This window comes from Marinobacter bohaiensis (assembly GCF_003258515.1).
Classification (GTDB): domain Bacteria; phylum Pseudomonadota; class Gammaproteobacteria; order Pseudomonadales; family Oleiphilaceae; genus Marinobacter_A; species Marinobacter_A bohaiensis.
In genome coordinates this window covers 55552-168154 of the sequence record NZ_QGEH01000007.1, presented here as the reverse complement: position 1 = coordinate 168154, position 112603 = coordinate 55552, and the positions used below count along the sequence as shown (strand labels likewise).

The following is a 112603-nucleotide window of genomic DNA, read 5'->3' as shown; positions in this document are numbered from 1 at the left end:
ATGAAAACCGTCGACGATTACTGGCCTCAGCGTCTGTCCTGACCCGCCCTTTAACGGCAACACCTAGCCTTGGAATACAGGCCTGGATCGGTGTTTGCCTCTTGACGTGGGGAGTCATATCAACGCCTTGGGTAAGCCGCCGGAACGGAGCGTAGTACCGGTCGGCTTGACCCACTTGTTCTGTGTCATGGAATTATCTGAGTGATTGGCCCATGAACTTTACATCCAAATTCATCGCGCAATACACAGAGGGATATTCCTAACTTCTTTCTAAGGATATCCATATGAGAATCGGAGTAACTAGGATACTTCGACGTTTCATTCATGTATTCCTTTAACGCCTTTTTTAGCTCTTCATTGATTTCTCTTAGCTTTTGCTCAAAATCAATTTCCTTCCCAATTCTGAGCAGCTCCGATCGAACCTCTTTTACGGATAAGATCACGTGGCTAGCGTTTTCAAGATGGTGCGCTTGGTGAAAAGCACCCTTGTTAGAAATAACATCTACGATTTCTTGAGCTAGCTTTTGATCGTTCGTAAATCTTCTAATCAGCGGCAAGGGGCTTCTGTGCTTTCGCAATAATCCTGAGATCAGATTCTCATGATCTCTCTTCCACCGTTTTAGATCTTCTGCCAGGTAATCTTTGCCTTGGTTCTTGTCGATTTCTGTATGGCAGCTAGCACAGAGCCAGATTCCATTTTCTGGTTTGGCCCGATCCGCAAGTGACATATTCTGCTTGAAGCGAATGGTCCTTTCTCGCGCATCGTGTATGTGAGCAGCTTCGCCGATTTTTACCTTGGACTCAGCATCACTAAGGGACGGAGCAACAGTCAACCTATTGCAGTCTGGATTTGCGCAGATGTACGCAGACCGGTATGCGATCAAATCAACTGTCTTTTGGTTAAAATCAGGTGCGGACATTGGATTCCCTCAACACAGAACAGTAATTAGACCGCGTTCCGCGATATTGAATATACGCGCGTTCTCGATAACAACACGTTTTACCCACACTCCATGACACTTCTTTTCATTTAAAAACAAAAAGATAGGTCAAATTCGTCTGCCTCGCCGCGCATTCGCGTGACCGCCGCCTTTTGTCATTTCAATAACACCGTAGCCTATTACGACAGGGTGTCACGATCCACCTATCGCCCCGACTTCTTGGTCCCCATCTTTGCCTCGGCCGTCAGCGGATCTTCCGGCCAGGGGTGCTTGGGGTAGCGCCCGCGCTGTTCCTTTCTCACCTGGGGATACACCTCCCGCCAGAAGTTGGCCAGGTCGGCGGTGACGGCCAGGGGTCGTTGGGCGGGGGACAGGAGGTGGATGACCACCGGCAGGCGGCCGTTGGCGAGCCTTGGCGTTTCGGTCCAGCCGAACAGGGCCTGGAGTTTGGCGGCCAGGACGGGGCCATTGTCGGCGCTGTAGTCGAGGCGGATGGACTGGCCGGTGGGGATCTCGAGCGCCGTGGGCAGCTCGCGTTTGAGGGTCTGCTGCTGGGCGTAGTCGAGTCGGCTTTGCAGGGCGTCGATCAGGGCGACCTGTTGCAGGCCTTTCCAGTTGCGGACGCCGGCCAGGAAGGGCGCCAGCCACTGGTCGAGGCTGTCCAGCAGGGCCGCTTCCGAGGTGTCCGGCCAGGCGTCCGGTTCCAGCGCCCGCATGTGCTGGACGCGGGCGCGCCACTGCCTCGCGGCGTCGGTCCAGGGCAGGCTGTCGAGGCCCTTTTCGCGCACGGCGGTAAGCAGGCCGAGCTGGATCTGTTCGGCGCCGGGGTCGGGCAGGGCTTTCTCGTCGAGGATCAGCCGGCCCAGGCGGCGTACGCGGCGGGCGATGACGGTGCCCCGGGCATCGTCCCAGCGGGCGTCGTCGACGGTGTCGATGTGCTCGGCCAGGTCGCTTTCCAGGGTGGCGCGGTCGGTGGCGGCGGCCAGGAAGATGCGGGACTCGCGGGCCTGGCCGTCCAGGTCGGCGGCCACCAGCCAGTCTTCCCGGCCCAGGGCGTCTTCGTCACGCAGGCGGGCGCCGCGGCCGTTGCTGAGCTGGTAGCGGTTGGCGTCGCCGGGTCGCCGGTGGGCGATGCGGTCCGGGTAGGCGAGTGCCAGCAGACGCCCGACCGGCTGGGCGTCATCCCGGTCGCGCGCGTCTTTCTGCGGCAGCAGGCGGTCCACGGCGCGCCTGAGGGCATCGAGGCGGTGGCGGTCCAGGTTGGGGGCGCGGTAACCGCCGGTCAGCACCTGCACCCGGTGCAACAGGTCGGCGCCAGCCTGAGGGCCGAGCAGGTCGCGGTCACCCAGCAGCGCGGCGAGGCGGGCGGCGGTCTGTGGATAACCCCGTTCGCGGCCTTTGAGGACCATATGCGCCAGCCGGGGGTGGATGCCCAGCGCCCGGGCGCGGCGGCCGTGGTCGGTGATGGCGCCGTCGCGATCAAGCAGGTCGAGCCATTGCAGCAACTCGACGGCCTGGGCCCAGTGGGCCGGCGGCGGCGCATCCAGCCATTCCAGATCGGCCGGGTCGCGCGCGCCCCACTGGGCCAGTTCCAGCGCCAGGGGCGCCAGGTCGGCTTCGAGGATCTCCGGCGGGGTGAAGGCGGGCAGACCCTGCTGTTCGGACTCGCCCCACAGGCGATAGCACACGCCCGGCTCCACCCGCCCGGCGCGGCCCTTGCGCTGCTCGGCGGCGGCCTGGGACACGCGGCCGGTGATCAGGCGGGTCATGCCGCTGTTGGGATCGAAACGGGCCCGGCGCGCCTGGCCGGCGTCGATCACCACGCGCACGCCTTCGATGGTCAGACTGGTCTCGGCGATGGCAGTGGCCAGTACGATCTTGCGCTCGCCGGCCGGGGCGGGCTGGATGGCGCGGTCCTGCTCCTCGCCCTTGAGGTTGCCGTAAAGTGGGGTCAGGTGGGTGCCCGGTGGCAAATGCGGACGGATCAGGCGCTCCACCAGCCGGATTTCCCCCGCGCCGGGGAGAAAAGTGAGGATTGAGCCCGTTTGGGTGTCCAGCGCTTCGCGGATCACCGCCGCCACCTGGTCGGGCAGGCGCGCCGGCTGGCCGCCCCGGCTGGGCAAGGGCCGGTAGTGCACCTCCACCGGATACGCCCGCCCCTCGCTGGTGAGCACCGGGGCGTCGTCCAGCAGCGCCGCCAGGGGCGCGGTGTCGAGGGTGGCGGACATCACCAGCACCCGCAGGTCGTCGCGCAGCGCCTGCTGGGACTCCCGCACCAGGGCCAGGCCCAGGTCCGCCTGCAGGGAGCGCTCGTGGAATTCGTCGAACAGCACGGCGGCGTAGTCCTCCAGCGCCGGGTCCTGCTGGATCAGGCGGGTGAGGATGCCTTCGGTGACCACTTCAATACGGGTGCGGGCGGAGACTCTGGTGTCCAGCCGGGTGCGGTAGCCGACGGTCTCGCCGGGCTTCTCCCCCAGTTGCTGCGCCATGAAGCGGGCGGCGGCCCGGGCGGCGATGCGGCGCGGCTCCAGCATGAGGATGCGGCCGTCGCCGCGCCAGTCGGCGTCGAGCAGGGCCAGGGGCACGCGAGTGGTCTTGCCGGCGCCGGGCGGCGCCTGCAGCAGCACGGTGGTTGTCTGGGCCAGGGTGGTCTGGAGGTCGGGGATCAGGGCGTCGATGGGTAGCATGGGGAGATCATGCCGGGACTGGGGGAAAACTCAAGGTATGGTGTCTGTTGCGGTCTTCCGTCGACAAGGCTCATCACCCGCGGTGCCCCGGGAATCGCCCGGCAGCCCGGCGGGCTGCTCCGAAGCTGAAGCTTCGGCTACATTGAGCGCGTCTTTCTGAAGGTGTCGGAGGGGAGAAAGCAGAAAAAAGCCCACCGTCCGGGAGGGTTGGGTTCTCCGGGTGGACGGTGGGCAACAACGTCGGCACTCGAAGGGCGGTGCCGGATCGTCTTAAACCTTAAAAACGATGCTCACACTGATAGTAAGCACCTCCTTACCAGGACCAGGTGGCCGCCAGGGTGCCGAAGGTGAGTTCGTCCTTGTTGGTCTTGTCGGGGCTGCTGGTACCCCTGAGGATCAACGTGGCCTGGAAGCCGTTCCAGTGCCAGCCGGCGCCGACGCCCGCCTGCCAGATGAACGGGTTCTGGTCGTAGGTGTAGGGATCGGCATGGTGATCCATATAGGAGTAAGGCACCCACTGGCCACCGACACCGGCGAACACGGACCAGCCCATACCCGGCGCATCGGTGGAGCCGGGCAACGCCAGGGTGGACGAGGCGCCGGACGTCAGGGGCACGAAGTCCCGGGGCAGGTTCTCGCCCAGGCGCCAGACCAGGCCGGTCTGGGCGTTGGTGATGAAGTTCGAGGCGGTGACGCCCGCGCCCCAGCTCACTTCGTTCTGCAGCCCCTCTCCCGCCGGCGTGCGGAAGAAACGGCGGGCGTGATAGGCCTCCAGGCCGCCGACGGCATCCTGGCCGATCTGGTTGTCCCAGCCCTGGGGCTCGGTGCTGCCGGTGAGCTTGTGCACCCATTCCTGGGTGCGGCGGGCGCCGGAATCCGGCCCCACCACGCCGACGATCAGGCCGTAGCCGGTGATCCAGTCGTCGTTCCAGCTCCACAGGGTCAGCGAGCCGTCCAGGTAGCCGGCGTAGGGAATGTCGTCATACTGGGGTTCGCTGGACTCGATGTTCTCGGGCGTAAACATCAACTGGCGCAGGCTGAAGGCCAGCGCGTGCTGGTCGCCCGCCGCGCCGATACCGGGCAGCCAGTCCAGGCCATCCCGCGCGTGGGCGGCGAGACAGACCGAACAATCGTCATCCACCTCGGCGGCGTCGGTCAGATAGGACAGCCGGCCGCCGTTGGTGTAGCCCTTGTCGCTCGCCGTCAGCAGGTCGTTGTCCCAGGAAATGTTGAAAGTGCCGGCCATGGCATCGGGCGCGACGCCGGCCAGGCACGCCACAACGGCGTACATCCATCCCGGATACGGTGCCGATCGTGCCATCTTCATCAGCTTTGGGCCTGTCACGGCAGTCCCCCTGTGGTTGAGTCGCGCCGGATCTGTCGGATGGCGCGGGTCCAGTGGAAAAAGCCCGCCGTCCAGGAGGGTTGGGTTCAGGGGTTGGACGGCGGGCAGAAAACGGGTTCGTCAGGTGGCCCCTCAGAACCGGTAGGTGACGATCACGCTGCCGAACCATTGATTGGCGTCGCCCACATCCTCGACGATGGGGCTGTCCGCCGCGTCGCCGAACAGGCGGCTGTAGCGGGCAATGGACGTGACGTCCCAATTGCGGGCAGCGTGATAGGTCAGGCGACCGTTGAGACTGGCACGCAGGAAGGCGCCGTCCGGATCGTAGGCGGCCAGGCCGGAACGGGCCGCGCCGGCGTCGGAGACGCTGAACAGGGCGTCGTTCCAGTCTTCGCTGGCCCAGGTGGCGCCCGGGCCGACACCGTAGCTCCATTGGGGCGACAGGCGGCCACGAAACCTCAGGTAGGAGCGCAGCCGCACGCCGTCCAGATCGCCGCCCACCGGGGCTGCCAGCTCGGTGTTGAACTGCCAGGGGCCCGGGGTCCAGCTCAGCAGGACGCCGGCCATGGCACTGTCGTCCACTTCGTCGAGGTCGGAGATGTCGCCGACGTCGTCGCGGCCGCGCTCGTAGGAAATCACCGGCGAGATGCTCAGTTGCTCGGTCTTCACCACCTGCCAGCCAATGCCGGTGATGGGGTTGATGAACAGGCGTCCCAGGCGGGCTTCCACCACGGGGATCGGAATCGCCTCGTAGGTGTCGGCGCCCCGGTACTCCGGGGCCACCCCGACGCCCACGCCGAGGTTGAATCGCCACTCGTTGGCATCCGGGGTTTCCGGCGCCTCGTCCTGGGCCAGTGCGCCGGCGCTGGACAGCCCCAGCACCATGGCGATTAACGGCTTGCCGATTGTCATCGTCGCTCCTTTATTGCTTCCGTCCGGAAAACACGCCTGTCCGGACATCCATTGTCGTGCTGAGCAACAGCTTACGCGGCCTGTGTTGCAACAGACCTACGCGCCCGGCGCATCCTCGTCACTGGCCGCCGTCTTGCCGATCACGGTGGTCTGGTCCGCGGACTCACCCCCGCCCAGCGCCCGGTACAGGGTGATGCGGTTGGTCAGCTTCTGCAGTTTGACGTCGACCAGGGTCTGGCGTGCGCTGAGCAGTTCCCGACGGGCGTCGAGCACCGCCAGGTAGTCGTCGGCGCCGGCTTCGTAGCGGCTCTCCGCCAGCTCCAGCGAACGCTCGGTGGCGGTGACCAGGGCGGCCTGGGCCTGTTCCTGGTCTTTCAGGAAGTTGCGCGCCGAGAGGGCGTCGGACACTTCCTGGAAGGCGGTCTGGATGGTCTGCTCATAGCTGGCGACCTGCTGGTCGCGGCGCACTTCGGCCAGGTCCAGGTTGGCCTGGTTCTCGCCGCCGGTGAAGATCGGCAGGTTGATGCTGGGCGCAAAGCTCCAGGCGCCGGAGCCCCCGTCGAACAGGCCGGACAGCTCGCTGCTGGCGGTACCGGCGGAGCCGGTCAGGGTGATGCTCGGGTAGAACGCCGCCCGCGCCGCGCCGATGTTGGCGCTGGCCGCTTTCAGGCTGTATTCCGCCTGACGGATGTCCGGGCGCTGCAGCAGGATGTTGGAAGACAGGCCAGCCGGCACGTCGGACAACATGGCTACGGCCGGATCGATCAGGCTGTCGTCCGGAATCACCGGAACCGGGCCACCGACCAGCACGGCCAGGGCGTTGCGGTCCTGGGCCACCAGGCGACGGTACTGGGCGCGGTTGCTGCGCGCGGTTTCCAGGGCGATCTCCGCCTGGCGCACGTCCAGCTCGGAGCCCAGGCCGGCGTCGAAGCGGTTACGCACCAGGTCCACCGATTCCTGCTGGGACTCGACGGTGTCTTCACTGATGCGCAGGTTCTGCTTGTCCGCCAGCAGGGTCAGGTAGGCGTTGGCCACTTCCGAGACCAGGGTGATCTGCGCGCTGCGGCGGGCTTCCTCGGTGCTCAGGTAGCTCTGCAGGGCGGATTCCTTGAGGCTGCGCACCCGGCCGAACAGGTCCAGCTCGTAGGACGCCACGCCTAGGTTCACGCCGTACTCGCTGGAGATGGTGCTGCTGCCGGTGGAGCTCAGGTCCGCCGGCACCCGCGAACGGGAGCCATCCGCGTTGACGCCGATTTCCGGGAACAGCGCGGCACCTTCGATGCCGTACTGGGCGCGGGCCTCGGCCACGTCGAGCATGGCCAGGCGCAGGTCACGGTTGTTGGCCAGGGCGGTATGGACCAGCGCCCGCAACTGGGAATCGCTGAACAGGGACTCCCAGCCGGGCAGGACGACCGCATCGGCCGTCCCGTTCCTGTCGCCCACTTCTTGCGGCACCGGTGAATCCGGCCGCTGGTAGTCAGGCATCAGGGTGCAGCCGCCCAGGGTCAGGGCAACCAGCACCGCAGGGGTCAGTCGCTTCATGCGCGTCCCTCCGTTTGTTCGAGCGCCGGGGTGTCCCCACGGTCGTCCGATGATTCGTCTTTCGCGGTGCTACCGGTGAGCGGCACGCCGGACAGCTTGCGCACCACCACGTAGAACAGCGGGATGAAGAAGATGGCCAGCACGGTGGCCGCCACCACGCCGCCGAACACGCCGGTACCGATGGCATTCCGCGCGCCGGAGCCCGCGCCGGAGCTGAGCATCAGCGGGGTGACGCCCAGGCCGAAGGCCAGGGAGGTCATCAGGATCGGGCGCAGTCGCATGCGCACCGCGTCCAGGGTGCCCCGCAACAGGCCACGGCCCTGCTGCTCCAGTTCCAGCGCGAATTCGCAGATCAGGATCGCGTTCTTGGCTGACAGGCCGATGGTGGTCAGCAGCCCCACCTGGAAGAACACGTCGTTATCCAGCCCGCGCAGGCTCGCCGCCAACACCGCACCGATGACGCCCAGCGGCACCACCATCATTACGGCGAACGGAATCGACCAGCTCTCGTACAGCGCGGCCAGGCACAGGAACACCACGATCATGGACAGCGCGTAGAGCGCCGGAGCCTGGTTGCCCGCCTGCTTCTCCTGGTAGGAGAGGCCGGTCCACTCGGAACCGAAGCCGCCGGACAACCCACTCACCAGTTTCTCCATTTCGGCCATCGCCTCACCGGTGCTGTAGCCGGGCGCGGCGTTGCCCTGGATGTTCATGGCGGAGACGCCGTTGTAGCGCTGCAACTGCTGCGGGCCGTAGGTCCATTCGCCCTCGGAGAAGCTGGAGAAAGGCACCATCTCACCGTCGTCGTTGCGCACGTACCAGTTTTCGATGTCGTCCGGCAGCATCCGGTAGGGGGCGTCCGCCTGGACGTAGACCCGCTTGATCCGGCCGCGGTCGGTGAAATCGTTGACGTAGCTGGAGCCCCAGGCCACCTGCATGGTGGTATTGACGTCGTTCAGGGAGACGCCCATGGCCTTGGCCTTCTGGCGATCCACGTCGAGTCGGTACTGGGGCGCGTCCGGCAGGCCGTTATAGCGCACCTGGGTCAGGGCCGGGTTCTGGTTGGCCTCGCCCAGCAGTTTGTTGGTCGCCTCGACCAGGGCGTCGTGTCCGGCGGCGCCGCGGTCCTGCAGCTGCAGGTTGAAACCGCTGGCCACACCCAGTTCCGGGATCGACGGCGGGTTGAGGGCGAAGATGATCGCCTCACGTACCTGCGAGAACTCGGCCATGGCGCGGCCGATGATGGCGTTGACCCCATTCTTCTCCAGATCCCGGTCTTCCCAGTCCTTCAGGCGCACGAACGCCAGGCCCGAGTTCTGGCCACGGCCGGCAAAGCTGAAGCCGGCCACGGTGAAGATGGACTGCACCGCCTCTTTCTCGTCGTTGAGGAAGTGGTCTTCCATCTTCTTCAGCACGTCGATGGTCTGCTGCTGGGTGGAGCCCACCGGCAACTGCACCTGGGCCAGCAGGATGCCCTGGTCTTCCTCCGGCAGGAACGCCGACGGCAGACGCTGGAAGCTGTAGCCCAGCACACCCACGATGACCACGTAGATCAGCATGTAGCGGCCACGACGGCCCAGGATCTTCTCCACCCGGCCCTGGTAGCGGCCGGTGGCTTTCTCGAAGCTGCGGTTGAACCAGCCGAAGAAACCACCCTTGGTGTGGTGATCGCCCTTGTGCGGCTTGAGCATGGTGGCGCACAGGGCCGGCGTCAGGATCAGGGCCACCAGCACCGACAGCACCATGGCGGAGACGATGGTGATGGAGAACTGGCGATAGATGGCGCCGGTGGAGCCGGGGAAGAAGGCCATGGGCACGAACACGGCCGACAGCACCAGCGCGATCCCCACCAGGGCGCCGGTGATCTGGCCCATCGATTTGCGCGTGGCCTCGACCGGCCCCAGGCCTTCCTCGGCCATCACCCGTTCCACGTTCTCCACCACGACGATGGCGTCATCCACCAATAGCCCGATGGCAAGCACCATCCCGAACATGGTCAGGGTGTTCACCGTAAAACCGCAGGCGAAGAGGATGCCAAAGGTCCCGAGCAGGACCACCGGCACGGCGATCGTCGGGATCAGCGTGGCGCGGAAGTTTTGCAGGAACAGGTACATGACCAGGAACACCAGCACGATGCCTTCGAACAGGGTCTTGACCACTTCTTCGATGGAGATCTTCACGAACGGCGTGGTGTCGTAGGGGTACTGGACTTCCAGCCCTTCCGGGAAGTAGGCGCTCAGTTCGTCGATCCGGTCACGCACCCGGTTGGCGGTATCCAGGGCGTTGGCGCCGGACGCCAGGTTGATGCCCAGACCGGCCGCCGCCTGGCCATTGAATCGGCCGCGAATGGAGTAATCCTCGGCGCCCAGGGTGATGCGGGCCACGTCGTGGAGGCGCACCTTGGAACCGTCGGAGGTCACTTTCAGCAGAATCTTGCCGAATTCCTCCGGCGAGGACAGCAGCGTCTGCACCACGATGGTGGCGTTCATCTGCTGCTGGTCGACGGACGGCGAGCCGCCCAGCTGACCGCCGGTGACCTGATTGTTCTGCACTTCGATGGCCGCGGTCACATCGGACGGGGTCAGGCTGTACTCGTTGAGCTTGTTGGGATCGAGCCACACACGCATGGAGTACTCGGCGCCGAACAGCTGGGTCTGGCCCACGCCCTGCACCCGGCTGATGGGGTCCTTGATGTTGGAGCCCACGTAGTCGGCGATGTCTTCCTGGGCCATGGAGCCGTCGCTGGACGTGAAGCCCAGTACCATCAGGAAGCTGTCGGAAGATTTGGTCACCTCGACGCCCTGCTGCTGCACCGAGGTGGGCAGGCGCGGCGTGGCCAGCTGCAGCTTGTTCTGCACCTGGACCTGGGCAATGTCCGGGTCGGTGCCCGGGGCGAAGGTCAGGGTGACCTGCGCGTTGCCGCTGGAGTCACTGGTGGACGCCATGTACAGCAGGTTGTCGATGCCGTTCATCTGCTGCTCGATCACCTGGGTGACCGAGTCTTCCACGGCTTCGGAGGACGCACCGGAGTAGGTGGCGGAGATCGTCACCTCGGGCGGCGCCACGGTGGGGTACTGCTCCACCGGCAGGTTATAGATCGACAGGGCCCCCGCCATCATCAGGACGATGGCGATGACCCAGGCGAAAATCGGTCGGTCAATAAAGAAACGTGCCATTCAATCAACCCTGCTGTGCATCGGCTTTCTGGGAGGCGTCGGCCTGCTGCTCGTCATTCACGTCGACCGGCTTGACCGGTGCGCCCGGTCCGGTCTTCTGCAGGCCCTCGACGATCAGGCGGTCGCCGTCTTCCAGGCCCTCGCTGATCAGCCAGCGGTTACCCACCGCCTTCTCGGTTTTAACGACGCGCTTCTCGACGGTGTTGTCCGGACCCACCACCAGCGCGGTGGCCTGGCCGTTGGGCTGACGGGTCACGCCTTTCTGCGGCACCAAGATGGCGCTGTCGCGCTCGGCCTGGGGCAAACGGGCGCGCACGAACATGCCCGGCAGGAGGGCGCCGTCCGGATTGGGGAAGATCGCCCGCAGGGTGACCGAGCCGGTGGCTTCGGCGACGGCATACTCGGAGAACTGCAGGGTGCCGTTGTGCTCGTAGACGTGGTCGCTCTGGTCCACCAGGGATACCGAGGCCTTGTCCTCGCCCACGGTTTCCAGCTTGCCGGCCGCCAGGGCGCCGCGCAGCTTCTGCAGTTCGCTGTAGGACTGGGTCAGGTCGACGTAAATCGGATCCAACTGGCGGATAGTGACCAGCGCGTCGCTCTGGTTGGCGGTCACCAGGGCACCGGCGGTGTAGCTGGAGCGGCCGATGCGACCGCTGATCGGCGCCTCGATGGTGGTGTAGTCGAGGTTGATCTGTGCCGTCTGTACCGCGGCCTCGCCGGCGGCCACCTGGGCCTCGGCCTCGCGCAGGGAAGCGCGGGCGTCGTCCAGTTCCTGCTGGCTGACGGCGCCGGTCTTGATCAGGCGCTCATAGCGGTTGGCCGTCAGTTGGGCCGATTCCAGAGTCGCCCGGGCGGACGCCACATCTGCCCTGGCGCTGGCCAGGTCGGCTTTGTAGAGCTTGTCGTCGATCTGGTAGAGCGGCTCGCCGGCTTCGACTTTCTCGCCCTCTTCGAACAGACGCTTTTCCAGGATACCGGTCACCTGGGGGCGGACTTCCGCCACCTGATAGGGGCTGGTGCGCCCCGGCAGCTCGTTCACCAGGGTGAACGGCTGGGCCTTGACCGTGACAAACCCGACCTCGGTGGGCGGGCTCTGTTGCTTGCCCTGAGCCTGGGCCGAGCCTTCCTGCTGGCTACAGGCGCTGATCATGAAAGATGCAATCAGCAACAAAAGCAAAGATTGCGTAGAATGGCGCATGGATAAACCTCTATCGACCCAATAAAAACGCGGGCCCGGTCAGGGAACCCGCGTCGACGAACGTGTTAGTGGAAACACGATTATACATACATGCACGAATGTATGTATAGTAGTTAATACTGTGTTTGCGAGATTTTTACAGGATCCAAGATGGCCCGACGCACCAAAGAAGACGCCCAGAAAACCCGTGAAATGTTGCTGGATGCCGCGGAGCATGTGTTCTACGAGAAGGGTGTATCGCGCACGTCGCTCAACGACATCGCCCAGGCCGCGGGCGTCACACGGGGGGCCATCTACTGGCACTTCAAGAACAAGCACGACGTGTTCGAGGCCATGATGGAGCGCCAGGAAATGCCGCTGGAAATGCTGCGCGCCGTGGTGGAAGACCCGGATCAGCCGGACCCGCTGGGCCGTTTCCGCGATTTCATGCTCCACCTCACCCGGGAGATTGCCCGCGATCCCCAGCGCCGCCGGGTGTTCGAGATCATGTTCCACAAGTGCGAGCTGACCGAGGAGAACGAGCCGCTGGTCACCCGCCACCGCAACAACATCAAGGACGCCACCGAACGCATGCGCGGTGTGCTCCGGAATGCCATCCGGCTGGAGCAGCTACCGGAATCACTGGACGTGGAACGGGCCATCATCCAGCTGCATGTGCAGATCACCGGGCTGATCTATTTCTGGCTGCTGGTGCCGGACACGTTCGATATGGAGAAGGAATCGGAACGGGTCATCAACGCCTATTTCTATTCCCTGGAGCATTGTTTCGTCGGCGAAGACGCGGCCTGCGGGGCCGGATAACGGCAGCGGCAACGCATCAGCGACGCGGCGCCTGCGCCGGCACCAGCAGGGCAAACACCAGCCCCCACACCAGAGCGCCGACGCCGATCCAGAAACCGCTTTCCAGCGTGCCGCCGGCATCCAGCCACTGCTTGACCAGCCAGGGGCCCGCCATCTGCGCGAAGGCGTAGAGCGCCACCATCGCCGCCGACAGCCTTGGCCCCTGGTGCGGATGCAGGGCGCGGGCAATGCGCTGGGTCAGCAGCACCGAGCCCAGGAAGGTGCCGCCCACCAGCACCCCGCACAGCACGATACCCACCGGCCCCGGCCAGATCACCGCCGCCAGTACGCCAAGCAGTTGCACCACAAAGTTGAGCCGCAGCGCCAGTCGGTCGCCGATGCGCGCGCCCAGGTGATTCCAGATCCACGCCGACGGGATGGTGGCCAGGGCGACGATCAGCCAGGAGCCGTCCACCAGCCAGTCGCCGGGTGCCAGTTGCATGGTCGCCAGCAGTGGCAGGAAGGTCATCGGCAGGATATAACCCAGACCGGCGCCGGCGTAGGACAGGAACAGCGGGATGCTGGCACGGTCGAACAGGGGCGACTTGCCGGGTTTGGCCGGCGTGTGTTCAGACTCGCTCGGCCCCGTCACCGGCACGTCGAGCTCACGCAATACCCGCCACGCCCACCAGCACAGCGGCACCGACAGCACCAGTGCCGGCCACCAGCGACCCGCGCCCGACAGCCAGTCGGCGCTGAGCGAGACCATAGCGCTGGAAACCAGCAGCCCGATCCCCACGCCCAGGTAAACCAGCCCGCTCAGGGACGCCCGATTGCGGCGCACCAGCCACTCCAGGATCAGCGCCGGCGCCTGCACGAAGACGATGCCGTTGGCCACGCCGTTGAGCCAGCGCACCGCGTCCTGCAGGTCAACGTTCTCGATTTGCGTCTGCAGCAGGCTGGTGACGAGATGGACCACCAGCGACAGAGGCAGCAGAAAGCGAATGTGATCCACCCGGTGCCAGCGGATCGCCAGCATCGCGCCCATCAGGTAGCCCAGGTAGTTCCAGGTGGCCAGGGACGCGGCTTCACTGGAGCTGAGCACGCCGTCACTGACCAGGTACGGCAACAACGGCGTGTAGTAGAAACGCCCCAGGCCGTGGACCACCAGCAGGGCGACGGCACCGGCTCCCAGGACGGTCCAGAGTTCGCGGGAAGAAAGAGGCGTCGGGGACGACGTGGCAGCCATGCAGCACCTGTTGAGTGGCCAACGGAGAAAAGCATGGGCGAGTGTAGGGCAAGGGACCGGTCACGGAAAGCCGTCCGCGTGTGGCGACCGCCTGCCGAGCGATGGCACGCGGGGGCGCACGCTGCCTACTCCGCCTCGCCCGGCTTGGGTACACTGTGGCCTGGATCGTCGGTCGCCATGCGGCTTGCCGAAATGTAGTACATATGTCACCGTATGGTGAATATAAACGGAAGCGCTGTCGTGAATTCGAATACCACGGTGAAGACCAAAGCCCCGAAATCCCCCCAAAGAGCCAGTGTCGCGGACTTTCTGGCGGAAGCGATCTTCTCCGGTCGTTACCGGCCGGGCGATTTCGTGCCCAAGGAAATCGACCTGTGCGAACAGTTGGGCATCAACCGCCCCGCCGTGCGCAGCGACCTGCGCCAGCTGGTGGATTCGGGCATCATCGAGCGCATTTCCGGCCACGGCTCCAAGGTGCGCGAGTACGACGCCTGGCACATCCTCGATCCGCAGGTCACCGACTGGATGACCCGCTACGCCGCGCCCAACCCGGAGATCCTCAAGGAGATCCTGTCGTTCCGCCTGGACGTGGAACCCTACGTCGCGATGACCGCGGCCAAGTCCGCCAAGGCCCGCGACCTGGTGGCCATCGAGGAGGCCTTCGAGGGCATGAGCCGCACGGTCGACCACAGCGGTGACGACGGGGACGCCCACAGTGAGTTCGACGTGGCCTTTCACGAGGCCATCTTCCGCGCCACCCACAACATCGTCTGGACCCAGCTGTCCCACATCCTGCGGCCGTCCATCTATCTGCTGATCGCCCGCTCCAACGTGCACACCGCCGATCCGGCGGAAAGCCTGGAACGCCACCGCCGGGTAATGGACGCTATCCGCGCGCGCCAGCCCCGCGAGGCCTTCCTCGCCGCCCAGGACGTGCTGGCGAGCACCGCCGCCGCGCTGGGCATCGAGATGCCGGAAACGGCGCTGGGGCACGATCCGGGTCTGGCCTGATTCTCGATATCAGACACAGAACACTGGACACAAAAACGCCGGGCATTGCCCGGCGTTTTCCGTTCCATCGATCGCAATCAGTGCGAGTGCCGGGGCACGTCCGCCCCCCGGTTGCCCACCAGGAAGTCGAAGTCGCAGCCTTCGTCCGCCTGCAGTACGTGCTCGATGTAGAGCTGGCGGTAGCCGCCGTCGCTGGCAATGCGGTTGGACTGGGCCATCGGGTCGCTCTCGTCCAGCCGCGCCTGGATCTCGGCGTCGCTGACGTCCAGGTGCAGGCGGCCGCTGTCGCAGTCCAGTTCGATCCAGTCGCCGTCGCGCACCGCCGCCAGAGGGCCGCCCGCCGCCGCTTCCGGCGCCACGTGCAGCACCACGGTGCCGTAGGCGGTGCCGCTCATGCGGGCGTCGGAGATGCGCACCATGTCGGTCACGCCCTGCTCCAGCAGCTTGGCCGGCAGCCCCATGTTGCCCACTTCCGCCATGCCGTGATAACCGCGCGGGCCGCAGTTACGCATCACCAGGATACTGCTCGCGTCCACGTCCAGCTCGGGGTCGTTGATGCGCGCCTTGTAGTGGTCGAAGTCGTTGAACACCACGGCGCGGCCGCGATGGCGCATCAGCTCCGGGGTCGCCGCCGACGGCTTGAGCACGGCGCCGCGCGGGGCCAGGTTGCCGCGCAGGATGCACATGCCGCCGTCGTCCCGCAGCGGGTTGTCGAGCGGGCGGATCACCTCTTCGTTGTACAGAGGCGCCTCACAGACGTTCTCCCACAGGGTCTTGCCGTTGACGGTCAGCGCGTCCTTGTGGGGCAGGCGGTCGGCGTCGCCCAGCCGGCGCAGCACCGCGGGCAGGCCGCCGGCGTAGTAGAACTCTTCCATCAGGAAGCGACCGGAGGGTTGCAGGTCGACGATGGTGGGCGTGCCGCGGCCGATGCGGGTCCAGTCGTCCAGCGCCAGGTCGACGCCGATGCGCCCGGCGATGGCCTTGAGGTGCACCACCGCGTTGGTGGACCCGCCGATGGCGGCGTTGGTGCGGATGGCGTTCTCGAAGGCCTCTCGGGTCAGCACTTTGGACAGGTGCAGGTCCTCGTTCACCATTTCCACGATGCGGTTGCCCGACAGGTGCGCCAGCACGTAGCGGCGTGAATCCACCGCCGGGATGGCCGCGTTGTGGGGCAGGGTGGTGCCCAGGGATTCGGCGATGCAGGCCATGGTGGACGCCGTGCCCATGGTGTTGCAGGTGCCGGCCGAACGGGACATGCCGGCCTCGGCGGCCATGAAATCGTGCAGGCTGATGCGGCCCGCCTTCACTTCCTCCGACAGCTGCCACACCACCGTGCCGGAGCCGATGTCCTTGCCCTTGTGCTTGCCGTTCAGCATGGGCCCGCCGGACACCACGATGGTGGGAATGTCGCAGCTGGCCGCGCCCATCAGCAGCGCCGGCGTGGTCTTGTCGCAGCCCACCAGCAGCACCACCGCGTCGATGGGATTGCCGCGAATGGCCTCTTCGACATCCATGCTCGCCAGGTTGCGGGTGAACATCGCGGTGGGGCGCAGGTTGGACTCGCCGTTGGAGAACACCGGGAACTCCACCGGGTAACCACCCGCCTCCAGCACCCCTTTCTTGACGTGCTCGGCCAGCTTGCGGAAGTGGGCGTTGCAGGGGGTCAACTCCGACCAGGTGTTGCAGATGCCGATGATGGGCTTGCCCTGGAATTCGTGCTCGGGAATGCCCTGGTTCTTCATCCAGCTCCGATACATGAAGCCGTTCTTGTCGGCGGTGCCGAACCACTGGGCCGATCGCAGCGGGCGCTTGCTGTTGGTCATGTTGATTCACTCCTTACCGGATTCCGGACGGCGGCCCGGTTTCTTGTTTTGTTTCGACGGTCGTCGCTCACTGCGTAAACCATACATAAAAAATCGTATGTTGAACAAATAAAAATTTATGTCTAATATCGATCCTGAAAAACAATCCGGCACAAACAACGCCCAGCACAACCAACAGTGACTCGTGGTCACGCCCCGCAGCGGGCCACTGATACAAAAACAATCTCCCGAGGAGTGTCACTATGCTGTTTTCCAAGCGCCCGTCTTCAAAGCGGCTATCCCTGAAACGCAACCTTGTCCTGATGGGCACCGCCCTGTCCTTTTCCCTGACCCTGTCTTCCGCCCAGGCGGCCGAGTACGACTGGAAATTCCAGGCCTCGGAAACCGCCGGTGAAGTGAGCTTCAAGATCAAGCAGGAATGGGCCGATCGCATCGAAACCATGACCGACGGCCGAGTCGCCATCGAGATCATGCCGATCAACTCGGTGGTGGGCCCCACCGAAACCCTGGAGGCGGTGAGCGCCGGCATCCTGCAGGGCCACATCACCGACCCCAGCTATTTCTCCGGCCAGAACCCGGCCTTCGGCATGCTGGGCAACCTGGTGGGCGCCTGGAGCGACCCCAACGACTTTCTCGCCTACATGAAGCACGGCGGCGGCGAAGACCTCTACAACGAGCTGGTCGAGCCCTACGGTGTGCACCTGATCGGCGCCATGACCTTCCCGCTGGAATCCATTCCCTCCACCGTGCCCATCAAGTCGCTGGACGACTTCAAAGGGCTGAAGATCCGCGCCCCGCAGGGCATGGTCTACAACATCTTCGAGCGCATCGGCGCCACGCCGGTGAACCTGCCCGGCTCGGAGGTCTACACCGGTCTGGAGAAGGGCGTGATCGACGCCGCCGACTCCACCGTGCTGTCCAACAACGACGCCATGGGCCTGCACAGCTTCGCGCCGTACCCGCTGTATCCGGGCTTCCACTCGATGCCGATGAACGCCATCTCCATCAACAAGAAGATCTGGGACGGCCTGCCCGAAGACCTGAAGGTGACCCTCAAGACCGCCTTTGACGCCATGGCCTACGACCTGGTGGCACGCCTGCAGGCGCAGGACATCGAGACCCTGCAGAAGCTCAAGCAGGATCCGGACGTGCACCCGTTCGACCTGCCAGACAGCGAGCGCAAGAAGTTCCGCCAGGCGGCGGAACAGGAGTGGAAAGTCTGGGCGGACAAGAACGACATGACCGCCAAGATCTACGACTCGGTCACCGCGTTCCTGCGTTCGCGCAACCTGCTTTAACCGGTCTATCCGGCCCCAAGACGGTGGCGCCCCGCGCCACCCGGAGGAACCATGTCGTCTTCTTCTCATCCGTCGAACTCAACCGAACCGACCCGGCCGGTGGCGACCGAAACCAGCGCCGACAGCCCGCCGGACGCCGGCGCTCGCAACGGCTTCGACCGTCTCGTGCTGCGCTGCGGCCGGTCCGCCGCCTGGCTCGTCTTCATCGCCATGACCATCAGTGTGTACGAAGTGTTCATGCGCTACGGCCTGGACTCGCCCACCTCCTGGGTGCACGAAACCGTGGTGATGCTGGTGGCCACCCTGTTCTCCCTGGGCGGCCCGGTGGCCATGGCCAACAACCGTCATATCCGCGTGCGCGTGCTCTACGACACGGTGGGCCCGCGCGTGCGCCTCTGGCTGGACCGCTTCAACGATCTGGTCACCCTGGGCTTCTGCCTGCTGATGAGCTACGCCGGCTACGTGATGTTCTGGAAGTCGTCCCATAACCCGATGGGCGACTGGTCCCTGGAGCGCTCCGGCACCTCCTGGAACCCGCCGTTTCCCACCCTGGTCAAGGGCATGATCCTGCTGGCGCTGGCGGTGATGACCGTGCAGGCCGCCTGCCACCTGGTGCAGTCCCTGCGCGCCCGGCTGGAACCGGAAACCGAAGGCCGCCTGGTCGAGGAGTACCGCTGATGGATATCGCACAAGGCACGACGCTGCTGGTCGGCGCCATCTTCGCGCTGCTGGTGACCGGCCTGCCGCTGGCCTTCATTACCGGGCTGGTGGCGCTGTGTTTCGCTTTTGGCTGGTTCGGGCCGATGTCGCTGCCACTGGTCACCAGCCGGGTCTACGGGTTCGTCACCGAGTATTCGCTGGTGGCGGTGCCCATGTTCGTGTTCATGGCGTCGCTGCTGGACCGATCGGGGATCGCCAAAGACCTGTTCAACGCCATGCGCCTGTTCGCCGGGCGCCTGGCCGGGGGCGTGGCGGTACAGACGGTGGTGGTTGCCTTCTTCCTGGCGGCGCTGTCGGGAATCATCGGCGGCGAGATCGTGCTGCTGGGCATCCTGGCGCTGCCGCAGATGCTGCGGCTGGGTTACGACAAGCACCTGTCCATCGGCGTGGTCTGCGCCGGCGGCTCGCTGGGCACCATGATGCCGCCGTCCATCGTGCTGATCATCTACGGCCTGATCGCCTCGGTCTCCATCGCCGACCTGTTCACCGCCGCCATCACCCCGGCGGTGATCCTGATGGGCAGCTACATCGCCTACGTGCTGGTGCGCTGCCTGCGCAATCCGGAGATGGGCCCGCCGCTGACCGACGAACACCGCGCCGAAACCTTCGCCTCCAAAGGCGAAGCGCTGAAAGCGGTGATCGTGCCGGCGCTGATCGCGGCGCTGGTGCTGGGCTCGATCTACGGCGGCGTGGCCTCGGTCACCGAAGCGGCGGCCATGGGCGTGTTCGGCGTGCTGCTGGCCATTTTCTACCGCGGCGAGCTGCAGCTGGGCACCCTCCACAAGAGTCTGGACCAGACCATGACCACCTGCGGCATGATCATCTGGATCGGCATCGGTGCCGCGGCGCTGGTGGGCGTCTACAACCTGATGGGCGGCAACGACTTCATCTCCGACATGATCCTCGGCCTGGACGTCCAGCCCATCGCGGTGCTGCTGGTGATGATGGCGATCCTGCTGGTGCTGGGCATGTTCCTGGACTGGATCGGCGTGGCCATGCTGACCCTGCCGATCTTCGTGCCCATCGTCACCGAGCTGGGCTACAGCCCGATCTGGTTCGGCATCCTGTTCGCGGTGAACATGCAGGTGTCCTTCCTGTCGCCGCCGTTCGGCCCCGCCGCCTTCTACCTGAAGGGCGTGGCACCGGCGGGCGTGAGTCTCAAGGATATCTTCGTGTCGCTGCTGCCGTTCATCGCCCTGCAGCTGTGCGTGCTGGCCCTGCTGCTGGTGTGGCCGCAAACCGCCCTGTGGCTGGTGGACTGAGGCCCATGACAACACCCTGAAAAACACCGGGCGACAGCGGATGTCGCCCGGCCGGATACGACAACAACAAACCATCCAAAGCCGATGACAAGGACAACAACATGGCAAGCCAACGACTGACGTACCTGGAGAAGATCGGGTTTGGCAGCGGCGACATGGCCATCAATGTGGTCATCTCCTCGATGTTCCTGATCATTTCCTATTTCTACACCGACATCTTCGGTCTCAAGCCGTCCCATATGGGCGTGCTGTTCCTGGTGGCGCGGCTGGTGGACGCGGTCACCGACCCGCTGATGGGCATGCTCACCGATCGCATCAACACCCGACGTGGGCGCTACCGGCCCTACTTCCTGGTGTTCGCGGTGCCGTTCGGGGTGTCCATCCTGCTGCTGTTCACCACGCCGGACTGGGACTACAACGCCAAGCTGGTGTGGGCCTACGCCACCTATCTGCTGGTGACCCTGCTGTTCACGGCGGTGACCATCCCCTACATCTCGCTGATCGGCGTGCTTACCGACGACCCCAAGGACAAGCTCTCGGCCAACGGCTACCGCCTGTTCTTCGCCAAGGTGGCGGCGTTCCTGGTGACCATCATCGTGCCCAAGCTGGCAGAGTCCTTCGGCGAGGGCCGGCTGGAACTGGGCTACCAGGTGGCCATGGGGCTGATGGGGGCACTGGCGGTGGGGCTGCTGCTGTTCTGCTACGCCACCACCACCGAGCGGATCCAGCACCGCATCGACGAGAAGCCACTCAGGCAGCAACTGGCGATCCTGTTCCGCAACGACCAGTGGCTGCTGCTGTGCGGCGCCTGCTTCACCGGCACCATGGGCTACGTCATGCGCAGCTCGGTGGCGGCCTACTACGCCAAGTATTACCTGGACGCCTCGGCCTCGGTGCTGTCCTACTTCCTGTCGGTCGGGGTGGGGGCGGCGATCCTGGCGATGGTGGCATCCACCTGGATCACCAAGCGCTACTGCAAGGTGAAGCTATTCCGCTACAGCCAGGTGGCGGTGGGCGTGCTCAGCATGATGATGTTCGTGCTGGTGGAACCCGGCGACCTGTGGCTGGCCTTCGTGCTGTATTTCCTGATCTCGTTCGTGGTCGATCTGCACGCGCCGGTGTTCTGGTCCGCCATCGCCGAATCGGTGGACTACGGCGAGGTGAAGACCGGACGCCGGGTGTCCGGTCTGGCGTTCGGCGGCATCTCCTTCTTCCAGAAGGCGGGGATGGGCGCGGCCGGCTTCCTGGTGGGCATCCTGCTGACCTACTTCGACTACGAGCCCAACGTGGAGCAGAGCGCCTTCACGCTCACCGGCATCGCGCTGATGCTGTCCATCCTGCCCGGCGTTTTCCACACCCTGATGGGCGGCTTCATGTTCCGCTACCGCATCACCGACGACTACTACGAAACCCGCATCCAGCGCGGGCTCGCCGACCCGGACGCCGGGGCGACGGGCACCTATCCCGAGACCACGAACGCCATCAGGCCATCGCCCTGATTCGCCCACGGACAGACACAGGAGGCCATCATGACAAGCTCCCACGCATCGGCTCATCCCCGGCCACTGATCGAACAGCGGGCAGACCCCTGGGTGCTCCGGCACCAGGGCCGCTACTACTTCATCGCCTCGGTGCCCGAGTACGACCGGCTGGAGCTGCGCGCCGCGGACAGCATCGCCGGCCTGGCCAGTGCGCCGGCGCAAACGGTCTGGACGCAACCCGACAGCGGCCCGCTCAGCGCGTTGATCTGGGCGCCGGAACTGCACCGTATCGGCGACACCTGGGCGATCTACTTCGCCGCCGCACCGTCGCGGGAGATCGTCGACGGGCTGTTCCAGCACCGCATGTACGCCATCACCTGCCAGACGGACGATCCGCTGACCGGCGACTGGCGTGAACCGGTGCCGATCGAGACGCACCTGGACAGTTTCTGCCTGGACGCCACCACCTTCCGGCACCGGGACCGCACCTATTACGTCTGGGCCCAGAAGGACCCGGCGGTGCCCGGCAACTCCAACCTCTACATTGCCGCCATGGCCTCACCCACGCGCCTGACCGGTACGCCGGTGCGGCTCAGCGTGCCGGAATACGACTGGGAGACGCGCGGATTCCTGGTCAACGAGGGGCCGGCGGTGGTCGAACGCCACGGCCGCCTGTTCCTGACCTACTCCGCCAGCGCCACCGACGAGAACTACTGCATGGGCCTGCTCTGGGCCGACGCGGACAGCGATCCGCTGGACCCTGAAAGCTGGTCCAAATCGCCCACGCCGGTGTTCCAGAGCGATCCGGAGCACCGCATCTTCGGCCCCGGCCACAGCTGTTTCACCGTGGCCGGGGACGGCGTCACCGATCTGCTGGTCTACCACGCCCGCACTTACACCGACATCCAGGGCGATCCCCTGTGGGACCCGAACCGGCACACCTTCGTCAAACCCATCCGCTGGACCGACGAGGGCTTTCCCGACTTCGGCCGGGCCGGCGAGGGCATTCTGGGTTAAGTTATATCTACCAAACACTATGTTGTACATATACACGTTTCAAGCGCTATGATGGGGCACATTGGTGCTCCGCTGCTGAACCAAGCCAAGGACTTTGACCATGCGAATCATCCAATGCCTGCACCAGAACCAGCCCCGCACCGCCGTGGTGGAAGACGCCCGGCAGGTGCGCCTGACCGACAGCGACACCTACCGCCTGGCGGACGAGGCCCTGACCTCCGGCCGCACGCTGGTGGAGGTAGTCACCGCGCACCTGACCGACACCCGCCTCGACTACGACGCGCTGATCGCTGACCGCCAGCTGCTGCCGCCGCTGACCCATGCCGACGACGCCCACTGCCTGGTCACCGGCACCGGCCTGACCCACCTGGGCAGCGCCGACACCCGCGACGCCATGCACGCCAAACTGGACGATAGTGAGCAGTCACTGACCGATTCCATGCGCATGTTCAAACTCGGCGTCGAAGGCGGCAAGCCGGCGGCGGGCCAGACCGGTGCCCAGCCGGAGTGGTTCTACAAGGGCGACGGCAGCATCGTCGTGCCGCCCGAAGCGCCTTTGCCGGTGCCCAAGTTCGCCGAGGACGCGGGCGAGGAGCCGGAGCTGGTAGGCCTGTACCTGATCGACGCCGACGGCCAGCCACGCCGGCTGGGCTTCGCCCTGGGCAACGAGTTTTCCGATCACGTCACCGAACGCCACAACTACCTGTGGCTGGCCCACTCCAAGCTGCGCGCCTGCAGCTACGGTCCGGAACTGCTGATCGGCGAGCTGCCGGAGCATCTGGAAGGCCGCAGTCGTATCGTGCGGGACGGCGCCACCCTGTGGGAAAAGCCGTTCCTCACCGGCGAGGCCAACATGGCCCACAGCCTGGCCAACCTGGAGCACCATCACTTCAAGTACAGCGGCTTCCGTCGCCCCGGCGACGTTCACGTTCATTACTTCGGGACGGCCACCCTGAGCTTCGCCGACGGCATCGAGACCCGCGACGGCGACCGTTTCGAGATCGAGGTGGCGAGCTTCGGCCGCCCGCTGCGCAACCCGCTGACCTTTGAAAGCGAAACGGCGACGGTCACCGTCACCTCGATCTAGGCAACCCGATTCACCCACCAGGAGATTCTCATGACCCTGAAAGGCACATCACTGATTGGACAAAGCGAACTGGCCGGCACCACCGAAGCCGTCAGCGCCATCAATCCGGCCACCGGCGAGACCCTGGAGCCGGCCTACCCGGGCGTGGCCCCGGCCGACATCGAGCGCGCCTGCCAACTGGCGGCCGACGCGTTCGACACCTACCGTGAAACCGGCCTCGAAGCCCGTGCTACCTTCCTGGAAACCGTGGCTTCGGAAATCGAAGGCATCGGTGACGAGCTGATCGAACGCGCCATGGCGGAAAGCGGCCTGCCCCGGGCGCGTCTGGAAGGCGAGCGCGGTCGCACCTGCGGCCAGCTGCGCATGTTCGCCAAGGTGGTCCGCGCCGGCGAGTGGCTGGACGTGCGCATCGACCCGGCCCAGCCCGAGCGCCAGCCCATGCCCCGTGCCGATCTGCGTCAGCGCCACGTGGCCCTGGGCCCGGTCGCCGTGTTCGGCGCCAGCAACTTCCCGCTGGCCTTCTCCGTGGCCGGCGGCGACACCGCCTCGGCGCTGGCCGCTGGCTGCCCGGTGGTGGTGAAAGCGCATCCGGCGCATCCGGGCGCCTCGGAGCTGGTGGGGCGCGCCATCCAGGCCGCCGTGCGTCGCTGCGAACTGCCGGAAGGCGTGTTCTCCCTGCTGTTCGGCGCCGGCAACGATCTCGGGCAGGCACTGGTGCAGGACCCGCGCATCCAGGCCGTCGGCTTCACCGGTTCCCGTCGCGGCGGTCAGGCCCTGACGGCACTGGCCCAGGCGCGCCCGCAGCCGATTCCGGTATACGCGGAGATGAGCAGCATCAATCCGGTGTTCCTGATGCCGTCCGCGCTGGAAGCGCGTGGCGAGGCACTGGCGGACGCCTTTGCCGGCTCCCTCAACATGGGCGCCGGTCAGTTCTGCACCAACCCGGGCCTGATCCTGGCAGTCAAAGGCGCACCGCTGGACCGCTTCGTGGAAGCCGCCGCCAAAGCGGTGGCCGGCACCCAGGGCCAGACCATGCTCACCCCGGGCATCCACGCCGCCTACGACCAGGGCGTGAAGGCGCTGGCCGACCAGTCCGCCGTGACGGAAGTGGCCCGGGGCCAGGATGGCGACAGCGCCAACAGCGGCCAGCCGGGTCTGTTCCTGACCGACGCCAGGCATTTCCTGGGGGACGAGGCGCTGCAGGCGGAAGTGTTCGGGGCCTGCTCGCTGATCGTCGCCTGTGACGACCTGGCGCAGATGCAGCAGGTTGCCGAGCAGCTGGAAGGCCAGCTCACCGCCACCGTGCAGATGGACGACGCCGACACGGACGCGGTGCGCACCCTGCTGCCCACCCTGGAACGCCGCGCCGGGCGCATCCTCGCCAACGGCTGGCCCACCGGTGTGGAAGTGTGTCACGCCATGGTTCACGGCGGCCCGTTCCCGGCCACATCCGACAGCCGCACCACCTCGGTGGGCAGCGCCGCCATCCATCGTTTCCTGCGCCCCGTCTGCTACCAGGACCTCCCCGAGGCCCTGCTGCCCGAAGCCGTGCGGGACGCCAACCCCCTCGGCGTCACCCGTTTGCTGGACGGCCAGCGCGAGAGCTGATTGCCAGCGTTGCCGGCCGGCCCCAATATCCCCGGGGCTGGCCGGCCTTTTTATCAAACGGTTTTACCCCCGAAGAACCGGCGTTAACGCGGGTTCAGGGGAAGCGAATGGAAGCGGTTGCCGTAGAAAGGACAGGGATGTCCTGACCGCAACATCCGGCCATGGATGGCGATCCGTTGCGGCGGAGGCAAGCGCTTCCATTCGCTTCTCGCTCGAGGCCACCGTCTCGTCCCTCATCGCCGTCTTTCAGGCTAGCCACGCTGCGCATGCGCCCAGCGATACACCCGCTCATAGGCCTGGGCCACTTTGCCGGGTTCGAACGGCGGCTGGAGCACGGCGGTCATTTCCCCCTGGGGATTGATCAGTGCCAGGTGCGCGCTGTGATCCACCGTCACCTCCCCGTTTTCTCCGGTGCGATGCGAAAAGGCGGCGTTGAGGCTGTGGGCCAGTTCCCGCAGGCCATCCAGGTCGCCGGTCACGCCGTGGAACTGGGGTCCGAAAAAGCCGAGGTAATCCTTGAGACGCCGCGGCGAGTCCCGCTCGGGGTCAGCCGAGACCAGCAACACGTCGGGCGCGGGCACGTCCGCCGGGATCGCCTCGCCCGCCCGCAGGAGCATCGACAGAGTGGCGGGGCAGACATCGGGGCAGGAAGTGTAACCGACAAAGGCGACGGTCCAGTGGCCCTGCAGCATGGCGTTGGACACCGTCTCACCCTCTTCATTCTGCAGCGAGAAATCCGCCACCGGCCGCCCCTGTTCGTAGACGAAGGCCTGCAGTTCGCTGAGTTCCGGCGCGGACGCCGCCGGTTCGCTGGCCTGGGGCACCAGCACCAGTTGGCGCACGACCACCATGACCAGGATGAGGAGAACCAGCCCGACCAGGATGGTGACGGTCAGGCGGATCGAACTTCTTGATTGAGCGTCTGCCATGATGCCGCCTCAGAAGAACACGAAATGATCCACCAGCAGGACCACGAACAGCGCCATCAGATAGGTAATGGAATACTTGAAGGTGGCCAGCGCCACCCGCCGGTCGTCGCCCCGCAGGAGCTTGATGGCATAGTGCAGGAATCGCAGGCCCAGGACCAGCGCCCCGATCAGGTAGATGCCGCCAGACATACCGGTGGCGTAGGGCAGCAGGCTCGCCGCCAGCAGCACCAGGGTGTAGAGCAGGATATGCAGCTCGGTGTAGCGGTTGCCGTGGGTCACCGGCAGCATGGGAATCTTCGCCTGGGCGTATTCCTCCTTGCGATGGATCGCCAGCGCCCAGAAGTGCGGCGGCGTCCAGGCGAAGATGATCAGCACCAGCAGCAGCGCATGGCCCTCCACCTGACCGGTGACGGCGGTCCAGCCCAGCAGCGGCGGCATGGCGCCGGCGATGCCGCCGATCACGATGTTCTGCGGCGTGGCCCGCTTGAGGAACAGGGTGTAGACCCCGGCGTAGCCGACCAGTGAGGCCAGCGTCAGCCAGGCGGTCAGGGCGTTCACCTGCCACACCAGCACCAGCATGCCCGCCAGCGCCAGGGTCAGGGCGAAGACCAGGGCGTCCGAAGTGGCCACACGCCCGGTGGCCACCGGGCGCTTGCGGGTGCGCGCCATAATCGTGTCGATCTTGTGATCCACCACGTGATTGACCACCGCCGCGGCCGCCGCCAGGCAGGCAATGCCCAGGTTGCCGAACACGAACACCGTCCAGCCGGGCACGCCGGGTCGCGCCAGCAGCATGCCGATCACCGCGGTCAGCATCATCAGCGCCACCACCCGCGGCTTGGTCAGCTCCAGGAAATCCCGCCAGCTGGCCGGGCGCTGGCGATCGAGGACGACGGCGTCGGACGCTTGGGTCATGCAGGTACCTCGTGGTTGATGAGTCGGGGTTTGGGCAGGGGCCGGCGCACCGGGAACGGCTGCAGGCGCCACAGCAGGTTGATCACCGACAGCAGCAGCCCGGCGCCCATGGCATTGTGGGCCATGGCCAGCGACACCGGAATGTGCAGCCAGACGTTGGCCAGGCCGAGCGCAATCTGTGCCATCAGCACGCCGCCGCACAGCAGTACCCAGCGACCGATGCCCGCGTCCCGCGCCGGCCGCCACATCCGGCACAGCAGCGCGCCCAGCACCACCATGACCAGCAGGGCGCCGATGCGGTGGGTGACGTGGATCGCCACCCGGCCTTCCGCCGTCAGTTGGCCGCCCAGGTAGTTCGGGCCCACTGCCTGGGTCACATCAAAGCCGTGGCGGAAGTCCATGGTCGGCCACCACTCCCCCTGGCAGGTGGGCAGATCGGTGCAGGCCACCGCCGCGTAGTTGGACGCGGTCCAGGCGCCCAGGGCGATCTGCAGCACGACCAGCACCAGCGCGGCCCGCAGCCACGGGCGAAAGTGGCCCAGACGCTCCGCCAGCGCAGCGCCGGCCCGGGTGATCGTGCCGCGTAATCGCAGGGTGAGCAGGGTCAGCAGGCTGAGCAGGGTGAACCCGCCCAGCAGGTGCAGCGCCACCACCTGGGGCCAGAGTTTGAGGGTCACGGTCCACATGCCGAACGCGGCCTGCAGGACGATGAAGCCGGCGATCAGCAGCGGCAGGCGCAGGGGATGGCCTTCACGGCGCCAGCGCACCGCCAGGGCGGCGATGGCGAACACCAGCACGCTGAGCACGCCGGCGGCGTAGCGGTGAATCATCTCCGGCCAGCCCTTGCTGACGTCCACCGGCGCTTCGGGAAAGCGGAGTTGGGCGATGGCGATGTGCGCCTCCGACTGGGGCACGCTGAGGAATCCGTAGCAGCCCGGCCAGTCGGGGCAACCCAGGCCAGAATGGGTCAGCCGCGTCCAGGCGCCAAGCACCACCACGACCAGCGTCATGACAGTCGCCACCAGCGCCAGTTGGCCCAGCAGACGACGGTGGCGCGCTATCGGGTCACGCGTTGTGGGGTCAGGTGTTGCGGTCATGGCACCCTCCTCGCCTCCGGAGCCTTTGAAAACGCTCATCCTGCGGCGAATCGCCGCGTTGCGCGGTACGCAACAGCTCACCTACCGGCCAGGTATGCTTCGCTGTTTGCGCTCCGTGCGCCTTGCGCTTCATCCACAGCCTGAGCGTTTTCAAAGGCTCCCTGTTTTTTCTTTTTTGTCAGCCGATCTGGGAAATCTTCATCAGGTGCTTGAGATCCTCCAGCATCGCCTTGCCGTCGATACCGACGCCGTAGCGCATCATGACGTTGCCGAACGGGTCGATGACGTAGATCTGCGGCGCCTGCTCCAGGTCCACCTCACCCGGCCAGGTGATCGCGCCGGACTCACCGGCCTCCAGCAGCGGCATCTCCGGGTAGCCGGACAGGTCCGCCGGCGGCGACGGCAAATAGGCGGCGCGCTGCATGCGATCCTGGTTCTTGCCCAGGGCCGTGTTGACCTGACGGGCCAGGTAGACCAGCTGCTGGCAGGCGTCGCCACAGGGCCCCTCGGCGGCCACCAGCATCATCCAGGAGGTCTCGTCCTGCATGGGGCCAAAGCGGTCGGCCAACGGCTCGCCGTCGGCACTGACCAGGCCCAGTTCGGCGACCGGCACCGGCGGCTGAATCAGGGTGCCGTTGTTGGAGTGGCCGGCGGGGTTCATCCAGCCGGTGTAGTACATGATGGTGGCCAGCACGATGGGGCCGAAACCGATGGCGAACAGCAGCAGGGCGGTGCGGCGTCCACGCCGCACCTGTTCCGGGGTCGGGCCCGTTGCGGAGGATTGGGCCTGGGATTGTTGCCGGGATTCAGCCATTGCCGTCGTCATCCTGCGCGTGTCCTTCCTGTTTGCGGAAGCTGGCGACCAGGGTCAGCACGACCAGCGCCGTCGCCAGCGAGTACCATTGCACCGCATACCCGTAATGGGTCTGCGGCCCCATCAGATCCGGGGCGAAATCCGCCCGGTAGGCGCCGGGCTGGTCCGGGTCTTCCAGCCGCACCAGCCGGTCGATGACCCGGGACGCTTCCCGGCGCACCGTTTCCGGATGCAGCGCCTGCACCCGCCGGGGCCAGCCGTTCTCCGGCCGGGTCTCGCCCAGCACCGGCGGCGTCGGAAAGTCCGCCACCCGCGCCCGGATGGTGACCGTCTGCGCCGGCGTCTCGATCGCCGGCCGTTCCTCGCGCCGTCGCGGGGCCAGCACCCAGCCCCGGTTGACCAGCACCGGCGGCCCCACGTCCGGCTTGAACAGCGTCAGCACCTCGTAGCCACTGGCGCCATCGCGGGTGCGGTTGTCCAGCAGCCAGTCGTGCCCGGTCCGGTAACGCCCGGTCAGCACCACCGGCTGGCCGGTGTGCAGACCCGCCTGCAGGGCGGCGGGCCAGTCGCCGCTGGCCAGTTGCCGGTCCCAGCTCGCCAGCAGGGCCTTTTTCTCGCCGGCCCGGCCCAGCTGCCAGGTCCCCAGCCCGATCAACACCGGCAATAACAGCATCGCCAGCAGCCATAGTCGCCAGTCCGGCTTCCACTGCCTTTGCATGACGTCAGCCACGCTTTGCTATAGTGAGCCCAACATCGACTTTGGCCGCGCACGCCGGGCGGCCCTGCGGAGCGGTTGGTATGCTCAAGTTCGTAATCGTTGCTCTCCTGCTTGCCGTGGTCGTGTCCCTGTTCAGCGGCCTGTTCTTCCTGCTCCGGGACGAAGGCAAAACCCAACGCGTCCTCAATTCCCTGATCCTGCGCGTGACCCTCAGCGGCCTGCTGCTGGCGGTCGTGCTGATTGCCCTGTGGCACGGCGACCTGTCGCTCAACCCCACGCCCTGACGCCCCGGCGGCGTCACAGAATGTAGACGAAGACGAACAGCCCCAGCCAGACCACATCCACGAAGTGCCAGTACCAGCTGGCCGCCTCGAATCCGAAATGCTTCTCCGAGGTGAAATGCCCCCGGGTGATGCGGACCAGCATGATGGCCAGCATCAGTGCGCCCAGGGTGACGTGCGCCCCGTGGAAACCGGTCAGCAGGAAGAAGGTGCTGCCGTAGATGCCGGAGTTCAGGGTCAGGTCCAGCTCGGTGTACGCCTCGACGTACTCTTCAATCTGGAACACCAGGAAGCACAGCCCCAGCACCACCGTGGCCGCCAGCCAGAGCTTGACCCGCGGGCGGTTGTTTTTCTTCAGGGCGTGGTGGGCGAAAGTCACCGTAAACGAGGAACTCAGCAACAGGATGGTGTTCACCAGCGGCAGGTGCCACGGGTTGATGACGCCCTTGGTCTGGGTGTAGGTGTCGGTGTCGGGCGTGGTCAGCAGCGGCCAGGTGGCCTCGAACCCCTCCCACAGCATTTGACTGGAGCCACGATCACCCTCGCCGCCCAGCCAGGGAATGGCGAACACCCGGGCGTAGAACAGCGCGCCGAAGAAGGCGGCGAAAAACATCACTTCCGAGAAGATGAACCAGCTCATCCCCCAACGGAACGAGCGGTCCATCTTGGCGCTGTAGAGCCCGGCACGGCTCTCCCGGATAACCGCGCCGAACCAGCCGAACAGCATGTAGGCCATGATCATCGCGCCGATGAAGAACACCACCCAGGACATGGTGGTGGATTCTCCCTGGGAGCCGTTCACCATGATCGAGCCGGTGCCCGCCATGGTGACCAGCAGGCCAATGGTGGCGATGATCGGCCACTTGCTCTGTTCCGGAACGTAGTAGCTGGGCTGTTCTGCCATGGCAGCCTCCGATGGCGTCGCCTGAGTCTCGGATCGTTGCATACGCGCCCCTTACTTCACTTCCGGCGGCGTGGAGAAGGTGTGGAACGGGGCCGGCGAGGGCACGGTCCATTCCAGACCCTCGGCGCCATCCCAGGGTTTGGCCGGGGCCTTTTCCCCACCGAGCACGCACTTGATGACGATGTACACGAACAGCAGCTGGGTCGCCCCGAACAGGAAGGCCCCGATGCTGGAAATCATATTGAAGTCGGCGAACTGCAGCGCGTAATCCGGAATCCGCCGTGGCATGCCCGCCAGCCCCAGGAAGTGCATGGGGAAAAAGGCCAGGTTCATACCGATGAACGACATCCAGAAATGGGTCTTCGCCAGGGTCTCGTCGTACATGTGGCCGGACCACTTGGGCAGCCAGTAGTAGGCGGAGGCGAAGATCCCGAAGATGGCGCCCGGCACCAGCACATAGTGGAAGTGGGCCACCACGAAATAGGTGTCGTGATACTGGAAGTCCGCCGGCGCGATCGCCAGCATCAGGCCGGAGAACCCGCCAATGGTGAACAGGATGACGAAGGCCACGGCGAACAGCATCGGCGCCTCGAACGACAGCGAGCCGCGGAACATGGTGGCCACCCAGTTGAACACCTTCACCCCGGTGGGCACGGCGATCAGCATGGTGCAGTACATGAAGAACAGCTGGCCGGCCACCGGCATGCCCACGGTGAACATGTGGTGCGCCCAGACCACAAAGGAGAGCAGGGCGATGGCACCCACCGCGTACACCATCGAGGCGTAGCCGAACAGCCGCTTGCGCGAGAACGCCGGGATGATCTCCGACACGGCGCCGAACGCCGGCAGGATCATGATGTACACCTCCGGGTGGCCGAAGAACCAGAACACGTGCTGGAACAGCACCGGGTCACCGCCGCCGCCGGCGTCGAAGAAGCTGGTGCCGAAGTGGATGTCCATCAGCATCATGGTGACCACGCCGGCCAGCACGGGCATCACGGCGATCAGCAGGAACGCGGTGATCAGCCAGGTCCACACGAACAGCGGCATTTTCATGAAGGTCATGCCCGGCGCGCGCAGATTGAGGATGGTGGCGATGACGTTGATCGCCCCCATGATCGACGAGATCCCCATCATGTGGATGGCGAAGATGAAGAAGGTGGTGCTGGGCGGCCCGTAGGTGGTCGACAGCGGTGCGTAGAAGGTCCAGCCGAAGTTGGGGGCGCCGCCTTCCATGAACAGGGTCGAGACCAGCAGAGCGAACGCCGCCGGCAGGATCCAGAAGCTCCAGTTGTTCATGCGCGGCAGGGCCATGTCCGGCGCGCCGATCATCAGCGGCACCATCCAGTTGGCGAGCCCCACGAAAGCGGGCATCACCGCGCCGAACACCATGATCAGCCCGTGCATCGTGGTCATCTGGTTGAAGAACTCGGGCTCCACGATCTGCAGGCCGGGCTGGAACAGCTCCGAGCGGATCACCATCGCCATGGCCCCACCCAGCAGGAACATGGTGAAGCTGAACACCAGGTACATGGTCCCGATGTCCTTGTGGTTGGTGGCGAACAGCCACCGCTGGATGCCCTTGGCGGGCCCGTGGTGGGCGTGTTCGGTGTCGTGGGTGTCGATGACCGCACTCATGATGAACCCCCGTTCGCGCCCGGCCCGGGCGCTGGTATCGCGATTGTCGGTGGCGTCGCCGCAGCGCGCCGCTCTCCCTGTTTCCCGTCGCCTACTGCGCGTTCTTGTAGTCGAGAATCTCTTTGGGCGTGACCATGTCGCCGGTGTCGTTGCCCCAGGCATTACGCTCATAGGTGATGATGGCCGCCAGATCCACCTCGCTGAGCTGCTCGCCGAACGCCTGCATGGCGGTGCCGGAGACGCCGTTGACCACCACGTCCAGGTGCGCCTGCATGTCGCCGGTCGTAATGGCGCTGCCCTTCATCGCCGGGAAGGTGGGCGGCGCGCCGGACCCGTCGGCCTGGTGGCAGGCGGCGCAGTTGGTGTTATAGGCCTGCTCGCCGCGTTCCATCAGCTCGTCCATGCTCCAGTCCTTGCTGGTGAGCTGGCGCTCCTTCTCGGCCATGGCGATCTGCTCCTGGGCCCAGGCGTCGAACTCTTCCTGGGGTACCGCCTTGACCACCACCGGCATGAAACCGTGGTCCTTGCCGCACAGTTCGGTGCACTGACCGCGGTAGATGCCCGGTTCCTCGATGGTGGCCCAGGTTTCGTTGATGAAGCCGGGGATGGCGTCCTTCTTCACGCCCAGCGCCGGCACCCACCAGGAGTGGATCACGTCGTTGGCGGTGACCAGGAAACGCACTTTCTTGCCCACCGGCAGCACCAGCGGGTTGTCCACCTCAAGCAGATAGTTGTCGTTCTTGTCGAGGCGGTTGTAGATTTCGTCCTTGGGCGTGGACAGGTTGGAGAAGTACCCGAAGTCCTGGTCCTCGAAATCGTAGCGCCATTTCCACTGGTAGCCGGTGATGCGCACGTCGTAGTCCGCTTCGGTGGTGTCGTACATATCCAGCAGGGTGGCGGTGGCGGGAATCGCCATGGCGACCAGAATGGCAAAGGGTATGATGGTCCAGAGAATTTCGACCCAGGTATGCTCGTGGAAGTTGGCCGGCTTGTAGCCCTTGGATTTGCGGTGCGCCAGGATCGACCAGAACATCACGCCGAACACCACGACACCGATCACCACGCAGATCCACAGGATGGTCATGTGAAGACTGTAGATGTCACGACTGACATTCGTGACACCGGGTGTCATGTTCACTGTCCAGTCGGCCAGTGCCGCCTGGGACAGCGGGAGCCCGGCCACAAGGGCGCCGGCTCGCATTGCCATCGTGCGCATACCGTGTCTCCACAGAGTTTGTTCTTGTCGTAGACACGATCGGGTGGCTGGAGCCGGATCGTCATCGGCTCCCGGTCGACCACCGGATCGATCACTCGTTTCTGCGTGACACTTCCACCGGGAAGCTGTGCCTCCCGTCCCGGCTATCAGGCGCGTACTCGCACGTGCGCACCCTGTTCGGGAAGGAAGTCTTTTCACGGATTTCCGGGTTCCGGAAAGGCGAAACCCGATTTGAGTATAGACAGAGGTTCGCGAATCCCTCAAAAAGCTGTTTAAAATTTAGGCGTCTTAAACCTGATTTTTTAGTGCATTTTCGAATAAAGAAACTTTACACCAATGAGCCGACCGTGAATCTGAACCCGCTCGACCGCCGACTCTGGCACCTCGCCTGGCCGCTGATGCTGACCAATATCACCGTGCCCCTGCTGGGCCTGGTGGATACCGCCGTCCTGGGTCATCTGGCGCATCCGGAGTACCTGGGCGCCGTGGCCATTGGCGGCAACCTGTTCAGCATTCTTTACTGGACCTTCGGCTTCATGCGCATGGGCACCACCGGCCTGGCGGCCCAGGCCTACGGGCGCGATGACGGGTTTGCCCAGAGCGCGCTGCTGGTGCGATCGCTGCTGCTGGCCGTCGGCATCGGCCTGTTGCTGATCCTGTTGCGGGGGCCACTGGTGTCGATCGGTTTGACACTGATGGACGCCAGCGACGACGTCACCGCACTGGCCCGGGAGTACACCGACATCCGCATCTGGAGCGCGCCGGCGGTGCTGTGCCAGTACACCCTGGTGGGCTGGCTGATCGGCACCCAGTACCCGCGCGGGCCCATGCTGATGCTGATCCTGGCCAATTCGCTGAACATCGGGCTGGACCTGCTGTTCGTGACCGTCTTCGGCTGGAACAGCCAGGGCGTGGCAGCGGCCACCGCTATCTCGGAGTACGCCGCCGCCGGGCTGGGCCTGTGGCTGGTGTGGCACCGCCGGCCCGCCGACCTGGTGTTCGACCGCCGCCTGTTCGGGCAACTGGCCGACTACCTCGCCATCCTGCAGGTCAACCGCTACATCATGGTGCGCACCATCCTGCTGCTGCTGTCCCTGGCGTTCTTCACCGCCCAGGGCGCCCAACAGGGCGATGCCGTCCTCGCCGCCAACGCCGTGCTGCTGACCTTCCTGATGCTGATCTCCAACGGCCTGGACGGGTTTGCCAACGGCGCCGAGGCGCTGGTGGGGGAAGCGGTGGGCCAGAAGGACCGGGCGCATTTCCGCGCGGTCTGCCGCACCGCCCTGCGCTGGTCGCTGTGGGGCGCGGGCCTGTTCACCGCGCTGTTCGTGTTGGGCGGCGGCTGGATCATCAGCCTGCTGACCAGCATCCCCGACGTAGCGGGCACCGCCCGGGAGTTCCTGCCGTGGATCTGGATCATGCCGTTCGCGGCCGTGGGCGGCTTCCTGCTGGACGGCATCTTCATCGGCGCCACCCGCACCCGGGACATGCAGAACACCATGATCGTCGCGGTGCTGGTGGTCTACCTGCCGGTGTGGTGGCTGACCCAAAGCTGGGGCAACCACGGCCTGTGGTTCGCCATCACCAGCCTGATGCTGGCCCGGGCCGCCAGCATGGGCTGGCTGTTCCGCTCCCACAGTCGTCACGACCGCTGGTTTGGATAGACCGCTATGCAACAGAGGCCGGCACGTAAATGTATGTAAAGGCTATAGACATAACCGGGGTCATGTCGAAAAAATTAACAAAGCCCCGATGCCTCCGATTCTCAACTACACTGAAATTGAATTTTCACAGACAGACGCAGGCGACGCCGTAGTGACCCGCCTGTAACGCGGTTTTGGAGGCGTCATTGCGACCCGAATCCGGAGTAACACGAGCAGTCCCTGTGATGACACCGTCAGCTGTACTTCATATCGTCGACCAGGCCCGTCGACAGGAAGCCCGATCCGGGACCTTTCTGGCGCAGATGGCCGAGCGTGCGGCTTCACTGCCGGAGAGCATCCGCATTTCCGGTCCGAACCCGGCTACCTGCCTGTTCCAGTTCGCGATCGAGTACATCGAGATGGCGCCGCGCCTGATCGACTGCGTCATGACCTGTGCCCGGGAATCCAATCACCAGGCGCTGTTCGACCCGTTCGTCGACGCGGCCATCCGCTACTTCACCCACCCGTCCTCCCTGCTGGCGCGGTATGACGGCCTGGATGGCCTGCTGATCAAGGCCTACCTGTGTCACCGGCTGATGGAGGAGATGTACGAGAACAACTACTTCACCCGCACCAGCCAGTTGGTGGACCTGGAAGCCACCCAGGCCAACCTGGTGACCCATTACCTGATCGGCGAGCCCTTTGCCAACGAGCTGGACCAGTCCATCGCCATCACCGTCGTGCAGATCGCCGGAACCCCCGACTACTACGAGCTGAACCTCACTCCCTTCGTGGAAAAGGCCCGGGACACCGCGTGGGACTGGATGCGCGAATACTGGGACAAGCTGCTCACCCGCAATCACATCTCCTTTGCCCTCAATCCCGGTCTGGGTCCGCTGGACAACCTCTACTGATCTCGCCAACAAGTTTTTCCGGATTTGACGTTTCGGCGCCCGATTTCGGTAGGGCCTCCCCTGACAACTGACGTACATTGACTAAGCTGCCTTAAGCAGCCCGGAAAGTCCGCGCGAGCCCCATGGCCATGATCGCGCCCACCGGATCAATACGACCAGAGCCGGTATCATGCGAGCCTTAACCCTATTCATCCTGATGGCACTGTCGCTGTCCGGCGCCCGAGCCAGCGTTGGAATCAATATCGTCGTCCGCGATGCCGGGACCGGGTCGCCGGTGCCGAACGCCGTGATCATGCTGCCGGATTCGGGAGCGGCACAGCCACTCGACCAACCGGCGGTCGTGGTCCAGTCCGGTCGCCAGTTCCACCCGCACCTGCAGGTGGTGCCGGTGGGCTCGCTGGTGGAGTTTCCCAACCGGGACAACACCCAGCACCATGTCTACTCGTTTTCGCCGGCACGTCGCTTCAACATCGAGCTGTATTCCGGTCGCCCCGAATCGCCGATCCGCTTTCCCGATCCGGGCGTCGTCGAGCTGGGCTGCAACATTCACGACCGGATGCAGGCGTTCATACTGGTGTCGCCCTACGCCACCAACGTGGTCACCGACGACGCCGGGCACGCCCGTATTGAACCGGCTCCGGATGCCCCGTTTCCGGTCCGGATCTGGCACGAACGCCTGCCAGACAACACCGCTCCCGAAACGCGGCGCGTCGAGCCGGAAAACGGCTCGATCGAACTGACGTTGACCCTCACACCCGCGCAGGCGGACGACGATCCGTTCGCGGACCTGCAGCGGCGGTTCGACTCCCTGTGATGCCGATGTTCCGCCCGACCGGTTTCCGCGGCCGCCTGCTGGTCGCCATGCTCGCCCTGGCGCTGGTGACCAGCCTGGTCATCGCTGCCGCGTTCATGGTGTCCACCTTCCGGGACGAAGAGAACCGCGCCCGGGAACGCCTGCAGGTGGCCAGCGGCGTCATCCGGGAAATCCTCGCCCGTCGCAACCAGTTGCTGGTCAACACCCTCAATGTGCTGGTGGACGACTTCGGCTTCCGGTCCGCCATCGCCAGCGGCGACCAGGCCACCCTGTCCAGCGCCCTGGACAACCACAGCCAGCGTTTCCGCGCCGACCTGGCCATGCTGGCCGACCGCGACGGCAACGTGATCAACAGCCTGCAAGCGCTGGCGCCGGGCAAACGCGTGCCGTTTCCCGCTCTGCTGGACGAAGCCAACCGCCGGGGCGCCGCCGCCAGTCTGGTCATCTGGGACGAGCAGGCGTTCCAGGCGCTGATGGTCCCGGTACAGGCGCCGGGGCTCAAGGCCTGGCTGGTGATGGGCTACAGCCTCGACAACCGCTTCGCCCGGGAAATCAGCGAACTCACCGGGGTGGACGTGGTCTTCGAATCCCGGGAATCACCACCGCGGGCGTTCGGCCACAGCATGGTCCAGGGGGATCCCGCCTCGATCATGGCAGCGGTGCGTGACAGCGGAGAGCAGGCCAGCATGAGCGGCGACCATCGCTACTTCAGCCAGACCGCCCGCCTCAACGCCGACGACAGTGCTCCGGTCCGGGCGCGCCTGCTGCTGGACCGCCAGACGGCGCTGGCCAATTACTATCGCCTGGCCTGGAACCTGACCCTGCTGGTGGCCGTCTGTCTGGGAGTGGCCGGCCTGCTGGCCCTGGCGCTGGCCCGCGCCCTTGGCAAGCCGGTGCTCCACCTGGCGCGCTACGCCGACGACCTGGGTGACGACCTCACTGCCGTGCCACCGCCGCTGACAGTACGTGACGAGCTGGGACGGTTGGCCCAGGCGCTATTCGCCATGAGTCGGCGCATCCGCCACCGCGAGCATCGCATTCATCACGACGCCAGCCACGACAGCCTCACGGGCCTGCCCAACCGGCTGGCGCTGGACCGGCACCTGCGTCGACAGCTCGAATCGGGCCGGCCGGGTTACCTGCTCAGCCTGTCGATCGTGGGGCTCAAGGAGCTCAGCGAAACCCTGGGCTACGATTTCGGCGACCGGGTCATCATCGCCACCGGCCTGCGTCTGCGCGGTGCGCTGGACCACCGGTGCCCGCTGGGACGCACCGGCGGCAACGAATTCATGACCTTCCTGCCCGGGCGCGACCGGGAGCGGCTGGAGGCGGAACTGGCGCAGCTGCGCCAGGTGGCCGAAGAAACCATACTGATCAGCGGCACACCGGCCTCGGTGAGCCTGTGCGCGGCGATCCTGCACCTGCCGGACCAGGCCGCCTCCCTCGACGACATCCGCCGCCGGGTCAGCCTCACCATGGACAGGGCCCGCTATGGCGAGACGCGTTCGGCCTTCTATGCGGTCGGCGGTGACGAGCTGCACCTGCGGGAGCTGGCCATCATCCGCGATCTGCACACCGCCATGGAAAACAACCAGTTGACCATGGTCTACCAGCCCAAGGTCCGCTTCCAGGACGGCACTGTGGCCGCGGTCGAAGCCCTGGTGCGCTGGACCCATCCCCAATTGGGGCCGCTCAACCCGGAGGAGTTCATCGCCCTGGCGGAACGCTCCGGCCAGATCCACACACTCACCGAACATATCCTGCGGCGCATCCGGCGGGACGCCGGCCAGTGGCAGGAAGCGGGGCTGCGCGAGCTGGGCATCGCCGTCAATCTGTCGGCCCTCGACCTCAACAACCCGCGCCTGCCGGATCTGGTGGACGGCGTTTTCGCCGACTGGCCGCGCCCGCTCAATACGCTGACCTTCGAGATCACCGAAAGCGCCGCCATGGTGGATACGCAAGCGGCCATGCGCGCCCTGGCGCGACTGCGGGAGCTGGGGGTGCGCCTGTCTGTGGACGACTTCGGTACCGGCTACAGTTCACTGGCGCAAATGCGCCAATTGCCGGTGCAGGAACTGAAGATCGACAAGTCCTTCGTGCTGCGCCTGGACGCCACGCCCCAGGACCAGCTCATCGTGCGCTCCACCATCGACATGGCCCACGGGCTGGGACTCGGCGTGGTCGCCGAGGGCGTGGAGAACGAGGCCAGCTGGCACCTGCTGCGCCACTGGGGCTGCGAACTGGCCCAGGGCTACCTGATCAGCCGGCCGCTGCCCGCTTCCGAACTGGCCGGCTGGCATGCCGCTTTCCGTGAGCAAGCGGCACAACTCACCCAGGACCGGCCCCGCCGGGCAGTCACCGACAGGAGTCAATCGTGAAACGGCTCAGCGCTCTTCTCCTCGTTCTGTTTTCAGCCTCGCTGGCGGCGGCCCCCGGCAGCCGGCTCTGGGGCACCGGCGGCGTGACCACCATTGAAGGCAGTGCCGGCGGTGGACTGGTCCCTATGGCCGTGCTCACCGGCTACGCCAGCGACCGGGAGTGGGGCGCCTCGATCGCCTTGTCCCACGCGCCGCTGGACGACTACACCGTGGACGTCACCGCCGCGGCGCTGAACTGGCGCAACCGCATCGAGGTGAGTGTCGCACGCCAGACCCTGGACCTGGACACCCTGGGAGCCGCACTCAACGAAGACGAGCTACAGCAGGACATTTTCGGTCTCAAGCTGCGGCTCTTCGGCGACGTGCTCTACGGCCGCTACGGCCAGTGGTCCCTGGGCATCCAGCACAAGCGCAACCGCACGTTTACGGTGCCGGAGGCGGTGGGTGCCGAGGACGACAGCGGCACCGACCTGTACCTTGCCGGCAGCAAGGTGTTCCTGGCCGGACTGTTCGACCGCAACCTGCTGGTCAACGGCGTGGTGCGCGGAACCCGGGCCAACCAGGGCGGGCTGCTGGGCTTCGGCGGCGACGAGAATGACAGCTACGAGCTGGTGTTCGAGGGCAGCGCCGGCGTCTTCGTGACCCGCCAGTGGCTGGTGGGCGGCGAGTACCGGCAGAAGCCGGATAACCTTGGATTCGCCGAGGAAGACGACTGGTACGACCTGTTCGTCGCCTGGGTCCCCAACCGGCACCTCGCGGTGACCGCCGCCTGGGTCAACCTCGGCGGCATCGCCGGCCTGGACGACCAGCAGGGCGGCTACCTGTCCCTGCAGGGCAGTTTCTGAGAAGGGGAGTTTTGCGATGACCAGAACGATCACCGGTTTGCTGTTGGGCGTGCTGCTGGCGGGCTGCCAGAGCCTTGCCGGGCCGCCGGCGGAGGACACGCTTTACCAGGATCTGGGCGAACGCACCGGCATCGCCAACATCGTGCGCGACCTGCTGTACGTGGTGGTTGAGGACGAACGCATCGCCGAGACTTTCCGCGGCGTGGACATCGCCAGCCTGCACCGCAACCTGACCGACCAGATCTGCTACCTGGCCAACGGCCCCTGCACCTATTCCGGACGCAGCATGGAAGCCTCACACGCCGGCCTGGGCATCGACGAGACGGACTTCAACGCCCTCGCCGAAGACCTGATCCTGGCCATGGAGCAGAACGACGTGCCGGTGTCGGCGCAGAACCGCCTGCTGAAACGGCTGGTGCCGCTGCACGACGAGATTGTCGATATCCCGACGCCGCGACCGTCATCCAATTGACGTGACCGACAAAGTCGCTAAGCTCTCGTTTCCATTTGAAAAAGGATATCGCCATGTTGGAGAACGCGGATCTTGGCAAACTGATCGTCCGGCTGACCCTGGGCGGGCTGCTGCTGTTTCACGGCATCTCGAAGCTGTTCAACGGCGTGGGCTTCGTGGAATCGCAACTGGTCAGCCACGGGCTGCCGGCGTTCCTGGCCTACGGTGTCTACATCGGGGAAATCATCGCCCCACTGATGGTCATCCTCGGCTACCAGACGCGCATCGGCGGGCTGATCATCGCCATCAACATGATCGTCGCCATCGCCCTGGTGCACATGGGCCAGTTGATGAGCCTGGGCCAGTCCGGCGGCTGGGCGCTGGAGCTGCAGGGCTTCTTCCTGTTCATTGGCCTGGCGCTGGTGTTCCTCGGCCCCGGCAAATACAAGCTGCACTCCTGAAAGAGCATGCCGGAAACGGTGCTCCGCGCCGTTTCCGGGTCTAGAATAGACGGACACACCCCCGAGCAGACACCATGACACATACGCTCAAACCCGGCCGCTACCGGCACTACAAGGGCAAGGACTACGAAGTGATCGGCGTCGCCCGTCACAGCGAAACCGAAGAGGAACTGGTGGTCTACCGCTGCCTCTACGGCGACCAGAGTCTCTGGGTACGCCCGCTCAGCATGTTCCGGGAAACGGTCGAAGTCGCCGGCGAATCGGTCCCCCGGTTCAGCTATCTGGGCTGATGCCCGCCGGCGGCCTTTGACTCCGCTGGTCATTTCCTGCACATTAGCGCGCTTTTCAGAAACCCCCTAAGGAAAAGCGCCATGAATGCTGTTGTTGCCGCTGTCGGCATCATGCTCATCCTGAGCCTCTGTCGAATCCACGTCGTCGTTGCCCTGATCATCGGTGCCATCGCCGGCGGCCTGATCAGTGGCCTGTCCCTGGAAGCCACCATCAATGCCTTCAACAGCGGCCTGGGCGGCGGCGCCACCGTGGCCCTGTCCTACGCCACCCTGGGCGCGTTCGCCGTGGCCATCGGCAAATCCGGCCTGGCCCACGCCCTGGCGGACAAGGCGCTGGCCCTGGTGGGGCGCCAGGACAACGGGCAGGGCGGCGCGATCAAGTTCGTGATGATCGGCCTGCTGCTGGCCATCGCCATCTCGTCCCAGAACATCCTGCCGATCCACATTGCCTTCATTCCGCTGGTGGTCCCGCCGCTGCTGTACGTCATGGCCAGGCTGCGCCTGGACCGGCGCCTGGTGGCCTGCGTGCTGACCTTCGGCCTGATCACCCCCTACATGTTCCTGCCGGTGGGCTTCGGCGGCATCTACCTGAACGAAATCCTGATGGCCAAGGTGGAAACCAACGGCGTCGCCCTGGACGGCCTCAACGTGATGCACGCCATGGCGCTGCCGGCGCTGGGCATGCTCACCGGCCTGCTGGTGGCGGTGTTCTTCACCTACCGCAAGGGCCGCGACTACGACATGAAAACCATCGAGCGCACCGAGCGGGTGGACATCCAGTACAGCCAGTGGACGCTGATCATGGCCCTGGCGGCCATCGTGGTGGCGTTCGTGGTGCAGCTGATGCTCGATTCCATGATCCTGGGCGCGCTGGCCGGCTTCGTGCTCTTTAACGTCTCCGGCGTAGTGAAGTGGAAGGAAGCGGACGACCTGTTCACCGAAGGCATGAAGATGCTGGCGATGATCGGTTTCATCATGATCGCCGCCTCCGGCTTCGCCGAGGTGATGCGCGAGACCGGCGACATCAAGACGCTGGTGGAAAGCTCCGTCGGCGCCATCGGCGACAACCAGGCCCTGGCGGCGCTGCTGATGCTGGTGGTCGGGCTGCTGATCACCATGGGCATCGGCTCGTCCTTCTCCACCATCCCCATCATTGCCGCGATCTACGTGCCGCTGGCGCTGCAACTGGGCTTCAGCCCGCTGGCGATCGTCGCCCTGGTGGGCACCGCCGGCGCGCTGGGGGATGCCGGCTCACCGGCCTCGGACTCCACCCTCGGCCCCACCGCCGGCCTCAACGCCGACGGCCAGCACAACCACATCTGGGACACGGTGGTGCCGACCTTCCTGCACTACAACCTGCCGCTGCTGGCGTTCGGCTGGCTGGCGGCGATGACGCTGTAAGGCTTACCAGAATCGCTAACGAAAAAGGCCCAACCAGTTGCTGGTTGGGCCTTTTTTTGGATCAGATTCGCAGGGTACCCGATCAATGTAGCGGAAGCTTCAGCTTTCGAGCCGCCCGCAGGGCAGCCGGGTTCTAGTCCCGATGCGGGGGGAACCTTGGGGCCCTGGCGGGCCCTCCGAAGCTGAAGCTTCGGCTACATTTGAAAACAACGCTTTATCCGTCGTCTTCGCTGTCATCCGCTGCCGCCTTGAAGAACACCACCTGCTTGACGGTGTGATCGTCCTCGTTGTCACGCTTGTTGACCCGGGTCTCCAGCTCGCCGATGGGCTCACCTTCGGGGGTCTGGGCATCCTCGAAGCCGCAGGCCACGCACTCTCGGAACTGGCCTTCGTCGGTCTGCTGCATCTTGATCTTGTCCATCTCACCGCAGCGGGGGCAGATGGCGCCGGCAATAAAGCGTTTGGGGGTCGCCATGGGCTCTCCACAGTGTTGGGGCGACCCGTTGGCCGCCCCGGATTCTCGTTCAGTGATCAGGCCGCCTGCGGGGTGATACCGCTCTGGCGCAGCAGGGCGTCCACCTGGGGCTCGCGACCCCGGAAGGCCTTGAACAGCTCCATGGGCTCGCGCGAGCCGCCGCGCTCCAGGATATTCTCCAGGAACGACCGGCCGGTGGCGGGATCGAAAATGCCCTTCTCCTCGAACAGGGAGAAGGCGTCCGCGGCCAGCACCTCGGCCCACTTGTAGCTGTAGTAACCCGCCGCGTAACCGCCGGCGAAGATGTGGGAGAAGGCGTTGGGGAACCGGTTGAATTCCGGCGTCTCGGTGACGGCAATCTCGGAGCGCACCTGGCGGTACATGTCCAGCGGGTTCACCGGAGCCTGTGGGGTGAACTCGGCGTGCAGGCGGAAATCGAACAGCGAGAATTCCAGTTGCCGCACCATCTGCATGCCGGACTGGAAGTTCTTCGCCGCCAGCAGCTTGTCGAGCAGGTCCTGGGGCAGCGGCTCGCCCGTCTCGTAATGTCTGGCGATCAGGCCCAGGGATTCCGGATTCCAGCACCAGTTCTCGAGGAACTGGCTGGGCAGCTCGACGGCGTCCCAGGCCACCCCGTTGATGCCGGACACGTCCGCCACCTCGACCTGGGTCAGCATGTGGTGCAGGCCATGGCCGAACTCGTGGAACAGGGTGGTGACCTCGTCGTGGGTCAGCAGCGCCGGCTTGTCACCCACCGGCGGCGTGAAATTGCAGGTCAGGAATGCCACCGGCTTCTGCAGGGTGCCGCGCAGGTTGCGCCAGCGCACCCGGCAGTCCGCCATCCAGGCGCCGCCACGCTTGCCCTGACGCGCGTAGAGGTCGAGGTAGAACCAGGCCACCGGCTCGCCACCGCGGCTGATGCGGTAGGCGGTGACGTCGTCGTGCCAGGTTTCGGCGTCGTTGTCCGCCTCGATGGACACGTCGAACAGGCGCTCGGCCACCTGGAACAGGCCGCCCACCACGGTGTTGACCGGGAACCAGGGGCGCAGGGTTTCCGGCGAGATGTCGTAACGCGCCTGGCGCAGCTTCTCGCTGTAGTAGCCGATGTCCCAGGCTTCCAGCGTGTCCACGCCGAACTCGTCCCGGGCGAACGCCTTGAGGTCATCGTATTCCTGCACCGCCACCGGCCGCGACTTGGCCGCCAGTTCCTGCAGGAACTGCATCACCTCGTCGACGCTGCGCGCCATCTTGGTGGCCAGTGAGCGCTCGGCGTAGTTGTCGAAGCCCAGCAGCTGCGACTGCTGGTGACGGCGCTTGAGAATTTCCGCCATCACCGGCGTGTTGTCCCACTGGCCACCATCCGGACCCACGTCGGACGCGCGGGTAACGAACGCCTCGTAGACTTCGCGGCGCAGCTCGCGGTTGTCGCCGTAGGTCATGACCGGGAAGAAGCTGGGGAAATCCAGGGTGATGACGAAGCCGTCCAGATCGCGCTGCTGCGCGGCCTGACGCGCACCATCGAGCGCCGACTCGGGGACGCCCGCCAGTTCGCTCTCGTCGGCGATGTGCTTGAACCAGTGCTGGGTGGCGTCCAGTACGTTGTCGCTGAAGCGATTGGTCAGCTCTGACAATTCCTTGGACAACTCGGCAAACTGCTTCTTCTCGTCGTCGGGCAGGTCGACACCGCCCAGGTGGAAGTCGCGCAGGGTGTTGTCGATGGCCTTGCGCTGGGCTTCATCCAGCTTCTGGAAATCCGGGCCTTCGGCGAGCCGCTTGTAGGCGTTACACAGTTCGGTGTTCTGGCTCAGCTCGGTACCGTACTCGGTCAGTTTTTCCAGGCAGCGCTTGTACACCTGGCGCAGCTCGTCGCTGTTCATCACGCCGTTGAGGTGAGAGATAATGGAAAAGGCGTTGTTCAGGCGATCGTCCAGGGACTGCATGGGCTGGAACAGCGTGTCCCAGGTCGGCTCGGCCTGGCTGGCCAGGTCCTGGATCTGCATGCGGTTGTCGCTCAGGATCTGGTCGATGGCCGGTTCCATATGCTCGACGCGGATGTGGTCGAAGCGGGGCAGCAGATCATCACTCAGCAGGGGATTGTTCATGGGGCTCCTTTCTCACTCGCTCACTCGCCGATGGGCTCACTCGCCGATATTCACCGAGTTGGTTGATTCCGACAGCGTTCGCCGGATCGGGTCGCTGATGGATCGTTTGCGGGCGCCGCCGGGACCGTGACAGGCACGGGACCGGTGCTCTACTGTAGGAATCATCATACGCCAACGCCGCCCGCAAGCGGATAGACATAGGATCTATGTAATGACTCAAGTACGTTCTCACAAGGGGTACAGCCCAAAAACCGGCGATCGCGTGTGGATCGACCCCAGCGCCGTGGTGATCGGCGACGTGGAACTCGGCCCCGATGTCTCCGTCTGGCCGATGACGGTCATCCGTGGCGACATGCACCGCATCCGCATCGGTGCCCGCTGCAGCATCCAGGACGGCTCGGTCCTGCACATCACCCACGCCAGCGACTACAATCCGGACGGCTACCCGCTCACCCTGGGCGAGGACGTCACCGTCGGCCACAAGGCGCTGCTGCACGGCTGCACCATCGGCAACCGGGTGCTGGTGGGCATGGGCTCGATCATCATGGACGGCGCCGTGGTGGAGGACGAAGTGATTGTCGCTGCCGGCTGCCTGGTGCCGCCGGGCAAGACCCTGGAGTCCGGCTACCTGTATGTCGGCAGCCCCTGCAAGCAGGCGCGCCCGCTGACCGACAAGGAACGCGGTTTCTTCACCTACACCGCCGCCAACTACGTCAAACTCAAGGACGAATACCGCGCCGACGCGACCACCTCCGGCTGAGGCAACGGCTGTGGTTTTTCCTGATCCAGATCAAATAATGGCCTCTTGAAATCCATCCGGGCGATCCTACATTCGAAACTAGCCAGTTCAGGAAACCCTATTCAGTAGGCGCCACTGACGGGATCTTCCTTGAACGGAGCTGATGTCGTACGTCCCCGGCCGACCCGGGGACGACTCAACATGATTTCAGGTTCGTTTTGGAGGACTACACCATGAGCAATCTCACCCGTTGGAATCCCATCAGCGAATTCGAGGATCTGCTGGATCGCTACAACCGCCACTTCGGCTTCCCGGCCACACGGGGCGAAGGCGAAGGCCGCGACCTGTTCCGTCGCAGTGACTGGGCGCCGGCCGTCGATATCCGGGAGACACCGGAAGCTTTCGAGATCCAGGCGGAACTGCCGGGCATCAACAAGGAAGATGTGAAGGTCACCGTGCACGACGGCGTGCTGACCCTGCAGGGGGAACGCCAGAAGCAGGAGGAGTCCGGTGAAGGCAAGACTCACCGGGTCGAACGGGTCTACGGCTCGTTTATCCGCCGCTTCACGCTGCCCGACAACGTCTCGGAGAACGACATCAACGCCACCTTCAAGGATGGCGTGCTGTCCCTGAGCCTGAGGAAAGTGGAGCCCGCACAGCCGCGCTCCATTGAGGTCCAGGTGGAATAGGCGGGTGATGTATCCCGCCGGCAGCGGGAGCCCTCAGGCTTCCGCTGCGCCTTTCGCCCCGAATTTCTTCAGGGACGCCACGTACTCGCCGCTGCGACCGTGTTCGCTGATGTGATCGAGAATGGTCTGGCCGTTCTCGCTCAGGGCGTTGAGGTCGCGACCGGCCTCGGTAAAGAACACCAGGAAGCGTTCGAAATCACCGGCTCGCATGGCTTGGTACGCCTTGATGAGCACCTGGTAGTCCGGATTGAGAGACGTGTCGTACGGCGTGATGAACAGGAAACTCTTGACCCGTTCGTCGCTCCATTCCTCGCCAATCACCTTGGGTTTATCCGGTCCACTCATAACTGCCCTCATCAATTTGATCTGATTATCCTCAGGCTGACCTGGGTGCCTGAAGGGGCGACAGTATAACGGGCTTGGGCCGCGAACGTTATATGAATAGCGAATGAGCACCTGACCCGCTGTCATAAGAGACTGAATCGGCGGGCTTTCAGGGATTGATCTCGATCGGCAGGTCGCTGGTGTCCGCCGCCGCCGAGCATTCCGGATCGCGCACGGTGATTTCCACCCGGCGATTGCGGGCGCGGTTTTCCGGCGAACTGTTGGGCACCAGAGGATTGGTCTCGGCCCGGCCCGCGGCGACCACCCGCTCGGCCGGGATACGACGGTTCATCACCAGCTCATGCACCACCGATACGGCGCGGGCCGCCGACAGATCCCAGTTGGAGCGGTAGCGGCTGCTGACGATGGGGCGGTCATCGGTGTAGCCCGCCACCACCACATCACCACTGCACTGCGCCAGCACATCCACCACCCGGTCGATGATCGGCCCCATCTCCGGCTTCAGCTCGGCGCGGCCGGACTGGAAGGTGGCGTCCTCGGCGAAGCGCATCACCACTTTCTCGGTGTCGTAGCGGACGTTGACCGCCTCACTGGCCACTTCATCTTCCAGCTGACGGATCAGGCGCGAAGCCAGTTCGGTGACGCCTTCGGGCACTTCGGTGATCGGCGCGCTGCTGCCGGGGCTGTCATCGATCAGTTGGGGGACGTCGGGTTGAATCACGGCCGGTTCCGGCGCGGGCGTCGGCGGCGGCGTCTCGCTTTCGATCAGGGTCAGGGGGCTGCCGCCCACAGCGTCGTCCTGGATCACGCTGCTGCCGAAGGCGCCCGCCAGGGACTGGGCCATGGTCTTGTACTTTTCCACATCCATGCTGGAGTAGGACAGCAGCAGGATGAAGAAGGTCAGCAGCAGCGTCGCCAGATCGGCGAAGGTGACGATCCAGCTGGGGGCGCCGCCGTCACCTTGCTTCTTCTTGCGCTGCCGTGCCGTGGAGGCCACCGCCATGGATCAGGCCTCCCGTTCCCGCGCCAGCACCTGCTGCTGTTCCGGAGTGATGTAGGCGGACAGCAGTTCGGTGATCACCCGCGGGTTCTGCCCTTTCATGATGTTCTGGATGCTGGTGATGATCAGCGTCATGTTGCGCTGCTCGTCTTCCGCCTTGAGCTGGATCTTGTCCGCCAGCGGCAGGGCGATCAACTGGGCGATGAAGGCGCCGTAAAGGGTGGTCAGCAGGGCGATGGCCATGGCCGGACCGATGGAGGAGGGATCGTCCAGGGTGTTGAGCATCTGCACCAGACCCACCAGGGTCCCCAGCATGCCGATGGCCGGCGCCGACTCGCCGATGCCGCGGAAGATCCGCTCGGCCACGTCGTAGCGTTCCATGCGCTGCTGCATGTCTTCCAGCAGGGCTTCCTCGATCAGCTCGGGCGGATGGCCGTCAACGCACAGGTTGATGCTTTTCCTGAGGAAATCGTTGTCGGTCTCATGGGACTCCAGCCCCAGGATGCCTTCCTTGCGCACCACCCGCGCCAGCTCGGCGACGTTGCGGATCAGCGCCAGCGGCTTGTCGGTCTTTTCCCGGAAAACCGTGCTCAGGGCAAGGCGAAAGGAGCTGGTCACCGACGCCAGGCGAAACTTGACGAGGGTCACCGCGAAGGTGCCGCCCAGGACAATCATCAGGCCGGGAATGTTCAGGAACGTACTGAGGGTCGCGTCGGCCAGCATCGCAACCGTGACAATCGCCACGCCGGCGATCAGTCCGACTAGCGTCAGGATATCCATGGAATGCCTTTTATGGTTCTCGGAGGCGGTCGTGCAGCCTCCCGGTCAATCGCACTCCAGAGAGAATAGCCTACTTGGCCTCCCCAATCCTGTAACCAAGCGTTAAAGGGCGCAGTCAAGACGGTTGCAGCCATGGCGGCGTCTGCACCGCAAGCCTGAAGGAAGTGAATGGACACCCTCGCTGGAGGAAGGACAGGGACGTCCTGTTGCCTCCCTGCACCCGGGTGGCCGTCTCAACCAGGCCTTAACCCACCCGGTCCCGCAACTGAGCCATCACCGGCGCGGTTTCCGGGCGCACCCCGCGCCAGCAGGCAAAGGCTTCCGCCGCCTGCTCCACCAGCATGCCCAGGCCGTCGATGACCCGCTGCGCGCCGTGCTCCCGGGCCCAGCGATTGAAGGGGGTCAGGTCGGGGCCGTACATCATGTCGTAACTGACGGTGTGGGCAGCAATGATCCCGGCGTCGAGCGGTGGCAGGTCGCCCTGCAGGCTGGCGCTGGTGCCGTTGATGATCAGGTCGAACGGCTCCGTCACGTCGGCGAAGCCGCAGCCCCGTACCGGGATGTCGTTGCTGAACAGGGACGCGAGGGCCTCGGCCTTCTCCACGGTGCGGTTGGCGATGACGATCTCCGCCGGTTTCTGGCCCAGCAGCGGGCGCAGCACGCCGCGCACGGCGCCACCGGCGCCCAGTACCAGGATGCGCTTGCCGGAAAGATCCAGGCCCTGGTTGACGGTCAGGTCCTGGACCAGGCCCAGGCCATCGGTGTTCTCGCCACACAGTTGACCGTCAGTATCCTGAAACAGCGTGTTGACCGCCCCGGCGGCTTCGGCGCCGGGCGTCATCCGGTCAACCAGTTCGTACGCCGTCTGCTTGAACGGTACCGTGACGTTCAACCCCTTGCCGCCCCGTTCAAAGAAGGTCCGTACCGTGCCCGGAAAATCGTCCATCGGGCACTGGATTGCCGTGTACTCCAGCGACTCGCCGGTCTGTTGGGCAAACAGATTGTGGATCAGCGGCGATTTGCTGTGGCTGATGGGGTTGCCCATCACGGCGTACAGATCCTGGGTCATGCTTGTTCGTTCTCCTCCGCCAGCCAGTCCCGGTCCGTCAGGAAAAAGGCCGTCAATTCATACTCCGGCGTGCCTGGTTCCGGCTGCCGGTTGTAGTCCCAGCGGGCCAGGGGTGGCATCGACATGAGGATCGATTCGGTACGGCCGCCGGATTGCAGGCCGAACAGGGTACCCCGGTCGTAGACCAGATTGAACTCCACGTAGCGGCCGCGGCGATAGAGCTGAAAATTCCGCTCGCGTTCGCCGTAGTCCATGGTCTGGCGGCGCTCGACGATGGGCGCGTAGGCCGGCAGGTAGCTGTCGCCCACCGCCTGCATGAAGGCGAAGTCGCGGTCGAAGTCGCCGCTGTTGAGGTCGTCGAAGAACAGGCCACCGACACCGCGCGGCTCCTGGCGGTGCTTGATGTGGAAATAGTCGTCGCACCACTGCTTGTAGCGCGGGTAGACGTCATCCCCGAACGGCTCGCAGGCGCGCTGGGCGGTGCGATGCCAGTGCACGCAGTCGTCGCGGAAACCGTAGTAGGGGGTCAGGTCGTAGCCGCCGCCGAACCACCACACCGGGGGTGCATCCTCGGGCCGGGCAATGAAGAAGCGTACGTTGGCGTGGGAGGTGGGCACGTAGGGGTTATTCGGATGCATCACCAGCGACACGCCCATGGCTTCCCAGGGAGCGCCGCTGAGTTCCGGGCGATGCGCGGTCGCCGACGGCGGCATGCGGTCGCCCAGGACGTGGGAAAAGTTCACGCCGCCTTTTTCGAACACCCGGCCCTCGCTGATGACGCGACTGATACCGCCGCCGCCTTCGGGCCGGTCCCACTGGTCGGTGCGGAATGCGGCCTGGCCGTCCAGGCCGGACAGACGCTGACAGATCGAATCCTGCAGTGATAGTAAGTACTTCTTTACTTCGGTGCTATTGGGTTCCATACCCTCTCCACGTTGGCGGCTGGGTCAGCGCAACCGGCGCCCGGATGGCAGGTCGATGATACGGCTGGGCTGACGCTGCTCGCCCAGTTGGCCAGGCAGGATGGCGTCCAGGGTGTCGCCGAAATAGCGGGCCACCTGCAGTCGGCTGCGGGCCGGGTTGCGACCGGCGGGATTGCAGGAGGTGGACACCAGCGGTCCGCCGAACGCCTGACAGAGACGCTGGACGCCGGGATGGGCACTCACCCGGACCGCCACCGAGCCGTGCCGGCCCTTGATCCAGGGCGGAATCAGCTCGTCCGGGTCCGGCAGCAGGCAGGTGACCGGCCCCGGCCAATAGCCCGCCGCCCGTTCGCGCAACTCGGGCGCCAGCGGATCCAGTAGCGGCGCCACCTGCGCCACCGACGCCGCGACCAGGATCACGCCCTTGTGCTCGGGGCGATCCTTGAGGGCCAGCAGTTGCTCGACAGCGTCGGCGTCCCAGGGATCGCAACCCAGGCCCCAGACGGCTTCGGTGGGATAGGCGATGACGCCGCCGGCCTCCAGGGCGCCGACGGCCTCGCGCAGGTGCCACCACCCCGGCGGGTAGCGACGGGTTGTGCTGGGAGTGTTCGAATCCATGGCTCAGTCCGTGTTGAAGGTGTTGCCACACCCGCGGTTGCTTCGGCCTGGCATTATGGCGTCTGGGGCCGCAGGTGAACAGACTCCTGCGGACAACCCGCACTCATCCGCGCTGGTATCCCCCGGGGACGGTGAGGATCAGCCCTTCCAGCTCCAGCATCAGGATCGACTGCATCAGCACATCCGCCGTCAGTCCGGTCCGCTCGCACAAGGCGTCGGTGCTGCAGGTCTCGAATTCCAGCGCCCGCAGGATCTGCTGCTCGCGCGCGCCCAGATGCTCAGGGATCGGCGGCGGCGATGCCTCGGCAGAGCTGTCGGCCGGGCCCGTCGATGGCGGCCCCCAACTGGCCAATTCCTCCTCGATATCATCGACCGTTTCCACCAGGGTCGCGCCCTGCCGGATCAGCCGGTGACAGCCGCGCACCTGGGGATTGTTGATGGCGCCGGGAATGGCGAACACCTCGCGCCCCTGCTCCAACGCCAGGCGGGCCGTGATCAACGAACCGCTCTTGAGATTGGCTTCCACCACCAGGGTGCCCTGACTGAGACCGCTGATCAGCCGGTTGCGGCGGGGAAAGTGACCGGCCCGGGCGCGGGTGCCGGGCGGGTATTCCGAGAGCAGGGCACCGCGTTCGGGGATCGCCCGGGCCAACGCGCGGTGGGCGGCCGGGTAGGGCACATCGATGCCGGTGCCGAGAACGCCGATGGTGGCACCGTTGGCATCCAGCGCGCCCTGGTGGGCGGCCCCGTCGATCCCCAGCGCCATGCCGCTGGTCACCACAAAGCCGCGTTCGGTGAGGGCCCGGGCAAATTGCCGGGCGTGCTCCAGGCCCGCGCGAGTCGCCTTGCGGCTGCCGACCATCGCCAGTTGTGGGCGGGACAACACATCGCGCTGGCCGGCCAGGTACAGCAGGGGCGGGGCGCCGTGGGTTTCCCGCAGCAACGCCGGATAGTCCGGATCGGCCCAGTGCAGCCGCTGGATGTTCAGGGCCTCGCAACGCTGCCAGGCGGCCATCGCCCGGGCCAGGGTGGGCTGGTTGGTGTCGCCGTGCTGCCAGGCGAGAATCGCCTCCCGGGCGGGCGGCTTGAGCCCCAGCGCCTTGAGGGTGGCGACGTCGAAGTCTAGCAGTTCCAGCGGATCGGGCAGGTGGTCCACCAGGGCCTGCCAGCGATGATCGCCCAGGCCGGGCAGGTGGCCAATCAGCAGCCAGGGGGCGTCGGATGCCCGCAGGAAGGCATCGGCGGCGTGGTGAGCAGTCGTGTCGGTCATAAATCAGTCCATTGGGATCACGCGCATCGTCCTGACGCGCCGGGCACCGCCTATCCATCCGGCACCCACAAAAAACGGGAGGCGGCGAACCGGCTCCCGTTGTCTATCCAGTCTGTCCAGGCGAGCGGTCCATCCGCTCAAACAGGTCGGGTCAGGGGTTGCTCACCCGATCACCGACCGCCAGGGTCCGGGTTGCCTTGAGCACCAGACCATAGCTCAGTTTCTCATAGCTCTGGAAGACCATCAGCAGACCCGCGCGCTCGTCCGGCAGCTTGACCGCTTCCTTGGTGACCGGGTCCTGTACGGTGTTGCCGGCCTGGAACACCGCCAGCACGTTACCCGGCTTGAGGCCTTCGCGGGTGCCACGGTTGATCACCACCACGTCGTACTGACCGATCTGGGTGACGCCACCTTCCACCGCAATCATGGAGCCGGTGATGTCGCTGTCCGGCGCGCTCGGCGAGAAGGTGGTGTTGATCTTGCGGTCTTCGGTGGGCAGCAGGCGGTCGCCGATGCGGACTTCTTCGTCGCTGCGCTTGAGCTCCATGGTCAGTACTTCACCGTTGGTGTCGGTGATCTCACCGGAACCGATGGCCTTGGCTTCCAGCCCCAGGAACTCGTTGGTTTCCGGATCGGTGTAAACGCGGTTGCGGCGGAAGATGCCCAGGTTGTCGTTTTCAGCCTCACCCCGGGCGTAGACGGTGTCGCCGGCGCCGGTAATGATGCGGGAATCCTCACCCTCGAGGATGTAGGGCGCGGCCTCAAGCACCTCCGGGTCGACGACGCGGGTATCGCTCAGGAAACCTTCGATGGCGTCCAGCGGAATCGCCGGCACCGGGGTGTCGATCGGGGTGGAGCGCACCTTGGGCGACAGCTTGACCACACCACTGCCGCCTTTCCTGGCCACCTTGGTCACACGAGGCTCGCCGTCGATATAGACCAGTGCCAGCTGATCGCCGGGATAGATCAGGTGCGGATTGCTGACCTGGGGATTCACGTGCCAGATTTCCGGCCAGTACCAGGGGTTGTCCAGAAAGCGGGATGAAATGTCCCAGAGGGTATCGCCCTTGACGACAGTGTAGCGATCGGGATGGTCCGACCGTAACTCAGGGCCGGCCGCATGTGCTCCCTGCACCAGCAGCAACACAGCCGTCAGAACATACAGCAGTTTCCTCATTGTCCGGGTCCTTGATTGCTTTACTTTGTCCGGTGGAACCTGAGCCCGCTTGGCGTCCGGCGAAACGGTTCCGCTACCCACATCCCCCTACTATAGAAGATGTCAGTCGGTTTGTGATGTTATCTTTTGTTCTTCCAGTAAATTCTGGATTCAGACAGTAACAGGCCCGGCCGGCGTTCGCAGGGGGTTCTGTCATGCCTGGTCAGTTTGTAATCAGCCCGGGAGATGATAGATAATAGACTATCGGCGCCATTGAGGACGTCATCTTGAAACTCGCCGCGCGATCCCGATCATAGAGGATACGGGAGGGTCAATGTGCGGTACACCGTCGCATTTTGGCCAGGAAACGCGGTCAACCAAACGATTTGATACCCATGATACTTGAGATTCTGGAATTCCCCGATCCGCGCCTGCGGACCGTAGCCAAGCCGGTCGAGACCGTCACCGACGAGCACCGCAAGCTGATCGATGACATGTTCGAGACCATGTACGACGCCCCGGGGATCGGCCTGGCGGCGACGCAGGTGAACTGGCACGAACAGATCATCGTCATGGACCTGTCGGAAGACCAGAGCGAGCCGCGGGTCTTCATCAACCCGGAATTCGAGGTGCTCGAAGGCGACCTGCAGGGTATGCAGGAAGGCTGTCTGTCGGTGCCGGGCTTCTATGAAGAGGTCAACCGGCCGGATCACGTCATGATCCGCGCCCTGGACCGCAACGGCGACGCGTTCGAGGAAGAGGCCACCGGGCTGCTGGCGGTCTGTATCCAGCATGAGATGGACCATCTCAAAGGCAAGCTGTTCGTCGATTACCTCAGTCCGCTCAAGCGCACGCGGATTCGCAAGAAGCTGGAAAAACAGCACAAGATCCGGGCCTGATCACAGGCCCACCCGTTTGTGGTTTACAATGGATCGGACAGGACCGGGCAACAGGCCCGGTTTTTTCGTTTGTAACGGGTCCCCGCCACCCTGTACACCCAGACCGACAGACCAGCAACAGACCGAAGGAGGCGCCGCGTGCGCATCGTTTTTGCCGGAACCCCGGATTTTGCCGCTATCGCACTGAAGGCGCTGCTTGAGCACGGCCATGACGTGGTGGCCGTCTACACCCAGCCGGATCGCCCGGCCGGCCGCGGCCGCAAACTGAGCCCCAGTCCGGTGAAGCAGGTGGCCCTGGACGCCGGCATCCCGGTGTGCCAGCCGGAGAGCCTCAAACCGGCCGACGCCCAGACGGAGCTGGCTGCCTTCGATGCCGACGTCATGATCGTCGCCGCCTACGGCCTGATCCTGCCGCAGGCGGTGCTGGATCTGCCCCGGCGCGGCTGCCTCAACATCCACGCCTCGCTGCTGCCTCGCTGGCGCGGCGCCGCGCCGATCCAGCGCGCCATCGCCGCGGGCGACACGGAGACCGGCATCACCATCATGCAGATGGATGCCGGCCTGGATACCGGTGACATGCTGCTCAAACTGACCACGCCGATCCACGCCGACGACACCGGCGGCAGTCTGCACGACCGCCTGGCGGATCTCGGCGGGCAGGCCATCCTCACGGCACTGGCCGAACTGGCGGCCGGCAACCTGCAGCCCGAACCGCAGAACGATGCCGACGCCAACTACGCCCACAAGCTGAACAAACAGGAAGGGCACCTGGACTGGCAGCAGCCAGCCACCGACCTCGACCGTCTGGTACGGGCCTTCAATCCGTGGCCGGGCACCTTTACCGACGTGGGCGAGCAGCGTCTGCGCATCCACGCCGCCACCGTGCTGGACGCGCCCAGCGCAGCCGCCCCCGGCACCGTACTGCGCCGGGAGAGGGACGGCGCCGACGTGGCCTGTGGCGAGGGCGTGCTGCGCCTGACCCGGGTGCAATTGCCGGGCAGCCGCGCCCAGAGCGTGTCGGACCTGATCAACGGCGGCCGCGAAGTGCTGCTGCCGGGCGAGGTGCTGCACTAGATGGCCCGCCAGCAACTTCCCCTGCGCGCACTCGCGGCCCGGGTGATCCAGTCCGTCACCCAGGGGCAGTCTCTCTCCGATGCGCTGCCACCGGCCCTGCGCCAGGCCCAGGAACAGGACCGCAGCCAGTTGCAGGCCCTGTGCTACGGCACCTGCCGCTGGTACCACCGGCTCGACGCCGAACTGCAGACACGCCTGCACAAACCGCTCAAGAAGGGCGACCGCATTGCGGTGCCGCTGATCCTGCAGGCGCTGTTCCAGCTGCGTCACAGTCACCAGGCCGAGCACGCGGTGCTCAATGAAACCGTGGCCGCCTGCCGGTCGCTGGGCAAACCGCACCTGGCAGGCCTGGTGAACGCCATCCTGCGGGCGGCCCAGCGCGACGGCGAGCCCGAGCCAACGACGCCGGCCGCGACCTTCAGCCACCCCCAGTGGCTCACCGAAAAGCTGCGCCATAACTGGCCGGACCAGTGGCAGGCGATTCTCGACGCCAACAACGCGCAGGCGCCCATGACCCTGCGCGTCAATGCCCGCCAGACCACCCGCGACGCCTACCTGGCCGCGCTGGATGAGGCCGGCATCGAGGCCAGCGCCACCCGTTTCGCGCCTCACGGCATCCAGCTCGCGGAACCCTGCGGCGTCGACCGGCTGCCCGGTTTCGCCGAGGGGCGCGTCAGCGTGCAGGACGAGGCAGCCCAGCTGTGCACCGAACTGCTCGACCTGGCCCCCGGTCAGCGCGTGCTGGACGCCTGCGCCGCGCCAGGCGGCAAGACCTGCGCTATTCTGGAGGCACAGGCAGAAATCAAAGAGGTGGTGGCTCTGGATCAGTCGGCGCAGCGCCTGGAACGGGTGCGGGAAAACCTGGAGCGGCTGCGTCTGCCGGCCACGGTCAGCGCCGGCGACGCCGCCGACCTGGAGCGCTGGTGGGATGGGGAGCCGTTCGACCGCATCCTGCTGGACGTGCCCTGCAGCGCCAGCGGCGTGATCCGCCGCCATCCGGACATCAAACTGCTGCGGCGCGAGGACGACATCACGCCGCTGGCCGCCATCCAGATGGGTCTGCTGGAGCGCCTGTGGAGCACCCTGAAACCGGGCGGTAAACTGGTCTACGCCACCTGTTCCGTGTTCCCGCAGGAAAATCACCGTATAATCCAACGCTTTATCAAGGCGCATGAGGACGCTGTCCTGACCATGCCGCCGGTTTCCTGGGGTCAGGACACCGGCGCAGGGCGGCAGCTCTTCCCGGACGCCGGGTCGCACGACGGGTTCTTCTACGCCTGCCTGACCCGACAGGACGATCACGCAGCCAATCAGGCCTCTACGTCATGAAAATCATCATCCTGGGCGCCGGCCAGGTCGGCGGCACCCTCGCCGAGAACCTGGCCAACGAAGCCAACGACATCACCGTCATCGACAGTGACAGCAGCCGGCTGCGCGAGCTCCAGGACCGGCTCGATATCCGCACCGTGCAGGGCCGCGGGTCCTATCCGAGCGTGCTGCGCCAGGCCGGCGCCGAGGACGCGGACATGCTGATCGCGGTCACCAACAGCGACGAGACCAACATGGTCGCCTGTCAGGTGGCCTACTCGCTGTTCAAGACGCCGACCAAGATCAGCCGGGTGCGGGCCAACGCCTACCTAGCGCGCAAAGAGCTGTTCAGCACCGACGGCTTCCCCATCGACGTGCTGATCAGCCCCGAGCAGGTGGTCACCCGCCACATCACGCGGCTGATCGAGTACCCCGGCGCGCTGCAGGTGCTGGAGTTCTCCAAGGGGCTGGCGCGACTCGTCGCCATCCAGGCGACCAAGGGCGGCCCGCTGGTGGGCCACGAGCTGTCTCACCTGCGCACCCACATGCCCAAGATCGATACCCGGGTAGCGGCGATTTTCCGCAAGGACCGCCCCATCATCCCGCAGGGGGACACGGTGATCGAAGACGGCGACGAGGTCTTCTTCATCGCCGGCACCGACCACATCCGCTCAGTGATGAGCGAGCTGCAACCGCTGGAAAAACCCTACAAGCGCATCTTCATCTGCGGCGGCGGTAATATCGGCCAGCGCCTGGCGCACAACCTGGAAAACCGCTACCAGGTGAAGCTGATCGAGCGCAACCGGGACCGCTGCGTGATGCTGTCGGAAAACCTGCGCAAAACCATCGTGTTGCAGGGCAATGCCGCCAACAAAGACCTGCTGCTGGAAGAGAACATCGAGAGCACCGACGTCTTCTGCGCCGTCACCAACGACGACGAGGCCAACATCATGGCGTCGCTGCTGGCCAAGCGGCTGGGGGTGCGCAAGGTGCTGACGCTGATCAACAACCCGGACTACGTGGACCTGATCCAGGGCGGCGAGATCGATGTGGCCATCTCGCCCCAGCAGACCACCATCGGCAGCCTGCTGACCCACGTGCGCCGGGGTGATGTCGTAAACGTTCACTCACTGCGCCGGGGCGCTGCCGAGGCGATTGAGGCCATCGCCCACGGCGACCACCGGTCGTCCAAGGTGGTGGGCAAGCGGCTGGATGAGATCCCGCTGCCGGAAGGCACCACCATCGGCGCCATCGTGCGCCATAACGAGGTTTTGATTGCTCACGACCACCTGCGCGTCCAGCCTGACGATCACGTGATCCTGTTCCTTGTGGACAAGTCCCGGATCCGCGACGTCGAGCGCCTGTTCCAGGTTGGTCTGACCTTCTTCTGATCCGGGTTTAATCCGATTCATGCGACTGTCGGTCATTCTCAAGATCCTCGGCATCCTGATGATGCTGTTCAGCTTCACCATGCTGCCGCCGCTGGGCATCTCGCTGATCTATGACGACGGTCAGTGGCTGCGCTTCGCCGACGCCATGGCGATTGTCTTCATCGGTGGGCTGCTGGTGTGGGCGCCGTTCCATTCGGTGCACGGCGACCTGCGGGTGCGCGACGGGTTCCTGATCACCACCCTGTTCTGGGTGGTACTGAGCGTGGCCGGCTCGATTCCCTTCTACCTCAGCGATAACCCGCCTCATTCCTACGTGGATTCGCTGTTCGAAGCCGTCTCCGGCCTGACCACCACCGGCGCCACGGTGATCACCGGCATCGACGACCTGCCGCATTCGATCCTCTGGTATCGCCAGCAGCTGCAGTGGCTGGGCGGCATGGGGATCATCGTGCTGGCGGTAGCGATCCTGCCGATGCTGGGCATCGGGGGCATGCAGCTGTACCGCGCCGAGGTACCGGGCCCGGTCAAGGACAATAAGCTCACCCCACGCATCGCGGAAACCGCCAAGGCGCTGTGGTACATCTACGTGTCGCTCACCGCGATCTGCGCCATTGCCTACTGGATGGCGGGCATGAGCTGGTTCGACGCCATCGGCCACAGTTTCTCCACCATCGCCATCGGCGGGTTTTCCACCCACGACGCCAGCATCGGCTATTTCAACAGCCCGGTGATCGAGATGATCGCGGTGGTGTTCATGGTGCTGTCCGGCGCCAATTTCGCGCTGCACTTCATGGCCTGGCGCCAGCGCAATCCGCTGCTCTATCTGGCGGACTCGGAATTCAAGCTGTATATCGGCGCGCTGATCGTGGTCAGCCTGATCACCATCGGCGTCCTTATCGGCACCGACACTCTGGGCCCCATGGAAGCGGTCACCAGCGGCATCTTCGAGGTGGTCTCCCTGGCCACCACCACCGGCTACGCCACCGCGGACTTCTCCGTGTGGCCAGCCATGCTGCCGTTCCTGCTGTTCGTGATGTCCTTCATGGGGGGCTGTGCGGCGTCCACCGGCGGCGGCATCAAGGTGGTGCGCATCCTGCTGATCTTCCGGCAGGGGTCGCGGGAAATGAAACGCCTGCTGCACCCCAACGCGGTGATGCCGGTCAAACTGGGCAACCGGCCGGTCTCGGACCGGGTGCTGCAGGCGGTGTGGGGCTTCTTCTCGGTCTACATGTTCATGTTCGTGGTGCTGCTGGTGATCCTGCAGGCCACCGGGCTAGATCAGGTGACCGCCTGGACCGCCGTCGGCGCCACCATCAACAACCTGGGCCCCGGCCTGGGCGAGGTGACCTATCATTACGGCACCATCAACGATACCGCCAAGTGGGTGCTGTGCTTTTCCATGCTGCTTGGGCGGCTGGAAGTGTTCACCCTGCTGTTGCTGCTGACCCCCGCTTTCTGGCGTCGCTAGCACGCGCCGTTCCAGACGGGGAGGCGGCGGCCCAAGTCGACTGTACAAAACACGAACAGGTTTCGAAATAGCGTGGCGAGAAGCGTATAATGCCGGTTTTCGCGCGCGCCGCGGGTTGTTTCCACACGCCCGATCCCCACTTAACCAGTGCGCAAGGCGCCACACACAGAGAGATAGACAGGCAACCGTCGTGACTGAGATGGCAAACACGGACATCAAGACTTTCCAGGGCCTTATCCTGGCCCTGCAGCAATTCTGGGCACGGCACGGCTGCGTCGTTCAGCAGCCGCTGGATATGGAAGTCGGGGCCGGCACTTTTCACCCGTCCACTTTCCTGCGGGCGATCGGTCCGGAAACCTGGAACGCGGCCTACGTTCAGCCCAGCCGCCGGCCCACCGATGGCCGTTACGGGGAAAACCCCAACCGTCTGCAGCATTACTACCAGTTCCAGGTGGTGCTCAAGCCATCGCCGGACAACATCCAGGAGCTGTACCTGGATTCGCTCAAGGCGCTGGGCCTGGACCCGCTGGTGCATGACATCCGCTTCGTCGAGGACAACTGGGAATCGCCCACGCTGGGCGCCTGGGGCCTGGGCTGGGAAATCTGGCTCAACGGCATGGAAGTCACCCAGTTCACCTACTTCCAGCAGGTGGGCGGCCTGGAATGCTACCCGGTTACCGGCGAGCTGACCTACGGTCTCGAGCGCATCGCGATGTACCTGCAGGGCGTCGACAGCGTCTATGACCTGGTCTGGACAGAAGGCCCGGACGGCGTGGTGACCTACGGCGACGTGTTCCACCAGAACGAGGTGGAAATGTCGACCTACAACTTCGAACACGCCGACATCGACTTCCTGTTCCAGTGCTTCGACGTTCACGAGCGCGAAAGCCAGCGCCTGATCGAAGCGGGCCTGGCCCTGCCGGCCTACGAACAGGTTCTGAAGGCTTCGCACACGTTTAACCTGCTCGATGCCCGTCACGCCATTTCCGTGACGGAGCGGCAGCGCTATATCCTCCGCGTACGCACCCTGGCCCGCGCCGTGGCCCGGGCCTATTTCGACAGCCGCAAGGCTCTGGGCTTCCCCATGGCGCCGGATGCCCTGCGTGAAGAAATGCTGGCGGACGCGGAAAAAGGGGACGCATGATCATGGCAACACAGGATTTTCTGGTCGAAATCGGCACCGAGGAGCTGCCTCCCAAGGCGCTGAAGACGCTGTCCGAGGCGTTCACCGCCGGTTTCTGCAAAGGCCTCGACGACGCCGGTATCGAGTATGGCAAGGTGGAATCCTTTGCCGCGCCGCGCCGTCTGGCCATCCGCGTCAGTGACCTGGCCGACGCCCAGCCGGACAAGGCTGTGGAAAAACGCGGTCCCGCCGTGAAGGCGGCCTTCGACGACGCCGGCAACCCGACCCGCGCGCTGACCGGCTTCGCCACGTCCCTGGGCGTGACGCCGGACCAGCTGGATACCCTGGAAACCGAAAAGGGCGCCTGGGTGGTCTACCGCACCGTCGAGCAGGGCAAGGCCACCGCCGATCTGGTGCCGGATCTGGTCAACCAGTCGCTGGCCGGTCTGCCGATTCCCAAGCGCATGCGCTGGGGCGCCCACAAGTCCGAATTCGTGCGCCCGGTGCACTGGATCGTGCTGCTGTTCGGCAGCAAGATCATCGACGCCGACATCATGGGGCTGCCGGCGGGTAACGAGACCCGCGGCCACCGCTTCCATTGCCCCAAGGAACTGATTATTCCGACGCCGGACGCCTACGAACTGGTCCTGCGCGAGGAAGGCTACGTGCTGGCCAACTTTGCCGAACGTCGCGACAAGATCCGCGCCGGCGTGACCCGCCTGGCGCAGGAAAAGGACGGTAAGGCCGTCATCGATGAGGAACTGCTGGACGAGGTCACCGCCCTCAACGAGTGGCCGGTGCCGCTGATGGGCGCTTTCGAGGAACGCTTCCTGGACGTGCCCGCCGAGGCGCTGATCTCCTCCATGAAGGAACACCAGAAGTACTTCCACGTTGTGGATAACGCAGATCGCATGCTGCCGTTGTTCATCACCGTGGCCAATCTGGAGAGCAAGGACCCGCAACAGGTGGTCGAAGGCAACGAGAAGGTCATCCGTCCGCGTCTGGCCGATGCCGCCTTCTTCTACGACACCGACCGCAAGCACACCCTGGAAAGCCGCATCGACGCCCTCAAGCCGATCGTCTTCCAGGAAAAACTGGGCAGCCTGCACGACAAGTCCGTGCGCGTGGCCAGCCTGGCGAAGAAGATTGCCGAAGCCATCGACGGCAACCCGCAATACGCCGAGCGCGCCGCGATGCTGGCCAAGACCGACCTGGTCAGCGAAATGGTGCTGGAGTTCACCGACCTGCAGGGCATCATGGGCGAATACTACGCCCGCAACGACGGCGAGCCGGACGAGGTGGCCGGGGCCCTGAACGAGCAGTACATGCCGCGCTTTGCCGGCGACGACCTGCCCCGCAGCCTGACCGGTAGCGCGGTGGCACTGGCGGATCGCCTGGACTCGCTGGTCGGCCTGTTCGGTATCAACCAGCCGCCTTCCGGTACCCGCGACCCGTTCGGCCTGCGTCGCTCGTCGCTGGGCGTGCTGCGTATCATCGTCGAGCGTGAGCTGCCGCTGGACCTGCAAACCTGCTGCCAGTGGGCGGCCGATAACTTCACCTCGCTGACGGTGGAGGACCCGGTCACGCCGGTGGTGGACTACATGCTGGAACGGTTCCGCGCCCATTACGAGGAACAGGGCATCGGCGCCGAGGTTTACCTGGCGGTGCACGCCCGCCGTCCGACCCGGCCGCTGGACTTCGAACAGCGTATCCAGGCTGTGGAAAAATTCCGTCAGCTGCCGGCCGCCGAAGCCTTGGCCGCTGCCAACAAGCGCGTGTCCAACATCCTGGTGAAGCAGGGTGGGGACAGTCTGGGCGACACCGTCGACGCCAGTCTGCTGCAGGACGACGCTGAGAAGGCGCTGGCCGACGCGGTGGACGCCCAGGCGGAGAAGGTTGCGCCGCTGTTCGCACGAGGCGACTACGCCGCGGCACTGGCGTCCCTGGCGGATCTGCGCGAGACGGTGGACCGTTTCTTCGACGAGGTCATGGTGATGGCCGACGACGAGTCCGTGAAACGTAACCGGCTGGCGCTGCTCAATCGCCTGCGGAACCTGTTCCTGCAGGTGGCGGACATTTCCCTGCTGCCGACCGGCTAGCGCGATGCTGATCATCCTCGACCGCGACGGAGTGATTAACCGTTACCACGGTGAATACATCTGTTCGGTCGAGGAGTGGCTGCCGATAGCCAGCAGCATCGACGCCATTGGCCGCCTGACCCGGGCCGGGCATCAGGTGGCCGTGGCCACCAACCAGTCCGGCATCGCCCGGGGTTTCTACGACCATCTCATCCTCGACGCCATGCACGCCCAGCTGCGCCGCCTGGTGGACGCCGTGGGCGGTCGCATCGACTGCATCGCCTACTGTCCGCATCACCCGGACGAGGACTGCAACTGCCGCAAACCCCGCACCGGTCTGCTGGAGGACATCCGCGACCAACTGGGTCTGGCGGACCTGACGGACGCGATCATGGTGGGGGACAGTCGCAAGGACCTCGAGGCGGGCCTGGCGGCGGGCTGTAAGGCCGCCGCGCTGGTTCGTACGGGCAACGGCCGGCAAACCGAAAAAGAGCTACACAAAGCGCCTCTGGGCGCTGTGACGGTCTGGAAGAATCTGTCTGCGTTTGTGGATAACCTGCTCGGCGCGGACGGATCCTGATCCCGCCCACCGACTGACTCGCCGGCCGGCAAAAAAGACCGCATAAGGGGGTGGCATTCCCCGCAATCATCAGTATAATACGGCCGAAATTCGGCGTGTGGCGCAGTCTGGTAGCGCACTTCGTTCGGGACGAAGGGGTCGCAGGTTCAAGTCCTGCCACGCCGACCATTTTCCCTCCCTTCAATGACTTAGCGTCATTTACCCCGCGTTTTCCACAGATCAATCCCAATCTTGAAAGGTCAGGCCGTAACCGCCATTCTTCGGTATACTGCCAGCAGCAACGTTGCCAACGGCAAAGCCTTCCTGACCGACCGGATTCGCGCACTATGAGTCAACAATCCTCAGCGGCCGCCACCGCGCCGAAACATCAGCAACGCCCCTGGGCCGACCTGCTGATCAGTATCGTTATTCCTTCCGTCATCCTCATGAAGTTCAGCGGCGAGCAGGACCTGGGGTCGGCCAACGCGCTCATCGTGGCGCTGGCCTTTCCATTGGGTTGGGGTCTGTATGAACTGGTCCGCTTTGGCAAGAAGAACTTCATTGCGGTACTGGGGCTGATCAGCATCCTGTTGACCGGCGGCATCGGCCTGCTGCACCTGGATGCCGAATGGCTGGCGATCAAGGAAGCCGCCGTGCCACTGATCATCGGCCTGGCCGTGCTGATATCCACAAAGACGCGTTATCCACTGGTGCGGACGCTACTGTACAACCGCACGGTGCTCGATGTGGATAAAATCCACGATGCGCTGGTGGAGAAGGGCAATGAAGGGGTGTTCGAAACCCGTCTGATGCGGGCCAGCTACTACTTCGCGGGCACATTCCTGTTTTCCTCGGTGATGAACTACATCATCGCCAAATGGATCGTCACCAGCCCGTCCGGCACACCGGCGTTCAATGAGGAGCTGGGCCAGATGACCCTGGTGAGCTATCCGATGATCGCCATCCCCTCGATGATCATGATGATCGCCATTTTCTACTATCTGTGGCGCGCCATCCGTAACCTGACCGGCTTCAAGCTGGAAGAGGTACTGTCACCGGCCCTGGCCGCCGCCCAGGACGACAAAGACAAGTCCTGATCGGCCACGGATCCTCCCCTTCAATTGAGTTTTCCACAGATATAAAAAAGCCCGGGCAATGCCCGGGCTCTTTATATCCAGATCTTTTAACAGATCTATCCACAGCTTTTTACACGTCGAGGTTGGTCACTTCCAGCGCGTTGGTCTGGATGAAGTCCCGACGCGGCTCCACCTCGTCCCCCATCAGGGTGGTGAAGATCTGGTCCGCGGCGATGGCGTCCTCGATGGTCACCTTCATCATGCGGCGGGTGTCCGGATCCATGGTGGTTTCCCACAGCTGTTCCGGGTTCATCTCGCCCAGCCCCTTGTAGCGCTGGATGTTGAGGCCACGCTGGGCTTCCTTCATCAGCCACTGCAGGCCACCCTCAAAGCTCAGTACAGCCTGTTTGCGCTCGCCACGCTGGATGTAGGCGCCTTCCTCGATCAGACCGTCCAGCTTTTCCCCAAGGCGGGCAATAGCCGCGTAAGAAGCTGACTCGAAAAACTCGTGATTGAACACGTGGGTCTGTGGGATTCCGTGCACGAAGATTTCCACACGCGGCAGATACAGTTTGCGCTCTTCGTCCTCGTGCACCGAGAACACGTACTTGGTGCCCGTGCGGGTATCCAGATCGAGGCCCGCACCCAGGCGTCCAACCCATTCGGTAACCGCATCGCGGTTGCTCAGGTCTTCCGGCTTGAGGGAACTGTTGTAGATCATCTGCTCCAGCACCTTGGTGGGGTAGGCGCGTGACAGACGATCGATCATGGCCATCACCGACTGGTATTCCTTCACCAGGGATTCCAGCGCGGAATCGGCAATGGGCGGAGCCGACGGATTGACGTAGAACTGGGCACCTTCCAGGGCGGTCTGAGTGAGGTAGGCTTCCTTCGCCTTCTCGTCCTTCAGGTACTGCTCCTGCTTGCCACGCTTGACCTTGTACAGCGGCGGCATGGCGATGAACACGTGGCCGCGCTCAATGATCTCGCGCATCTGGCGGAACAGGAAGGTCAGCAGCAGCGTGCGGATGTGGGAACCGTCGACGTCAGCGTCCGTCATGATGATGATGGAGTGATAACGCAGCTTCTCCGGATCAAACTCTTCGCGACCGATGCCACAGCCCAGGGCGGTGATCAGCGTGCCCACTTCGGCGGAGGACAGCATCTTGTCGAAGCGCGCTTTCTCCACGTTGAGAATCTTGCCCTTGAGCGGCAGGATCGCCTGGGTGCGGCGATCACGGCCCTGCTTGGCGCTGCCGCCGGCCGAATCACCCTCCACAATGTACAGTTCGGACAGGGCTGGATCCTTCTCCTGGCAGTCCGCCAGTTTGCCGGGCAGGCCGGCGATATCCAGAGCGCCCTTGCGGCGGGTCATTTCCCGCGCCTTACGCGCCGCTTCCCGGGCCCGCGCCGCGTCGAGCATCTTGTTGACGATGATCTTGGCTTCGTTGGGCTGCTCGTTCAGGAAGTCGGAGAAGGTCTGATACAGCTCCTGCTCGACCGCGGTCTTCACTTCGGAGGAGACCAGCTTGTCCTTGGTCTGGGAGGAGAACTTGGGATCCGGCACCTTCACGCTGATGATCGCGGTCAGACCTTCCCGGGCGTCATCGCCGGAGGTGGCGATCTTGGCCTTCTTGCCCAGCCCTTCCTGCTCGATGTAGTTGTTCAGCGAGCGGGTGAGGGCAGCGCGGAAGCCTGCCATGTGGGTACCACCATCCCGCTGCGGGATGTTGTTGGTGAAACAGAAGATGTTCTCCTGGAAGGCATCGTTCCACTGCATCGCCACTTCCACGGCGATGCCGTCTTCGCGTTCGCCATTGAAGTGGAATACCCGGTTCAGGGGCGTCTTGTTGGTGTTCAGGTGCTCAACAAACGCCCGCAAACCACCTTCGTACTCGAAGAGATCTTCCTTGCCGGTACGCTCGTCGGTCAGGCGGATACGCACTCCGCTGTTCAGGAACGCCAGTTCCCGCAAGCGCTTGGCCAGGATGTCGTAGTGGAAAACGATGTTGCTGAAGGTTTCCGGCGACGGCACGAAGTGTACTTCGGTCCCGGTCCGGTCGGTTTCGCCTTTCTGGCTGAGCGGGGCATCCGGGACGCCATCGTGATAGGTCTGCTCCCAGACCACTCCGTCACGCCGGATCGTCAGGCGCAGCTGGGCGGACAGGGCGTTGACGACGGAAACCCCGACGCCATGCAGGCCACCGGAAACCTTGTAGGTGTTGTCGTCAAACTTACCGCCGGCGTGCAGGACGGTCATGATGACCTCGGCGGCGGAAACGCCTTCTTCCTCGTGCATATCGACCGGGATGCCCCGGCCATTGTCGCGCACGGTCACCGACTCGTCGGGATGGATGACGATGCCAATCTCGCTGCAGAAGCCGGCGAGCGCTTCGTCAATGGAGTTATCGACGATCTCGAAGACCATGTGGTGCAGGCCCGTGCCGTCATCCGTGTCGCCGATGTACATACCGGGACGTTTGCGAACGGCATCCAGCCCCTTGAGGACCTTGATGCTGGAGGAATTATAAGTCGACGTTGTCATTCGGACGCTCCTAAAGCGCAGATCTTATTCTTCCGTAAACTCGCCATGTTCCACGTGGAACACTTTGAAATCGGGCATGGGTTCCTGCCAGAGTTCGGCAGGTCGTGGCGGTTCGATCGAGGTGATGAACACCTGGCTGCCAAGATCTCGGAGCTTGCCAGCCAGCATTCGACGGTGATTCTCGTCGAGCTCCGCGTTGATATCGTCCAGTAAGAACGTGCATTGCCGGCCGTGCTGCTTGAGCAGCTCGCCCTGGGCAATCTTCATCAGTATCACCAGGGTTTTCTGCTGGCCTCGCGACAGGGTTTCCGCCACCGGGCGACCCTGGTATTTGACGCGTACGTCGGCACGATTGGGGCCGTACAGGGTATGTCCTACCTTGGATTCCTGCTCCCGGTGCCCGGCCAGCACATCCGCCAGACGGGCTTTGCGATCCCAGCCGGGAAAAAACTCGAACTTGAGATCCTGTCGCCACGGCGCATCGATATCCTCGATGATGCGCTCCAGCAGCGGGCGGAACTGATCGAACACGGCTTTTCGGACTTCAGTCACCTGCTCCGCCAGAGCAACATACTGACGGTCCCAGATGCTGAGCAACGATTCGTCAATTCTACCATTTCTGAGAATTTTATTCCGCTGCGAAATCGCCCGCTGGCACTGCTGCCACAGGGTCGAGAAACCATGTTCCACGTGGAACACTGACCAGTCGAGAAACTGCCGACGCTTCCCGGGACCACCGGTCACAATATCGAAAGTCCCCGGATCGATCACGGACACGGGCAAATGACGCGCCACGAAGGAAAGCGTCTTCACACGTTCGCCATCCACCTTCAAGCGGGTCTCGCCCTGGGCGACATCCCGAAACAGACCAATGCGATGGGTCAGGGGGTGGGGCGACGCGCCCGCCGGCTCAGGCTCACGGACTTCGCCAAACACCGTCAGGTTCTCTTGTCCGTGGCAAACCACCGCTTCGTGACGATTGACCCGGAAGGATCGCCCGAGGCCGAGATAGGCAATGGCTTCCAACACGCTGCTCTTGCCGCTGCCATTGGCACCGTAGATCAGGTTCACGGAAGGGGAAAAGTTGAGATTGGCGGGCGCCAGGTTACGAAACTGTTGGGTCTGAAGTCTGAGTAGTGCCATGCACCCGGTGTGTCCGTTCCAGAAAGGCCAGTCCGTAGTCTACAGGTTAACGGGCAGCGAATGCAGTCCCGACGTCGACATCCTTCAGCAACACGGCGTTCCTAAACCCAACGTTCCGAAACGCCTCAATCGCTCCGCCGCTGTGTATAAATTCGCTGGCTCGCTTCCCCAAATTACTCAGGCATTCGCGCCGGCGCGAATTTCTCCCACACAGTTGTCCACAGGATAATCCGTGGCGAAGGGCCGGTCTCGAAGGCTTCGACCAGAACACCGATTCTGCCCCAACTCCGCTCACGAATCTGGCCAGCCCTGCTCCTTCCTATATCGCTAACACGGCGTAAAGCCTTGGCTGGCGCGGCCCTTAATGACATAGCGCACTCGCCAATTGAGTCAGCGCACGGCTGCTATCGCACCAAAATTCCGTCGAGCCATTCCGGGAGACCGACTGTGCATACGGCACCAATCTCCGCAGCGGACAGCCCGCCCAGAAAGTTTTCCACAGATATCCTTTCTGATTCGCTAAGGTTTGTCGCTTCGGATTTCCTCTGGACAGAGTTTAACCAGGAGTCATCAAAGTTCTGGAGCTCCGAGAGCCAAACCCTACCCTACCCACAATCGGCGCATCGAAGTTCCAAAGACGGTCACCAGCAGAAAAGAGTAGCGGACCAGGCAGAGCCAAAAGTCTCGGCCGTCATTCACCGATTACCGTTGATGATCTATCGGTAAAGGATGTTCAACGGGCCGGTAGCAGGAGAGACATGACCTTGAACAAGGGACTTACTGATACTCGGGAAGGGAAGCGAAGGAGAAAAGGCATCGAAGTAAGATGTTCCACGTGGAACATCTTACTTCGGCCAGGATAGATAGCCTCTTGGAATCAATGCAGAAGATTCAGGCGCTCGTCCATGAACATGTCCATTTCCGGTGCGAGGATATGCACATAGCGGTCGAAATAAAGGAACTGCTTGATCAACAGCGCGAACTCGCGCGGGAAATGCAGGCCGTGGGATTCACCGATCTTCACCATATCCATCAGGATATTGTTAACCTCGTCCTCTGCCTCCTCAGCGGCATAGGGCGTGGGCGTGTCCGGCACCATCCGGTCCATCTGGTTATACAGACGCCGAAGATCGTCGGCCAACTGGTTGACGTCTATCCTGGCATGGGTCACCCCAATCCGAACCATCGCATCCGCCATGCCTTCGAACTGCCCGACCATCACCGCGGAAATAAAATCCGACACCGCCTGCCACGTATCCGGCTTGATTCGGCCGACAATGCCAAAGTCGATAAAGCCCACCCGACCATCGCGCAGCACCATCAGGTTGCCCGCATGAACGTCGGCGTGAAAAAACTCGCATTGGGTGAGGCTGGAGAACCAGGTGTTCATTGCGGTGATTAACGTGCGTTCCGGATCGCTGGTGACCGTTCGAATCGACTCAAGATCGGTCAGCGGCACGCCGTAGAAACGCTCCATGGTCAGCACCCTCCGGGTACTGCAGGCTTCATAAACCCTGGGAACCGTTGCCTCCATGTTGTGACTGTCACTGAGGAACTGTCGGAACGTCTTGAGGTTGTTCGCTTCCTTGATGAAGTCACATTCCTCCATCATTGTGCGCTGGATTTCCTCGACAATGCCGGACAGCGACGTCCAGGACAGTTTTGGGGCAATGGTTTCCAGAACCCGTGCCGATACGTAAAGGAAGTTAAGATCCGTGAGCAGGATGTTCTCCACACCCGGCTTCTGGATCTTGATCACCACATCTTCACCGGTGACCAACCGAGCGGCATGGACCTGGGCAATGGAAGCCGATGCCAGCGGGACCGGATCAATATGCGCGAAAACGGATTCCAGCGGCTGTTTCAGTTCCTCGCGCAGGATTTTCCGCATCAGTGAAAAGGGCAGGGCGGGCGTGCGGTCGAGACATTTCTGGAACTCTTCCACATAACCGGGCGGGAAAAAGGTGGGGGAGCTGGCGATGAACTGGCCAAGCTTGATGTAGGTCGCACCCAGGTTTTCAAACGTCTGCCGCAACAGTGCCGGCGTTGGCGGCCGATCTCCCCGGAGCCAGTTGACCCCGGTTTTGCCGAGTACGGTCAGAGTCTGACCGATCCGGAAGGCGCCCTTGATGCCATTCACTACCATTGTAAATCTCCTCGTTACCGAAGGAGCCTGAACGGCAGAACAACAGCAGCAGACTCCGGAACAATACCTGTCTGGGAAGGTTTACGCGGGCCGGGAAAGAGTCCGACCCGCCTCCGAGCTGCCTCTTACTCTATAGCCTCATGGGCATGACGACATACAGGCAACTCGCGTCATTTTGGGCCTCAATCAACGCACTGCTGTTGGGATTCGACAGGGTGATTTTCACCTGGTCATCGTCCAGCGCGTTGAGCACGTCCACCAGGTAGCCGACGTTGAAGCCGATCTGCAGACTCTCGCCCTCGTAATCCACAGGCAACGCATCTTCCGCCTGCTCCTGGTCCGGGTTGTTGGCGAAAATCTGCAGTCGCCCGGATTCCAGACTCAGACGAACACCGCGAATGTTCTCGTGGGACAGGATCCCGGCCCGCTGCAGCGTGTTCTTCAGCGTCGCGCGATCGGCCAGCATCGTCTTGTCACCACCACGCGGAATCACCCGGTTGTAGTCCGGGAACTTGCCTTCGATCAGTTTGGACGTAAACGTGTAAGCGCCCACGGTGGCACGCAGGTGGTTGTCACCAAACACGAGGGTAACCGGTGTCTGTACGTCGTCCAGCAGGCGGCCCAGTTCGAGCACGCCCTTACGCGGTACGATCACCTGACGGGGTTCATTGATGCCGGTTGCCATCGCCAGGTGGGACATGGCCAGACGGTGTCCATCGGTCGCCACGGCACGCAGGTGCTCACCGTCCACTTCGAGCAACAGGCCGTTCAGGTAGTAACGCACGTCCTGCTGCGCCATGGCGAACGCGGTCGCATCAAGCATCGTGCCCAGATCCGACTGGGCGACTTCCAGGCGGAAGCTCTCAGCATCGTCTTCCACATTGGGGAAATGCTCTGCCGGCAACGTGGACAGGGTGAAATGACTGGCTCCGCAGCGCAGGTGCAGACGATCGCCTTCCAGACTCAGCTCAATGGGCGATTCGTCCCCGAGTGCCCGGCAGATGTCGGACAGCTTGCGCGCCGGCACGGTAATCCGGCCCGGCTGGTCCACATGCACCGGCTGGATCCGGCCCACCAGTTCCACTTCCATATTGGTCCCGGTAAGCGTCAGGGTGTTTTCTTCAGCCACCAGCAATACGTTCGACAGTACCGGCATGGTCTGTTTGCGTTCCACTACCCCGGCAATCGACTGCAGTGGTGTCAGGAGGGATTCTCGGCTGATCGTCAGTTTCATGGCACTCGGATTCTGTTTATATGGATGTTAGTTGGTCAGCGTAATCGGGACGTCGCTGAACGGTATCAGGTCGTCAGCAGACGCATGAAATTCTGATAGTCTTCCCGGATATTCGCGTCCGTTTCCTGCAGTTCAACGATTTTCTTGCAGGCGTGGAGCACCGTGGTGTGGTCGCGGCCGCCAAAAGCATCGCCAATCTCCGGCAAACTGTGATTGGTCAGTTCCTTTGACAGCGACATGGCGACCTGACGAGGCCGGGTCACGGAGCGGGTCCGCCGCTTGGACAGCAGATCCGCCACCTTGATCTTGTAGTACTCTGCCACGGTGCGCTGAATATTGTCGATGCTGACCTGCTTCTCGTGCAGCGCCAACAGATCCTTGAGGCTCTCACGAATAAACGGCGGGGTGATTTCCTGCCCAGTGAAGTGAGCATTCGCTATCACCAACCGAAGCGCACCCTCTAGCTCCCGTACGTTGGAGCGGATTTTCTGGGCAATAAAGAACGCGGCTTCGCTGCTTAGGCGCACGTTGGCCTGCTCCGCCTTCTTCATCAGGATCGCCACCCGGGTTTCCAGCTCCGGCGGCTCCACCATTACCGTCAGTCCCCAGCCAAAGCGGGACTTGAGGCGCTCTTCCATGTCCGCGATCTCTTTGGGGAAGCGGTCGCAGGTGACGATGACCTGTTGGCCACCTTCGAGCAGGGCGTTGAAGGTGTGGAAAAACTCTTCCTGGGAGCGCTCTTTACGGGCAAAGAACTGGATATCATCGATCAGCAGGGCATCCACCGACCGATAATAGCGTTTGAATTCGTTGATGGCGTTGAGCTGCAGGGCCTTGACCATGTCCGCCACAAAGCGCTCCGAACGCAGGTACGCCACCTTGGCTCGCGGATTGCGCCGAACGATTTCGTTGCCCACCGCATGCATCAAGTGGGTTTTACCCAGGCCGACGCCGCCATACAGGAACAGCGGGTTATAGGCTCCCCCGGGATTTTCCGCCACCTGCATGGAAGCAGCCCGTGCCAGCTGGTTCGATTTGCCCTCGACAAAGGTTTCGAAGGTGAAGCTTTCATTGAGAAAGCTCTGGTGCTTGATGTCCCCTTCAACCTGGACATTGCGGCGCTCGCCGGTATGGGCTGCAGGCTGCGCGGTTCGCGCCGGAGCGGGCGAAGAAGTGGTTGCCGCCGGTGCCGCTGGCGCAGGGGCCGGACGTTCCACGACGGTGGCGGCCACGCCCCTTTCCTCCTCGCTGACCGCCTCTTCGCTTTCCACCGGACCGGGCGCCGGTGCTGCGGCGCGCTCCACCGGCTCAGCCTGGACAGGCGCGCTGCCGACGGTCATCTGAATGCGTGGCGCCTGGCCGCCGAGCAGATCCTTGAGGACCTCCTCAATACGACGCAGGTACTTTTCGTTCACCCAGTCCATCACGAAACGATTGGGTGCGAACAGCATGAGCTGGTCGTCCCGGTGGTCGGACTGCAGGGGACGCAACCAGGTATTGAACTGTTGGGCGGGAAACTCATCCCGGAGTACATCAAGACACTGATGCCAGATAGATTGCGGCACGAAAGCCAGCCTCCAATGCGTAGCCAATCCCTGAATGAGGATGATTACGGAATAAATCAGCCTTCTTCTTATAAGTCACTGCCCATCGCCACAGCCGTGCATCAAACGGAAATCCCGGCACGACGGCTTCAGAGCACCCTATAACCGCGCGGGCCGGGTGTCAGTTTCAGCGGGTAACAACAGCAATAGACTCATGGAAAGCCTGAATAGCGGCTCATTCTACGCTCGCCAGCCCCCCAACAAAAGCCCCAAATTCCAAACCATAAACACCCTGTGCATAACTTTTGTATTATTTATCAAATAATTAACACGTTAAAAACAGGGTTGTGTACAGAAATTCAGTGACAGAAAGTTTTCCACAGACCTCTGTGATTTAGCGGTCAGCAACCCCCCTAACAACCTGAGCCCGAATCCATGAACAACTCGCCTGTTTGTCGGATGGTCATTTTTTCCCCATTTCCATGACCGCTTTTCCCCAGCCTCCAGGGCGCCTTACGCCCAACCTTCTCAATACTCCAGACTCATGTTTTCATTCAAATATTCTGATGTATCCACAGAAAAGCGGCTGCCTAACAGTAACAGTAACTGTCTTAGATTCATTTAAGAGAAAAAGAGACTTTTTATGACTGTTACCGAAAAACACCGGGGATTCGGATAATCGATCCGTGGCTTCTCCTTCCAATCGAAATCCGTCAGTCACCGCCGACATAACAAGCAACTGCGTAGAAACCGTGAATCCCCCAATAACGATTGAATTCCAGCCGCCGTTTGTCTAAAATCGCGCTCCTATTTTGGCTGATCATTTTTTGACAGGTTGCTCCGGCAAGAGGATATCTGCCGATCCAGCAGATGCCCGGAGGTCGACAGTCAAAAGACAGGATTACGTATTCCACACATCACGAACGTGAGATCGACATCATGAAAAGAACGTTTCAACCCAGCGTCCTGAAGCGTAAGCGTGTTCACGGCTTCCGTGCCCGCATGGCAACCGCCAACGGCCGCAAAGTGATTGCCCGTCGTCGTGCCAAGGGTCGCGCCCGCCTGTCTGCCTGATACAGACTGACAGGTCTCGATGCCGCCAAGAACGTTTACGAAGCAGGATCGCCTGCTCAAACCCCATGATTTCAGTGGGGTTTTCAATCAGGTGCAAGTGCGCGTTCCGCACCGGCATTTTCTGATCCTGGCTACCCCGAATAACCTCGGGCGCGCCAGGGTCGGCTTGATATTCTCGAAGAAGAATCTGAGGCTGGCTGTTCAACGCAATCGGGTGAAACGCTTGGTGCGGGAAACTTTTCGCCAGCATGACGATCTACCCGCGATGGACATTGTTGTCCTGGGCCGACCGGGGTTGGCGGAACTCGATAATCCGACAATCCATCGGATTCTAAATGAGCTGTGGCAGCGCTTGCGGCGCAAGGCCCGTAAAGCGGAGCCTGCCTCCGGCTGACTCAGGGGTACCGGATCTGATGATACGACAGCTCGTACTTCTGCCCGTCCGCTTTTACCGGTACGCCATCAGTCCCCTCATGGCCTCCCACTGCCGCCACTACCCCACCTGCTCAAGTTATGCACTGGAAGCGATTGAAAGGCATGGTATCCTGCGCGGCGGTTACCTGACGTTAAGACGGCTGCTACGCTGTCATCCCTGGTGTGCCGGCGGTTATGACCCCGTCCCACCAACGGCTGGGACGCCCGATTCTCAGGACGAGCACCCACAACACGGTTCATACCATTCAAAACAGCCGACACAGTAAACCTATGGATATTCAAAAAACGATCCTCTGGATAGGCCTTGCCATTGTCAGTTACATGATGGTGCTCGCCTGGAACGAAGATTATCACCAGACGCCGGAAACCCCGGTGGCCCAGAGCTCCCAGTCCCAGAATGGTGAGCAGGCCCCGGCACTGGACAGCCCATCCGCCACCGGCGATACCGGCAACGAGTTCGGCACGCCGGAGGATCAGGGGCAGACCCAGGTTGCCGGCAGTACCACGCAGGACGCCGACGCCAGCCAGCAGATCGAGGTTCGTACCGACGTGCTGGATCTGGCCATTGACCTGCGCGGCGGTAATATCACGCGCGCTTCATTGCTGCAGTACAAGGAATCCCTGAACAAGCCCAACCCGTTGGAGCTGTTGCAGAACAATGACTTCCGAACCTATGTACTGGAAAGCGGCCTGATCGGTCGGGACGGCTTTGACGCCTCGCGCAACGGTCCGGTGCCCACGTACCAGGCCAAGGCGGATCGTTATACGCTGGACGAGGGCGCTGACACCCTGACGGTGGATCTCGCCTTTACCAGCGACAGCGGCGTCAAAGTCACCAAGCGTTACACCCTGCAGCGCGACAGCTACGAAATCGACGTCCGTTACCTGATCGACAACCAGTCAGGCGAGCCCTGGCAGGGCAACTTCGCCGGCAAGATCGTGCGCGACAACAGCCCCGATCCCACCGCCCAACAGAGCCTGGGTATCAAGGCGTTCCTGGGCATGGTGCTGAGCACCGACGAAGACCCGTACCAGAAATACGATTTCGACGACATCAAGGAGCAGCCCATCAACCGCACCGCCGAAGGTGGCTGGGTGGCGTTCCTGCAGCACTACTTCATCAGCGCCTGGATTCCGGACGCGGACACTCAGCATCAATACCAGACCACCCAGCGTAACAACCTGACGGTGATGGGCTTTGTCAGCGGTTCCACCCAGGTGGCGCCCGGTGAGCAGGCGGAAGTGGGCGCCCGCGCCTACGTCGGCCCGAAAATCATCGATCGCCTGGAAGGCGTGGCCCCGAACCTGGACCGCACGGTCGACTTCGGCTTCCTGTTCTTCATCGCGCACCCGCTGTTCATCGTGCTGAACTGGTTCCACAGCATCTTCGCCAACTGGGGCATCGCCATCATCCTGTTGACGGTGTCGGTCAAGGCGCTGTTCTTCAAGCTGTCCGCGACCAGCTACCGGTCCATGGCCCGCATGCGCGCGGTGGCACCGCAGCTTACCCGCCTGCGAGAAATGTACGGCGACGACCGTCAGCGCATGTCTCAGGAAATGATGGCCCTGTACAAACGGGAGAAGATCAACCCGCTGGGCGGCTGTTTGCCGATCCTGGTGCAGATGCCGGTGTTCATTTCCCTGTACTGGGTTCTGTTCGAGAGCGTCCAGCTCCGGCACGCGCCTTTCTTCCTGTGGATACACGATCTGTCGGTGATGGATCCCTACTTCGTGCTGCCGATCCTGATGGGCATCAGCATGTTCATCCAGATGAGCCTGAACCCGACGCCGCCGGACCCCATGCAAGCGAAGGTGATGAAGCTGATGCCATTGGTCTTCACCATCTTCTTCCTGTGGTTCCCGGCCGGTCTGGTGCTCTACTGGCTGGTCAACAACGTGCTTTCGATCGCGCAGCAGTACTACATCACGCGCAAGATCGAATCCGAGGGAATGGCTGCCAGCAAGGCCTGATCCTCGCAACAACGGCACACACAGGGCTCCGCAAGGAGCCCTGTTTCGTTTAGCATGCCCCTAATCCCTGGAATCTGCCTTCTGGATCGCCCATGACCGCCACCGACACCATTGCCGCCATTGCCACCGCCCCCGGCCGGGCCGGCGTCGGCATCATCCGTCTGTCCGGGCCCGATGCCGGGACCATCGCCGAGCGGGTGCTGGGATTTATCCCCAGGCCGCGTTACGCGCACTATGGTCCATTCCTGGCGCGGGATGGCTCGGTGATCGACGAGGGGATCGGGCTGTTTTTCCCCAACCCGCATTCGTTCACCGGCGAGGATGTGTTCGAACTGCAGGGCCACGGCGGCACAGTGATCCTGGACCTGCTGCTGCGGGAAGTCTGTGAGCAGGGCGCGCGGCTGGCGCGGCCCGGTGAGTTTTCGGAGCGGGCGTTCCTCAACGACAAGATGGACCTGACCCAGGCCGAGGCCATCGCCGACCTGATCGAAAGCAGCTCCGAGCAGGCCGCCCGCTGCGCCATGCGCTCCCTGCAGGGGGCCTTTTCCCAGCGCATCGAATCGCTTGTGGATAACCTGACTCACCTGCGCATTTATGTGGAAGCGGCGATTGATTTTCCCGAGGAGGAAATCGATTTCCTGGCGGACGGCAAGGTGGCCGGCGATCTGCAGCAACTGATGGATGAGCTGGAAGGCATTCTCGGCGAAGCCCAGCAGGGGACGATCCTGCGCGACGGCATGCGGGTGGTGATCGCCGGTCGGCCCAATGCGGGCAAGTCGAGCCTGCTCAATGCCCTGGCCGGGCGCGAGGCGGCCATTGTTACCGCGATTGAAGGCACTACCCGCGACGTGCTGCGCGAACATATCCACATCGACGGGATGCCGTTGCACGTGATCGACACCGCTGGCCTGCGTGACAGCCCGGACGAGGTGGAGCGGATCGGCATTGCGCGAGCCTGGGAGGAAATCGAGCAGGCCGACCGCATCCTGTTGATGGTCGACGCCACCACCACCGACGCGGTGGACCCGGAAGCCATCTGGCCGGACTTTATCCACAGGTTGCCCGAGAACGCGCCGTTGACCGTGATCCGCAACAAGGTCGACCTGTCCCATGAAAACGTCGGCTATGAAGACAATCCGTTGGCGCCGGTGATCCGCATCGCCGCCAAGGCTGGTGATGGCATCGAGGTGCTGCGCGATCACCTGAAGGATTGCATGGGCTACGCCACCACCACCGAAGGCGGGTTCCTGGCGCGGCGGCGCCATCTGGTGGCCCTGGAAAAGGCTCGCGACGCCATGATCCAGGGTCAGGCCCAACTGGAAGGGTTCGGCGCCGGCGAGCTGCTGGCCGAAGACCTGCGTCAGGCCCAGGACGCCCTGGGGGAAATCACCGGCGCCATGACGCCGGACGATCTGCTGGGCAAGATTTTCGGCAGTTTCTGTATTGGCAAGTGACGTTGTCGATCCGGGGGGCGGTGCGACGCGCGGAACACCCCTACCAATGCCTCACTAACGCCGCCGTTGCTATACCGCACGTGATAGCCAGCAACGGCTTTTTCGAAAGCAGCATAACCACGGCCGTCGCCAGCAATGCCCAGCGGGTACCGATGTCCCCGGTTTCTGCCATGGGAGCGATCAGGGCAACCAGCACTGAGCCGGACATGGCGTTGATGAACTGTTTGGCCCGATTGTTGATGGGGGCGATAGACATTGCGTAGACGCCGCCCCAGCGCGTGGCCACCGTGACCCCCACCATCAGTAGTACGATAATGAGAATGCCGCTGCCTGAGGTTTCAATGCCCATCGTTTTGTGACCTCTTGAGTATCCCCGCGAACCCACCCGCCAGCGTGCCTGCGACGACATGACTGTTTTCAGGCAAATAGTGGTAAGCCAGTAAGGATGTAGTGGCCGCAACGGTCCAGATGAATAGCGTGCGAGGGCTCTTTTCACCGCCAACTACCATCGTAAGCAGGAAGCACCCCACCACCATATCCAAACCGAGGCTTTTGGGATCGCTGAGGATATTGCCAAAGTAAATACCGATCCAGGTACCCATTACCCAGAAGAGCCAGATGGCCAAGCCACCGCCCAGCAAGAGCCCCAACCCAGGCTGGCCCCGACCAAAGGCCTGCATGGACATCGCCCAGTTGGCATCGGAAGCGACCAGCATGATGCCGTAGCGTTTTGGCCAGGGTAGGTGACGCAGCCAGGGATAGAGTGTGGCCCCCATCAAGAGGTGGCGGGCATTGATCGCAAAGGCCGTCAATAACATGGTAAATAACGGAATCTGTGTTCCCCACTGGTCGAGCAGCGCGAACAACGCGTAGCCGGAGAAAACCAACGCACTCAAAGCGAGTGTGAGCATGCCATCCAGCCCGGTCTGCCGGGCCGCCAGTCCGAAGGCCGCCCCGAACAGGGTGACGAAGATCGAAATCGGAATAAGTTGTTTAAAGCCTGACCACACCAGCCACCTGTCGAGCTGATGGAGCTCCTTGTCGGTCGTTACCATGCTCCCCCCTGCCACTGTATTCACTTGAGAGCACTATAGGTTTGGCGATTAAATTTAAGAAGCGCATAATTTGACAGGTTGGTATTCGGTTTTCTAATAGTGGGGGTCCGCTTGGCGTATCAAAATTTGCAGGTTGACTGGCTCAAGTGCTTTGTTGCTGTCGTGGATGCTGGATCGCTCTCGTCGGCGGCACCGGAAGTCCACCGCTCCCAGTCGGCTGTCAGCATGCAACTGAAAAAGCTGGAAGCCGCCTTGGGCTGCCGGCTGTTGCTGCGGGGCCCCCGCCAACACCAACTAACCCCTGAGGGGCAAAAGCTGTTGGGCTACGCTCGCCGAATGCTCGATCTCCACGCTGAGACCCAGGCGGCTTTTCATGGCGATGAATTGACTGGTCGCATCCGGTTAGGTGTTCCTGATGACTATGCCGCCAAGTACTTTACTCCGGTACTGAAACGATTTGCGCCATACCATGGCTCGGTGGAAATCGAGTTGGTATGTGAGCAGTCGACATTGTTGATACCCCGCGTTGAGCGAGGCGAATTGGACATGGCGCTGGTTTCGCGGGAGCATCCGCGTCATGGAGCGGTGTTGTTTCATGAGCCGTTGGTGTGGGTGGGATCGCCGCAGTTCGAGGTATGGCGACGCGACCCGTTGCCTATCGCGGTATATGAAAGCTCCAGTCTCGCGAAACGCTGTGCCATTAAAACGCTTGCACTGCAGGGGCGTCGCTATCGGGTGGTGTACGAAAGCTCCAGCGTGGCGGGTCAGGTCGCAGCCGTTGAGAGCGGGCTCGCCGTTGCGGTGTTGACCCAGTGCAGTACGCCAGACCATCTGGAGATCCTGGGGAGCGATCATGGCCTTGGTCCGCTGGAGCCAATGGAAGTCTCTGTCTACCGGAGCTGGGAATCACTGGGGTCTCCAGCCGTGAATAGCCTTTATGACCTCTTGGTACGGACACTCCGCCTGTCAGGCGGGTCCTAGACGGATTAGCGGGTATTGTGTCGTCGATGCCATCCGAACCATGAGCATTCCGACGTTCTCATGTCTGGAACGAGGTCCTGCACCAGCCGAGCGCGGCCTGAACCAGAAGTGGGCGGGCAGGCGGCTATCTGGCTGCTGGCATCGAACTTGAGCAGTGAAAAAAGTTAATAACCAGAAGGTCTTAACGTTCCCGCTTTATTGTGGCTCGGTCTATGCACAGGGGAAAACGCCTGTTCCAACCGTGAACCGACGTACCTCTGGAGACACAACGCATGAGCAAGTTCCTGGTTGTTTGCTCACTCTTCTGCGCCTGGCTGCTGCCCGCTACGGTGGTCCATGCCGACGATGACAAACTCTACTTCTACACCGAGAATTTCCCGCCCTATAACATGAGCGCCTCCGGTCGGGCGTTCGAGCACAAGCGAGACCATATAGACGGCTTGTGTACCGAAATGGTCAAGGCCATCATGGCCGAGACCGACCTGGAATACCGCATGAAGCTGCGGACCTGGGATTATGGATACCACCGCGTCCTGGACAAAACCAACCACGGTCTCTTCTGCACCACCCTGACTGACGACCGCAAGCCGCTGTTCAAGTGGGTGGGCCCGCTGACCCACAATCTGTGGACTCTGTTTGCCCGGGACGACAGCACGCTCCAGGTCAACAAGCTCAGCGATGTCAAAGGGCTGACAATCGGCGGCTACCGCAATGACGTCAAGGCGGTCTACCTGGAGAAGCATGGCTACAAGGTGTCGGAACTGGACAGCGACGAACTCAATCCCAAACGCCTGTCGCTGGGACAGATCGATGTCTGGCTGGCCGATCGGCTGGGTGGCCCCTACTTTGCCTCGCAGCAGGATGTGGAAAACATCAAACCGATCTTTTCCTTCAACAAGACCGACCTCTATCTCGCCATGAACCCGGAAACCCCGGACGCGATTGTGGATAAACTTCAGGCCGGCCTGGAAGCTATCCACAGCAATGGCCTGTACGAAGCGATCGAAGACAAATACGGCTTGTAACCGGGACGGCGGTTACCGGTTGGTGGGCCGCCGGGTCATGCGGGATACTCGCGATTTCACGTTTTTTTGCATCCAGATTCAGTGGTTTAACAGAAATTGATTTACAAAAACGAACAGGGAAGCTGACGCATTGCGCCCCGGCCTTGGGGTAGACTTTTTCCGTTTTTTATCATCCGGATCATTGGGCTCGCCATTGGACCCCCGGCCAGCTCGGGGAACAGACCGGTTCGCAGTGGTGGCCACCCGTGGTTTCGGGTGTCATTCCATGCGACGGAGAAGTACCCAAAATGCGAAAACTGCTAGCCCTGTGCCTGCTCTCTGCGTCCCTGCTGTCCCCGATGGGAGTCCAGGCTGCGGACAAGCTCTATTTCTACACCGAGAATTTCCCCCCGTATAACATGAGCGCTTCCGGCCGCGCGTTCGAGCACAAGGGGGAGGATATCGACGGTCTGTGCACCGAGATGGTCAAGGCCATCATGTCCCACACCGACCTCGAATACGTGATGAAGCTGCGCAACTGGGACTACGGCTACAACCGGGTCCTGGACAAGCCCAACCACGGTATCTTCTGCACTACCTACACCGAGGATCGCGCTCCGAAATTCAAGTGGGTGGGGCCACTGACCCATAACCTGTGGACGGTTTTTGCACCGCCGGGCAGCGACATCGAGATGGACGAACTGGAAGATGCCAAGGGCAAGACCATCGGCGGCTATCGCGGTGACGTCATGACCCAGTACCTGCTCAAGCGCGGCTACACCGTATCCCAGCTCGACAGCGACGACCTGAACCCCAAGCGTCTGGCACTGGAGCAGATCGACCTGTGGATCGCCGACCGTCTGGCCGGCCCGTACTTCGCTTCCCAGCAGGACGTTGAGGGCCTGGTGCCCGTCTATTCCTTCAACAAGACCGAACTCTACCTGGCCATGAACCCGGCCACGTCCGACGAGATTGTGGATGAATTGAAGGAAGCGCTGCGTCAGGTCCACGAATCCGGTATGTATGAAGCGATCGAGGACAAGTACGGCCTTTAATTCCTACCGTTTTTCCAGAAAAGCACCTGCGGGTTTTTGCCCCCAGGTGCTTTTTTGTATGCAATTTCCTGTTCTTGGATGGTGCATTGCTGTCGGGGGCTGCCCGCTCAGACTCCTTTAAAGACCGACTGGCGTTAATTCTGGGCTCGTTACGGAGTCCCTTATTTGTTTTCAAGTTTTTGTTTTGTAATTGTTTTTTCTTTTGGATTTAATAGTGGCACATGCACTGCATGCAATCCTTGAAAATATTTTTTCATGGAGCATGCAAAATGAAGCGTCGCGAATTCGTTAAAGGGGTTTCGGCCCTGTCGCTGGGTGCCAGTGTTCTGCCTTTGATGAAAGCCATTCCCGCCCAGGCTGCGGGGCAGGACACGGCCGTCGTTGTGTTCGGTGGCACGATCAACAGTCTGGATATCCACAGGAGCGGGACCAATCGCGACAGCTACCAGGTTGCGATCAACTGTTACGACCGGCTGGTAACCTTTGGTACCAAGACACTGGAGGACGGCTCCCTGTCCTACGATTACAGCGACGTACAGCCGGAGCTGGCCGAATCCTGGCATCTCAGCGATGACGGCACCGTGATGACCTTCCAGTTACGTAAGGACGCCACCTTCTGGGACGGCAAACCGGTCACGGCGCACGACGTGAAGTGGTCCTTCGACCGGGCGGTGTCCCTCGGCGGCTTCCCAACGGTGCAAATGAAAGCTGGGCGCTTTACCAGCCCCGAGCAGTTCGAGGCGGTGGACGACAAAACGTTTCGCATCACCCTGCCGTTTGCGTCGAAACTGTCGCTGCCGGACCTGGCAACACCGATTCCGATCGTCATCAACGCTACCGTCGCCCGGGCTCACGCTACCGACCAGGACCCCTGGGCGACTGAGTACCTGCATCGCAACCCGGCCGGTTCCGGGGCATTCCAGATCACTCGTTGGGATCCCGGACAGCAGTTGGTTTATACCCGCAACGAAGACTGGGCCAGCGGACCGCAGCCCGGCTTCAGCCGTGTGATTGTGCGTGAAATCCCGGCCCAGTCGACCCGTCGCGCCCTGATCGAGCGGGGCAACGTCTCGGTTTCCCAGAACATTCCCAACAAGGACGCCAGGGAGCTGGCGAGCAAGCCGGGCGTGAAGGTGGTCAGTACCCCGATCGAGAACTGCATCTATTCCCTGTGCACCAACCTGAACTTCGAGCCCTTCCAGGACAAGCGGGTGCGTCAGGCCATTGCCTGGGCCATTCCCTATCAGTCCATTTTTGAGCAGGCAGCCTACCAACAGGGCGTTCCCATGTGGGGAGGCTCCTCCTCTGTGGATAACATTGCCTGGCCCCAGCGTTCGCCGTACGACTACAACCTGGAGAAGGCGCGGGAACTGCTGGGCCAGACCGATTACAAGGACGGTTTTGAGGTGCCCCTGTCGTTCAGCCTGTCCCAGGCGGACTGGGCTGAGCCGGCTGCGCTGCTGGTCCAGCAGGGACTGGGCAAGATTGGAATCAAGGCCACCCTGGAAAAGATTCCCGGCGCCAACTGGCGCACCATTGCCCTTGTGGAAAAGAAACTGCCCCTGCACATGGAGAACTTCGGCGGCTGGCTCAACACGCCGGACTATTACTTCTTCTGGGCTTATATCAAGGGCAACCTGTTCAACTCCTACAACTACGACAACCCGGAAATGGCCCGTCTGGTCGAGCAGACCCTGGACATGCCCATGGACGATCCGCGCTACGCACCCAACGTTACCCGCATGATTGAGCTGGCGTTTGACGACATTCCGCGGATCCCCCTCTGGCAGCCGACGCTCAACGTGGCCTTGAATGCCGATGTGCAGGGCTACGAATACTGGTTCCATCGCCAGATGGATGTACGACCGCTGAAACCCGCCTGATTCCGTAAGGAGCCAATCATGTCCCTGGCATTGAAGAGCCGCCGGGTGGGGATGCGTCTGCTGCAGGCGATTCCCACGGTGTTCGGCATCCTGGTGGTCTGTTTCCTGCTGACTCGGGCGCTGCCGGGAGATCCGGCGGCGTACTTCGCCGGACAGATGGCGGACCAGGAGTCGATCGAGGCCGTACGCAAGAACCTTGGCCTGGACCAGCCACTGCCGGTCCAGTTCGTTGACTACGTCGGGGACCTGGCGCAAGGGGATCTGGGCACGGCCATCTCCACTGGCCAGACGGTGTCCGCCGAGCTGGCGACGCGACTGCCCGCGTCCCTGGAGCTGACCCTCGGAGCATTGTTGCTGGCCTTTCTGATTGCCGTTCCACTGGGTGTGATGGCGGCCACGCGCCCCAATACCTGGATCGATCACCTGTGCCGTTTCCTGGTGACTGCCGGGGTGTCGCTGCCCATTTTTTTCACCGGTCTGGCGCTGATGTACGTCTTCTATTACCTGCTGGGCTGGGCGCCGGCGCCCATGGGGCGGCTCGACATCTTCTATCTGCCGCCGGAGTCGGTCACCGGTTTCTATACCATCGACGCGCTGATTGCCGGTGACTGGGAGGTGTTCCGCGCTGCCCTGGCGCAGATGGCCCTGCCGTTGGTGACCCTGGCGCTGTTCGTGCTCGCTCCGATTGCGCGGATGACCCGGGCGGCGATGCTGCAGACCCTGGGCAGTGACTATGTCCGCACCGCTCGGGCCGCGGGACTGAGCGGCTGCCGTGTGCTGATCACCTACGCCTTCCGCAACGCATTGCTGCCGGTGGTGACGACGCTGGGCATGGTGTTCTCGTTTCTGCTGGGGGCCAACGTGCTTGTGGAAAAAGTTTTCGCCTGGCCGGGGATCGGCTCATTCGCCGTGGAAGCGCTGGTGGTCTCGGACTACGCCGCGGTGCAGGGCTTTGTCCTGTGCATGGCGCTGTTGTTCGTTGGTCTGAACCTGCTGATCGACGTCGTCTACACCCTGATTGATCCCCGTGTGGGCGAGGAGGCCTGATTCATGACCGCTGCAACGCCCGCCAAGCCGTCGGTGTCCGATCAACGGGCCCGTTCGGGCTATTGGGCGCACCTCAAGCACGTGATGGCCGACAACCCGATGACCGGCCTCGCGTTCGGATTGTTCGCCCTGTTCGTGCTGATGGCCATTCTCGGGCCGGTGCTGGTGCCCTTCGATCCGCTGGCCACAGGCGTGGGGCCGGCGCTTCAGGCGCCCAGCGCCAGTCACTGGTTCGGCACCGACCACCTGGGCCGCGATGTGTTTTCCCGGGTTGTCGTGGCCACCCGGCTGGACCTGCTGATTTCCGTATCGGCGGTGGCGATATCGTTCCTGATCGGATCCGTGACGGGGGCTTTCGCCGGCTACTTCGGAGGATGGACCGACCGCATCACCGGACGCCTGGTGGACACGATCATGGCGTTCCCGCTGTTCGTGCTGGCGATGGGGATTGTGGCTGCGGCCGGTAATACGGTGGAAAACATCGTCTACGCCACGGCCATCATCAACCTGCCGTTCTACGCCCGGATGGCCCGGGCCGAAGTGAGTATCCGCCGCAATGCCGGTTTCGTACAGGCGGCTCGGCTGTCGGGAAACTCGGAGCTGCGGGTGCTGTTCGGGCATGTGTTTCCCAACACCCTGCCGCCGATGATGGTGCAGATTTCCCTGAACATGGGCTGGGCCATCCTCAACGCCGCCGGCCTGTCGTTCATCGGGCTGGGCGTCCAGCCACCGACGCCGGAGTGGGGGATCATGGTCGCCGAGGGCGCCAACTTCATCATTTCCGGTGAATGGTGGCTGGCCCTGTTCCCGGGACTCGCGCTGATGCTGGCGGTGTTCACTTTCAACCTGATCGGGGACGGCCTGCGGGATCTGGTCGATCCCCTGCGCCGGACCTGAGGAGCCTGCGATGACGGAGACACAGCAAACGGTACCACTGCTGGACGTCCAGCGCCTGAGTGTGGACTTTTCCACACGTAACGGCATCGTGCGAGCTATCGATAACGTGTCGCTGGACCTCGCCAAGGGCCGGACGTTGGGCATTGTCGGCGAGTCCGGGTCGGGCAAGTCGGTGACGTCCTATGCCGTGATGCGGATTCTCGACCGCGCCGGGCGCATCGCCAACGGCCGCATCGTCTACGGCGGGATGGAGTTGCACAAAGCCCGGGAAAAAGACATGCGCGACCTGCGCGGGCGCGAGATTTCGATGATCTTCCAGAACCCGCGGGCCGCATTGAACCCTATCCGCAAGGTCGGCCAGCAAGTCGCCGATGTACTGATCCAGCACAGTCAGGCCACCCGTGGGGACGCTGTGCATAAGGCTGTGGATATTTTGCGGTCGGTAAAAATCCGCGATCCGGAAAAGCGTTTCCACGCCTATCCGTTCGAGTTGTCCGGCGGCATGTGCCAGCGGGTGGTCATTGCCATGGCCCTGGCGTGCCGGCCGCAATTGTTGATTGCCGACGAGCCGACGACAGGCCTGGACGTGACCACCCAGAAGGCGGTGATGGATCTGATTGTCGAGCTGACCCGCGAGTACGGCATGGCCACCATCCTGATTACCCATGACCTCGGGTTGGCGGCGGCCTACTGCGATCGCCTCGTGGTCATGGAGAAGGGGCGGGTTGTGGAAAAAAACGCGGCCGCCGAACTTTTCCACAACCCGCAACAGCCCTACACACGCCAGTTGCTGCAAGCCACCCCGCACCGGGATTCCCAGGTACGGGATCTGTTGCCGCCCGCCTTGCGGGCCCAGGCCCAGTCGTTGCCGACAGAGGTCCGGGTGGGAGACCCGCTGCTCGAGATCCGTCACCTGAAAAAGCAGTTCGGCAAGCCGGGTGCCGCGGGCGGCCATCTGGCGGTTAACGACCTGTCCCTGACCATTCGCGAAGGCGAAAGCCTGGGTTTGGTGGGCGAGAGCGGCTGTGGAAAATCTACTACCTCGGCGATGATCATGCGATTGCTGGATGCAACCTCCGGAGAAATCCGCTTTGCCGGTGAGGATATCGGTGCGATCTCCAGCGCCCGGTTCGCCGCGCATCCGTTACGCGGCAAGCTGCAGATGGTGTTCCAGGACCCCACCGACAGCCTCAATCCCCGCTGGTCCGCGGCCCGCTCCATCAGCGATCCGTTGCGTCGGCTCGGGCGAGGCTTAACCCGCGGCGATCGCGATCGGCGGGTGGAGGAACTGGCGGATCTGGTCGGCTTGCCGCGTCATCTTCTGGACCGTTTTCCTCACCAGCTGTCCGGTGGACAGAAAGCGCGGGTCGGTATCGCCCGGGCCATTGCCCTGGAGCCGCGCCTGTTGATCCTCGACGAACCGACCGCCGCGCTCGACGTCTCCGTCCAGGCGGTGGTACTCAACCTGCTGGAGGATCTCAAGCACCGGCTGGGTATGAGCTACCTGTTCATCAGTCACGACCTCAACGTGGTGCGCCTGCTGTGTGACCGGATTCTGGTGATGCAGAACGGCGCCATCGTCGAGCAGGGCGAGTCGAAGCAATTGCTGGACAACCCGGCCTCGGACTACACCCGCCAGTTGCTGGCGGCCATTCCTCATCCGCCCGAAAGTCGCAGGGAAGTAACCGACGTATGACTTCAGAACCCACCGTGCGCAAGGGAACCGTGGTGGACGCGATCGTCCAGACTTTGGCCGATGACATTGTCAGCGGCCGCCTGGTTCCCGGCACCAAGCTGGATGCTCAGGGCATGGCCGAGCGCTTTGGCGTCTCGCGGACGCCCATCCGGGAGACCTTCGGTCACCTGGCGGCGATGGGCCTAGTGACCCACCGTCCCAATCGCGGGGTGGTGGTGGCAACCCTGTCCCCCGAAGCGCTGACCGACCTGTACGAAGCCATGGCAGAGCTGGAGGCGGCCCTGGCGCGGCTGGCAACGCTGCGTATGAACCGGGAGCAGCGCGAACGCCTGCAACAGATCCATCGGGATTCGGTACACCTGGTGCGCGATGGCTGTACCGATGCCTACGCCCGCTTCAACCAGACGTTCCACGACCTGATCTTCGAGGCGGCGCAGAGCCCGCAGCTGCAGGACCTGGCGATCGCCACCCGCACCCGGCTGGCGCCATTCCGCCGGGCCCAGTTCCGGCTGCACAACCGCATGAGCCGTTCCTGGGAAGAGCATGAGGCCATCGTCCAGGCCGTCGTCGCGGGCGACGCGGATGGCGTGGCGCGGCTGATGCGCCTGCATGTCCAGACGGTCAGCGCCATGACGGCTGAGTTTGTTGCCGAGCACCGGCCGCCGGGACAGGCGTCCTCGGCGAGTGGGGCGTGACGCGATGACTTATCCACAGACCGCGATATCCACAGGGGGCGTGATTTGCACGCCCGATGCACGGGCCAGTGAATCGGGGTTGGCCATCCTTGACGCCGGTGGCAGTGCCATTGATGCGGCTCTGGCCGCCAGCGCCACGCTCTGTGCCGTTTATCCACACATGACCGGGTTAGGCGGCGACGCCATGTGGCTGCTCAGTGACGGGCACCGGGTGGACGCCATCCTGGGTCTCGGTCAGGCCGGCCAGCGCCTGCCGGATGGCGGCGGGATCAGCGAACGGGGGCCGGCGTCGGCCGCCACGACCGCCGGCGCCCTGCGCAGCTGGTCGATGGCCCACGACTGGAGCCGCCATCGCTGGCACTCGCGAATGACCTGGCCGGATCTGCTGGAATCCGCCATTGGGCTGGCGGAACAGGGCTGTGGCGTGTCCGCCAGCCAGGTGTTCTGGCAGCAGCAGCGTGCCGAGCTGATTGCCGACCTGCCTGACCTGCACAGGCTCTGCTACAACCGCGCAGGACATCTGCTCCACGAAGGCGACCGCCTGCGCCAGCCGCAATTGGCCGCGACCTTGCGTCGCCTGGCTGCGGCCGGTGTGGACGACTTCTACGACGGCGACATCGGTGACGCCCTGGCCGAGGGGTTTGCGGCCCTGGGCAACGGCCTGAACCGGACCGACTTGAGACGAACAGTGGCCCAGCGGGTCGAGCCGCTGCGTATTCGCTACCGGCAGGGCTCACTGTTTAATATACCGCCGCCCAGCCAGGGCCTGTACACTTTGCGCGCGCTGCACGCACTGGATCGCATCGACCTGGCCGGCCTGCCCAACCTGGGAGCCGATTACTATCACTACCTGGTCGAAGCCATCAAGCAACAGCTGGTGAATCGCAACCGCGAGCTGTGCGATCCGCGGTGGTCCGGGCTGGATGGCCTGTCTCAGTTATCCACAGCGCAGGCGGATGCCGACGTTGCTCGCATTGACCCCGGGCGCGCCGTCCACTGGCGGGAACCCGCGCAACCGGCGGACACGGTCTGGTTGGCCGCCAGCGACCGCAACGGACGTACCGCCTGCCTGATCCAGAGCCTGTTTCACGATTTCGGGTCCGGCTGTTTGGTGGGCGACACCGGCGTACTGTGGCTGAACCGGGCGGCGGGCTTCCATCCTGACCCGAAGCATCCAAACTGCTGGGCGGCGGGGAAGCGGCCCGCGCACACGCTGAACCCGTCCTGCTACCTGGCAGACGATGGCGAACAGCTTTACTTCGGCACCCAGGGCGGCGACGGTCAGCCCCAGACACAGATGGTACTGGCGACGCAACTGATCGACCATCGCCAGTCCCTGGAAGCGGCCCTTCACGCGCCGCGGTTTCTGCAGGGCCGCAGTTTCTTTGGCAGCACCGAGAACCTGAAACTGGAAGAGCCGGCCGGCCATGATGTGGCCAGGTCGTTGAGAGCACGAGGCCACGACGTGGAATGGCTGCCCGAACTCAGCCCGTTCTCCGGCCAGGCCGGGGCGATCCGGGTGCGTCCGAATGGCGTCCGGGAAGCGATGCATGATCCACGAGGCCAGGGAACCGGTCTGGGCCAATCCACTGAAACAATGGAAGAAAAACCATGATGGAAATGATTCTGGCCTGTTCCGGCCTGGGTATCGTGGCCGGCATCCTGGCCGGCATGTTGGGCATCGGCGGGGGCGTGGTCATCGTTCCGGCGCTGGTGATGATCCTGGCCGGTCAGGGCTTTCCCGCCGATTACATCGTGATCTCGGCGGTTGCCACCTCCCTGTGTACGATTATCTTTACGTCCATCTCGGCGGCCCGGGCCCAGATCAAACGCCAGGCCGTGGACTGGTCGATCTTCCGGCGCTGGGCCCTGCTGGTGGTCGCAGGCAGCTTCCTGAGCGGCTTTATTGCCGGTCAGTTGCCGCCGGTGGTGCTGGAGGTGGGCATTGCCTGCTTCCTGTTGCTGGTGTCGATCATCATGCTCAGCAAGTGGACACCCAATCCGTCCCGCTCGATGCCGGGGCCGGTCGGCACCTCGGTGCTGGGGCTGTTCAGTGGAACGCTATCGGGTCTGGCGGGGATTGGTGGTGGCAATGTGATGGTGCCGCTGATGGTGTTCTTTAACGTGCCCATGCAGCGGGCCGTGGCCACCTCCAGCACCCTGGGGCTGCCCCTGGCGCTGGTCGGGACCATCGGCTATGTGATCTCCGGCTGGAATACGACCATCACGGACGGGTCGCTGGGCTACGTTTACCTACCTGCCGCGGCGCTGATCGCTGGCTTTACCGTGATCACCGCGCCGCTCGGCGTGGCGTTGAGTCACCGCATTCCCGCGCCGACCCTCAAACGCTGTTTCGGTGCGCTGCTGTTCCTGGTCGCGACGCGGATGCTGATCAACGCGCTCTGACCCATCGGTTACCGGACCCGGTCGGCCGACGGATTCATTCCGTCAACTTATCCACACGCGCCGGGCTGCCGATGTAGAGGCTGGTGGTCCGCTGCGTGCGCGGGCCGCCGCTGCGGCTGATGCTGTGGACAGACACCACTGGCTCGCCCTGCGGTGGGGCGTAACGGCTGCCGTTTCCGGCGGCATCGCCGTTGCGCTCGCGGGAGAATTCGGTCCGTTCCCAGTCGGCACCCAGGCACTGCTGCACGAACTGATCGGTCTTCTGCCAGCGTTGCTCGGCGACCTCGGCGTTGGGGGCGTTAAGGTTGCAGGCATAGGCGGCGTCCGTCTGGTCCCAGGCCCAGATTTCACAATGGCCGCTGACCAGTTGTTCCTTGGCCCGGTACACGGTAAGCAGGTTGTAGCTCGAGGCCTTGCCGCGGTAGCTGGCAAAGCCGTCGGGATAGTCGGCGACCACAGCCTGCAGGCTGGCGCAGGGATCGTCGCTACCCAGGGAGACGGATTGCCAGCCGCTGCAACCGGCCAGCAGCGTACAGGACAACAGGCCGATCAGGCCGCAATGCGTGTGGATCATGGTCGACTTCCGTGTTGAACGTCTTGGTTGAGGACTTCGGCCACAGCTACGGCGTAATCCCGTGCAGCCGACTCCAGCGAACCCGGATTGACCGTGTTGGAGTAGAGCTCCCAGACCGATTGCCCGGAAGCGGTGTCGAACAGGGTGGTCTTGAGCACGTAGGTTCGCGTCTGTTCATAGTAACCCGGCGCCACAGTGGTATCCATGTAGGTCTGGGCGTGGGCGCCGAACCCCACACTGATCGGACGCTGGATCACCTGCATGGGCACGTAGTTCTGTTCGCCTTCCTCGCGCACCAGGGTCGTGATGAGGACACCGTCGGCACCGGCTCGCGCGGCCAGGTCGTTGACCGTCCGGGTCAGCCGCTCGGGATCGTCCCAGGTCAGGTCATCGTCCGCCAGGCGCGCTACCTCAAAACCCCGATCGATCAGCTTGGCGGCCAGGGTGCGTTCAATGGTGCGGCGGTATTCCTGATTGGCGGTGACCGCCAGGGTGATGATCGAATCGTAGGAGCCGGAGGGATCGCCACGGAGCTGACTGTTCTCGGTCACGGTTGTGGACGACGTGGGTTGCGGGCTGGAGCAGGCGCTGAGCCAGAGAACGCTGGCGAGCAGGCCGAGCAGGGGCCAGCTGTGGATAAGTCGGGTCATGGCGTGTCCTTGCGCTGAGGAAGAGAATCCAGACCCGAACGTTCGCCGCGGCGACGTTATCCACAGGCGGTCATGGTACGGGCTCGGCTTGTCGGATCCGGACGCTGGTCTGCCTTCTGTTTAGATGCAAAAACGCCAGGCGACAAGCCGGGGCACCTCGATTGCTGTCGGAATGTGGATTGTGACACATCGCCTGGCCGGCTTTCGGGGCCTGGGAAAAACCGGCCCAGTCCTTATCCGACCCGGGTCAGTGGGTCCTGCGATAAGGGCGTCAGTGCCTCGGTATTGGCACGGCTGCCCAGGAAGTCGGGGCGTGATTTGTTGCCGCAGAACGGCGCTTCAAGGCGGTTTTCCACACTGTTGTAGACGAAAAACAGATTACTGCGCGGCCAGGGGGACATGTTGGCGTTCGAGCCATGCAGCGTGTTGCACTCGAAAATGATCAGCGAGCCGGCGGGACCGGTGGGCGCCTGGATGCCCTGGCGGTCGATCATGTCGTTCAGGTCACCCTGGCTGGGCACGCCCAGTTCCTGCTTTTTCAGGGAGGATTGATAGTTGTCCTCCGGGGTGCGGCCGACGCAGGGGATAAACTGCCTGTGGGAACCGGGGACCAGCATCAGCGGGCCGTTGAACGGGGTGTTGTCCGTCAGGGCGATGGAAAAGCTGACGGCGCGCATGCGCGGCATGCCGTCTTCGGCGTGCCAGGTTTCGAAGTCCGAGTGCCAGTCGAAGCCCTTGCCGTGAAAACCGGGCTTGTAGTTGATGCGGGACTGGTGGATGTAAGCGTCGCTGCCCAACAATTGATGCACCATGTCGAGGATGCGTGGATCGCGGGTCAGGCGGTCGAAGCGGTCGGACAGCTCATGAATGCTGAATATCGAGCGGATTTCCTGCTTGCCGGGTTCGGTGATGGTGCCCTCGGACCGCAGGATCGCCTCGTCGTCCTCATACCGGCGCAGGTCCTCGCGGAATCTCCGGACGGTGGTTTCGTCGAGGAAGCGGTCGAACACCAGGAACCCGTCGCGCTCGTACCGGGCCAGTTCGGTTTCGCTCAGGGGGCCGTCCTGGCGGGCGCTGCCCTGGCTGTGGATAACCGGATCGAGCCGGTCGAAGCGTGCTTGTGGACGTTCCAGGCGGGTGGGATAAAAGTCGTCAGATCGAATGTCCATGATCGAACCTCCTACTTTTTTGCGAGCACGAAAGCTCAACGCGTGTTAGCGAATAACGTCGTGAGTCACCTCGTTGGCGAATGAATGCGTGAGTGAGGTTAGGGCGTTGGGGATAAGTTTCAACCCCCGGATTTCAAAACGAAAAATCCCGGCGCGGGCCGGGATCTGTGGATAACACAATGGAGTCGGGTTGACGGGCAGCCTGTGGATAACCGCCCGCCCGGCTCAGTGGGTAAAGGTCATGTCGTCCGCATTCAGCTGCATCAGGTTGCGGGTGGGGGTCAGCATGCTGGTGGCGTGGGCCTGGGCGCGGGGCAGCAGGCGGTCGTAGTAGAACTCCGCGGTGGCCAGCTTGGCGCGGTAAAAATCCTCGGACTCTTCGCCGCCTTTCTCCAGGCGTTCATGGGCCACCACCGCCATGCGCGCCCACATGTAGGCCATGGTCACGTAGCCGCTGAACATCAGGAAGTCGTGGGCGGCGGCGCTGATCACGTCCCGGTCCTTGCGCGCCGCCAGCATCAGGCGAACCGTCAGCAGGTTCCACTGGGCGGCCAGCTTGAGCAGCTCCCAGGCGTAGGGACGCAAGGCCTTGTTGGTCACGTGTTTGCGCGCGAAGTTGGAGACCCGCAGGGTGAACTCGCGCACCGCGCCGCCCTGGGTCATCAGCATCACCTTGCGGCCCAGCAGGTCCAGCGCCTGGATGCCGGTGGTGCCCTCGTACAGGGTGGCGATGCGGGTATCGCGCACGATCTGTTCCATGCCGTGCTCGCTGATGTAGCCGTGGCCACCGAACACCTGCATCCCCAGGTTGGCCGCCTCGTACCCCATCTCGGTCAGGAAGCCCTTGAGGATCGGGGTCAGGAAGCCGAGCTTGTCGTCGTAGGTCTCGACCTTCTTGTCATCGCCGTCCAGGTGACCTTCGACCATGTGGTCCGCCAGGCGCGCGGAGTAATAGAGCATGGCCCGGCCGCCCTCGGCGATGGCCTTCTGGGTGAGCAGCATGCGCCGCACGTCGGCGTGGTGGATCAGGCTATCGGCCACCTGGTCCGGTTCCTTCTTGCCGGACAGGGCGCGCATGGAGCGCCGGTCCCTGGCGTAGTCGAGCGCCCACTGGTACGACAGCTCCGCCGGCCCCACGCCCTGGATGGCGGTGCCTATGCGGGCCGTGTTCATGAAGGTGAACATGCAGTTCAGGCCTTCGTTCTCCGGGCCGATCAGGTAGCCGGTGGCGTCGTCGAAATTCATGACGCAGGTGGCGGAGGCCTTGATGCCCATTTTCTTTTCCAGGCTGCCGCAGCTGACGCCGTTGCGTTCGCCCACGCCACCGTCGGCATCCGGCAGGAACTTGGGCACGATGAACAGGGAGATGCCCTTGGTGCCCCTCGGGGCGTCCGGCAGGCGCGCCAAAACCACGTGGACGATGTTCTCGGTCAGGTCGTGGTCGCCGGACGAAATAAAGATCTTGGTACCGGTGATCCGGTAGCTGCCGTCGGCCTGGGGCTCGGCACGGGTCTTGACCTGGCCCAGGTCGGTGCCGCACTGGGGTTCGGTCAGGCACATGGTGCCGGCCCAGCGACCCTCGGTCAGGGGCACCAGGTAGGTTTGCTTCTGCTGATCGTCGCCGTGCAGCTGGATGGTGTTCATGGCGCCCAGGGACAGCCCCGGGTACATGCTGAACGACCAGTTGGCGGTGCCCATCATTTCCTGCTTGAGCAGACCCATGGAGGCGGGCAGGCCCTGGCCGCCAAGCTCTTCCGGCGCCGACAAACCCTGCCAGCCGCCCATCACGTACTGCTGGTAGGCCTCCTTGTAGCCGGACGGCGTGGTCACTTCGCCGTTTTCCAGCTTGCAGCCCTCGGCGTCGCCGGACTGGTACAGGGGGCTCAGGACTTCCTCACAGAACTTCGCGCACTCGGTGAGAATGGCGTCGACGATGTCCGGCGTCGCCTGCTCGCCGGCTTTGAGCGACGCGTAGTGTTTTGGATAGTCGAACACTTCATTCAACAGGAATTTGATATCGCGCACAGGCGCCTTGTAGGTCGGCATAGTCTCACCTTCCGGTTCTGAATAGCGGAATAAACGCTGCGTTGATCCATCGGACCAGGCGGTTGTGCTCGTTGTACGACAATCGCTGAGGGCTGCCATTGACGAAAACCGCCCGGGCCCCTGTCGGTTGAGTCAATTGGCCGAAATGACGGTGGCGTTTCGACTGGTCCGTCGGCGGTTCGGGGGCGTAATCGAAAAGCAATCATTGGCGATCAGAATTTTTTGAAGGTTCATGCATATGAGTGCACGCAAAGGTAATATGAGACGTCTGGGAGCACGGCTGGCACTGGTGGTTGCCCTGTTGATCACGGCCGGTTGCGTCAGTCCGTCCCTGAACGATTACGCCGGGCGCGAGCCGACACTCTCCCCGCGCGGATTTTTCAACGGCGCACTGACGGCCCGGGGCGTGGTCAAAGACTACAGCGGCACGGTCATCCGCACCTTCGACGCGGATATCGAAGCCAGTTGGGACAGTGCGGGTGTGGGCACGCTGGACGAGGTATTCCGCTTCGATGACGGCGAGGTGCAGACCCGCACCTGGACGCTGACCCCGGACGGCGATGGCTATCGGGCGACCGCCGGGGACGTGGTGGAACCGGGACACATGAGCTGGCGCGGCAACGCCATCCACATGAACTACGTGCTGCGAGTGCCGTACGGGGACGACACCATCGATGTCCGCATGGACGACTGGATGATTGCCGTCACGCCGGACACGGTGATCAACGAAACCCGCATGAGCAAGTGGGGCGTGACGGTGGGCGAGCTGGTGCTGGTGATCCAGCGGCGGAGCCCCTGAGGCCGCCCGGACCGATGGAAGGACGTTATGGGAAAACAGATCCTGATCGCAGTGGCCGTCCTGGTCATTGCCGCGGCCGGCGCCGGTGGCGTCTGGTGGCAGCAGCGCACCGAGGCGTCGGGCCAGCAGGCGGCCCGACCCGCCAGCAAGGTGAACGTGGTCTATCCGCGCATGGCCGAGGTGCAGGATGTGGTGGAATCCGTCGGTACCCTGCAGGCGCGTGAGGATGTGGTGCTCAGTGCCGAAGTCAGCGGTCGGGTGGTGGCGCTGGCTTTTAACGAGGGCGCCGCTGTGGATAAGGGGCAGCTGCTGGTCCAGCTCGACGACCGCCAGGCCCGCGCCGACCTGCAGGTGGCCGAAGCCCAGCTGCGCGATGCCCGCACCAAGTACGATCGCGCCTCGCGCCTGCAGGGCCGCGGCAGTATTTCCCAGTCCGAGGTGGACGAGTTGCGCACCGCCCTGAGCGTCGCGGAGGCCCAGCGTATCGCCGCCAGCACCCGCCTGGATAACCACCGCATCGGGGCGCCGTTTGCCGGTGTGGTTGGCCTCACCGATGTCAGTGTCGGCACCTACCTGGATGCCGGCGACAGCATCGCCACCCTGGATGCCATCGACCCGATGGAGCTGACGTTTTCCATTCCCGAGCGTTACCTGGGCCAGATCAGCATGGGCCAGACGCTGCGGGCGGGTACCGCCGCCTACGCCGGGCGTTCTTTCGACGGCGCCCTGTCGGAAATGGACTCCCGGCTTAACCCCCTGACCCGCTCGCTGCCGGTCAAGGCGGTGATCGACAACCCGGACGGTGTGTTGCGGCCGGGACTGTTCATGGCCGTGTCCCTGACCCTGGACACCCGCCGTGCGCTGGTGATTCCCGAGCAGGCGGTGATGACCCGCGGCGACAGCCAGTACGTCTTCCTCGCCGTGGACGGCCAGGCCCGGCGCCAGCCGGTGGAGCTGGGCACCCGCTCGCCCGGCCGGGTGGAAGTAGCCAGCGGCCTGAGCGAATCCGATGCCGTGGTCATTACCGGCCAGGATCGACTCAGCAGCGGCGACGCCGTGGAAGTCATCGAAGGCGAGAACGCCCTGATCGGCGGTGGCTGGCCGGACCGTCAGGAAGGCTGACCATGATCCTCTCCGATGTGTCCATCAAGCGACCGGTATTCGCCACGGTCATCAGCCTGTTGATCCTGGTGTTCGGCATCGCCGCCCTGCGCGGGCTCCCGGTGCGTGAATACCCCGACATCGACCCGCCCCAGGTGTCCATCGCCACCGACTACACCGGCGCGGCCGCGGAAGTGGTGGACACCCAGATCACCCAGGTGATCGAGGGTGCCATCAGTGGCGTCGAGGGTATCCGTTCCATCGAGTCCAGTACCGAGCAGGGCGAGTCCCGCACCTCCATCGAATTCACCACCGACCGCGACATCGACGTGGCCGCCAACGACGTGCGCGATGCCATCGCCCGGGTGGCCGACGAATTGCCGGACGAGGCCGACGCGCCGGTGGTGCGCAAGGCGGATTCCGACGCCCGCCCGATGATGTGGGTCACCCTGCAGAGCGACGAGTGGGACGCCGCCCAGCTCAGCGATTTCGCGGAGCGGGTGCTGGCCGACCGGCTGTCGGTGCTGGACGGGGTGGCGGACGTGCAGATCGGCGGCGAGCGCCGCTACGCCATCCGCGTCTGGCTGCAGCGGGAGAAGCTGGCGTCCCACGACATCACCGTGTCGGAGGTGGAATCGGCCCTGCGCGCCAATAACGTGGAATTGCCGGCCGGGTCCATTGAGTCCACCAACCGCGACTTCACCGTGCGCGCCGAGGGGCGCTTATCCACCGTGGACGAGTTCCGCAACCTGGTGGTCCGCCGCGACGGCAACGACCTGCTGCGCCTGGGCGAAGTGGCCAATGTGGTGATGGGGGTGGAATCCGATACCAGCCGCCTGCGCGCCAACGGCCGTACCGCTATCGGCATGGGCATCATCCGCCAGTCCAAGGCCAACACCGTGGCCGTGTCCGACCGGGTGCGGGCGGAAATGGAGCACATCCGCGAAACTCTGCCACCGGAAGTGTCGATCCGCCAGAGCTACGACGAGTCCATCTTCATCCGCGCCTCCATCCAGGAGGTGATGATCACGCTGGGCATCGCCATCTCCCTGGTCATCCTGGTGATCTTCGTGTTCCTGCGTTCCTGGCGCGCCACCCTGATTCCGGCGGTGACCATCCCCGTGGCGGTGATCGGCGCCTTCATCGGCCTGGGCATCATGGGCTTTTCCATCAACGTGCTGACGCTGCTGGCGATTATCCTCGCCATCGGCCTGGTGGTGGACGACGCCATCGTCATGCTGGAGAACATCCAGCGCCGCATCGACAACGGCGAACCGCCGCTGCTGGCGTCCTATCTGGGGGCGCGGCAGGTGGCCTTCGCCGTGATCGCCACCACCCTGACGCTGGTGGCGGTGTTCGTGCCCATTTCGTTCATGGGCGGCAACATCGGCCGGCTGTTCGGGGAATTCGGCTTTACCCTGGCCAGCGCGGTGATCGTCTCCAGCCTGGTGGCGCTGACCCTGGCGCCGATGCTCTGCTCCAAGTGGCTCAGGCACAGCCCGGAAACCGCCGAGGGCCATCGCCTGTGGGCGTTCTCCGAGCGTCTGTTCAACGGCCTCAACCGGGGCTACGAACGCCTGCTCAAATTCTCCCTGCGCCAGCCGGGCCTGGTCCTGGGGCTGGGCCTGGCGGGCATCCTGCTGTCGGCGGTGATTTTCCCCAGCCTGCCCCAGGAGCTGGCACCCACCGAGGATCGCGGCGTGATCATCATGCCCACCAAGGCGCCGCGCGGATCGACGGTGGAGTACACTGATCATCACGTGCGCCAGATCGAGGAACGCCTGTTGCCCTACATCGAAGAAGGTGTGGCGGACCGGTTGCTGGCCATCGTGGGTTTTCGAGAGGAGGCGGATAACGCCTTCCTGATCCTGGGGCTGACGGACTGGGCCGAGCGCGACATCAAGCAGCAGGACTTGAGTGCCCAGCTGTTTCCCAAGCTGGCGGAAGTGCCCGGCGTGCGCTCGGTGGCGGTCAACCCGCCGGGGTTGGGGCAGCGCGGTTTCAATCAGCCCATCGAGTTCGTGATCGGCGGGCCGGATTACGACACGGTGCAGGCCTGGAGCGAGGAAATCCTGGAACGGGCCAAGCAGAATCCCAATCTGCTCAACCTGGAGACCGACTTCGAGCTGACCCGGCCGGAGCTGCGGGTCAGCCTGGATCGCCAGCGTGCCGCCGATCTCGACGTTACCGTGCAGGATGTGGGCAACACCCTGCAGACCATGCTGGCTTCGCGGCAGGTGACCTCTTACATTGACCGGGGCCGGGAGTACGACGTGATCCTGCAGGCGGCGGACGCCGACCGGGCCACGCCGTCGGACCTGAACAACATCTTCCTGCGACCCCGGGACGGCGGCGAGCTGATTCCGCTGGGGGCGCTGGTCAACCTGCAGGAAATCGGCGCCAACCCGGACCTGCGCCGCATCGACCGGCTGCCGGCGGTGGTGATCAGCGGTTCGCTGGCGCCGGGCTACGACCTGGGGTCGGCCCTGGCCTACATGAACCAGCTGGCTGTGGATAACCTGCCGCCGGAGGCGCGCATTAGCTACAAGGGCCTGAGCCGGGAGTTCGAGGAATCCTCCAACGCCATCTACATCACCTTCGTGCTGGCGTTCATCATTGTCTTCCTGGTGTTGGCGGCCCAGTTCGAGAGCTGGATCCACCCGCTGATCATCATGCTGTCGGTGCCGCTGGCGGTCACCGGCGCGCTCATGGCCCTTTGGTGGTCCGGCATCAGCCTGAACATCTACAGCCAGATCGGGATCATCATGCTGCTGGGGCTGATGGCCAAGAACGGTATCCTGATCGTGGAGTTCGCCAACCAGTTGCGGGATGAGGGCCGTAGCGTCCACGACGCCATCGTCGAAGGCGCCATCCTGCGCTTCCGGCCGGTGCTGATGACCACCATTTCCACCATTTTCGGCGCGGTGCCGCTGGTGATCGCCACCGGCGCGGGCGCGGAAAGTCGGGCGGCCATCGGCGCGGTGGTGCTGGGCGGGCTGATTTTCGCCACCACGCTGACCCTGTTCATCATTCCGGTGCTGTACAACCTGATCGCCCGCTTTGCCAAGTCCACCAACGCGGTGGAAAAGGCGCTGGAGGCGGAAATTCGGGGGCAGGGGAGCACAGGCACCCTGGCCGGGTCGGTGCAGTCACCGCGGCGGGACGAGACCTGACGTTTTATCCACAGGTCCGGTTATTCACAGGCTGTCGGGGAAATCCAGCTGGCCGTCGAACAGCTCGTTGGGGTGCAGGTCGACGCAGAACACCTGGGTCGTGCCGTGGCGGGTGATGCTGGCCGACAGCGTGATGGTACGCACGGCATCCGGCAGGGCCACGTAGGGTCTGCTGACGTTGATCTTGCCGGGCTGCTCCAGCGCACGCCGGAAGTACTCCCGATGTGACCAGCAGGCGCCGCTCGACTGATAGAGCGGGTTGAATCGCGTGGTGTGGCGCACCCGCGTCTCGCTGGCCAGGCCGCCTTGCTGAATGCCGTCGGCATCCAGAATAAAGCAGCGCTTGATGCCGCGCCGTTTCAGCAGCCCCATGCAGGCATCGGCCAGGGTGTCGTGGCCGGCGATGCGCTGGCAGGCCTCCAGCACTTCCAGGCGCAGGCTGTCCAGGTAACCCGAATGCTGATAATCCGCCTGGCGGTTGTGGCGCTGGACCACCGCCAGGTGTTCGGCGAAGTCCAGTTCCGGGGCGGTGCGTGGTTTATCCAGCGGGGCCGGGTAGCCAAACAGGAAGCCCTGCAGCAGGTCCGCCCCGGTGGCCAGGGCAATGCGCGCCTGGTCCGGGGTTTCGATGCCTTCAATCAGCACCAGGCTGCCACTCTCCCGGATCAGGCTCACCAGCCCGTTGAGCAACTGTCGGGCGCGCAGGTGTACCTCGGCATTGACCAGCAGGCTGCGGTCGATCTTGATGATCAGCGGCTCCAGCTGCCACACCCGCTCGAAATTGGAATCACCGATCCCAAAGTCGTCCACCGCGATCTGGAAACCCCAGGCTCTGGCCCGCTGTACGAAGTCGAGCAGTTGGGCCTTGTTGTCGGTGGCGGTTTCCACCAGTTCCAGCACCACCTGGGCGGGATGCAGATCGTGGTCGAGACAGGCCTGCTCCAGGTGCGCCAACGCCTTTTCCGGCTGAACGCAGTTGGCAGGGCTGATGTTGAGGAACAGCCAGGTGTCGGGTTGGTGCTGGGTGAAGGTCCTGATGTGCAGCGACTGCAGACGCCGGTCCAGGCATTCGGTCTGGTGCAGCGCCTCAGCCTGCTGGAACACCTCAAGGGGAGCGATGGCTTCGCCGTCACGGTTGGCGCGCATCAGTGCTTCGTAACCCACCAGACGCTGGTGCGTGGGACTGAAGATGGGCTGGAACACGGATGTGTAGTCATAGTCCCGCAGTGGCTGGCGGGTGGTGCGGTTGAACGTGGCTTTCAGTGAAGCGACATACGACATGGATGCTCTCTTAGTGCCGGACAACACCGGTTCCGGTCACACGGCGCAGGCAAGGCACTCCATCGCGCTCTGTTGTGTTTTGGGTGTTCGCTTTGATCGTGCCGGGCATATCGTCCAATGCTCGTCCTGAGATGGGATGACATGACGGGTTTCCCAACCGATAACCAATGCGAACGCCATGCCACGGTGATCAAACTCTGACGGCGCCCGCGCCATTCGGGTGTCAAATAAACGTTGTCTGGTGTGTCAGACGCTGAATTCTGTCCGCAAATGCATTTTTATGGTGCGACTGCCTCTGATGAGTGCGGGCGCTGATCGTCCGGCCGGGCGTGAGTTGCGGCGGCGCAGGCGTTACCGCACACTCCTGCGTTGAAAAAAACGGACTTTCCGGCCTTGACGGCCCCTGAAAAAGAAAACAAAGGACCACCACGCATGGCGGATCAAAGCCAGTTCCGGCTGATGGGGCAGCGACGTTTCCTGCCGTTCTTCCTGACCCAGTTCCTGGGCGCCCTCAACGACAACTTCTTCAAGAACGCGCTGCTGTTCCTGATCACCTACGGCGTGGCGCGCGGCCTGCTGGGGTTATCCACAGACGTGGCGGTGAACCTGGCGGCGCTGCTGTTCATCCTGCCGTTCGTCCTGTTTTCCGGCATTGCCGGGCAGGTGGCGGACAAGTACGACAAGGCGCGGGTGATTCGCTGGGTCAAGGCGGCGGAGATCCTGATCATGTTGGTCGCTGCCGTGGGTCTCTGGCAGGGCTGGTACGAGGTGATGTTCCTCCTGCTGTTCCTGATGGGCACCCAGTCGGCGTTCTTCGGGCCGGTGAAATACGCCATCCTGCCCCAGGTGCTGCGGGACGACGAGTTGGTCGGCGGCAACGCCCTGGTGGAGATGGGCACCTTCGTCGCGATCCTGCTGGGCATGCTGTTGGCGGGCGTGGTCATGGTCGGCGCCGACGCGGTGCACTGGATCGCCATCGGCGTGCTGGTGATGGCGGTGCTGGGGTATCTGGCGGCGCGGCAGGTGCCGTCGGCATCCGCCGCCTCGCCGGACCTGACGCTGCGCCTGCAGCCGCTGCGGGAAACCTGGCGCCTGATCGGCATCGCCCGGGAAAACCACGCCGTGTTCCAGGGCATCCTGGCCATTTCCTGGTTCTGGTTCCTGGGCGCGGCCTATCTGACCCAGTTCCCCAACTTCGCCAAGGTCGACCTGTTGGGGGACGAAACCGTGGTGACCCTGCTGCTGGCGGTGTTCATCATCGGCATCGCCCTGGGCTCGATGCTGTGTGAGAAGCTCTCCGGCCACCGGGTGGAGCTGGGCATTGTGCCCATCGGGTCGCTGGGCCTGAGCCTGTTCGGGCTGGACCTGTACTTCAGCGTGCCGGCGGCGCCAGTGGAATCCACATGGATGAGCCTGTTGACCAGCGCCTCCGGTCTGCGGGTGCTGGCGGATCTGCTGGGCGTTGGGCTGTTTGGCGGCTTTTTCATCGTGCCGCTCTACGCGTTCGTTCAGCAGCGGGCCGAGGCCGCCAAGCGGGCCCGGGTGATCGCCGCGCTGAACGTGATCAACGCCCTGTTCATGGTGGTCAGTGCGCTGGTGGGCGCCCTGATGCTGGGCCCGTTAGGGCTGAGCATTCCCGAATTCCTGCTGGTGCTGTCCATTGCCAACCTGGTGGTGGCCGGTTATGTCTACGCCCAGGTGCCCGAGTTCGCCCTGCGTTTCATCATCTGGTGCCTGTCGCACACCATTTACCGGGTCCGTCACGAGGGGCTGGAACACATTCCGGACGAGGGGCCGGCGATCCTGGTCTGCAATCACGTGTCCTACACCGATCCCCTGGTGATCGCCGGCGCCGTGCGGCGTCCGGTGCGGTTCATCATGGACGAGCGAATCTTCCGCTCGCCGTTGCTGGGCTGGTTCTTCCGTCTGGCCCAGACCATTCCCATTGCACCGCGCAGCAAGAAGCCCGAGGTCTACGACGCGGCCCTGCAGAAGGTGGCGGAGGAACTGGAAGCGGGCAACGTGGTGTGCATTTTCCCGGAAGGCAAACTCACCACCGACGGCGAGATTGACCGCTTCCGCCAGGGCATCGAGACGCTGGTGGAGCAGACCCCGGTGCCGGTCGTGCCCATGGCGTTGCAGGGGCTCTGGGGCAGCGTATTCAGTCACAAAGGCGGTACCGCTGGCACCCATCCACCCAAGCGATTCTGGTCGCGCATCGGGCTGGTGGCCGGGCCAGCCTGGGAACCCGGACGGGTGAGCGCCGCGGGCCTTGAGGACGCGGTGAAAACCCTGCGTGGAGGGCGGGCCTGAGTGGTCCCGGCGGGTAAGCGTTTACCCCCATGCCGATCGCCGCTTTTCGGTCGGGGGCGTTTGTGCGGAGGGCACGCCCGGGGTTGTGGATAAAAGCATGAATAACCTTGAAGAAGTCGTGAGAAAGTGACTTTTTATTTTATTTATATCAATGATTTATTGTTGTTATTTGGCCGTTTGGGACTTGGCCGCAGTGTGGATAAGTTTTTTGAAAAGTTTTCTCAGGTGCGCCTCACAACCAGTTGAGCCGCCAAGCAATTTTTGCGAATTGAAAGGTGTTTATTCCCAAAGGCTCTAAGGGCTGGTTAAAAAGTATTCAGAACCCCTGCAATTTGCCCGGCGTAAGCGGTATACTTCGCACCCATTTTGTTCAGGAACTTCTGGCTGAATCAGAGGTTCCCCATTCCCATGAGGTGTATTGTGGAGTTCCCGGATCGTTTCGATGTCATCGTAATCGGCGGCGGCCATGCCGGTACCGAGGCTGCCCTGGCGGCCGCGCGGATGGGATCCCGTACGCTGCTGCTGACCCACAACATTGAGACCCTGGGCCAGATGTCCTGCAACCCCGCCATCGGCGGGATCGGCAAGAGCCATCTGGTCAAGGAGATCGACGCTCTCGGGGGCGCCATGGCGCAGGCCACGGATCTGGCCGGTATCCAGTTCCGGGTGCTCAATTCCCGCAAGGGACCGGCGGTGCGCGCGACCCGCGCCCAGGCCGACCGCGTGCTCTATAAAGCCGCCATCCGCGAGGTGCTGGAAAACCAGCCCAACCTGACCATCTTCCAGCAGGCCGCCGACGATCTGATCGTCGAAGGCGACCAGGTGCGCGGCGTGGTGACCCAGACCGGTATCCGCTTCAGCGCCGCCAACGTGGTGCTGACCACCGGCACCTTCCTGGGTGGGGTTATCCACATGGGGCTGAAGAACCACGCCGGCGGCCGTGCCGGCGATCCCCCCGCGATTGCCCTGGCACAGCGCCTGCGCGAACTGCCGTTCAACGTCGGTCGCCTGAAAACCGGCACGCCGCCGCGCATCGACCGTCGCAGCGTCGATTTCTCGGTGATGCAGGAACAGTGGGGGGACGACCCGACCCCGGTCATGTCCTTCCTGGGCTCCCGCGACCAGCACCCGGAGCAGGTGTGCTGCTACGTGACCCGCACTACCGAGGAGACCCACGACATCATCCGCAGCGGCTTTGACCGCTCGCCCATGTTTGCCGGCGACATCGAGGGCGTGGGCCCGCGCTATTGCCCGTCCATCGAGGACAAGGTGAACCGCTTCGCGGACAAGGACTCGCACCAGATTTTCGTCGAACCGGAAGGCCTGACGGTCAGCGAGCTGTACCCCAACGGCATCTCCACCAGCCTGCCGTTCGATATCCAGCTCAAGGCGGTGCGTTCGATCCCGGGCTTCGAGAACGCGCACATCACGCGTCCCGGCTATGCCATCGAGTACGATTACCTGAACCCGCAGGACCTGCGCCACACGCTGGAAACCAAGTTCATCGGCGGGCTCTACTTTGCCGGTCAGATCAACGGCACCACCGGCTACGAAGAGGCCGGCGCCCAGGGGCTGCTGGCGGGCATCAACGCTTCGCTGCGGGCGCAGGAAAAAGACCCCTGGTACCCGCGCCGGGACGAGGCCTATCTGGGCGTACTGGTGGACGACCTGATCACCATGGGCACCTCCGAGCCGTACCGCATGTTCACCAGCCGTGCGGAATACCGTCTGATCCTGCGCGAAGACAACGCCGACCTGCGCCTGACCGAGACCGGCCACAAGCTGGGTCTGGTCAACGAGGACCGCTGGCAGCGGTTCAACACCAAGCGCGAGGCCATCGCCACCGAGCGTCAGCGTTTGGACAAGACCCACGTGCATCCGAACACGCCGGAAGCCGAACGGGCCAACCAGTACCTGAACAAGGCCCTGCAGAAAGAGCACACCCTGGCGGATCTGCTGCGCCGGCCGGAAATCACCTACGCCCACATTGCCGAGATCAGTGGCGAACAGGCGGAAGAGATCGTCGCCGGCCAGGTCGAGATCGAGGTGAAGTACGAAGGGTACATCTCGCGCCAGGAGGCGGAGATCGATCGCCTGCGCCGCAACGAGAACCTGCCGCTGCCGACCGATCTGGATTACGACGCGGTGGGCGGTCTGTCCAACGAAATCAAGCAGAAGCTCAAGGATGTGCGCCCGGAAACCGTGGCCCAGGCCTCACGCATCCAGGGCGTGACGCCGGCGGCGATTTCCCAGTTGCTGGTGCACCTCAAGAAGCGGGATCTGCTGCGTAAGCAGTCCGCATGAGCGGCGCGGTCGACAACGCCTGGCCCAGGCAGTTGCGGGCCGGGCTCGACGAGCTGGGGCTGGAACTGGACGAGGCCGTCCAGCAGCGCCTGCTGGACTTCCTGGGGCTGCTGCAGAAGTGGAACCGCGCCTACAACCTGACGGCGGTGCGCGAGCCGCACGAGATGGTGTCGCGCCAGTTGCTCGACAGCCTGGCGATCCTGCCCTATATCAAGTCGGAACACCTGCTCGACGTGGGCGCCGGTGGCGGGCTGCCGGGCATTCCGCTGGCCATCGTCTGTCCCGGGCGGCAGTTCACCCTGCTCGACAGCAATAGCAAGAAAACGCGATTCCTGACACAGTGCGTGCTGGAGTTGGGGCTGGATAACGTCACCGTCATCCACGCGCGTGCCGAAGATTTCCGGCCCGGGCAGGGGTTTGAGCAGATCACCTCGCGGGCGTTCACTGCGCTGGAGAATCTGGTGGCCTGGTGCGGGCACCTGTTGGCGCCGGACGGCCACTTCCTGGCGATGAAGGGGCAGTATCCCACCGAGGAACTGGAAGCCATGCCGGCGGACTGGCGGCTGGATCGCAATGTCGAGCTGGCGATTCCCGGTTGTGAGGGGGCACGTCACTTGCTTATCATTGATCGCGTTCGGACGACAGGAGGCTAACCATGGCGCGAATCATCGCGGTCACCAACCAGAAGGGCGGCGTGGGCAAGACCACGACCTGCGTCAATCTGGCGGCCTCCCTGAGCGCCACCAAACGCCGCGTGCTGCTGGTGGACATGGATCCCCAGGGCAACGCCACCATGGGCAGCGGCGTGGACAAGAACGCGCTGGCCCTGTCCGGCTACGACGTGCTGACCAAGCGCCAGTCGGCGGCGGATGTCATCATCCACGCTGACGCCTCCGGCTTCGACATCCTGGCGGCCAACGGCGACCTGACCGCGGCGGAAGTGGAGCTGATGAACGAGATCGGTCGCGAGCACCGCCTGCGCCTGCAGCTCAACAGCGTGCGCGACCGTTACGATTTCATTCTGGTGGATTGCCCGCCGTCGCTGAACCTGCTGACCGTGAACGCACTGTCGGCGGCCGACAGCGTGCTGATCCCCATGCAGTGCGAGTATTACGCGCTGGAAGGCCTGGCGGCGTTGATGAACACCGTCGAGCAGATCCAGGAGACGGTGAACCCGGACCTGGAACTCGAAGGCATCCTGCGGACCATGTACGATCCGCGCAACAGCCTGACGCTGGACGTCTCCGCCCAGCTCAACGAGTACTTCGGCGACAAGGTCTACAAGGCCGTGATCCCGCGCAACGTGCGGCTGGCGGAAGCGCCCAGCTACGGGGTGCCGGCGCTGAAGTACGACCGCACTTCCAAGGGCGCAATTGCCTACCTGGCGCTGGCCGGCGAAATGGTCCGGCGCAACGGGCAGCAGCGCAAGACCCAGCCGGTGGCGGTGTAATGCCCGACCGGACTGAGGCTTCGATGACTCTGACAGAAGAATGACGGACAAGATGGCGGCGAAAAAACGAGGATTGGGCGAACGCGGACTGGGCGCCTTGCTGGCGGGCTCGAAGGTCAACCTGGATGGCGACGAGATCCGTGAGCACGACGGCGAGCTGCGGGACATCCCCGTCGACCTGATCCAGCGCAGCCGCTACCAGCCGCGCCGGGACATGGACCAGGACGCGCTGCAGGAACTGGCCGACTCCATCCGTCAGCAGGGTGTGATGCAGCCGGTGGTGGTGCGTCCGCTGGCGGAAGGCCGTTTTGAGCTGATCGCCGGCGAGCGGCGCTGGCGCGCGACCCAACTGGCCGGACTGGACCAGATCCCTGCCATCATCCGCGATGTGCCGGACGAAGCCGCCATCGCCATGGCGCTGATCGAGAACATCCAGCGCGAGAACCTCAACCCCATCGAAGAGGCCTTCGCCCTGCAGCGCCTGCAGGAAGAGTTTGGCCTCACCCAGGCCCAGGTGGCAGAGGCGGTGGGTAAGTCCCGCACCACCATCACCAACCTGCTGCGTCTTATCGGCCTGACCGAGGACGTGCGGGTGATGCTTGAGCACGGTGATCTGGAAATGGGGCACGGTCGCGCCATGCTGACCCTGCCGCCTGAACTGCAGGGCCAGGCCGCACGTCAGGTCGTCTCCAAATCCCTCTCCGTGCGCCAGACCGAAGCCCTGGTGCGCAAGCTGCAGCAGGAATCGCCAAACCAGAAAGCCGGTGCCAAGCCGGCGCTCGATCCCAATATCCGCGCCCTGCAGGATGACCTTGCCGAGCGCCTCGGGGCCCGTGTAGCCATCAGTCACGGCCAGCGTGGTAAGGGCAAACTGGTGATCGAATACAGCAGCCTCGACGAGCTGGATGGCATCCTGGGCCATATCAAGTAAGTCGCCGTTTCCCGCTATTTCCTGAATGTTCTGTGAAAAACACTACATGTTGTGGGTGAATGAATTATCCACAACCATGGGTGCCATTTCTTCGTGCGCGCTGTATCGCAGGTGCTCGTTAACTGGGCAGATTTGTTGATTCGCCCATTTTGAAAACATATAATCTGCGGCGCTTATGCAGGTGGATTGGTAATCAGAAACGGCCATTATTTTCTCGGGACGGGCATGGCAAAAGCTAAAAAAAACGGTATCTACCGTCCCCCCGTTCTCCGATGGCTACTGTTCCAGGCCGGCGTTGTCTTGTTTATGGGTCTGGTTTTTCTGTTCAAAAGTAAGGTTGCCGGTTATTCCGCCATTCTGGGAGGCTTTATCTTCGTTCTCCCCAACACGTTTTTCGCCCTCAAGGCATTTCGCTATGCCGGGGCACGGTCTGCCAGGCAGACGGTCAGTTCGTTTTATCAGGGAGAGGCTGGAAAGCTTGTCCTGTGCGCCATCCTGTTCACGATGGCCTTTAAATGGATTCAGCCACTTGATGTGGCAGCACTTTTTTTAACATTTGCGATCATGCTGGTGACAAACTGGCTGACGCCTCTCATCATGAGCGGCGGACCGCAGCGACGCTAACAGGACTCGAGAGACTACTATGGCAGGCACTGCATCAGAATACATCGTGCACCATCTGCAGAACTTGACGTATGGCAAGTTGCCCGCAGGGTACGAGCGTGCAGACGGCACCGTGTTGAACGAATCCACCTGGACCATGGCGCACAACGGTCAGGAAGCCTCCGACATGGGCTTCTGGGCGCTGCATGTGGATTCCCTGGGCTGGGCCGTTTTCCTGGGTGTTGTCTTTCTGGTGATCTTCCGCATGGCGGCCAAGCGGGCGACCTCAGGTCAGCCCAGCGGCCTGCAGAACTTCGTCGAAGTGATGGTCGATTTCGTCGACACGAGCGTCAAAGAGACCTTCCACGGCCGCAACAAGGTGATCGCGCCGCTGTCGCTGACCATCTTCTGCTGGGTCTTCCTGATGAACCTGATGGACCTGGTGCCGGTGGACTTCCTGCCCCAGCTGTTCCATGCCGCCGGCGTCGAATACATGAAGGTGGTACCGACCACCGACGTCAACGTGACCCTGGGCATGTCCCTGTCGGTGTTCGCGCTGATCATTTTCTACAGCCTCAAGGTCAAGGGCCTGGGGGGCTTCCTGGGTGAGCTGACCCTGCATCCGTTCAGCTCCGACAACTTTTTCCTGAAGGTCCTGCTGATCCCGGTCAACCTGCTGCTGGAAGGCGTCAGCCTGCTGGCCAAGCCGGTTTCGCTGGCACTGCGTCTGTTCGGTAACCTCTACGCGGGCGAGCTGATCTTCATCCTGATTGCACTGCTGCCGTTCTGGGCACAGTGGGCGCTGTCCGTGCCCTGGGCCATTTTCCACATCCTGATTATCACGCTGCAGGCCTTCATCTTCATGATGCTGACCATCGTGTACCTGAGCATGGCGCACGAAGATAATCACTAAAACGCTTTAAACCGAAAACCCATAACTTGAAACCTACTAACTGAAAACTGGGAGTTATCATGGAAACTGTAGTTGGAATGACCGCGATTGCCGTTGCTCTGCTGATCGGCCTGGGTGCCCTGGGTACTGCGATTGGCTTCGGTATCCTGGGTGGCAAGTTCCTGGAAGGCGCCGCGCGTCAGCCGGAAATGACCCCGATGCTGCAGGTCAAGATGTTCATCGTTGCCGGCCTGCTGGACGCCGTCACCATGATCGGTGTTGGTATCGCGCTGTTCTTCACCTTCGCCAACCCGTTCGTCGCTCAGGTCGGTTAATGAATCGCCTCGCAAGAGGCGATTTCCGATTTTGAACGAGCTCTATACGACAGGCGAGAGGTGAAGACGTGAACATTAATTTGACGCTGATCGGTCAAGCAATCGCGTTCTTTATCTTTGTCGTCTTCTGCATGAAGTACGTCTGGCCGCCGATTATGGCCGCCATGCAGGAGCGTCAAAAGAAAATTGCCGATGGTTTGGCTGCCTCAGAGCGCGCCTCACGTGACCTGGAACTGGCTCAGGAAAAAGCTGCCCAGGAACTGCGTGAAGCCAAAGAGCAGGCCGCTGCGCTCATTGATCAGGCCAACAAGCGCGCCAACAGCATTGTGGATGCTGCCAAGGACGACGCTCGCAAAGAAGGCGAGCGCCTCGTTGAGCAGGCCCGCTCGGAAATCGAGCAGGAACGCAATCAGGCCCGCGAAGCCCTGCGTGCAGAAATCGCGGCCATCGCGATTGCCGGCGCAGAAAAGATCCTGGAGACCTCTGTCGACGCTGACAAGCACAGCGAAATGCTGAACAAGCTCGCAGCGGAACTCTAAAAGAGGTTCATCATGGCAGAACTGACAACGCTAGCCCGGCCTTATGCGAAAGCCGCGTTCCAGGCCGCTCAGGACCAGAATCAACTGGCCGAGTGGGCGGAATCGCTGGCTTTTGCTGCACAGGTCGCGTCTGACAGTGACGTGCGTCAGCTTCTGGGTAATCCGAATGTGCCCGAAGCGAGCAAAGCTGAGTTTCTGATCGACCTCTACGACGGCTCAGTTTCCGAGCAGTTCAGGAATTTTGTATCCCTCCTGTCCGAAAAGCGGCGCCTGGCGCTGCTGCCGGAAATTGCCGAGCTTTACGACACCTACCGTGCCGAGATCGACCGCACCGTGGATGTCGAGGTGAGCGCGCCGTATGAGATGACAGATGAGCAGAAGCAGACGCTCAGCCAGGCACTGTCAAAGAAACTGGATCGCAAAGTGAGCCTTTCCAGCAAGGTCGAGCCCGCCCTGATCGGGGGAGTGCTGATCCGCGCCGGCGATATGGTTATCGACGCCTCTGTACGCGGAAAGATCGCGCAGCTGACCGACGCTCTGGGCTCCTGATTTCTGCACAAGGTTTGAGGATAAAGGCATGCAGCAACTGAATCCATCCGAGATCAGTGACATCATCAAGAAGAGGATCGAGAAGCTCGATATCTCTTCCGAAGCACGTAACGAAGGTACCATCCTGTCGGTTTCCGACGGCATCGTGCGTGTCCACGGTCTGGCCGACGTCATGTACGGCGAGATGATTGAATTCGACAACGGCATCTTCGGCATGGCGCTCAACCTTGAGCGTGATTCCGTCGGCGCGGTTGTCCTGGGTGATTACGAAGGTCTGGAAGAAGGCGGCAAGGTCCGCTGTACCGGTCGTATCCTGGAAGTCCCCGTGGGTAACGAGCTGCTCGGTCGCGTCGTCGACGCACTGGGTAACCCGATCGACGGCAAGGGCGAGCTGGGCACCGACAAGACCGCTCCGATCGAGAAAGTGGCGCCGGGCGTTATCGCCCGTCAGTCCGTTGACCAGCCGGTCCAGACCGGTCTGAAAGCCATCGACACCATGGTGCCGATCGGTCGCGGTCAGCGTGAGCTGATCATCGGTGACCGTCAGATCGGTAAGACCGCCGTCGCCATCGACGCGATCATCAACCAGAAAGACAGCGGCATCAAGTGTATCTACGTTGCCGTCGGCCAGAAGCAGTCTT

98 protein-coding genes and 1 tRNA gene (1 of these 99 cut by a window edge) are annotated in these 112603 nt (G+C 63.5%); 60 read left to right on the top strand and 39 right to left on the bottom strand.

Annotation, left to right across the window (positions count from 1 at the left end; genetic code table 11):
• Positions 1-185: 185 nt before the first annotated feature.
• The 7 genes from DKK67_RS20930 to DKK67_RS20900 form a co-directional block, all read right to left on the bottom strand.
• Entirely contained in the window at positions 186-920 is a 735-nt protein-coding gene (locus DKK67_RS20930) for a hypothetical protein (RefSeq protein ID WP_204355891.1), read from the bottom strand.
• A 224-nt stretch (positions 921-1144) separates the two neighbouring features.
• Positions 1145-3628 carry an ATP-dependent helicase HrpB gene (gene hrpB / locus DKK67_RS20925; protein ID WP_111498470.1) on the bottom strand — a complete coding sequence of 828 codons (2484 nt, stop codon included), beginning with the start codon at positions 3626-3628 and terminating at the stop codon, positions 1145-1147.
• 313 nt (positions 3629-3941) lie between these two features.
• On the bottom strand, positions 3942-4973 hold the full coding sequence (locus DKK67_RS20920) for a lipid A deacylase LpxR family protein (RefSeq protein WP_204355890.1): 1032 nt from the start codon (positions 4971-4973) through the stop codon (positions 3942-3944).
• Between the two features lie 132 nt (positions 4974-5105).
• Positions 5106-5885: a MipA/OmpV family protein gene (locus DKK67_RS20915; protein WP_111498468.1), complete on the bottom strand. Its 780-nt coding sequence runs from the start codon at positions 5883-5885 to the stop codon at positions 5106-5108.
• Positions 5886-5981: 96 nt separating this feature from the next.
• Positions 5982-7427 (bottom strand): efflux transporter outer membrane subunit, encoded by a 1446-nt coding sequence (locus DKK67_RS20910; protein ID WP_111498467.1) that lies wholly within the window; start codon positions 7425-7427, stop codon positions 5982-5984.
• Positions 7424-10603, bottom strand: coding sequence for an efflux RND transporter permease subunit (locus DKK67_RS20905; RefSeq protein WP_111498466.1), 3180 nt, complete (start codon positions 10601-10603; stop codon positions 7424-7426). The genes DKK67_RS20910 and DKK67_RS20905 overlap by 4 nt, the downstream gene beginning before the upstream one ends.
• 4 nt (positions 10604-10607) lie before the next feature.
• On the bottom strand, positions 10608-11753 hold the full coding sequence (locus DKK67_RS20900) for an efflux RND transporter periplasmic adaptor subunit (RefSeq protein WP_322873924.1): 1146 nt from the start codon (positions 11751-11753) through the stop codon (positions 10608-10610).
• A gap of 198 nt (positions 11754-11951) precedes the next feature.
• Here DKK67_RS20900 and DKK67_RS20895 point away from each other — a divergent pair, with 198 nt between their 5' ends.
• A complete protein-coding gene (locus DKK67_RS20895; protein WP_111498464.1) occupies positions 11952-12602 on the top strand; it encodes a TetR family transcriptional regulator in 651 nt (216 codons plus the stop codon).
• Between the two features lie 16 nt (positions 12603-12618).
• On the opposite strand, the gene DKK67_RS20890 is transcribed toward DKK67_RS20895, so the two are convergent.
• Positions 12619-13830: a YbfB/YjiJ family MFS transporter gene (locus DKK67_RS20890; protein ID WP_111498463.1), complete on the bottom strand. Its 1212-nt coding sequence runs from the start codon at positions 13828-13830 to the stop codon at positions 12619-12621.
• A gap of 240 nt (positions 13831-14070) precedes the next feature.
• Between DKK67_RS20890 and DKK67_RS20885 the strand changes: the two genes are divergently transcribed.
• Positions 14071-14841, top strand: coding sequence for a FadR/GntR family transcriptional regulator (locus DKK67_RS20885; protein ID WP_228160726.1), 771 nt, complete (start codon positions 14071-14073; stop codon positions 14839-14841).
• A gap of 77 nt (positions 14842-14918) precedes the next feature.
• Here the strand turns inward: DKK67_RS20885 and DKK67_RS20880 are convergent, their stop codons facing one another.
• A complete protein-coding gene (locus tag DKK67_RS20880; protein WP_111498461.1) occupies positions 14919-16664 on the bottom strand; it encodes an IlvD/Edd family dehydratase in 1746 nt (581 codons plus the stop codon).
• A 242-nt stretch (positions 16665-16906) separates the two neighbouring features.
• On the opposite strand from DKK67_RS20880, the gene DKK67_RS20875 reads away from it, so the two are divergent.
• From DKK67_RS20875 to DKK67_RS20845, 7 genes are all read left to right on the top strand, one after another.
• Positions 16907-17962, top strand: coding sequence for a TRAP transporter substrate-binding protein (locus tag DKK67_RS20875; RefSeq protein WP_111498460.1), 1056 nt, complete (start codon positions 16907-16909; stop codon positions 17960-17962).
• 51 nt (positions 17963-18013) lie between these two features.
• A complete protein-coding gene (locus tag DKK67_RS20870; RefSeq protein WP_111498459.1) occupies positions 18014-18640 on the top strand; it encodes a TRAP transporter small permease subunit in 627 nt (208 codons plus the stop codon).
• A complete protein-coding gene (locus tag DKK67_RS20865; RefSeq protein ID WP_111498458.1) occupies positions 18640-19944 on the top strand; it encodes a TRAP transporter large permease in 1305 nt (434 codons plus the stop codon). Before DKK67_RS20870 ends, DKK67_RS20865 begins: the two co-directional genes overlap by 1 nt.
• A 101-nt stretch (positions 19945-20045) precedes the next feature.
• A complete protein-coding gene (locus tag DKK67_RS20860; protein ID WP_111498457.1) occupies positions 20046-21443 on the top strand; it encodes an MFS transporter in 1398 nt (465 codons plus the stop codon).
• A 30-nt stretch (positions 21444-21473) separates the two neighbouring features.
• On the top strand, positions 21474-22442 hold the full coding sequence (locus DKK67_RS20855) for a glycoside hydrolase family 43 protein (RefSeq protein ID WP_111498456.1): 969 nt from the start codon (positions 21474-21476) through the stop codon (positions 22440-22442).
• A 100-nt stretch (positions 22443-22542) separates the two neighbouring features.
• Entirely contained in the window at positions 22543-23529 is a 987-nt protein-coding gene (gene araD1, locus DKK67_RS20850; protein WP_111498455.1) for an AraD1 family protein, read from the top strand.
• A gap of 30 nt (positions 23530-23559) precedes the next feature.
• A complete protein-coding gene (locus DKK67_RS20845; RefSeq protein ID WP_111498454.1) occupies positions 23560-25137 on the top strand; it encodes an aldehyde dehydrogenase (NADP(+)) in 1578 nt (525 codons plus the stop codon).
• A gap of 251 nt (positions 25138-25388) precedes the next feature.
• On the opposite strand, the gene DKK67_RS20840 is transcribed toward DKK67_RS20845, so the two are convergent.
• The 5 genes from DKK67_RS20840 to DKK67_RS20820 form a co-directional block, all read right to left on the bottom strand.
• Positions 25389-26066 carry an SCO family protein gene (locus DKK67_RS20840; RefSeq protein WP_111498453.1) on the bottom strand — a complete coding sequence of 226 codons (678 nt, stop codon included), beginning with the start codon at positions 26064-26066 and terminating at the stop codon, positions 25389-25391.
• A 9-nt stretch (positions 26067-26075) separates the two neighbouring features.
• Positions 26076-26981 (bottom strand): heme o synthase, encoded by a 906-nt coding sequence (gene cyoE, locus DKK67_RS20835; protein ID WP_111498452.1) that lies wholly within the window; start codon positions 26979-26981, stop codon positions 26076-26078.
• Entirely contained in the window at positions 26978-28078 is a 1101-nt protein-coding gene (locus DKK67_RS20830) for a COX15/CtaA family protein (protein ID WP_111498451.1), read from the bottom strand. The genes cyoE and DKK67_RS20830 overlap by 4 nt, the downstream gene beginning before the upstream one ends.
• A gap of 178 nt (positions 28079-28256) precedes the next feature.
• Positions 28257-28892, bottom strand: a complete 636-nt coding sequence (locus tag DKK67_RS20825) for a hypothetical protein (protein WP_111498450.1) — start codon at positions 28890-28892, stop codon at positions 28257-28259.
• A complete protein-coding gene (locus DKK67_RS20820) occupies positions 28885-29610 on the bottom strand; it encodes an SURF1 family protein (protein ID WP_111498449.1) in 726 nt (241 codons plus the stop codon). The genes DKK67_RS20825 and DKK67_RS20820 overlap by 8 nt, the downstream gene beginning before the upstream one ends.
• 80 nt (positions 29611-29690) lie before the next feature.
• Here DKK67_RS20820 and DKK67_RS20815 point away from each other — a divergent pair, with 80 nt between their 5' ends.
• Positions 29691-29894 (top strand): twin transmembrane helix small protein, encoded by a 204-nt coding sequence (locus DKK67_RS20815; RefSeq protein ID WP_111498448.1) that lies wholly within the window; start codon positions 29691-29693, stop codon positions 29892-29894.
• 13 nt (positions 29895-29907) lie between these two features.
• On the opposite strand, the gene DKK67_RS20810 is transcribed toward DKK67_RS20815, so the two are convergent.
• The 3 genes from DKK67_RS20810 to coxB form a co-directional block, all read right to left on the bottom strand.
• Positions 29908-30795: a cytochrome c oxidase subunit 3 gene (locus tag DKK67_RS20810; protein WP_111498447.1), complete on the bottom strand. Its 888-nt coding sequence runs from the start codon at positions 30793-30795 to the stop codon at positions 29908-29910.
• A 51-nt stretch (positions 30796-30846) separates the two neighbouring features.
• On the bottom strand, positions 30847-32433 hold the full coding sequence (gene ctaD, locus DKK67_RS20805; RefSeq protein WP_111498446.1) for a cytochrome c oxidase subunit I: 1587 nt from the start codon (positions 32431-32433) through the stop codon (positions 30847-30849).
• Positions 32434-32524: 91 nt separating this feature from the next.
• Positions 32525-33649, bottom strand: coding sequence for a cytochrome c oxidase subunit II (gene coxB, locus DKK67_RS20800; RefSeq protein ID WP_111498445.1), 1125 nt, complete (start codon positions 33647-33649; stop codon positions 32525-32527).
• Between the two features lie 398 nt (positions 33650-34047).
• On the opposite strand from coxB, the gene DKK67_RS20795 reads away from it, so the two are divergent.
• The 9 genes from DKK67_RS20795 (at position 34048) to DKK67_RS20755 (ending at position 42846) form a co-directional block, all read left to right on the top strand.
• On the top strand, positions 34048-35313 hold the full coding sequence (locus tag DKK67_RS20795) for an MATE family efflux transporter (protein WP_111498480.1): 1266 nt from the start codon (positions 34048-34050) through the stop codon (positions 35311-35313).
• A gap of 224 nt (positions 35314-35537) precedes the next feature.
• Positions 35538-36206: a hypothetical protein gene (locus tag DKK67_RS20790; RefSeq protein ID WP_111498444.1), complete on the top strand. Its 669-nt coding sequence runs from the start codon at positions 35538-35540 to the stop codon at positions 36204-36206.
• 169 nt (positions 36207-36375) lie between these two features.
• Positions 36376-37020 carry a methylamine utilization protein gene (locus DKK67_RS20785; RefSeq protein ID WP_111498443.1) on the top strand — a complete coding sequence of 215 codons (645 nt, stop codon included), beginning with the start codon at positions 36376-36378 and terminating at the stop codon, positions 37018-37020.
• Positions 37021-37025: 5 nt separating this feature from the next.
• Positions 37026-39398 (top strand): putative bifunctional diguanylate cyclase/phosphodiesterase, encoded by a 2373-nt coding sequence (locus tag DKK67_RS20780; protein WP_162628895.1) that lies wholly within the window; start codon positions 37026-37028, stop codon positions 39396-39398.
• Entirely contained in the window at positions 39392-40243 is an 852-nt protein-coding gene (locus DKK67_RS20775) for a DUF3034 family protein (protein ID WP_111498441.1), read from the top strand. Before DKK67_RS20780 ends, DKK67_RS20775 begins: the two co-directional genes overlap by 7 nt.
• A 16-nt stretch (positions 40244-40259) precedes the next feature.
• Complete coding sequence (locus tag DKK67_RS20770) at positions 40260-40715, top strand: group I truncated hemoglobin (protein ID WP_111498440.1); 456 nt, start codon at positions 40260-40262, stop codon at positions 40713-40715.
• Between the two features lie 53 nt (positions 40716-40768).
• Positions 40769-41155: a DoxX family protein gene (locus DKK67_RS20765; RefSeq protein WP_111498439.1), complete on the top strand. Its 387-nt coding sequence runs from the start codon at positions 40769-40771 to the stop codon at positions 41153-41155.
• Between the two features lie 74 nt (positions 41156-41229).
• Positions 41230-41445, top strand: a complete 216-nt coding sequence (locus DKK67_RS20760) for a DUF1653 domain-containing protein (RefSeq protein ID WP_111498438.1) — start codon at positions 41230-41232, stop codon at positions 41443-41445.
• 81 nt (positions 41446-41526) lie between these two features.
• Positions 41527-42846, top strand: coding sequence for a Na+/H+ antiporter family protein (locus DKK67_RS20755; RefSeq protein WP_111498437.1), 1320 nt, complete (start codon positions 41527-41529; stop codon positions 42844-42846).
• Positions 42847-43060: 214 nt separating this feature from the next.
• Here DKK67_RS20755 and DKK67_RS20750 read toward each other — a convergent pair whose 3' ends face one another.
• Both DKK67_RS20750 and prlC read right to left on the bottom strand, forming a co-directional pair.
• Positions 43061-43321: a YheV family putative zinc ribbon protein gene (locus DKK67_RS20750; RefSeq protein ID WP_111498436.1), complete on the bottom strand. Its 261-nt coding sequence runs from the start codon at positions 43319-43321 to the stop codon at positions 43061-43063.
• Between the two features lie 56 nt (positions 43322-43377).
• Complete coding sequence (prlC, locus tag DKK67_RS20745; RefSeq protein ID WP_111498435.1) at positions 43378-45423, bottom strand: oligopeptidase A; 2046 nt, start codon at positions 45421-45423, stop codon at positions 43378-43380.
• Between the two features lie 211 nt (positions 45424-45634).
• Here prlC and DKK67_RS20740 point away from each other — a divergent pair, with 211 nt between their 5' ends.
• A complete protein-coding gene (locus DKK67_RS20740) occupies positions 45635-46183 on the top strand; it encodes a gamma carbonic anhydrase family protein (RefSeq protein ID WP_111498434.1) in 549 nt (182 codons plus the stop codon).
• 212 nt (positions 46184-46395) lie between these two features.
• Positions 46396-46851, top strand: coding sequence for an Hsp20/alpha crystallin family protein (locus DKK67_RS20735; RefSeq protein ID WP_111498479.1), 456 nt, complete (start codon positions 46396-46398; stop codon positions 46849-46851).
• A 33-nt stretch (positions 46852-46884) separates the two neighbouring features.
• Here the strand turns inward: DKK67_RS20735 and DKK67_RS20730 are convergent, their stop codons facing one another.
• The 8 genes from DKK67_RS20730 to DKK67_RS20695 all read right to left on the bottom strand — a co-directional run bounded on the left by DKK67_RS20730 (position 46885) and on the right by DKK67_RS20695 (position 54033).
• Positions 46885-47196 (bottom strand): PA4642 family protein, encoded by a 312-nt coding sequence (locus DKK67_RS20730; RefSeq protein WP_111498433.1) that lies wholly within the window; start codon positions 47194-47196, stop codon positions 46885-46887.
• A gap of 148 nt (positions 47197-47344) precedes the next feature.
• A complete protein-coding gene (locus tag DKK67_RS20725) occupies positions 47345-48199 on the bottom strand; it encodes a flagellar motor protein MotB (protein ID WP_111498432.1) in 855 nt (284 codons plus the stop codon).
• Positions 48200-48202: 3 nt separating this feature from the next.
• The gene (locus DKK67_RS20720) at positions 48203-48976 is read right to left on the bottom strand and encodes a motility protein A (RefSeq protein ID WP_111498431.1); all 774 of its coding nucleotides are present in this window, start codon (positions 48974-48976) and stop codon (positions 48203-48205) included.
• A gap of 244 nt (positions 48977-49220) precedes the next feature.
• On the bottom strand, positions 49221-50045 hold the full coding sequence (aroE, locus tag DKK67_RS20715) for a shikimate dehydrogenase (RefSeq protein ID WP_111498430.1): 825 nt from the start codon (positions 50043-50045) through the stop codon (positions 49221-49223).
• A complete protein-coding gene (gene hemF, locus DKK67_RS20710) occupies positions 50042-50968 on the bottom strand; it encodes an oxygen-dependent coproporphyrinogen oxidase (protein WP_111498429.1) in 927 nt (308 codons plus the stop codon). Before hemF ends, aroE begins: the two co-directional genes overlap by 4 nt.
• A 24-nt stretch (positions 50969-50992) precedes the next feature.
• Positions 50993-51586, bottom strand: coding sequence for an L-threonylcarbamoyladenylate synthase (locus tag DKK67_RS20705; protein ID WP_111498428.1), 594 nt, complete (start codon positions 51584-51586; stop codon positions 50993-50995).
• A gap of 103 nt (positions 51587-51689) precedes the next feature.
• Positions 51690-52856, bottom strand: coding sequence for a DNA-processing protein DprA (gene dprA, locus DKK67_RS20700; RefSeq protein WP_111498427.1), 1167 nt, complete (start codon positions 52854-52856; stop codon positions 51690-51692).
• 151 nt (positions 52857-53007) lie between these two features.
• On the bottom strand, positions 53008-54033 hold the full coding sequence (locus DKK67_RS20695) for a LysM peptidoglycan-binding domain-containing protein (protein ID WP_111498426.1): 1026 nt from the start codon (positions 54031-54033) through the stop codon (positions 53008-53010).
• A 374-nt stretch (positions 54034-54407) separates the two neighbouring features.
• On the opposite strand from DKK67_RS20695, the gene def reads away from it, so the two are divergent.
• From def to DKK67_RS20645, 10 genes are all read left to right on the top strand, one after another.
• Entirely contained in the window at positions 54408-54911 is a 504-nt protein-coding gene (gene def / locus DKK67_RS20690) for a peptide deformylase (RefSeq protein WP_111498425.1), read from the top strand.
• A gap of 138 nt (positions 54912-55049) precedes the next feature.
• On the top strand, positions 55050-55985 hold the full coding sequence (gene fmt, locus DKK67_RS20685; RefSeq protein ID WP_111498424.1) for a methionyl-tRNA formyltransferase: 936 nt from the start codon (positions 55050-55052) through the stop codon (positions 55983-55985).
• Positions 55986-57314: a 16S rRNA (cytosine(967)-C(5))-methyltransferase RsmB gene (gene rsmB / locus DKK67_RS20680; RefSeq protein WP_111498423.1), complete on the top strand. Its 1329-nt coding sequence runs from the start codon at positions 55986-55988 to the stop codon at positions 57312-57314. It abuts the gene before it with no gap.
• On the top strand, positions 57311-58684 hold the full coding sequence (gene trkA, locus DKK67_RS20675; RefSeq protein ID WP_111498422.1) for a Trk system potassium transporter TrkA: 1374 nt from the start codon (positions 57311-57313) through the stop codon (positions 58682-58684). Before rsmB ends, trkA begins: the two co-directional genes overlap by 4 nt.
• Positions 58685-58703: 19 nt before the next feature.
• Positions 58704-60152 carry a TrkH family potassium uptake protein gene (locus tag DKK67_RS20670; RefSeq protein WP_111498421.1) on the top strand — a complete coding sequence of 483 codons (1449 nt, stop codon included), beginning with the start codon at positions 58704-58706 and terminating at the stop codon, positions 60150-60152.
• A 199-nt stretch (positions 60153-60351) separates the two neighbouring features.
• Positions 60352-61296, top strand: a complete 945-nt coding sequence (gene glyQ / locus DKK67_RS20665; RefSeq protein ID WP_111498420.1) for a glycine--tRNA ligase subunit alpha — start codon at positions 60352-60354, stop codon at positions 61294-61296.
• 2 nt (positions 61297-61298) lie between these two features.
• A complete protein-coding gene (gene glyS, locus DKK67_RS20660) occupies positions 61299-63374 on the top strand; it encodes a glycine--tRNA ligase subunit beta (RefSeq protein ID WP_111498478.1) in 2076 nt (691 codons plus the stop codon).
• 4 nt (positions 63375-63378) lie between these two features.
• The gene (gmhB, locus tag DKK67_RS20655) at positions 63379-63933 is read left to right on the top strand and encodes a D-glycero-beta-D-manno-heptose 1,7-bisphosphate 7-phosphatase (protein ID WP_111498419.1); all 555 of its coding nucleotides are present in this window, start codon (positions 63379-63381) and stop codon (positions 63931-63933) included.
• A 91-nt stretch (positions 63934-64024) separates the two neighbouring features.
• Positions 64025-64101 (top strand) — tRNA-Pro (locus DKK67_RS20650).
• 158 nt (positions 64102-64259) lie between these two features.
• Entirely contained in the window at positions 64260-65009 is a 750-nt protein-coding gene (locus DKK67_RS20645; RefSeq protein ID WP_111498418.1) for a VC0807 family protein, read from the top strand.
• Between the two features lie 109 nt (positions 65010-65118).
• Here the strand turns inward: DKK67_RS20645 and gyrB are convergent, their stop codons facing one another.
• The 5 genes from gyrB to dnaA form a co-directional block, all read right to left on the bottom strand.
• Positions 65119-67533: a DNA topoisomerase (ATP-hydrolyzing) subunit B gene (gene gyrB / locus DKK67_RS20640; protein ID WP_111498417.1), complete on the bottom strand. Its 2415-nt coding sequence runs from the start codon at positions 67531-67533 to the stop codon at positions 65119-65121.
• A 24-nt stretch (positions 67534-67557) separates the two neighbouring features.
• Positions 67558-68676 carry a DNA replication/repair protein RecF gene (recF, locus tag DKK67_RS20635; protein ID WP_111498416.1) on the bottom strand — a complete coding sequence of 373 codons (1119 nt, stop codon included), beginning with the start codon at positions 68674-68676 and terminating at the stop codon, positions 67558-67560.
• Between the two features lie 877 nt (positions 68677-69553).
• Complete coding sequence (locus DKK67_RS20630; RefSeq protein WP_111498415.1) at positions 69554-70822, bottom strand: ABC1 kinase family protein; 1269 nt, start codon at positions 70820-70822, stop codon at positions 69554-69556.
• Positions 70823-70952: 130 nt separating this feature from the next.
• Positions 70953-72056, bottom strand: coding sequence for a DNA polymerase III subunit beta (gene dnaN, locus DKK67_RS20625; protein ID WP_111498414.1), 1104 nt, complete (start codon positions 72054-72056; stop codon positions 70953-70955).
• Between the two features lie 65 nt (positions 72057-72121).
• A complete protein-coding gene (gene dnaA, locus DKK67_RS20620; protein ID WP_111498413.1) occupies positions 72122-73621 on the bottom strand; it encodes a chromosomal replication initiator protein DnaA in 1500 nt (499 codons plus the stop codon).
• A gap of 918 nt (positions 73622-74539) precedes the next feature.
• On the opposite strand from dnaA, the gene rpmH reads away from it, so the two are divergent.
• The 5 genes from rpmH to mnmE all read left to right on the top strand — a co-directional run bounded on the left by rpmH (position 74540) and on the right by mnmE (position 78534).
• Positions 74540-74674, top strand: a complete 135-nt coding sequence (gene rpmH / locus DKK67_RS20615) for a 50S ribosomal protein L34 (protein WP_004579611.1) — start codon at positions 74540-74542, stop codon at positions 74672-74674.
• Between the two features lie 19 nt (positions 74675-74693).
• Positions 74694-75068 carry a ribonuclease P protein component gene (rnpA, locus tag DKK67_RS20610; protein WP_111498412.1) on the top strand — a complete coding sequence of 125 codons (375 nt, stop codon included), beginning with the start codon at positions 74694-74696 and terminating at the stop codon, positions 75066-75068.
• A 22-nt stretch (positions 75069-75090) separates the two neighbouring features.
• Positions 75091-75375 (top strand): membrane protein insertion efficiency factor YidD, encoded by a 285-nt coding sequence (yidD, locus tag DKK67_RS20605; RefSeq protein WP_111498477.1) that lies wholly within the window; start codon positions 75091-75093, stop codon positions 75373-75375.
• A 4-nt stretch (positions 75376-75379) separates the two neighbouring features.
• Positions 75380-77080: a membrane protein insertase YidC gene (gene yidC, locus DKK67_RS20600; RefSeq protein WP_111498411.1), complete on the top strand. Its 1701-nt coding sequence runs from the start codon at positions 75380-75382 to the stop codon at positions 77078-77080.
• A gap of 92 nt (positions 77081-77172) precedes the next feature.
• Positions 77173-78534 carry a tRNA uridine-5-carboxymethylaminomethyl(34) synthesis GTPase MnmE gene (gene mnmE / locus DKK67_RS20595; protein ID WP_111498410.1) on the top strand — a complete coding sequence of 454 codons (1362 nt, stop codon included), beginning with the start codon at positions 77173-77175 and terminating at the stop codon, positions 78532-78534.
• A 40-nt stretch (positions 78535-78574) separates the two neighbouring features.
• Here mnmE and DKK67_RS20590 read toward each other — a convergent pair whose 3' ends face one another.
• Both DKK67_RS20590 and DKK67_RS20585 read right to left on the bottom strand, forming a co-directional pair.
• Positions 78575-78883 (bottom strand): AzlD family protein, encoded by a 309-nt coding sequence (locus tag DKK67_RS20590; RefSeq protein ID WP_111498409.1) that lies wholly within the window; start codon positions 78881-78883, stop codon positions 78575-78577.
• Positions 78873-79589, bottom strand: a complete 717-nt coding sequence (locus DKK67_RS20585) for an AzlC family ABC transporter permease (RefSeq protein WP_111498408.1) — start codon at positions 79587-79589, stop codon at positions 78873-78875. The genes DKK67_RS20590 and DKK67_RS20585 overlap by 11 nt, the downstream gene beginning before the upstream one ends.
• A gap of 111 nt (positions 79590-79700) precedes the next feature.
• Here DKK67_RS20585 and DKK67_RS20580 point away from each other — a divergent pair, with 111 nt between their 5' ends.
• From DKK67_RS20580 to DKK67_RS20535, 10 genes are all read left to right on the top strand, one after another.
• Positions 79701-80570 carry a LysR family transcriptional regulator gene (locus DKK67_RS20580; protein ID WP_111498476.1) on the top strand — a complete coding sequence of 290 codons (870 nt, stop codon included), beginning with the start codon at positions 79701-79703 and terminating at the stop codon, positions 80568-80570.
• Between the two features lie 272 nt (positions 80571-80842).
• Positions 80843-81595, top strand: a complete 753-nt coding sequence (locus DKK67_RS20575; protein ID WP_111498407.1) for a substrate-binding periplasmic protein — start codon at positions 80843-80845, stop codon at positions 81593-81595.
• Positions 81596-81882: 287 nt separating this feature from the next.
• Positions 81883-82629: a substrate-binding periplasmic protein gene (locus DKK67_RS20570; protein WP_111498406.1), complete on the top strand. Its 747-nt coding sequence runs from the start codon at positions 81883-81885 to the stop codon at positions 82627-82629.
• Positions 82630-82898: 269 nt separating this feature from the next.
• A complete protein-coding gene (locus DKK67_RS20565; RefSeq protein ID WP_111498405.1) occupies positions 82899-84512 on the top strand; it encodes an ABC transporter substrate-binding protein in 1614 nt (537 codons plus the stop codon).
• Between the two features lie 18 nt (positions 84513-84530).
• Entirely contained in the window at positions 84531-85559 is a 1029-nt protein-coding gene (locus tag DKK67_RS20560; RefSeq protein WP_111498404.1) for an ABC transporter permease, read from the top strand.
• A 3-nt stretch (positions 85560-85562) separates the two neighbouring features.
• Complete coding sequence (locus DKK67_RS20555; RefSeq protein ID WP_111498403.1) at positions 85563-86456, top strand: ABC transporter permease; 894 nt, start codon at positions 85563-85565, stop codon at positions 86454-86456.
• Positions 86457-86466: 10 nt separating this feature from the next.
• The gene (locus tag DKK67_RS20550; RefSeq protein ID WP_111498402.1) at positions 86467-88152 is read left to right on the top strand and encodes a dipeptide ABC transporter ATP-binding protein; all 1686 of its coding nucleotides are present in this window, start codon (positions 86467-86469) and stop codon (positions 88150-88152) included.
• Positions 88149-88847, top strand: coding sequence for a GntR family transcriptional regulator (locus DKK67_RS20545; RefSeq protein WP_111498401.1), 699 nt, complete (start codon positions 88149-88151; stop codon positions 88845-88847). Before DKK67_RS20550 ends, DKK67_RS20545 begins: the two co-directional genes overlap by 4 nt.
• 79 nt (positions 88848-88926) lie before the next feature.
• Positions 88927-90462 (top strand): gamma-glutamyltransferase family protein, encoded by a 1536-nt coding sequence (locus DKK67_RS20540; RefSeq protein ID WP_322873923.1) that lies wholly within the window; start codon positions 88927-88929, stop codon positions 90460-90462.
• On the top strand, positions 90459-91253 hold the full coding sequence (locus DKK67_RS20535) for a sulfite exporter TauE/SafE family protein (RefSeq protein WP_111498399.1): 795 nt from the start codon (positions 90459-90461) through the stop codon (positions 91251-91253). The genes DKK67_RS20540 and DKK67_RS20535 overlap by 4 nt, the downstream gene beginning before the upstream one ends.
• Before the next feature lie 34 nt (positions 91254-91287).
• Here the strand turns inward: DKK67_RS20535 and DKK67_RS20530 are convergent, their stop codons facing one another.
• The 4 genes from DKK67_RS20530 to DKK67_RS20515 form a co-directional block, all read right to left on the bottom strand.
• Positions 91288-91827: a hypothetical protein gene (locus DKK67_RS20530; protein ID WP_111498398.1), complete on the bottom strand. Its 540-nt coding sequence runs from the start codon at positions 91825-91827 to the stop codon at positions 91288-91290.
• The gene (locus tag DKK67_RS20525; RefSeq protein WP_111498397.1) at positions 91824-92477 is read right to left on the bottom strand and encodes a hypothetical protein; all 654 of its coding nucleotides are present in this window, start codon (positions 92475-92477) and stop codon (positions 91824-91826) included. The genes DKK67_RS20530 and DKK67_RS20525 overlap by 4 nt, the downstream gene beginning before the upstream one ends.
• 233 nt (positions 92478-92710) lie before the next feature.
• The gene (gene thpD / locus DKK67_RS20520) at positions 92711-93646 is read right to left on the bottom strand and encodes an ectoine hydroxylase (RefSeq protein ID WP_111498396.1); all 936 of its coding nucleotides are present in this window, start codon (positions 93644-93646) and stop codon (positions 92711-92713) included.
• A gap of 225 nt (positions 93647-93871) precedes the next feature.
• Positions 93872-95692: an acyl-CoA dehydrogenase C-terminal domain-containing protein gene (locus DKK67_RS20515; RefSeq protein WP_111498395.1), complete on the bottom strand. Its 1821-nt coding sequence runs from the start codon at positions 95690-95692 to the stop codon at positions 93872-93874.
• A gap of 259 nt (positions 95693-95951) precedes the next feature.
• Here DKK67_RS20515 and DKK67_RS20510 point away from each other — a divergent pair, with 259 nt between their 5' ends.
• The 3 genes from DKK67_RS20510 to DKK67_RS20500 are packed head-to-tail and all read left to right on the top strand — an operon-like array spanning position 95952 to position 100765.
• Positions 95952-96491: a DUF3833 domain-containing protein gene (locus tag DKK67_RS20510; RefSeq protein ID WP_407657904.1), complete on the top strand. Its 540-nt coding sequence runs from the start codon at positions 95952-95954 to the stop codon at positions 96489-96491.
• Positions 96492-96518: 27 nt separating this feature from the next.
• Positions 96519-97613 carry an efflux RND transporter periplasmic adaptor subunit gene (locus tag DKK67_RS20505; protein ID WP_111498393.1) on the top strand — a complete coding sequence of 365 codons (1095 nt, stop codon included), beginning with the start codon at positions 96519-96521 and terminating at the stop codon, positions 97611-97613.
• 2 nt (positions 97614-97615) lie between these two features.
• Positions 97616-100765, top strand: a complete 3150-nt coding sequence (locus DKK67_RS20500; RefSeq protein ID WP_111498392.1) for an efflux RND transporter permease subunit — start codon at positions 97616-97618, stop codon at positions 100763-100765.
• A gap of 24 nt (positions 100766-100789) precedes the next feature.
• Here DKK67_RS20500 and DKK67_RS20495 read toward each other — a convergent pair whose 3' ends face one another.
• On the bottom strand, positions 100790-102046 hold the full coding sequence (locus DKK67_RS20495) for a sensor domain-containing phosphodiesterase (protein ID WP_111498391.1): 1257 nt from the start codon (positions 102044-102046) through the stop codon (positions 100790-100792).
• Between the two features lie 432 nt (positions 102047-102478).
• Between DKK67_RS20495 and DKK67_RS20490 the strand changes: the two genes are divergently transcribed.
• The 11 genes from DKK67_RS20490 to atpA form a co-directional block, all read left to right on the top strand.
• Complete coding sequence (locus DKK67_RS20490; protein ID WP_111498390.1) at positions 102479-104359, top strand: MFS transporter; 1881 nt, start codon at positions 102479-102481, stop codon at positions 104357-104359.
• 417 nt (positions 104360-104776) lie between these two features.
• Complete coding sequence (gene mnmG / locus DKK67_RS20485; protein ID WP_228160727.1) at positions 104777-106663, top strand: tRNA uridine-5-carboxymethylaminomethyl(34) synthesis enzyme MnmG; 1887 nt, start codon at positions 104777-104779, stop codon at positions 106661-106663.
• Complete coding sequence (gene rsmG / locus DKK67_RS20480) at positions 106660-107316, top strand: 16S rRNA (guanine(527)-N(7))-methyltransferase RsmG (protein WP_111498388.1); 657 nt, start codon at positions 106660-106662, stop codon at positions 107314-107316. The genes mnmG and rsmG overlap by 4 nt, the downstream gene beginning before the upstream one ends.
• Before the next feature lie 2 nt (positions 107317-107318).
• Positions 107319-108113 (top strand): ParA family protein, encoded by a 795-nt coding sequence (locus DKK67_RS20475; protein ID WP_111498387.1) that lies wholly within the window; start codon positions 107319-107321, stop codon positions 108111-108113.
• A gap of 52 nt (positions 108114-108165) precedes the next feature.
• On the top strand, positions 108166-109044 hold the full coding sequence (locus tag DKK67_RS20470) for a ParB/RepB/Spo0J family partition protein (protein WP_111498475.1): 879 nt from the start codon (positions 108166-108168) through the stop codon (positions 109042-109044).
• A 225-nt stretch (positions 109045-109269) separates the two neighbouring features.
• Entirely contained in the window at positions 109270-109668 is a 399-nt protein-coding gene (locus DKK67_RS20465; protein WP_111498386.1) for a F0F1 ATP synthase subunit I, read from the top strand.
• A gap of 19 nt (positions 109669-109687) precedes the next feature.
• On the top strand, positions 109688-110560 hold the full coding sequence (gene atpB / locus DKK67_RS20460) for a F0F1 ATP synthase subunit A (RefSeq protein WP_111498385.1): 873 nt from the start codon (positions 109688-109690) through the stop codon (positions 110558-110560).
• Positions 110561-110619: 59 nt separating this feature from the next.
• Entirely contained in the window at positions 110620-110874 is a 255-nt protein-coding gene (gene atpE, locus DKK67_RS20455; RefSeq protein ID WP_004579640.1) for a F0F1 ATP synthase subunit C, read from the top strand.
• Between the two features lie 68 nt (positions 110875-110942).
• A complete protein-coding gene (locus DKK67_RS20450; protein ID WP_111498384.1) occupies positions 110943-111413 on the top strand; it encodes a F0F1 ATP synthase subunit B in 471 nt (156 codons plus the stop codon).
• A 12-nt stretch (positions 111414-111425) separates the two neighbouring features.
• Positions 111426-111962, top strand: a complete 537-nt coding sequence (locus DKK67_RS20445; protein WP_111498383.1) for a F0F1 ATP synthase subunit delta — start codon at positions 111426-111428, stop codon at positions 111960-111962.
• A 28-nt stretch (positions 111963-111990) separates the two neighbouring features.
• On the top strand, positions 111991-112603 hold the 5' portion of the coding sequence (gene atpA, locus DKK67_RS20440) for a F0F1 ATP synthase subunit alpha (protein ID WP_111498382.1). The gene runs 932 nt beyond the window's last position; only the first 613 of its 1545 coding nucleotides appear in the window; the start codon lies at positions 111991-111993; the stop codon falls past the right edge of the window.

What these genes read in the sequence shown, in the direction of transcription:
- DKK67_RS20930 (WP_204355891.1), bottom strand. Translation starts at nt 920, where the DNA reads ATGTCCGCACCTGATTTTAACCAAAAGACAGTTGATTTGATCGCATAC.
- hrpB (WP_111498470.1), bottom strand. Translation starts at nt 3,628, where the DNA reads ATGCTACCCATCGACGCCCTGATCCCCGACCTCCAGACCACCCTGGCC.
- DKK67_RS20915 (WP_111498468.1), bottom strand. Translation starts at nt 5,885, where the DNA reads ATGACAATCGGCAAGCCGTTAATCGCCATGGTGCTGGGGCTGTCCAGC.
- DKK67_RS20910 (WP_111498467.1), bottom strand. Translation starts at nt 7,427, where the DNA reads ATGAAGCGACTGACCCCTGCGGTGCTGGTTGCCCTGACCCTGGGCGGC.
- DKK67_RS20905 (WP_111498466.1), bottom strand. Translation starts at nt 10,603, where the DNA reads ATGGCACGTTTCTTTATTGACCGACCGATTTTCGCCTGGGTCATCGCC.
- DKK67_RS20900 (WP_322873924.1), bottom strand. Translation starts at nt 11,753, where the DNA reads ATGATCAGCGCCTGTAGCCAGCAGGAAGGCTCGGCCCAGGCTCAGGGC.
- DKK67_RS20895 (WP_111498464.1), top strand. Translation starts at nt 11,952, where the DNA reads ATGGCCCGACGCACCAAAGAAGACGCCCAGAAAACCCGTGAAATGTTG.
- DKK67_RS20890 (WP_111498463.1), bottom strand. Translation starts at nt 13,830, where the DNA reads ATGGCTGCCACGTCGTCCCCGACGCCTCTTTCTTCCCGCGAACTCTGG.
- DKK67_RS20880 (WP_111498461.1), bottom strand. Translation starts at nt 16,664, where the DNA reads ATGACCAACAGCAAGCGCCCGCTGCGATCGGCCCAGTGGTTCGGCACC.
- DKK67_RS20875 (WP_111498460.1), top strand. Translation starts at nt 16,907, where the DNA reads ATGCTGTTTTCCAAGCGCCCGTCTTCAAAGCGGCTATCCCTGAAACGC.
- DKK67_RS20870 (WP_111498459.1), top strand. Translation starts at nt 18,014, where the DNA reads ATGTCGTCTTCTTCTCATCCGTCGAACTCAACCGAACCGACCCGGCCG.
- DKK67_RS20865 (WP_111498458.1), top strand. Translation starts at nt 18,640, where the DNA reads ATGGATATCGCACAAGGCACGACGCTGCTGGTCGGCGCCATCTTCGCG.
- DKK67_RS20860 (WP_111498457.1), top strand. Translation starts at nt 20,046, where the DNA reads ATGGCAAGCCAACGACTGACGTACCTGGAGAAGATCGGGTTTGGCAGC.
- DKK67_RS20855 (WP_111498456.1), top strand. Translation starts at nt 21,474, where the DNA reads ATGACAAGCTCCCACGCATCGGCTCATCCCCGGCCACTGATCGAACAG.
- araD1 (WP_111498455.1), top strand. Translation starts at nt 22,543, where the DNA reads ATGCGAATCATCCAATGCCTGCACCAGAACCAGCCCCGCACCGCCGTG.
- DKK67_RS20845 (WP_111498454.1), top strand. Translation starts at nt 23,560, where the DNA reads ATGACCCTGAAAGGCACATCACTGATTGGACAAAGCGAACTGGCCGGC.
- DKK67_RS20840 (WP_111498453.1), bottom strand. Translation starts at nt 26,066, where the DNA reads ATGGCAGACGCTCAATCAAGAAGTTCGATCCGCCTGACCGTCACCATC.
- cyoE (WP_111498452.1), bottom strand. Translation starts at nt 26,981, where the DNA reads ATGACCCAAGCGTCCGACGCCGTCGTCCTCGATCGCCAGCGCCCGGCC.
- DKK67_RS20830 (WP_111498451.1), bottom strand. Translation starts at nt 28,078, where the DNA reads ATGACCGCAACACCTGACCCCACAACGCGTGACCCGATAGCGCGCCAC.
- DKK67_RS20825 (WP_111498450.1), bottom strand. Translation starts at nt 28,892, where the DNA reads ATGGCTGAATCCCGGCAACAATCCCAGGCCCAATCCTCCGCAACGGGC.
- DKK67_RS20820 (WP_111498449.1), bottom strand. Translation starts at nt 29,610, where the DNA reads ATGCAAAGGCAGTGGAAGCCGGACTGGCGACTATGGCTGCTGGCGATG.
- DKK67_RS20815 (WP_111498448.1), top strand. Translation starts at nt 29,691, where the DNA reads ATGCTCAAGTTCGTAATCGTTGCTCTCCTGCTTGCCGTGGTCGTGTCC.
- DKK67_RS20810 (WP_111498447.1), bottom strand. Translation starts at nt 30,795, where the DNA reads ATGGCAGAACAGCCCAGCTACTACGTTCCGGAACAGAGCAAGTGGCCG.
- ctaD (WP_111498446.1), bottom strand. Translation starts at nt 32,433, where the DNA reads ATGAGTGCGGTCATCGACACCCACGACACCGAACACGCCCACCACGGG.
- coxB (WP_111498445.1), bottom strand. Translation starts at nt 33,649, where the DNA reads ATGCGCACGATGGCAATGCGAGCCGGCGCCCTTGTGGCCGGGCTCCCG.
- DKK67_RS20795 (WP_111498480.1), top strand. Translation starts at nt 34,048, where the DNA reads ATGCTGACCAATATCACCGTGCCCCTGCTGGGCCTGGTGGATACCGCC.
- DKK67_RS20790 (WP_111498444.1), top strand. Translation starts at nt 35,538, where the DNA reads ATGACACCGTCAGCTGTACTTCATATCGTCGACCAGGCCCGTCGACAG.
- DKK67_RS20785 (WP_111498443.1), top strand. Translation starts at nt 36,376, where the DNA reads ATGCGAGCCTTAACCCTATTCATCCTGATGGCACTGTCGCTGTCCGGC.
- DKK67_RS20780 (WP_162628895.1), top strand. Translation starts at nt 37,026, where the DNA reads ATGTTCCGCCCGACCGGTTTCCGCGGCCGCCTGCTGGTCGCCATGCTC.
- DKK67_RS20770 (WP_111498440.1), top strand. Translation starts at nt 40,260, where the DNA reads ATGACCAGAACGATCACCGGTTTGCTGTTGGGCGTGCTGCTGGCGGGC.
- DKK67_RS20765 (WP_111498439.1), top strand. Translation starts at nt 40,769, where the DNA reads ATGTTGGAGAACGCGGATCTTGGCAAACTGATCGTCCGGCTGACCCTG.
- DKK67_RS20760 (WP_111498438.1), top strand. Translation starts at nt 41,230, where the DNA reads ATGACACATACGCTCAAACCCGGCCGCTACCGGCACTACAAGGGCAAG.
- DKK67_RS20755 (WP_111498437.1), top strand. Translation starts at nt 41,527, where the DNA reads ATGAATGCTGTTGTTGCCGCTGTCGGCATCATGCTCATCCTGAGCCTC.
- DKK67_RS20750 (WP_111498436.1), bottom strand. Translation starts at nt 43,321, where the DNA reads ATGGCGACCCCCAAACGCTTTATTGCCGGCGCCATCTGCCCCCGCTGC.
- prlC (WP_111498435.1), bottom strand. Translation starts at nt 45,423, where the DNA reads ATGAACAATCCCCTGCTGAGTGATGATCTGCTGCCCCGCTTCGACCAC.
- DKK67_RS20740 (WP_111498434.1), top strand. Translation starts at nt 45,635, where the DNA reads ATGACTCAAGTACGTTCTCACAAGGGGTACAGCCCAAAAACCGGCGAT.
- DKK67_RS20735 (WP_111498479.1), top strand. Translation starts at nt 46,396, where the DNA reads ATGAGCAATCTCACCCGTTGGAATCCCATCAGCGAATTCGAGGATCTG.
- DKK67_RS20730 (WP_111498433.1), bottom strand. Translation starts at nt 47,196, where the DNA reads ATGAGTGGACCGGATAAACCCAAGGTGATTGGCGAGGAATGGAGCGAC.
- DKK67_RS20725 (WP_111498432.1), bottom strand. Translation starts at nt 48,199, where the DNA reads ATGGCGGTGGCCTCCACGGCACGGCAGCGCAAGAAGAAGCAAGGTGAC.
- DKK67_RS20720 (WP_111498431.1), bottom strand. Translation starts at nt 48,976, where the DNA reads ATGGATATCCTGACGCTAGTCGGACTGATCGCCGGCGTGGCGATTGTC.
- aroE (WP_111498430.1), bottom strand. Translation starts at nt 50,045, where the DNA reads ATGACCCAGGATCTGTACGCCGTGATGGGCAACCCCATCAGCCACAGC.
- hemF (WP_111498429.1), bottom strand. Translation starts at nt 50,968, where the DNA reads ATGGAACCCAATAGCACCGAAGTAAAGAAGTACTTACTATCACTGCAG.
- DKK67_RS20705 (WP_111498428.1), bottom strand. Translation starts at nt 51,586, where the DNA reads ATGGATTCGAACACTCCCAGCACAACCCGTCGCTACCCGCCGGGGTGG.
- dprA (WP_111498427.1), bottom strand. Translation starts at nt 52,856, where the DNA reads ATGACCGACACGACTGCTCACCACGCCGCCGATGCCTTCCTGCGGGCA.
- DKK67_RS20695 (WP_111498426.1), bottom strand. Translation starts at nt 54,033, where the DNA reads ATGAGGAAACTGCTGTATGTTCTGACGGCTGTGTTGCTGCTGGTGCAG.
- def (WP_111498425.1), top strand. Translation starts at nt 54,408, where the DNA reads ATGATACTTGAGATTCTGGAATTCCCCGATCCGCGCCTGCGGACCGTA.
- rsmB (WP_111498423.1), top strand. Translation starts at nt 55,986, where the DNA reads ATGGCCCGCCAGCAACTTCCCCTGCGCGCACTCGCGGCCCGGGTGATC.
- trkA (WP_111498422.1), top strand. Translation starts at nt 57,311, where the DNA reads ATGAAAATCATCATCCTGGGCGCCGGCCAGGTCGGCGGCACCCTCGCC.
- DKK67_RS20670 (WP_111498421.1), top strand. Translation starts at nt 58,704, where the DNA reads ATGCGACTGTCGGTCATTCTCAAGATCCTCGGCATCCTGATGATGCTG.
- glyQ (WP_111498420.1), top strand. Translation starts at nt 60,352, where the DNA reads ATGGCAAACACGGACATCAAGACTTTCCAGGGCCTTATCCTGGCCCTG.
- glyS (WP_111498478.1), top strand. Translation starts at nt 61,299, where the DNA reads ATGGCAACACAGGATTTTCTGGTCGAAATCGGCACCGAGGAGCTGCCT.
- gmhB (WP_111498419.1), top strand. Translation starts at nt 63,379, where the DNA reads ATGCTGATCATCCTCGACCGCGACGGAGTGATTAACCGTTACCACGGT.
- DKK67_RS20645 (WP_111498418.1), top strand. Translation starts at nt 64,260, where the DNA reads ATGAGTCAACAATCCTCAGCGGCCGCCACCGCGCCGAAACATCAGCAA.
- gyrB (WP_111498417.1), bottom strand. Translation starts at nt 67,533, where the DNA reads ATGACAACGTCGACTTATAATTCCTCCAGCATCAAGGTCCTCAAGGGG.
- recF (WP_111498416.1), bottom strand. Translation starts at nt 68,676, where the DNA reads ATGGCACTACTCAGACTTCAGACCCAACAGTTTCGTAACCTGGCGCCC.
- DKK67_RS20630 (WP_111498415.1), bottom strand. Translation starts at nt 70,822, where the DNA reads ATGGTAGTGAATGGCATCAAGGGCGCCTTCCGGATCGGTCAGACTCTG.
- dnaN (WP_111498414.1), bottom strand. Translation starts at nt 72,056, where the DNA reads ATGAAACTGACGATCAGCCGAGAATCCCTCCTGACACCACTGCAGTCG.
- rpmH (WP_004579611.1), top strand. Translation starts at nt 74,540, where the DNA reads ATGAAAAGAACGTTTCAACCCAGCGTCCTGAAGCGTAAGCGTGTTCAC.
- rnpA (WP_111498412.1), top strand. Translation starts at nt 74,694, where the DNA reads ATGCCGCCAAGAACGTTTACGAAGCAGGATCGCCTGCTCAAACCCCAT.
- yidC (WP_111498411.1), top strand. Translation starts at nt 75,380, where the DNA reads ATGGATATTCAAAAAACGATCCTCTGGATAGGCCTTGCCATTGTCAGT.
- mnmE (WP_111498410.1), top strand. Translation starts at nt 77,173, where the DNA reads ATGACCGCCACCGACACCATTGCCGCCATTGCCACCGCCCCCGGCCGG.
- DKK67_RS20590 (WP_111498409.1), bottom strand. Translation starts at nt 78,883, where the DNA reads ATGGGCATTGAAACCTCAGGCAGCGGCATTCTCATTATCGTACTACTG.
- DKK67_RS20585 (WP_111498408.1), bottom strand. Translation starts at nt 79,589, where the DNA reads ATGGTAACGACCGACAAGGAGCTCCATCAGCTCGACAGGTGGCTGGTG.
- DKK67_RS20575 (WP_111498407.1), top strand. Translation starts at nt 80,843, where the DNA reads ATGAGCAAGTTCCTGGTTGTTTGCTCACTCTTCTGCGCCTGGCTGCTG.
- DKK67_RS20570 (WP_111498406.1), top strand. Translation starts at nt 81,883, where the DNA reads ATGCGAAAACTGCTAGCCCTGTGCCTGCTCTCTGCGTCCCTGCTGTCC.
- DKK67_RS20565 (WP_111498405.1), top strand. Translation starts at nt 82,899, where the DNA reads ATGAAGCGTCGCGAATTCGTTAAAGGGGTTTCGGCCCTGTCGCTGGGT.
- DKK67_RS20560 (WP_111498404.1), top strand. Translation starts at nt 84,531, where the DNA reads ATGTCCCTGGCATTGAAGAGCCGCCGGGTGGGGATGCGTCTGCTGCAG.
- DKK67_RS20555 (WP_111498403.1), top strand. Translation starts at nt 85,563, where the DNA reads ATGACCGCTGCAACGCCCGCCAAGCCGTCGGTGTCCGATCAACGGGCC.
- DKK67_RS20550 (WP_111498402.1), top strand. Translation starts at nt 86,467, where the DNA reads ATGACGGAGACACAGCAAACGGTACCACTGCTGGACGTCCAGCGCCTG.
- DKK67_RS20545 (WP_111498401.1), top strand. Translation starts at nt 88,149, where the DNA reads ATGACTTCAGAACCCACCGTGCGCAAGGGAACCGTGGTGGACGCGATC.
- DKK67_RS20535 (WP_111498399.1), top strand. Translation starts at nt 90,459, where the DNA reads ATGATGGAAATGATTCTGGCCTGTTCCGGCCTGGGTATCGTGGCCGGC.
- DKK67_RS20530 (WP_111498398.1), bottom strand. Translation starts at nt 91,827, where the DNA reads ATGATCCACACGCATTGCGGCCTGATCGGCCTGTTGTCCTGTACGCTG.
- DKK67_RS20525 (WP_111498397.1), bottom strand. Translation starts at nt 92,477, where the DNA reads ATGACCCGACTTATCCACAGCTGGCCCCTGCTCGGCCTGCTCGCCAGC.
- thpD (WP_111498396.1), bottom strand. Translation starts at nt 93,646, where the DNA reads ATGGACATTCGATCTGACGACTTTTATCCCACCCGCCTGGAACGTCCA.
- DKK67_RS20515 (WP_111498395.1), bottom strand. Translation starts at nt 95,692, where the DNA reads ATGCCGACCTACAAGGCGCCTGTGCGCGATATCAAATTCCTGTTGAAT.
- DKK67_RS20510 (WP_407657904.1), top strand. Translation starts at nt 95,952, where the DNA reads ATGAGACGTCTGGGAGCACGGCTGGCACTGGTGGTTGCCCTGTTGATC.
- DKK67_RS20505 (WP_111498393.1), top strand. Translation starts at nt 96,519, where the DNA reads ATGGGAAAACAGATCCTGATCGCAGTGGCCGTCCTGGTCATTGCCGCG.
- DKK67_RS20500 (WP_111498392.1), top strand. Translation starts at nt 97,616, where the DNA reads ATGATCCTCTCCGATGTGTCCATCAAGCGACCGGTATTCGCCACGGTC.
- DKK67_RS20495 (WP_111498391.1), bottom strand. Translation starts at nt 102,046, where the DNA reads ATGTCGTATGTCGCTTCACTGAAAGCCACGTTCAACCGCACCACCCGC.
- DKK67_RS20490 (WP_111498390.1), top strand. Translation starts at nt 102,479, where the DNA reads ATGGCGGATCAAAGCCAGTTCCGGCTGATGGGGCAGCGACGTTTCCTG.
- rsmG (WP_111498388.1), top strand. Translation starts at nt 106,660, where the DNA reads ATGAGCGGCGCGGTCGACAACGCCTGGCCCAGGCAGTTGCGGGCCGGG.
- DKK67_RS20475 (WP_111498387.1), top strand. Translation starts at nt 107,319, where the DNA reads ATGGCGCGAATCATCGCGGTCACCAACCAGAAGGGCGGCGTGGGCAAG.
- DKK67_RS20470 (WP_111498475.1), top strand. Translation starts at nt 108,166, where the DNA reads ATGGCGGCGAAAAAACGAGGATTGGGCGAACGCGGACTGGGCGCCTTG.
- DKK67_RS20465 (WP_111498386.1), top strand. Translation starts at nt 109,270, where the DNA reads ATGGCAAAAGCTAAAAAAAACGGTATCTACCGTCCCCCCGTTCTCCGA.
- atpB (WP_111498385.1), top strand. Translation starts at nt 109,688, where the DNA reads ATGGCAGGCACTGCATCAGAATACATCGTGCACCATCTGCAGAACTTG.
- atpE (WP_004579640.1), top strand. Translation starts at nt 110,620, where the DNA reads ATGGAAACTGTAGTTGGAATGACCGCGATTGCCGTTGCTCTGCTGATC.
- DKK67_RS20445 (WP_111498383.1), top strand. Translation starts at nt 111,426, where the DNA reads ATGGCAGAACTGACAACGCTAGCCCGGCCTTATGCGAAAGCCGCGTTC.